Annotated in this window: 95 protein-coding genes, 1 tRNA gene and 2 pseudogenes; 57 read left to right on the top strand and 41 right to left on the bottom strand. The window is 67.9% G+C overall.

Features of this window, described 5'->3' with window-relative positions; translation table 11 throughout:
- Window positions 1–350: 350 nt before the first annotated feature.
- From H5411_RS06225 to H5411_RS06240, 4 genes and pseudogenes are all read right to left on the bottom strand, one after another.
- Entirely contained in the window at window positions 351–944 is a 594-nt protein-coding gene (locus H5411_RS06225) for an SRPBCC family protein (protein WP_183123224.1), read from the bottom strand.
- 26 nt (window positions 945–970) lie between these two features.
- The gene (locus H5411_RS06230; RefSeq protein ID WP_183123225.1) at window positions 971–3,295 is read right to left on the bottom strand and encodes a xanthine dehydrogenase family protein molybdopterin-binding subunit; all 2,325 of its coding nucleotides are present in this window, start codon (window positions 3,293–3,295) and stop codon (window positions 971–973) included.
- Between the two features lie 101 nt (window positions 3,296–3,396).
- Window positions 3,397–3,810 (bottom strand): annotated as a pseudogene (locus H5411_RS06235) ((2Fe-2S)-binding protein); the annotation flags it as partial.
- Entirely contained in the window at window positions 3,807–4,673 is an 867-nt protein-coding gene (locus H5411_RS06240) for an FAD binding domain-containing protein (RefSeq protein WP_183123226.1), read from the bottom strand. The pseudogene H5411_RS06235 and the gene H5411_RS06240, both read right to left, overlap by 4 nt.
- A 195-nt stretch (window positions 4,674–4,868) precedes the next feature.
- On the opposite strand from H5411_RS06240, the gene H5411_RS06245 reads away from it, so the two are divergent.
- The 6 genes from H5411_RS06245 (at window position 4,869) to H5411_RS06270 (ending at window position 10,292) form a co-directional block, all read left to right on the top strand.
- The gene (locus H5411_RS06245) at window positions 4,869–5,984 is read left to right on the top strand and encodes a TetR/AcrR family transcriptional regulator (protein WP_183123227.1); all 1,116 of its coding nucleotides are present in this window, start codon (window positions 4,869–4,871) and stop codon (window positions 5,982–5,984) included.
- A 183-nt stretch (window positions 5,985–6,167) separates the two neighbouring features.
- The gene (locus H5411_RS06250; protein ID WP_183123228.1) at window positions 6,168–6,644 is read left to right on the top strand and encodes a SitI3 family protein; all 477 of its coding nucleotides are present in this window, start codon (window positions 6,168–6,170) and stop codon (window positions 6,642–6,644) included.
- 203 nt (window positions 6,645–6,847) lie between these two features.
- Window positions 6,848–7,021, top strand: a complete 174-nt coding sequence (locus H5411_RS06255) for a hypothetical protein (RefSeq protein WP_183123229.1) — start codon at window positions 6,848–6,850, stop codon at window positions 7,019–7,021.
- A 113-nt stretch (window positions 7,022–7,134) separates the two neighbouring features.
- The gene (locus H5411_RS48355) at window positions 7,135–8,028 is read left to right on the top strand and encodes a LysR family transcriptional regulator (RefSeq protein ID WP_183123230.1); all 894 of its coding nucleotides are present in this window, start codon (window positions 7,135–7,137) and stop codon (window positions 8,026–8,028) included.
- A 497-nt stretch (window positions 8,029–8,525) separates the two neighbouring features.
- Window positions 8,526–9,668: an L-talarate/galactarate dehydratase gene (locus H5411_RS06265; protein ID WP_183123231.1), complete on the top strand. Its 1,143-nt coding sequence runs from the start codon at window positions 8,526–8,528 to the stop codon at window positions 9,666–9,668.
- Window positions 9,669–10,067: 399 nt separating this feature from the next.
- Complete coding sequence (locus H5411_RS06270) at window positions 10,068–10,292, top strand: hypothetical protein (RefSeq protein WP_183123232.1); 225 nt, start codon at window positions 10,068–10,070, stop codon at window positions 10,290–10,292.
- Here the strand turns inward: H5411_RS06270 and H5411_RS06275 are convergent.
- Together H5411_RS06275 and H5411_RS06280 are read right to left on the bottom strand one after the other, a co-directional pair.
- Window positions 10,289–11,287, bottom strand: coding sequence for a serine hydrolase domain-containing protein (locus tag H5411_RS06275; protein ID WP_183123233.1), 999 nt, complete (start codon window positions 11,285–11,287; stop codon window positions 10,289–10,291). The genes H5411_RS06270 and H5411_RS06275 overlap by 4 nt on opposite strands.
- Window positions 11,277–12,086, bottom strand: coding sequence for an IclR family transcriptional regulator (locus H5411_RS06280; protein ID WP_183123234.1), 810 nt, complete (start codon window positions 12,084–12,086; stop codon window positions 11,277–11,279). The genes H5411_RS06275 and H5411_RS06280 overlap by 11 nt, the downstream gene beginning before the upstream one ends.
- A gap of 70 nt (window positions 12,087–12,156) precedes the next feature.
- On the opposite strand from H5411_RS06280, the gene H5411_RS06285 reads away from it, so the two are divergent.
- The 5 genes from H5411_RS06285 to H5411_RS06305 are packed head-to-tail and all read left to right on the top strand — an operon-like array spanning window position 12,157 to window position 17,138.
- Window positions 12,157–13,701 carry an ABC transporter substrate-binding protein gene (locus H5411_RS06285; protein WP_312877783.1) on the top strand — a complete coding sequence of 515 codons (1,545 nt, stop codon included), beginning with the start codon at window positions 12,157–12,159 and terminating at the stop codon, window positions 13,699–13,701.
- Window positions 13,698–14,669 (top strand): ABC transporter permease, encoded by a 972-nt coding sequence (locus H5411_RS06290; RefSeq protein WP_183123236.1) that lies wholly within the window; start codon window positions 13,698–13,700, stop codon window positions 14,667–14,669. The genes H5411_RS06285 and H5411_RS06290 overlap by 4 nt, the downstream gene beginning before the upstream one ends.
- Complete coding sequence (locus H5411_RS06295; protein WP_183123237.1) at window positions 14,666–15,550, top strand: ABC transporter permease; 885 nt, start codon at window positions 14,666–14,668, stop codon at window positions 15,548–15,550. Before H5411_RS06290 ends, H5411_RS06295 begins: the two co-directional genes overlap by 4 nt.
- Window positions 15,547–16,344: an ATP-binding cassette domain-containing protein gene (locus tag H5411_RS06300; RefSeq protein WP_183123238.1), complete on the top strand. Its 798-nt coding sequence runs from the start codon at window positions 15,547–15,549 to the stop codon at window positions 16,342–16,344. Before H5411_RS06295 ends, H5411_RS06300 begins: the two co-directional genes overlap by 4 nt.
- A complete protein-coding gene (locus tag H5411_RS06305) occupies window positions 16,341–17,138 on the top strand; it encodes an ATP-binding cassette domain-containing protein (RefSeq protein WP_183123239.1) in 798 nt (265 codons plus the stop codon). Before H5411_RS06300 ends, H5411_RS06305 begins: the two co-directional genes overlap by 4 nt.
- Window positions 17,139–17,140: 2 nt before the next feature.
- Here the strand turns inward: H5411_RS06305 and H5411_RS06310 are convergent, their stop codons facing one another.
- Window positions 17,141–18,070 carry an ROK family protein gene (locus H5411_RS06310; RefSeq protein WP_183123240.1) on the bottom strand — a complete coding sequence of 310 codons (930 nt, stop codon included), beginning with the start codon at window positions 18,068–18,070 and terminating at the stop codon, window positions 17,141–17,143.
- A gap of 41 nt (window positions 18,071–18,111) precedes the next feature.
- Here H5411_RS06310 and H5411_RS06315 point away from each other — a divergent pair, with 41 nt between their 5' ends.
- On the top strand, window positions 18,112–18,864 hold the full coding sequence (locus H5411_RS06315) for a creatininase family protein (RefSeq protein WP_183123241.1): 753 nt from the start codon (window positions 18,112–18,114) through the stop codon (window positions 18,862–18,864).
- Window positions 18,861–19,988: a mandelate racemase/muconate lactonizing enzyme family protein gene (locus H5411_RS06320; protein WP_183123242.1), complete on the top strand. Its 1,128-nt coding sequence runs from the start codon at window positions 18,861–18,863 to the stop codon at window positions 19,986–19,988. Before H5411_RS06315 ends, H5411_RS06320 begins: the two co-directional genes overlap by 4 nt.
- Before the next feature lie 136 nt (window positions 19,989–20,124).
- On the opposite strand, the gene H5411_RS06325 is transcribed toward H5411_RS06320, so the two are convergent.
- Entirely contained in the window at window positions 20,125–20,922 is a 798-nt protein-coding gene (locus tag H5411_RS06325) for a hypothetical protein (RefSeq protein ID WP_312877784.1), read from the bottom strand.
- Window positions 20,923–21,000: 78 nt separating this feature from the next.
- On the opposite strand from H5411_RS06325, the gene H5411_RS46945 reads away from it, so the two are divergent.
- Entirely contained in the window at window positions 21,001–21,273 is a 273-nt protein-coding gene (locus tag H5411_RS46945; RefSeq protein WP_246368805.1) for a trypco2 family protein, read from the top strand.
- A 213-nt stretch (window positions 21,274–21,486) separates the two neighbouring features.
- Here the strand turns inward: H5411_RS46945 and H5411_RS48865 are convergent, their stop codons facing one another.
- The 5 genes from H5411_RS48865 to H5411_RS06350 all read right to left on the bottom strand — a co-directional run bounded on the left by H5411_RS48865 (window position 21,487) and on the right by H5411_RS06350 (window position 26,902).
- A complete protein-coding gene (locus H5411_RS48865; protein ID WP_183123243.1) occupies window positions 21,487–22,692 on the bottom strand; it encodes a PucR family transcriptional regulator in 1,206 nt (401 codons plus the stop codon).
- A 68-nt stretch (window positions 22,693–22,760) separates the two neighbouring features.
- On the bottom strand, window positions 22,761–23,126 hold the full coding sequence (locus H5411_RS06335) for a RidA family protein (RefSeq protein ID WP_183123244.1): 366 nt from the start codon (window positions 23,124–23,126) through the stop codon (window positions 22,761–22,763).
- Window positions 23,127–23,160: 34 nt separating this feature from the next.
- Window positions 23,161–24,399, bottom strand: a complete 1,239-nt coding sequence (locus H5411_RS06340) for an NAD(P)/FAD-dependent oxidoreductase (protein ID WP_183123245.1) — start codon at window positions 24,397–24,399, stop codon at window positions 23,161–23,163.
- 71 nt (window positions 24,400–24,470) lie between these two features.
- Window positions 24,471–25,457, bottom strand: coding sequence for a dipeptidase (locus H5411_RS06345; protein WP_183123246.1), 987 nt, complete (start codon window positions 25,455–25,457; stop codon window positions 24,471–24,473).
- Window positions 25,457–26,902 carry an amidohydrolase family protein gene (locus H5411_RS06350; RefSeq protein WP_183123247.1) on the bottom strand — a complete coding sequence of 482 codons (1,446 nt, stop codon included), beginning with the start codon at window positions 26,900–26,902 and terminating at the stop codon, window positions 25,457–25,459. Before H5411_RS06350 ends, H5411_RS06345 begins: the two co-directional genes overlap by 1 nt.
- Window positions 26,903–27,047: 145 nt before the next feature.
- Here H5411_RS06350 and H5411_RS06355 point away from each other — a divergent pair, with 145 nt between their 5' ends.
- Together H5411_RS06355 and H5411_RS06360 are read left to right on the top strand one after the other, a co-directional pair.
- On the top strand, window positions 27,048–28,442 hold the full coding sequence (locus tag H5411_RS06355; RefSeq protein ID WP_183123248.1) for a serine hydrolase domain-containing protein: 1,395 nt from the start codon (window positions 27,048–27,050) through the stop codon (window positions 28,440–28,442).
- Window positions 28,443–28,461: 19 nt separating this feature from the next.
- Window positions 28,462–29,064, top strand: coding sequence for a hypothetical protein (locus H5411_RS06360; RefSeq protein WP_183123249.1), 603 nt, complete (start codon window positions 28,462–28,464; stop codon window positions 29,062–29,064).
- Between the two features lie 177 nt (window positions 29,065–29,241).
- Here H5411_RS06360 and H5411_RS06365 read toward each other — a convergent pair whose 3' ends face one another.
- Window positions 29,242–29,748, bottom strand: a complete 507-nt coding sequence (locus H5411_RS06365; protein ID WP_183123250.1) for a hypothetical protein — start codon at window positions 29,746–29,748, stop codon at window positions 29,242–29,244.
- 436 nt (window positions 29,749–30,184) lie between these two features.
- On the opposite strand from H5411_RS06365, the gene H5411_RS06370 reads away from it, so the two are divergent.
- On the top strand, window positions 30,185–30,637 hold the full coding sequence (locus tag H5411_RS06370) for a DUF488 domain-containing protein (protein ID WP_183123251.1): 453 nt from the start codon (window positions 30,185–30,187) through the stop codon (window positions 30,635–30,637).
- Here H5411_RS06370 and H5411_RS06375 read toward each other — a convergent pair.
- From H5411_RS06375 to shbA, 4 genes are all read right to left on the bottom strand, one after another.
- The gene (locus H5411_RS06375; protein WP_246368806.1) at window positions 30,623–31,477 is read right to left on the bottom strand and encodes a hypothetical protein; all 855 of its coding nucleotides are present in this window, start codon (window positions 31,475–31,477) and stop codon (window positions 30,623–30,625) included. The genes H5411_RS06370 and H5411_RS06375 overlap by 15 nt on opposite strands.
- Before the next feature lie 253 nt (window positions 31,478–31,730).
- Window positions 31,731–34,613, bottom strand: a complete 2,883-nt coding sequence (locus H5411_RS06380) for an AAA family ATPase (RefSeq protein WP_183123252.1) — start codon at window positions 34,611–34,613, stop codon at window positions 31,731–31,733.
- On the bottom strand, window positions 34,610–35,728 hold the full coding sequence (locus H5411_RS06385; protein WP_183123253.1) for a metallophosphoesterase family protein: 1,119 nt from the start codon (window positions 35,726–35,728) through the stop codon (window positions 34,610–34,612). The genes H5411_RS06380 and H5411_RS06385 overlap by 4 nt, the downstream gene beginning before the upstream one ends.
- 87 nt (window positions 35,729–35,815) lie before the next feature.
- Window positions 35,816–36,388, bottom strand: a complete 573-nt coding sequence (gene shbA, locus H5411_RS06390) for an RNA polymerase sigma factor ShbA (protein WP_183123254.1) — start codon at window positions 36,386–36,388, stop codon at window positions 35,816–35,818.
- Window positions 36,389–36,517: 129 nt separating this feature from the next.
- Between shbA and H5411_RS06395 the strand changes: the two genes are divergently transcribed.
- Window positions 36,518–38,377 (top strand): N-6 DNA methylase, encoded by a 1,860-nt coding sequence (locus H5411_RS06395; RefSeq protein ID WP_183123255.1) that lies wholly within the window; start codon window positions 36,518–36,520, stop codon window positions 38,375–38,377.
- A gap of 20 nt (window positions 38,378–38,397) precedes the next feature.
- Here H5411_RS06395 and H5411_RS06400 read toward each other — a convergent pair whose 3' ends face one another.
- The 11 genes from H5411_RS06400 to H5411_RS06445 form a co-directional block, all read right to left on the bottom strand.
- Window positions 38,398–40,551, bottom strand: coding sequence for a UvrD-helicase domain-containing protein (locus tag H5411_RS06400; RefSeq protein ID WP_183123256.1), 2,154 nt, complete (start codon window positions 40,549–40,551; stop codon window positions 38,398–38,400).
- 9 nt (window positions 40,552–40,560) lie between these two features.
- On the bottom strand, window positions 40,561–41,760 hold the full coding sequence (locus tag H5411_RS06405; protein ID WP_183123257.1) for an McrC family protein: 1,200 nt from the start codon (window positions 41,758–41,760) through the stop codon (window positions 40,561–40,563).
- Window positions 41,757–43,592 (bottom strand): DUF4357 domain-containing protein, encoded by a 1,836-nt coding sequence (locus tag H5411_RS06410; protein WP_183123258.1) that lies wholly within the window; start codon window positions 43,590–43,592, stop codon window positions 41,757–41,759. The genes H5411_RS06405 and H5411_RS06410 overlap by 4 nt, the downstream gene beginning before the upstream one ends.
- Window positions 43,592–47,704, bottom strand: a complete 4,113-nt coding sequence (locus H5411_RS06415) for an Eco57I restriction-modification methylase domain-containing protein (protein ID WP_183123259.1) — start codon at window positions 47,702–47,704, stop codon at window positions 43,592–43,594. The genes H5411_RS06410 and H5411_RS06415 overlap by 1 nt, the downstream gene beginning before the upstream one ends.
- On the bottom strand, window positions 47,704–50,592 hold the full coding sequence (locus tag H5411_RS06420) for a DEAD/DEAH box helicase (protein WP_246368807.1): 2,889 nt from the start codon (window positions 50,590–50,592) through the stop codon (window positions 47,704–47,706). The genes H5411_RS06415 and H5411_RS06420 overlap by 1 nt, the downstream gene beginning before the upstream one ends.
- A gap of 24 nt (window positions 50,593–50,616) precedes the next feature.
- Complete coding sequence (locus H5411_RS06425) at window positions 50,617–56,928, bottom strand: protein kinase domain-containing protein (RefSeq protein ID WP_312877785.1); 6,312 nt, start codon at window positions 56,926–56,928, stop codon at window positions 50,617–50,619.
- Window positions 56,929–57,253: 325 nt separating this feature from the next.
- The gene (locus tag H5411_RS06430; RefSeq protein WP_101439714.1) at window positions 57,254–57,880 is read right to left on the bottom strand and encodes a hypothetical protein; all 627 of its coding nucleotides are present in this window, start codon (window positions 57,878–57,880) and stop codon (window positions 57,254–57,256) included.
- Between the two features lie 304 nt (window positions 57,881–58,184).
- Window positions 58,185–58,316, bottom strand: coding sequence for a hypothetical protein (locus H5411_RS48360; RefSeq protein WP_279630037.1), 132 nt, complete (start codon window positions 58,314–58,316; stop codon window positions 58,185–58,187).
- A gap of 272 nt (window positions 58,317–58,588) precedes the next feature.
- Window positions 58,589–59,011 carry a hypothetical protein gene (locus H5411_RS06435; protein ID WP_101439715.1) on the bottom strand — a complete coding sequence of 141 codons (423 nt, stop codon included), beginning with the start codon at window positions 59,009–59,011 and terminating at the stop codon, window positions 58,589–58,591.
- Window positions 59,012–59,022: 11 nt separating this feature from the next.
- Window positions 59,023–60,627 carry a GMC family oxidoreductase gene (locus H5411_RS06440; RefSeq protein WP_101439716.1) on the bottom strand — a complete coding sequence of 535 codons (1,605 nt, stop codon included), beginning with the start codon at window positions 60,625–60,627 and terminating at the stop codon, window positions 59,023–59,025.
- A 155-nt stretch (window positions 60,628–60,782) separates the two neighbouring features.
- Window positions 60,783–61,862, bottom strand: a complete 1,080-nt coding sequence (locus tag H5411_RS06445; protein ID WP_244194858.1) for a LacI family DNA-binding transcriptional regulator — start codon at window positions 61,860–61,862, stop codon at window positions 60,783–60,785.
- Between the two features lie 183 nt (window positions 61,863–62,045).
- On the opposite strand from H5411_RS06445, the gene H5411_RS06450 reads away from it, so the two are divergent.
- From H5411_RS06450 to H5411_RS06595, 31 genes and pseudogenes are all read left to right on the top strand, one after another.
- Window positions 62,046–63,230 (top strand): Gfo/Idh/MocA family protein, encoded by a 1,185-nt coding sequence (locus H5411_RS06450; protein WP_101439718.1) that lies wholly within the window; start codon window positions 62,046–62,048, stop codon window positions 63,228–63,230.
- Window positions 63,227–64,387: a dihydrodipicolinate synthase family protein gene (locus H5411_RS06455; protein WP_101439719.1), complete on the top strand. Its 1,161-nt coding sequence runs from the start codon at window positions 63,227–63,229 to the stop codon at window positions 64,385–64,387. Before H5411_RS06450 ends, H5411_RS06455 begins: the two co-directional genes overlap by 4 nt.
- Complete coding sequence (locus tag H5411_RS06460; RefSeq protein ID WP_101439720.1) at window positions 64,384–65,235, top strand: sugar phosphate isomerase/epimerase family protein; 852 nt, start codon at window positions 64,384–64,386, stop codon at window positions 65,233–65,235. Before H5411_RS06455 ends, H5411_RS06460 begins: the two co-directional genes overlap by 4 nt.
- Window positions 65,232–66,344, top strand: coding sequence for a glycerate kinase (locus H5411_RS06465; RefSeq protein WP_101439721.1), 1,113 nt, complete (start codon window positions 65,232–65,234; stop codon window positions 66,342–66,344). Before H5411_RS06460 ends, H5411_RS06465 begins: the two co-directional genes overlap by 4 nt.
- 65 nt (window positions 66,345–66,409) lie before the next feature.
- Window positions 66,410–67,786 carry an aldehyde dehydrogenase AldH gene (gene aldh, locus H5411_RS06470; protein WP_101439722.1) on the top strand — a complete coding sequence of 459 codons (1,377 nt, stop codon included), beginning with the start codon at window positions 66,410–66,412 and terminating at the stop codon, window positions 67,784–67,786.
- A 46-nt stretch (window positions 67,787–67,832) separates the two neighbouring features.
- Entirely contained in the window at window positions 67,833–68,144 is a 312-nt protein-coding gene (locus H5411_RS06475; RefSeq protein ID WP_101439723.1) for a hypothetical protein, read from the top strand.
- Window positions 68,141–69,160 carry a DMT family transporter gene (locus H5411_RS06480; protein WP_101439724.1) on the top strand — a complete coding sequence of 340 codons (1,020 nt, stop codon included), beginning with the start codon at window positions 68,141–68,143 and terminating at the stop codon, window positions 69,158–69,160. Before H5411_RS06475 ends, H5411_RS06480 begins: the two co-directional genes overlap by 4 nt.
- Window positions 69,161–69,186: 26 nt before the next feature.
- A complete protein-coding gene (locus tag H5411_RS06485; RefSeq protein WP_143271475.1) occupies window positions 69,187–69,459 on the top strand; it encodes a hypothetical protein in 273 nt (90 codons plus the stop codon).
- A 4-nt stretch (window positions 69,460–69,463) separates the two neighbouring features.
- On the top strand, window positions 69,464–69,619 hold the full coding sequence (locus H5411_RS06490; protein ID WP_158242562.1) for a hypothetical protein: 156 nt from the start codon (window positions 69,464–69,466) through the stop codon (window positions 69,617–69,619).
- An 84-nt stretch (window positions 69,620–69,703) separates the two neighbouring features.
- Window positions 69,704–70,336 (top strand): TetR/AcrR family transcriptional regulator, encoded by a 633-nt coding sequence (locus H5411_RS06495; protein ID WP_101439726.1) that lies wholly within the window; start codon window positions 69,704–69,706, stop codon window positions 70,334–70,336.
- A gap of 204 nt (window positions 70,337–70,540) precedes the next feature.
- The gene (locus H5411_RS06500; RefSeq protein WP_208637537.1) at window positions 70,541–71,881 is read left to right on the top strand and encodes an MFS transporter; all 1,341 of its coding nucleotides are present in this window, start codon (window positions 70,541–70,543) and stop codon (window positions 71,879–71,881) included.
- Between the two features lie 3 nt (window positions 71,882–71,884).
- Window positions 71,885–73,198, top strand: coding sequence for an MmgE/PrpD family protein (locus H5411_RS06505; protein WP_101439727.1), 1,314 nt, complete (start codon window positions 71,885–71,887; stop codon window positions 73,196–73,198).
- Window positions 73,199–73,278: 80 nt separating this feature from the next.
- On the top strand, window positions 73,279–75,390 hold the full coding sequence (locus tag H5411_RS06510) for a hydantoinase/oxoprolinase family protein (RefSeq protein WP_158242563.1): 2,112 nt from the start codon (window positions 73,279–73,281) through the stop codon (window positions 75,388–75,390).
- Window positions 75,387–77,405 (top strand): hydantoinase B/oxoprolinase family protein, encoded by a 2,019-nt coding sequence (locus tag H5411_RS06515; protein ID WP_101439729.1) that lies wholly within the window; start codon window positions 75,387–75,389, stop codon window positions 77,403–77,405. The genes H5411_RS06510 and H5411_RS06515 overlap by 4 nt, the downstream gene beginning before the upstream one ends.
- Window positions 77,406–77,431: 26 nt before the next feature.
- Window positions 77,432–78,997 carry a class I adenylate-forming enzyme family protein gene (locus tag H5411_RS06520; RefSeq protein WP_244194859.1) on the top strand — a complete coding sequence of 522 codons (1,566 nt, stop codon included), beginning with the start codon at window positions 77,432–77,434 and terminating at the stop codon, window positions 78,995–78,997.
- Window positions 78,994–79,950, top strand: coding sequence for a cyclase family protein (locus H5411_RS06525; RefSeq protein WP_101439731.1), 957 nt, complete (start codon window positions 78,994–78,996; stop codon window positions 79,948–79,950). The genes H5411_RS06520 and H5411_RS06525 overlap by 4 nt, the downstream gene beginning before the upstream one ends.
- A gap of 21 nt (window positions 79,951–79,971) precedes the next feature.
- Window positions 79,972–81,144: a thiolase family protein gene (locus H5411_RS06530; protein WP_143271476.1), complete on the top strand. Its 1,173-nt coding sequence runs from the start codon at window positions 79,972–79,974 to the stop codon at window positions 81,142–81,144.
- A 5-nt stretch (window positions 81,145–81,149) separates the two neighbouring features.
- Window positions 81,150–81,551, top strand: a complete 402-nt coding sequence (locus H5411_RS06535) for a Zn-ribbon domain-containing OB-fold protein (RefSeq protein WP_158242564.1) — start codon at window positions 81,150–81,152, stop codon at window positions 81,549–81,551.
- The gene (locus tag H5411_RS06540; protein ID WP_101439734.1) at window positions 81,548–82,456 is read left to right on the top strand and encodes a TIGR03620 family F420-dependent LLM class oxidoreductase; all 909 of its coding nucleotides are present in this window, start codon (window positions 81,548–81,550) and stop codon (window positions 82,454–82,456) included. The genes H5411_RS06535 and H5411_RS06540 overlap by 4 nt, the downstream gene beginning before the upstream one ends.
- A complete protein-coding gene (locus H5411_RS06545; protein WP_244194860.1) occupies window positions 82,453–85,905 on the top strand; it encodes an indolepyruvate ferredoxin oxidoreductase family protein in 3,453 nt (1,150 codons plus the stop codon). Before H5411_RS06540 ends, H5411_RS06545 begins: the two co-directional genes overlap by 4 nt.
- On the top strand, window positions 85,899–87,263 hold the full coding sequence (locus H5411_RS06550) for an FAD-binding oxidoreductase (protein ID WP_101439736.1): 1,365 nt from the start codon (window positions 85,899–85,901) through the stop codon (window positions 87,261–87,263). The genes H5411_RS06545 and H5411_RS06550 overlap by 7 nt, the downstream gene beginning before the upstream one ends.
- The gene (locus H5411_RS06555) at window positions 87,245–88,231 is read left to right on the top strand and encodes an alcohol dehydrogenase catalytic domain-containing protein (RefSeq protein WP_101439737.1); all 987 of its coding nucleotides are present in this window, start codon (window positions 87,245–87,247) and stop codon (window positions 88,229–88,231) included. The genes H5411_RS06550 and H5411_RS06555 overlap by 19 nt, the downstream gene beginning before the upstream one ends.
- The gene (locus H5411_RS06560; RefSeq protein WP_101439738.1) at window positions 88,228–89,457 is read left to right on the top strand and encodes a CoA transferase; all 1,230 of its coding nucleotides are present in this window, start codon (window positions 88,228–88,230) and stop codon (window positions 89,455–89,457) included. The genes H5411_RS06555 and H5411_RS06560 overlap by 4 nt, the downstream gene beginning before the upstream one ends.
- Window positions 89,458–89,459: 2 nt before the next feature.
- The gene (locus H5411_RS06565; RefSeq protein WP_208637738.1) at window positions 89,460–90,920 is read left to right on the top strand and encodes an aldehyde dehydrogenase; all 1,461 of its coding nucleotides are present in this window, start codon (window positions 89,460–89,462) and stop codon (window positions 90,918–90,920) included.
- 62 nt (window positions 90,921–90,982) lie between these two features.
- A complete protein-coding gene (locus tag H5411_RS06570; RefSeq protein ID WP_101439740.1) occupies window positions 90,983–92,587 on the top strand; it encodes a PQQ-binding-like beta-propeller repeat protein in 1,605 nt (534 codons plus the stop codon).
- A complete protein-coding gene (locus H5411_RS06575) occupies window positions 92,584–93,456 on the top strand; it encodes a TIGR03621 family F420-dependent LLM class oxidoreductase (protein WP_101439741.1) in 873 nt (290 codons plus the stop codon). The genes H5411_RS06570 and H5411_RS06575 overlap by 4 nt, the downstream gene beginning before the upstream one ends.
- 5 nt (window positions 93,457–93,461) lie before the next feature.
- On the top strand, window positions 93,462–94,655 hold the full coding sequence (locus tag H5411_RS06580) for an acyl-CoA dehydrogenase family protein (RefSeq protein WP_101439742.1): 1,194 nt from the start codon (window positions 93,462–93,464) through the stop codon (window positions 94,653–94,655).
- Between the two features lie 565 nt (window positions 94,656–95,220).
- Window positions 95,221–95,412, top strand: a pseudogene (locus H5411_RS48365) (acyl-CoA dehydrogenase family protein); the annotation flags it as partial.
- 118 nt (window positions 95,413–95,530) lie between these two features.
- Window positions 95,531–95,743, top strand: a complete 213-nt coding sequence (locus H5411_RS48370; RefSeq protein ID WP_279630038.1) for an acyl-CoA dehydrogenase family protein — start codon at window positions 95,531–95,533, stop codon at window positions 95,741–95,743.
- Window positions 95,744–95,864: 121 nt separating this feature from the next.
- The gene (locus H5411_RS06590; protein WP_167441831.1) at window positions 95,865–96,017 is read left to right on the top strand and encodes a hypothetical protein; all 153 of its coding nucleotides are present in this window, start codon (window positions 95,865–95,867) and stop codon (window positions 96,015–96,017) included.
- Window positions 96,018–96,213: 196 nt separating this feature from the next.
- Window positions 96,214–97,674, top strand: a complete 1,461-nt coding sequence (locus tag H5411_RS06595) for a recombinase family protein (RefSeq protein WP_244194861.1) — start codon at window positions 96,214–96,216, stop codon at window positions 97,672–97,674.
- A gap of 436 nt (window positions 97,675–98,110) precedes the next feature.
- Here H5411_RS06595 and H5411_RS06600 read toward each other — a convergent pair whose 3' ends face one another.
- From H5411_RS06600 to H5411_RS06625, 6 genes are all read right to left on the bottom strand, one after another.
- On the bottom strand, window positions 98,111–98,524 hold the full coding sequence (locus H5411_RS06600; RefSeq protein WP_158691345.1) for a hypothetical protein: 414 nt from the start codon (window positions 98,522–98,524) through the stop codon (window positions 98,111–98,113).
- 16 nt (window positions 98,525–98,540) lie between these two features.
- Window positions 98,541–99,203, bottom strand: coding sequence for an HNH endonuclease (locus H5411_RS06605; protein ID WP_158691344.1), 663 nt, complete (start codon window positions 99,201–99,203; stop codon window positions 98,541–98,543).
- 394 nt (window positions 99,204–99,597) lie between these two features.
- Window positions 99,598–100,806: a YaaC family protein gene (locus tag H5411_RS06610; protein ID WP_158691343.1), complete on the bottom strand. Its 1,209-nt coding sequence runs from the start codon at window positions 100,804–100,806 to the stop codon at window positions 99,598–99,600.
- Between the two features lie 471 nt (window positions 100,807–101,277).
- Window positions 101,278–102,090, bottom strand: a complete 813-nt coding sequence (locus H5411_RS06615) for a hypothetical protein (RefSeq protein WP_158691342.1) — start codon at window positions 102,088–102,090, stop codon at window positions 101,278–101,280.
- 371 nt (window positions 102,091–102,461) lie between these two features.
- Window positions 102,462–103,211, bottom strand: coding sequence for a helix-turn-helix domain-containing protein (locus H5411_RS06620; RefSeq protein WP_081684647.1), 750 nt, complete (start codon window positions 103,209–103,211; stop codon window positions 102,462–102,464).
- Window positions 103,212–103,233: 22 nt separating this feature from the next.
- Window positions 103,234–103,494 carry an HC3 family zinc finger protein gene (locus H5411_RS06625; protein ID WP_051171514.1) on the bottom strand — a complete coding sequence of 87 codons (261 nt, stop codon included), beginning with the start codon at window positions 103,492–103,494 and terminating at the stop codon, window positions 103,234–103,236.
- Window positions 103,495–103,748: 254 nt separating this feature from the next.
- Between H5411_RS06625 and H5411_RS06630 the strand changes: the two genes are divergently transcribed.
- Window positions 103,749–105,311, top strand: a complete 1,563-nt coding sequence (locus tag H5411_RS06630) for a helix-turn-helix transcriptional regulator (protein ID WP_246368808.1) — start codon at window positions 103,749–103,751, stop codon at window positions 105,309–105,311.
- On the opposite strand, the gene H5411_RS06635 is transcribed toward H5411_RS06630, so the two are convergent.
- The 3 genes from H5411_RS06635 to H5411_RS06645 all read right to left on the bottom strand — a co-directional run bounded on the left by H5411_RS06635 (window position 105,300) and on the right by H5411_RS06645 (window position 107,710).
- Complete coding sequence (locus tag H5411_RS06635; RefSeq protein ID WP_043827594.1) at window positions 105,300–105,650, bottom strand: hypothetical protein; 351 nt, start codon at window positions 105,648–105,650, stop codon at window positions 105,300–105,302. The two genes, H5411_RS06630 and H5411_RS06635, sit on opposite strands and share 12 nt — an antisense overlap.
- Window positions 105,647–107,131: a transcriptional regulator gene (locus tag H5411_RS06640; RefSeq protein WP_246368809.1), complete on the bottom strand. Its 1,485-nt coding sequence runs from the start codon at window positions 107,129–107,131 to the stop codon at window positions 105,647–105,649. Before H5411_RS06640 ends, H5411_RS06635 begins: the two co-directional genes overlap by 4 nt.
- A gap of 198 nt (window positions 107,132–107,329) precedes the next feature.
- Window positions 107,330–107,710, bottom strand: a complete 381-nt coding sequence (locus H5411_RS06645; protein ID WP_043827590.1) for a helix-turn-helix transcriptional regulator — start codon at window positions 107,708–107,710, stop codon at window positions 107,330–107,332.
- Between the two features lie 157 nt (window positions 107,711–107,867).
- Here H5411_RS06645 and H5411_RS06650 point away from each other — a divergent pair, with 157 nt between their 5' ends.
- From H5411_RS06650 to H5411_RS06680, 7 genes are read left to right on the top strand one after another with little or no spacing between them, the layout of a single operon-like run.
- Entirely contained in the window at window positions 107,868–108,044 is a 177-nt protein-coding gene (locus H5411_RS06650; protein ID WP_081684645.1) for a helix-turn-helix domain-containing protein, read from the top strand.
- Window positions 108,044–108,367: a WhiB family transcriptional regulator gene (locus tag H5411_RS06655; RefSeq protein ID WP_043827589.1), complete on the top strand. Its 324-nt coding sequence runs from the start codon at window positions 108,044–108,046 to the stop codon at window positions 108,365–108,367. Before H5411_RS06650 ends, H5411_RS06655 begins: the two co-directional genes overlap by 1 nt.
- Complete coding sequence (locus H5411_RS06660) at window positions 108,364–108,693, top strand: hypothetical protein (RefSeq protein ID WP_037366878.1); 330 nt, start codon at window positions 108,364–108,366, stop codon at window positions 108,691–108,693. Before H5411_RS06655 ends, H5411_RS06660 begins: the two co-directional genes overlap by 4 nt.
- On the top strand, window positions 108,690–109,385 hold the full coding sequence (locus H5411_RS06665) for a hypothetical protein (RefSeq protein ID WP_043827585.1): 696 nt from the start codon (window positions 108,690–108,692) through the stop codon (window positions 109,383–109,385). Before H5411_RS06660 ends, H5411_RS06665 begins: the two co-directional genes overlap by 4 nt.
- On the top strand, window positions 109,378–111,465 hold the full coding sequence (locus H5411_RS06670) for an FtsK/SpoIIIE domain-containing protein (RefSeq protein WP_051171513.1): 2,088 nt from the start codon (window positions 109,378–109,380) through the stop codon (window positions 111,463–111,465). The genes H5411_RS06665 and H5411_RS06670 overlap by 8 nt, the downstream gene beginning before the upstream one ends.
- Entirely contained in the window at window positions 111,462–111,623 is a 162-nt protein-coding gene (locus tag H5411_RS06675) for a hypothetical protein (RefSeq protein WP_158691341.1), read from the top strand. Before H5411_RS06670 ends, H5411_RS06675 begins: the two co-directional genes overlap by 4 nt.
- A complete protein-coding gene (locus tag H5411_RS06680) occupies window positions 111,613–113,364 on the top strand; it encodes a recombinase family protein (protein ID WP_081684644.1) in 1,752 nt (583 codons plus the stop codon). Before H5411_RS06675 ends, H5411_RS06680 begins: the two co-directional genes overlap by 11 nt.
- Here H5411_RS06680 and H5411_RS06685 read toward each other — a convergent pair.
- From H5411_RS06685 to H5411_RS06695, 3 genes are all read right to left on the bottom strand, one after another.
- Window positions 113,346–113,429 (bottom strand) — tRNA-Leu (locus tag H5411_RS06685). The genes H5411_RS06680 and H5411_RS06685 overlap by 19 nt on opposite strands.
- A gap of 312 nt (window positions 113,430–113,741) precedes the next feature.
- Window positions 113,742–114,461, bottom strand: coding sequence for a sulfite exporter TauE/SafE family protein (locus H5411_RS06690; protein ID WP_101439758.1), 720 nt, complete (start codon window positions 114,459–114,461; stop codon window positions 113,742–113,744).
- Between the two features lie 58 nt (window positions 114,462–114,519).
- Window positions 114,520–115,266, bottom strand: coding sequence for a sulfite exporter TauE/SafE family protein (locus H5411_RS06695; RefSeq protein ID WP_183123261.1), 747 nt, complete (start codon window positions 115,264–115,266; stop codon window positions 114,520–114,522).
- Window positions 115,267–115,343 lie beyond the last annotated feature (77 nt).

Below are 115,343 nucleotides of genomic sequence, written 5' to 3' on the forward strand. Positions count from 1 at the left end.
TCGTCGGCCTCTCGCTGAGCGCCGCAACCACAGATCGTTGTCGTTTCCTGGTGGTGGCGGCGTCGGAATTCGCTGCTCTCAGCCTGAAAAACGGGCTGGGGCGGTGAATGCCGGGCCCGTTCGGGGGTTTCCGGCAGTCCGGAATCGGCCGCGAGGGGATTCGGTCAGCGGTGCTGGAGTTGACAGCGCCCAAGTGTGTGCTGATGCGGGCGCGCCTGAACGTCCAGAGCCGGAGCGTCGGTTGTGCGCGCGGAATCGACCGTTCTCGAATCCTCGAGGCGCACTCGCGGTATAAGCGTTTACGAGCAGTTCCGCGCCGAGGGCGACGGTCCACTGTGGATCGACTGGGCTCAGGACGCGCTGGAACGGTCCCGCAACACGCGCAGCACCACTGCCACGGCGACGATTATCGCGGCCGGCAAGGCGATCTTCTTAAGCAGCACCGGAAGAACTACCGCGCCGACGTCCACCGCTTCCGGGGACTCTTCCGAAGGGACCGGGTCGGGCGAGTTCAGCGTTTCCTCGAGCCGGGAGGTGAACTGCTGCAGGATCCGGTCGCCGACCTCGGCCAGGATTCCGCGGCCGAACTGGGCCGGGCGGCCGGTGAGGTCGAGTTCGGTGTGCACCCGGACCCGGGTCCCGGCCGGATCGTCGGTCAGCGTGGCGGACACGGTGGCCGCGGCGGTGCCGCCGCCTCGGCTTTCGCGGCCGGTGAGATCGAGCAGCATGGTCCGGGCGGCCTCGTCGCGGGTGACCGTGCCCGCGCCCTGGTAGCTCATCTGCACTGCTCCGACCTTGACCTTGACCCGTCCGGAGAACGAGGTTCCGTCGACCTGGTCGAGGACGGCGCCGGGCAGGCACGGCGCCACCCGTTCGAGGTCGAGGAACAGCCGCCAAGCCTCGTCGGGGACGGCGGAGACGGTGAAAGTGTGGTCGAGTTCCATGGTGGTCTTCCTGGTCTTGGGGGGGGTCAGGCGGACCGCAGCAGGTCGCGGATCCGGCTCGGGGACAGCGGGCCGCGGCGGATCACCACGCCGTGCGGGCGCAGGGCGTCTTCGACCGCGTTCGCGAGCACGGCCTGCGGTGCGATCGCGCCGCCTTCGCCCAGGCCCTTCACCCCGAGGTCGTTCATCGGACTGGGGGAGTGGAGTTCGTCGAGGTCCAGGTCGGGAATCTCGGACGACGTCGGAACCAGGTAGTCGAGGTAGGTCGCGGTGCGGGGCTGGCCGTCCGGTCCGTAGATCATCTCTTCGTACAGGGCGCCGCCGATGCCTTGGGCGACGCCGCCGGTCAGCTGGCCCTCGGCGATCGCCGGGTTGACGATGGCGCCCGCGTCGTGGACGACGACGTACTTCCGGATCTCCACCTCGCCGGTCCGTTCGTCCACCTCGACCAGGACCGCGTGCGCGCCGCTCGCGACGGCGAAGCCCGGCGGGCGGAAGTGGACGGTCTCGGACAGTTCGGCGGGACCGTCTCCGAGCAGCGGTGCCCCGGCGGCCAGTTCCGCGAGAGTCAGCGACGGGCCGGCGGGAGTGCCTCGCACGGTGAACACCCCGTCGGCCAGGTCGAGGTCGGCCACGGCCACCTCGAGCCGCTGGGCCGCGGCGGCCAATGCCTTGTCCCGCACGAGCTTTCCGGCTCGATGGGTGGCGTTGCCGGCATTCACGAGCGCCCGGCTGGCGATGGTGCCGACCCCGAACGGCGTCGCCGCCGTGTCGCCGCCGACGACGTCGATCAGGCCGGGCGGCACGCCGAGCGCGTCCGCGGCGATCTGGGCCATCGACGTGCGATGGCCCTGGCCCTGCGACGGCGTGCCGATCGCCGGCTTGACCCGTCCGGCGGGCGTGACCTCGATCCGTGCGGTTTCAAACGGCCCGAGCCCGGTGGCCTCGATGTACATCGCGAACCCGACGCCGACGCGTTTCCCGCCGGCCGCGCCGCGCTGGCGTGCCCGGACGGCGGGCAGATCGATCTTCGCGACAGCGCGCCGCAGCAGTTCGGGAAAATCGCCGGAGTCGTAGATCTGTGGTGCGCCGGACCGGTCGACCAGCCCGGTCCGGTACGGCATTTCGCCGGGCTGCACGAGGTTTCGCGCGCGGAGTTCAGCGGGTTCGAGGCCGAGCGCGACGGCGAGCCGGTCCATCGCGCGTTCCATCGCGAACACCGCCTCCGGCCGCCCCGCACCCCGGTAGGGGGTCGAGAACGTCGTGTTCGTCAGCACGCCGGCGACGTCGAGGTCGACGGCGGGCACCCGGTACGGGCCGAGCAGGTGGCACAGCGAGTTGTACGGCACGACCAGGCCGGTCATGTTGTAAGCGCCGAAGTTGACGGTGATCTTGTCGCGCACGGCCAGCAGTCGCCCGTCCGCGTCGGCGGCGAGTTCGATGCGGTGGATCTGCTCGCGGGCGTGCGACGACGCGGTCAGGTTCTCGTTGCGGTCCTCGCGCCAGCGGACCGCCCGGCCGAGCCGCCGTGCGGCATGCGGGACGATCAGCTCTTCGACGTATAAGATTCCCTTCTGCCCGAAGCCGCCGCCGACGTCCACGGCGAGAACGCGCACGTCTTGCGGGTCCAGTCCGAGCGTCCGTGCGATCGAATCGCGCAGCCGGTGCGGCGTCTGCGTGCCCGACCAGACGGTCAGTTCGCCCCGGTACGGATCGACGTGTGCGGCGACGGCGCGGGTTTCGATCGGCGACGCGACGTACCGGTGGGCATGGAACTCCTCGCGGATCACGGTGTGCGCGTCGCGGAACGCGGCGCCGGGATCGCCGACGCGGGTCGTGGCCGCGACCGCGACGTTGTCCGGGAGTTCGTCGTGAATCCTTGGCGCGTCCGGTTTTCGGGCCTCGTCCGGGTCGACCACGACGGGCAGCGGCTCGTACCGCACGGCGATCAGTTCGAGCGCGTCCTCGGCGAGGTATCGGTTCTCGGCGAACACGACGGCCACCGGCTGGCCGACGTACGCGACTTTTTCGGCGGCGAGCAACGGCATCGGCGTCATCCGCACGAGCGGGTCGACCAGGTCGGCCAGGCCGGGCGGCGTGCGCAGTTCTTCCCGGTTGAGCAACGGCGCGAGGCCGGCCAGATCGTCGCCGGTCCAGACCGCTGCGACGCCGGGCGCGGACAGCGCTGCCGACACGTCGACGGAAACGATCCGCGCGTGTGCTTCGGGGCTGCGCAGGAACGCCGCCTCCAGCGCGTTCGGCAGTTCGAGGTCGTCGACGTAGCGGCCTTGTCCGCGCAGCAGCCGATCGTCCTCGACGCGGGGCAGCGAACGGCCGATCCAGTTCGCCATCGCGGGGACTCCTCTCCGAACCGCGCGTCGAGGGCTTCCGTGACCGCGCGCCGGATGTTGCGGTAGCCGGTGCAACGGCACAGATGCCCGCTGAGCGCGTCGGCGACCTCCTTTGCGGACGGACGGGTGCCGGCCTCGGTCAACGCGGTCGTGGTCATGAGGAAACCCGGTGTGCAGTAGCCGCACTGCATTCCATGGCGTTCGTGGAAGGCCTGCTGGACCGGGGCGAGCGGGCCGTCGTCGGACGCGAGACTTTCGACGGTGCGGATGTCCGCGCCTTCGCATTGCACGGCGAAAGTGAGGCAGGAGCGCACAGGCGCACCGTCGACGAGGACGGTGCACGAGCCGCAGACGCCGTGTTCGCATCCGGCGTGGGTGCCCGTCAGGCGCAGCCGGTCGCGGAGGAAGTCCGACAGCAGGAGCCGTGATTCCACTTGCGCCGCAATGGGTTTTCCGTTGACCGTCAGTGTGACGGAGTGCCAGGCCGAAGGCTCGGCCAGAGGTGGAGTGTTCATCGGGTGCGCTCCCAGGCGGTCGTGACGGCGCGGGTCAGGAGATGGGCGGCGGCTTCGCGGCGATAGTCGGCGCTCGCGTGGACATCGCCGGGTGGATTCAGGTGCTCGCGCACGGCTGCCGCGGCGTCGGCGAGCGTGCCGGCATCGAGCCGGGCACCGGTCAGGACGGTTTCGGCGGGCGGGAAGCGCACCGGGGTGGCTCCGGCTCCGCAGAAGACGATCCGGACTGCCGAGGCGATGTCCGCGGTCCGGTCGAGCACGACGCACACGCCGACGGTGGCGAAATCCCCGTGCCGCCGTGTGAGCTCCTCGAACGCCCAGCCCCGTCCGGGCGACTGCGCGGGAAAGACGACCTCGGTGAGCAGTTCGTCGTCGGCGAGGGCGGTCTCGAAGGTGGCGACGAAGAACTCGGCCGCGGGCACCGTGCGGGTCCCGGCCGGTCCGGCGAGGACGAACCGGGCGTCGAGCGCGGTCGCGGCGGCCGGCAGTTCGGCGGCCGGGTCGTGGTGGGCCAGGCTGCCGCACACCGTGCCGCGATGGCGGATCTGCGGGTGTCCGATGTGGTCGATCGCGGCCGCGAGCAACGGCCAGCCGGTGCGCAGCTCCGGGTCGGCAGCGGCGGTCGCCTGCCGGACCGCGGCACCGATCCGCAGCTCGCCGCCGGGTCCGACGCGGTGCTCGCCGAGGCCGGGAATCCGGGTGATGTCGACCAGCAGTTCGGGGCGGGCCAGCCGCATCGACAGCATCGGGACCAGGGATTGGCCGCCGGCCAGCACCTTGGCCTCGCGGACGTCGCCGGAGATCAGGGCAATGGCCTCCGCGACGGTGTCCGGGGCGACGTAGTCGAAGGGGCTCGGTTTCACGCTGACCCTCTCATCCCTAAGTGATTGAGTCCTAAGATAGTTACACCGAAGGTTCCGCTTGGCAAGGGTCCGTCTGCTGTGGCGGGCGAGCAAGATTCGTTGCTTTGCTCGGGAAATGCCGGTCTACCGGCATGGTTGGCTCAGCGGTATGGCCGTACTCAGTTTGAACGGATGTTCAGAGTTAGGATGACCGGCATGAGCACCGAGGAGGTCCTGCCGCCCGCCGGGCGCGGCCGGGCCCAGGATCCCGCGGGAAACCGGCGTGCCGTCCTGGACGCCGCCCGCCGATTGTTCGCCGCGCGCGGGTACGAGGCCGCCACCTTGCGCGAGATCGCGGTCGAAGCAGGCGTGACGGCGGGGTCGGTGCTCGCGTACTTCGGGTCGAAGGACGGGCTGTTCCGTGCGGTCGTCGGCGGCGGCACGGGGATCGCCGTCGACATCGTCGGCGCAGCCGCGGACGGTCCGGCGCACCTGCCCCGCGCGCTGGCCGAGGCTTATCTGCAACGGTGGGACCACACGCCGGCGGAGCACCCGTGGGTCGCGCTGATCCGCTCGGCAGTCACGCACGCGCCCAGCGCCGAACGGCTGCGCGCCATCCTCGACGACCAGGTCACCGTGCCCTTGGCGGCCTTGCTTACGGGGGTGCCCGATGCGCGCGAGCGGATCGCGGTCGTGCGCAGCGTGCTGTTCGGGGTGGTGATGGAGCGGTATCTGTTCGCGCACGAACCCGCGCGCTCGGTGCCGAGCGAGGTGTTCGCTCCGTACTTCGCCGAGGCGCTGTCGGCGGCGCTGGACCGCGCGCACGCCCCGGCAGCGGACGCCGTCGACCACATCCTGGCGGAGTGGCGGAGCGAATCGCCCGGTCTGGACGTGTCCGCGTCGGCGGTTTTCGGGCGGCTGCACCGGTGTTCGGTCCTCTACCGCGCGTCGGTGAGCCGGATCGTCGAGGAGCACGGGATCAACCTCGCGGCGTTCGACGTGCTGACCGGCCTGCGCCGCGCGGGCGCCCCGTACCGCCGCACCGTCGGCGAGATCGCCGAATCGGCGCTGGTCAGCCCGAGCGGAGTGACCCAGCGCGCCGACCGGCTGGAACGGGCGGGCCTGATCGTGCGCGAACGGATCGACCAGGACCGCCGGATCGTCCACCTCCGGCTGACCGAAAGCGGCCTCGACCTCGTCGACCGCGTGGCGAACGCGCATTTCCCCCGGGAGAACGAACTCCTGGGCGAGATGGAGCCGGGCGAGCGGGCGGCATTGGCCAGGCTGCTGGGAACGCTGGAGAAATCCTTGTCCGCGGCCGGTGCGGAGTAACGGCGGGGCCGCGGGGGATCAACGCGGCCGGGCTTCGCGGTCCTGGTTTCCACCGGTGGCGAAGCAGACCTGTCGCTCGGAGAGATCTGCCTGGCGACGGTCGACGACCCGGAGGTCACTTCCTACGCGCAGCACACTCGACATCGACGCAATGTACGCGCAACCCGAACTGAAACAGGAACCATGGCAATCAGCTACGGTCTCGGCCTGTCGACAGACCTCTCAGCCGAACAATTCGCCCGCGAGACGACCCTTATCGGGCAACGACTGGGGCTTTACCCGCCCGACCTCGAACTCGAGCAGCTGGCCGGTGGCGGAGCGACGACCACACGCAACTCATGGAGCCGCATCCGGCCCACCCCTCCCGAACCATGGCAGCCTGAGATCACGGAGCTGGGAATCACCACCCGGGTCCGTATGGTAATCCGGCTGGACACAGACGACCAGCTACTCGAACAGGAAGACGATTTCATCGCACTGGTCGGGCAAATCCTGGCCAGCCTTCCCGGCGACGCGCTCATGAGCGGCCTCGACGTCCTCTGGCTCGTCCGAAAGAACGGCGTCATCGACGTCAACCAAGCCGACGACTTCTGGACCCCTGAACGTCTCGCCCTGCTCCCTCAGCCCTGCAATCGACGACCTATACCCTCGAATGACTGACAATGACGGAGTGCTCTCGCGACGTCGTTCAGGCAGGTCGACGGGCGCAAGTTTCGGACGGACTCAGTGCGGCTCGGGGGCTTCCGCGACCCATAAACTCAGGGTGGGCGTGTCCGTACGGCGCCGCGAGGGCGGTGAATAGTCCGAGTGTGCGTTAGCCTGCCACGAGCGGCGCGCAGGAGTCAGTGAAGTTTCGTCGGTGGGTGGTCGATACCGTTTTGCTGCGCCCGCTTGTAAGCCTTCTGATCATCAGGCTGGCCCGCGTTCTTGGCGTCGACGGCACCCTGCTCGTCACTGCTGAGCTTCGCGCCGGACTGCCCGCCGGGCCGCAGAGACCGGAGGGATCGGTGAAGGTCAGCGGGTTCTCCGACGCGTAGCCGCAGGCAGCTCCGGTCGCATCGACAAGCGGATCGACTGTGAGGTACGGGCGCGTGCGGGTCATTTGATGCCAGTACAGATCTCATGACGCGTCGATTGATACCGTCAGTGCATGGCTTTCACGCTGGAACAGCTGCGTGGGTTTGTCGCGGTCGCGGACGAGCTGCACTTCGGTCGCGCGGCGGCCAGGCTGAAGATGACCCAGCCGCCGTTGAGCAGGCAGGTTCAGAAGCTGGAGCGGGCAGTGGGCGCGCAGTTGCTGGTCCGGGACAACCGCCGCGTGGAGTTGACCGCGGCTGGCGAAGTGTTTCTGCTCGAAGCTCGCAGGCTGCTCTCGCTCGCCGACGCCGCGCCTGATCTGGCCCGCCGGGTGTCTTCGGGATCGACCGGAATGGTGCGCATCGGCTTCACCGCGGCATCGACCTACGGCACGCTCGGCATGCTGCTGAACCGGCTCAGCGCGGAACTGCCCGAAGTTGACCTCGGCCTCTACGAGATGGTCACCGGGGAGCAGGTCTCCGCTCTGCGCAACGAAGAGATCGATCTCGGTCTCGCGCGCCCGCCGTTCGACCACAAGACGTTCAGTTCGCACTTGTTGCACCGCGAGGAAATGCTGGTCGCTGCACCCGCCGGAGACCGGCTGCTCGAGCTCGGCCGCGACGTGAACGCTGACGACGTGAGCGACGAGCCGGTGATCATGCATTCTCCCGTCGAAGCCAGGTACTTCCACGACCTGGTGGTCGGCATCGTGCCGCTCGCGCGCCAGAACACGGTGCACGCGGTCAGCCAGGTGCTGACCATGCTCTGGCTGGTCGCGGCGGGGCGCGGGATCGCCTTCGTGCCCGCCTCGGCGGCGCGGCTGTCCGTTCCCGGCGTGGGTTTCGTCCGGCTGGCGACCGCGGTGCCGCAGCCCGCCGAACTGCATCTGCTGTGGCGACGGGACTCCCCGAACCCGGCACTGTGGCGTGCGCTGGAGGTGTTGAGGGGATTCGCCCCGCTCCCGTGACCGGTTGTGCGGTCTTCAAAGGCAGCAGCGAACGAGGCTCAGCGATACCTTACAGGTATTGCATGATGCGAAACGGCACTTGGACAAGCATCGATCTCGACGCTTACGGTGCCTGTGAACGCACACCGTGCATAGCTACTGGAAGCCAAGAGGACGACCACTGTGACGCCTATGCCGCCCGATGTCGCCGTCGAGGAACGGACCATGGAGCCGCTTGCGCCGCCGGTGACGTATCAGGACACCGAACCGCGCTGCTCGACCCGCACGGCGCGTACCCGGCCTGTCGACGGGTGACCAGTTCGGCGACAGGCTGTCCGCCCCTCGAGGCCGGAGCCGCGTTCAACCGCCCGGAGGCGGCCGCCGCATGCGAATGTGCTTTCGAGCGCGCAGGCTCCGCAGCTACGACGACACAACCATGCCCTGGATCCGGCCCCAGTGGCGCGGTACAAACCCGATCGATCGTGCTTGGCCCGCTGGCCCTTAGCTGAGGAGTGCTCATGTCCCCGTCCGCTGTGCTCGACCGGATCTCCTCGGTCAAGCTGTCCTCGGTGACTCTTCCGCTGCCGACCGGGATCAGCGATGCTAAAGTTCTGACCGGCAGGCAACGTCCGATGACCGAAGTGGTCTTCCTCTTCGCGGAGATCACCGCCGAGTCCGGTGCCGAGGGAGTCGGCTTCAGCTATTCGAAGCGGGCGGGTGGGCCCGCTCAGTTCGCGCACGCGCGTGAGGTCGCGCCCGACTTGATCGGCGAAGACCCCAGCGATATCGGCAGGTTGTGGACCAAACTGACTTGGTCGGGAGCCTCCGTCGGCCGCAGCGGCGCCGCCACGCAGGCGCTGGCGGCAATCGACGTCGCGCTCTGGGACATGAAGGCCAAGCGTGCCGGACTGCCGCTGGCAAAACTGCTGGGCGCGCACCGCGATTCGGTGCGCTGCTACAACACCTCGGGCGGGTTTCTGCACGAGCCGGTCGAGCAGATCAAGGACAACGCCACGCGCACGCTCGAATCCGGCGTCGGCGGCATCAAGATCAAGGTCGGCCAGCCGGACCTGGCCGAGGACCTGCGTCGCGTGGCCGCGATCCGCGAGCATCTCGGCGACGCGGTCCCGCTGATGGTGGACGCGAACCAGCAATGGGACCGGCCGACCGCGATGCGGGCCGGCCGCGCACTGGAAGAGTTCGGCCTGATCTGGATCGAGGAACCGCTGGACGCCTACGACGCCGAAGGGCATGCCGAACTGGCGCGGTCGCTGACCACCGCGGTGGCCACCGGCGAAATGCTGACCAGCGTCGCCGAGCATTACGAGTTGATCCGCCACGCTGCCGCCGACATCCTCCAGCCGGACGCGCCGCGTATCGGCGGCATCACGCAGTTCCTCCGGCTGGCAACGCTGGCCGAGCACCGGAATCTGCAACTGGCCCCGCATTTCGCCATGGAGATCCACGTGCACCTGGCCGCGGCCTACCCGCACGAGCCGTGGGTCGAGCATTTCGACTGGCTGTACCCGTTGTTCAACGAGCGGCTGGAAATCAGCGAGGGCCGGATGCATCTGTCGGAGCGGCCGGGCCTCGGTATCACCCTGAGCGAGCAGGCCCGCGCTTGGACCACCGACACCGTTACGATCGGTAATGCTCGGTAAAGAGTGCGCGACAACTGTCGTCGGTAGTGCGGTACCGGTGGTGCGGCCCGAAGGCGGCACAGTTGACGGCAAGCACATTGTTGGCCTAGCGGCCGGGCGGCGCGAAAAAACGAACTTCTTTGTGCGCGGATTCGTATGTTCGCGGCGTTAGAAGAATCGTGTTCGATTGGTTCCGCTGTGGGTTGTCCGTCGAGGTTGAGCGACATTTTTGAGCTTGTTGGCGGCGGAGCGACGCCTGGCTGTGCCTGCGTCGTTCGTTCGATGCCGTGTGTACCGGTGGGACGCTCTGGCCAACTTGGAGCGTCGTGGTCGACGGCCCGCGCCGGGTTGCTCGCGAGACGCGGCGGCCCGTTCTGTCCCTTGGTAAGGCTTCCGGCCAACGGGAATAGTCTCGAAGCGTTGCGGACGCTGATGCGGGGCGGAGTCACAGCGCTTGCTCCGTATTTCCGGGCCATCTGCGGCGTGGACCAGCCGTTGAGCTGCATGGCCACTCCGGCGGCAGGTCTTCCGGTCGGGCTGACCGTCCAAGGAGGACGGTTCGACGACCGCAGGGCCCTGCGCCTCGCCGAACGGATGGCGGAGACGTTGTCGAACACCGAGCCGGTGGACTGGGTTCCAGCCTAGAGCCGCACAGCCGCGGAGTGGAAATCTCGGCGCACCGTTTCGATCCCGGTCGTCGCGCGGGTGGGGTGGACACGGTTGGTGAGGAGGACATAGTACCGGCCCCGGCCGGGTTCGAACCACACGCTGGTTCCGGTGAATCCCGTGTGCCCGTACGAATCCGGTGCCAGCTCGGTGCCCACCGGGGAGCCGGGCACGTCCAGGCACTGCCAGGCGAGGCCGCGGCGCAGGTTCAGCCCGGGGGTCTGACAAGCGATCATCTCGGCGTGCGTCTCAGGTTTGAGCAGGGGAGCGGCGCCCGCGGCGAGAAGCTGTGCCCAGCGCTCCATATCCGACAGCGTGGAGAACAGGCCGGCGTGGCCGCAAATTCCGCCTAGCACCACGGCGTTCTCGTCGTGCACCTCGCCGCGGACGACGTGTCCGCGCCAGGGGCAGTCCTCGGTGGCGACGGCGTCCGCGACCGGTCCGAAGCCGGTCGAGGCGAGGCCGGCGGGCGTGCTGACCAGGTTGGCGACGAGCTGGTCCAGGGGGACGCCTCCGGCGGCTTCGGCGACCAAGCCGAGGAGGATGAAGCCCTGCGACGAGTACTCCACCTGTCCGTCAGTGCGACGCGGCCCGACACGGATCGCTTCGAGCAGGTCGGTACGGGTGGAATGGGTGCGCCACAACGGAGTTCCGCCTGGCAGCCCGGACGTGTGCGTCAGCAGCTGCCGGACCGTGATTTCGGCCGAGTACGACGGCAGGTACCGGGAAACCGGGTCGTCGAAGGACAACGAGCCCCGGTCGGCGAGTGCGCCGACGACCATCCCGACGACTGGTTTCGTCACCGAAGCCAGATCCCATCGGCTGTTCGCCGCGACCGCGGGGCCGTCCCGCCACAGCGTGCCGAGCATGCCCCGGTCGAGCACGCCGTCCGCGGTGCCGACCGACCACGCGGCGGCGGAATAGACGCGATTCTCCCGGCCGCGCGCCAGGATTTCGGCCAGCTCAGTCGTCATCCGGCACCGACCGGACCGGCGCACTGCTCAGCGCCGCCGAAATCCGGTTCGCCGCCTCGGCGACCAGCGGACCGAGTGTCGGGAAACTGTCGGGCGGCAAGGTGAACGTCAATCCGGCCACGCTGACCGCACCCGCCACCTGTCCGTCCGCGGCCAGCACGGGAGCGGCGACACAACGGACGTGCTGCTCGTGCTGCTCGTCGTCCACGACGTACCCGAGAGTGTCCACAGTGGTCAGGGACGCCCGGATTTCCGCCGGATCCGTGACGGTCTTCGGCGTGCGGGCGCGCAGCCGCGCGGCGTCGAGCACGGCAGCGACTTCTGGCGGCGACAGCCGGGAAAGGATCGCGCGGCCGACTCCGGTGCAGTAGAGCGGGACCTCGCCGCCGGGACGGGTGTTGAGCCGGTACGCCTGGTCCGGTTCGAGCTTGTCCACGTAGACCGCGCGGTCCGCGTGCCGCACCGCGTAGTGCACGGTGTGCCCGGTCCGCCGCCGCAGGTCGGCGAGGATCGGCCGGATCGCCGGACGTGCGGCGAGCACCGCCGCCGACATCCCCAGCAGCCGGGGTCCGACGGTGTAGCGGCCGCCGCCGAGCCCGACCGCGAACCCGGCCTCGGAGAATGTCTGCAGCATCCGGTGCGTGGTCGGTTTCGGCAGGTCGCAGGCCTCGGCGAGGTCGGCGAGCCGGTGCGGGCCGCCCGGTCGCGACAGCGCGGAGAGGACCTCGAGGGCCTTGTCGACGGCACCGCGGGGCTCGGTCCGTCCGGTGCCGGGCGGACCGTTGACAGCGTTCTTCACGCCGCCTACCTTAGCGCAATCGCGTTCCATCTGACGGAATGAGATGTCATCCCACGGAAAGGAAGACCCCGTGGCCCCACCTCCTCGCCTGTCCCGCCGCACGGCGCTCCGGCTGGCCGGGCTCACGCTGCCCGCGCTTGCCCTGCCCGCCGCGCTCGCCGCGTGCGCCACCGCGACCGGCAGTCCCGGCCGCGTGCTGCGCGTCGCCCAGACCGCCGACCCGAAGACGCTGGACCCGCAGAAACAGGGCGACCTGACCTCGATGAACGTCCTGATCAACCTGTTCGACACGCTCACCACGCGCGGACCGGACAACCAGCTCGCCCCGGGCCTCGCGCTGTCCTGGTCCTCGCTCGACCGGCTGACCTGGCGGTTCCGGCTGCGGCCCGGCGTGCGCTTCCACAACGGCGAGCCCTGCGACGCGCACGCGGTCGCGTTCAGCGTGCAACGGCTGCTGGACCCGGCGACGAAATCGCCGATCGTCGAGCTGCGCTATGTCAAGAAGGCGACGGTCGTCGACGACCTGACCGTCGACCTGCACCTCAGCGAACCGGACCCGATCCTGCCGGCGAAAGTGTCGCTGTTCGGCGGGGTTGTCGTGCCGCCGAACTACCTCCGGCAGGTCGGCAGCGCCGGCTTCGCGAAGCATCCGGTCGGTACCGGGCCGTTCGCCTTCGTCGAGTTCCAGCGCGACCACCAGACGCGGATGCGCGCGAATTCCGAGTACTGGGGCGGGAAACCGACGTTCGACGAGCTGGTGTTCCTGCCGATGCCGGACCCGTCGTCGGCGCTGGCGTCGCTGCAGAGCGACCAGGTCGACATCGTCGCGAACCTGACCCCGGACGCCGCCCTGCAGATCCAGGGGTACCGCGGCGTCGAGATCCGGCACTACCCGGGCATCCGCACGTCCTACCTGTCGCTCGACACCACCGCCGGCCCGCTGCGCGACGTGCGCGTGCGCCGGGCGCTCAACCACGCCGTCGACGTGCCGCTGCTGATCAGCGCGGTGCTCGACGGCAAGGCCCGCGAGGTGCCGACGATGTTCCCGCGCGAAGCGTTCGGCTTCGACCCGTCGATCCGGCCGTACGCCCGCGACGTCGGCCTCGCGAAACGGCTCCTCGCCGAGGCCGGCTACCCGAACGGCTTCGACACCACGCTCACCGCACAGACCGCGGACGCCAACACGGCCGAGGCGATCTCCGGCCTGCTCGCCCGCGCCGGAGTGCGCGCTCGGGTGGAACTGGTCGACGCCGGCACCTACAGCAGCCGCCTGACCTCGAACAACCGCGGGGCGCTCGGCCCGATCTACCTCGCCGCGAGCACCGGCTGGACGCTCGACGCGGAAAGCCTTGTGCAGTCCAACGTCCGCCACGACCGCAGGCAAAGCCGCTGGCGCAACTCCGAAGCCGACCGGCTCGTGGACGCCGAGGAGCAGTCGCTCGTGCCCGCCGAACGGCAGCGGGCGTTCACCGACCTCCAGCATCTTCTGAACCAGGAGGCGCCGTTCGTGTTCCTCTACCAGATCGACACCGTCTACGCGGTCAACACGCGACCGCGGTGGCAGCCGGGCGTCGTCGGCCTGCTCGCCATGGCTCGGGCGCAGGTGGCCTCGTGACCGCCTCGGCCGTCCCCGTCTCCCGCCCGGCCGCGGCCGGGACCGGGGTGCTGCGCGCGGTCGCGACCAAGGTGGCGACCGCCGTCGTCGTGCTGTTTTTCGTGGCCACCGCGGCGTTTTTCCTCGTCCGGCTCTCCGGCGATCCGGTGAAGCTGATCCTCCCGCCGGACGCGACCGCGCACCAGGAGGCGGCCCTGCGGGCGAGCCTCGGCCTGGACCGGCCGCTGCTCGCGCAGTACCTCGACTACCTCGGCGGGCTGCCGCGTCTGAGGCTGGGCACGTCGCTCGTCTACGACCAGCCGGTCTCGGAGGTCCTGTTCTCGCGCGTGCCGGCAACGCTCGAACTCGCCGGGGCCGCGCTGCTGGTCGCGCTGGCGATCGCCGTTCCGGCGGGCACCTACGCGGCGACGAGGCGGGGCCGCGCGGGCGATTCCGGCGTGATGACCGGTGTCCTCATCGGACAGTCGACGCCCGCGTTCTGGGTCGGCATCCTGCTGATCCTGGTGTTCGCCGTGCAGTGGCAGGTGTTGCCCGCGTCCGGGTACGGCGGGCTGGAGCACCTGATCCTGCCCGCGGTCACGCTCGCGGTGTACTCGGTCGCGGTGATCGCCCGGCTGCTGCGGTCGTCGCTGATCGACGTGCTCGGTTCGGACTTCATCCGCACCGCCCGGGCGAAAGGCATGGGCACCGCCGGAGTCGTCCTCTCGCACGGCCTGCGCAACGCCGCGCTGCCGGTGGTCACCGTGGTCGGGCTCGAAGTCGGCACTCTGCTCGGCGGCGCGATCCTCACCGAGCAGGTGTTCTCCTGGCCGGGGCTCGGCCGGTTGACCGTCGAGGCGATCCAGAACCGCGATTTCCCGCTCGTGCAAGCGGCCGTGCTGTTCTTCGCGGCCACGTTCGTCGTCGTGAACCTGCTTGTCGACCTGTCCTACACGCTGCTCGATCCGAGGGTACGGGTGACCACATGACCGCCGTGACCGTTGCCGTCCCGACCGCCCGGCCCAGCGTCGTGCGCGCGGTGCTGCGCAGCAAGCTGGGCGTCGTCGCGATCACCGTCCTGGCGCTGATGGTGCTGGTCGCAGTGTTCGCGCCGCTGATCGCCCCGTACGACCCGGGCGCGCAAGACCTTCTGGTGCGGCTCCACCCGCCGGCATGGGCGCACGGCGGCACCTCCGCCCACCTGCTCGGCACCGATCAGCTCGGCCGCGACATCCTGTCCCGGCTCTTCTACGGAGCCCGCGTTTCGCTGCTCGTGGGCGTGTGCGCGGCGCTGCTGGCCGGGCTCGTCGGCGCGGCGATCGGGCTGGTCGCCGGGTATCTCGGCGGCTGGTTCGACCGGATCCTCATGCGGATCGCCGACATCCAGCTCGCGTTCCCGTCGATCCTGCTCGCGCTCGCCGTCGTCGGCTTCCTCGGCTCCGGGCTGTGGTACGTCGTGCTCGTGCTCGGGTTCACCGGCTGGGTGTCCTACGCCCGGGTCATCCGGTCCGAGGTGCTTTCCTTGCGCACCAGGGAGTTCGTCACCGAGGCGCGGGCGATCGGCGTGCGCGGCGGGACCATCATGCGCCGGCACCTGCTGCCGAACGTGCTGGCTCCGCTCGCCACGATCGGCACGCTGCACGTCGCGGCGGCGATCGTGGCCGAGGCGTCGCTGAGCTACCTCGGCCTCGGCGTGCCGAAGCAGACCGTGACCTGGGGCGGGATGCTCAGCGACGGGCAGTTGTACCTCGGCACGTCGTGGTGGGTCGCGGTGTTCCCGGGGCTGGCGCTGATGCTCACCGCGCTGTCTGTCAACCTGACCGGCGACGTCCTGCGCGACGTCGCGGACCCGAAGGCGTACCGCTCATGAGCGCTCTGCTGGAGATCGACGACCTGCGGATCGAATTCCGCCTCGCGACCGGGACCGTGCTGGCCGCCGACGGCGTGAGTTTCGCAGTGGACGCCGGGGAAACCCTCGCGGTGGTGGGGGAATCGGGAAGCGGCAAGACCGCGACGGCGCTGTCGGTGCTGCGGCTCAACCCGGAACCGCCGTGCGTGTACGCCGGGGGAGAGGTGCGCCTCGACGGACGCGACGTGCTTCGCCTGCCGGAGAAGGAACTCCGGCGGATCCGCGGCAACGACGTCGCGATGGTGTTCCAGGACCCGATGACCAGCCTGAACCCGGTCAAGTGCGTCGGCGCGCAGGTGGCCGAGGTGCTGCGCCGGCATCAGGGCGCGACGCGGGCGCAGGCGCGCGCGGCGGCGGTGGAAGCGTTGCGGGAGGCCGGGATTCCCGATCCCGAGCGACGAGCCGGTCAGTACCCGCACCAGCTGTCCGGCGGGCTCCGTCAGCGCGTGATGATCGCGATGGCGCTCGTCGGACGGCCGCGGGTGCTGATCGCGGACGAACCGACGACGGCGCTGGACGTGACCGTCCAGGCGCGGATTCTCGATCTCCTGGTTGACCTGCAGCGCCAGCACGGCATGGCGATCGTGCTCATCACGCACGATCTCGGCGTCGTCGCCGAGGTCGCCGACCGGGTCGTGGTGCTGCGGTCGGGACAGGTGGTGGAAACCGGCGACGTGGTCCCGGTTTTCGGGCAGCCGCAGGAGGACTACACGCGCGAGCTGCTGCGTGCGACCCCGAAACTGGAGCGGGTATGACGAATCTCGTGGAGATGCGCGGGCTGCGCAAGCAGTATGGCGCGCTGGCCGCGGTGGACGATGTCGACCTCGACGTGCACGCCGGGGAAACCCTTGCCGTGGTAGGGGAATCAGGCTCCGGGAAGACGACGCTGACCCGGTTGCTGCTGCGGTTGGAAGAACCGAGCGCCGGTTCGGTGCGCTTCGCCGGCGCGGACCTGTGCGCGATGTCCGCCGTGCAGCTGCGGAAGGTGCGGCGGGAGATGCAGGTCGTGCTGCAGGATCCCTACTCCAGCATGAATCCGCGGTGGCGGATCACCGACGTGGTGGCCGAACCGCTGGTGACGCACGAGCGCGGGATGCGCGGCCGGCGCGGCCGGGCGAAGCTGCGGGAACGCGTCGGCGAACTGCTCGCCGAGGTCGGGCTTTCCCCGCGGATGCAGGACCGCCACCCGCACGAGTTCTCCGGCGGGCAGCGCCAGCGGATCTCGGTCGCGCGGGCGCTGGCGGTGCGGCCGCGGCTGGTGGTGCTGGACGAGCCGACGAGCGCGCTAGACGTCTCGGTGCAGGCGCAGGTTCTCGAGCTGCTCGCGGACCTGCAGAGCCGGTTCGGGCTGACTTATCTGTTCGTGTCGCACAACCTGGCCGTGGTGCAGCAGATCGCGGACCGGGTGGCGGTGATGTGCGCCGGGCAGGTGGTGGAGCTGGCCCCGGCGGACCGGCTGTTCCGCACGCCGGAGCACGAGTACACGCGGACCCTGCTGGACGCGGTGCCGAACCCGGACCCGCGAGCCCGCCGGCGGGTGGCCTCGTGAGCTCAGAGCTTCGACAGGACCAGACCGGCGCCGCCGAGAAGGGCGACGTCGTCGGCGGGGCTCTCGTTCACGACCACCCGCGGCGGTTCGGCGCCGGTGGCCCACGACGAGTCCTCGCGCAGCCGCTGCTCGATGCGGGCGCGGAAAGGGTCGCCGCCCTCGGCCGCTTCGCCGTGCAGGACGAACAAACCCGGGGCGAAAAGCTGCTGGATGTTCACCAGCCCGAGCGCGATGTTGCCCGCGTACTCGTCCAGGAGCGGGTCGCCGGCGAGTCCGCGCACGGTCTGCGCGGCGAGGCCTCGCCGCTGCGCTTCGCCGCGCAGCCACGGCGTGGTCGCGACAGTTTTCCAGCAGCCGCGCGCACCGCAGGTGCATTCGCGGCCGCTCGCGGCGACCGTCATGTGCGCGCCGCTGCGGCCGCCGGGCGGGGCGAGGACTTCGCCGTCGAACAGCAGTCCGACGCCGAGCACTTCGCCGGTCGAGACCGACGCGAAGGTGCTGCGGCCCTGGCCTGGCCCGAACCAGCGGTCGCCGAGGACCTGCAGGCGGGCGCGGTGCTCGACGTGGACCGGGACCCCGGCCAGGCGGCCGAGTACCTCGGCAATCGGGTAGCCGTGCAGCGCCGGCACCTCGTGCACTTCGATGATCGTCCCCGAGCTGGCGTCGACCAGCCCGGCGGAGGCGACCCCGATCGCGGCCGGCGCGGTCGGGAACCGAGCCACTTCGGCGAGCGCGGCCGCGATGCCCGCCGGGGCGGCGGTGCGCGCGTAGGTCGCTTCGGCGCGCCACCGCACCGCGCCCGCCAGATCCAGCAGCGCGGCGCGGATGCGGCCGGGGAGCAGTTCGACCGCGCCGAGCACCGGCCCAGCCGCGGACGGCGCCGCGACCGGCGCGGGAACCAGCCGCAGGGCCGGGCGTTCGCCGGAATTCATGCGGTCACGATGCCACGCGCCGCGCCGAGAAGGGAGGCCACATGTCCGAACTGACGCGAATGACCTGGCGGGAGACGCGCGCCGCCGGGCGGTCCGCCATCGCGGTTGTGCCGATCGGCTCGCAGGAACAGCACGCCGGGCACCTGCCGATGGGCACCGACACGATGCTCGCCGAAGCCGTCACCGACGCAGCGCTGGCCCGGCTCGGCGGCGACCCGGAGGTGGTGCGGCTGCCCGCGCTGCCGTTCGGCCATAGCCCGCACCACCTGTTCGCGGCCGCGGTGTCGCTGCGCGCCTCGACGCTGCAGGCGGTGCTGGACGACGTGCTCGACTCCCTGGCCACCAGCGGATACCGGCGCGTGATGATCGTCAACGGCCACGGCGGCAACGACGAGATCATGCGGCTCGCGGTGAAGCAGTACGTGCTGCGCGCGGACGTCGCGCTCGCCGCGTGCTCGTACTTTTCGGTCGGCGACGGCCAGGTGCCCGGGCACGCGGGGATGTTCGAGACCTCGCTCATGCTCGCGGCGCACCCGGACCTGGTGCGCCCGCCGGAGCCGCGGCCGGTCGTCGACCCGCCGCCGCTGTTCTACGACTCGCCGTACCCCGGGCTGACCGTCGAACGGCACGGCGAATGGGCCCGCGCCGGCGGGACCACCGACGACGCCGCCGCGGCCACCGCCGCGCACGGCGCGGAACTGCTCGCCGGGCGCAGCGCCGCGCTTGCCGAGGCGATCCGGGCGTTCGACCGCAGCACCCGCGACAGCCACGCATCCACCGAAGGGGCGCAATGAAGATCACCGACGTCGACGTGCGGGTCGTCAATCTGCCGCTGACCAACCCGTTCACCAGCTCGTTCGAGACGAAGACCGGCGAAACCCGCACCGTGGTGCGGCTGCGCACGGACACCGGGGCGCAGGGCTGGGGCGAGACGATGTGGGGCCGCCCGGTCGCCGAGCTGACGCGGAAACTGGGCGCGGAGATGATCGGGACCAGCCCGTTCGCGCTCGAAGCGTTCCACCGTCGCCACCACATGGTCCCGTTTTTCCACGGCTACCTCGGCTATGCCGCGCTCGCCGCGCTGGACGTGGCGTGCTGGGATCTCATCGGCCGCGCGACCGGCCAGTCGGTGACCGACCTCCTCGGCGGCCCGGTGCGCACCGAGGTACCGATCACCGCGCTGATCACCCGCGCCGACGCACCCGGCGCGAAAGGCGCGGAACTGGCGCAGGTCCTGGCCGAGCACACGGCGAAAGTGGTGGCCGAAGGCGGTTTCACGGCCGTGAAGCTGAAGGGCACCCGGGACATGCGCGGGGATGTCGAGATCCTGCGTGCGCTGCGGAGCGCATTGCCGGAGGTCGAGCTTCGCGTCGACCCCAACGCCGCGTGGTCGGTGCCCGACTCGATCCGCGCCGGGCTCGCGCTGGAGGAGCTGGACCTGGAATACCTCGAGGACCCGTGCGTCGGCATCGAAGGAATGAGCCAGGTGCGCGCGAAAGTGCGGATTCCGTTGTGCACCAACATGTGCGTAGTCCGCTTCGAGGAGTTCGCCCCGGCAGTGCGCCTCGGCGCGGTCGATGTGATCCACGGCGACGTGTACAAATGGGGCGGCATCTCGGCCACCAAGGCGCTCGCCGCGCACTGCGAAACGTTCGGCCTGGGCATGAACCTCCACAGCGGCGGCGAACTCGGCATCGCGACCGCCGCTCACCTGGCGGTAGTCGCGAGCACCCCGGTGCTCTCCCGCGCGATCGACAGCATGTACTACCTGCACGCGGACGACATCGTGGCACCGCTGCACCTGTCGAACGGCCGGCTGAGGGTGCCGTCCGGGCCGGGACTGGGGGTCGAGGTGGACGAGGAGAAGCTGGCGTTCTACGCGGCGAAGAACGAGAGGGAAGGCGACTTGACTGGCTGAGCGCGCCGGGACGCGCACCCGGTGCCGCATTCCCGCTCGAGCTCCGGGTCGAGAAAGCATTGGGATTGACGCGGATGGGCCAGGTGTCCCGGCACCCGTCAGGTTGTGGTTCCTCGGAGTGCCGGCTGGTACGGCATCATGGCGGTGGGAGGACATCCGCGACGTCGGCGACCTGGTTGAGGAACGCGTCGGACGGGCGGCCCGTGATCGGGTCGGTTTCGGCGATGACGACCAGCTTCCCGTCCTGCCGCGACCGGTAGTGCTTTCCGGTGAAACGAAAGCCGCCTGCTTCGAGAACCTTTGTTCCGAACGGGGTGACGTCACCGGATCCGTACGTGTCTTCCAGCCTGCGGAGCTGTACGGCTGATTCGGCCGACGGCATCTTCACCCACGTGCCCGATCCGGCGATCGTATTTCCGTTGCTGTCCTGCACGACGAACAGCAGCTGGTCGAGCTTTTGGCACGGGTGGCGCAGGAAGAACTGTTGAACCTGGCCGAACGACTGGACGGCGCAGCGCAGCTCCTTCCCGATCTCCTTCCTGACCTCCTTGAGAGCGAGCCGTCGCCATGCCTCGGCGCGATCGCCGTTGCGGGCGGCCTTCTTGCTGTTGGCGGTGTCCGAGCCGGACACGCTCTTGGTCGTCGCGGCGTCGAGTCCGGCGCCGACCGAAGTGACTGTGTCTCCGCCGCTTGCCGCCCCCACGACTGTCGCCAAGACGGCCGCGGTTAAAACGCCGCCGGTCTTGATCCATTTGCCGTCGGGGCCTCTGGGCTGGTTCGGGTCGAAAGGCACGCGCTGCGCTCCTGAGCTGAGTCGGGGACGGCTCGACTTTGTCGTAACAGAAGCCGGCCGAAAGCTGCGAGCACGAGAATCATCTGATCGTCTCACTCTCTGCAGTTCCGCGGTGATGCATTCGGATACTTCCTGCGGCACATCGGAATCGCTTCTCCACACGCAGAGGCACGGCCTGTTGTGGAGCGGTGCTGGTGGGGCAGGTGGAATTGCAGGGCGATGGAGATCGAATTGGCGGATGCGGTGGCGTCGGTGCGGGACGAGTTGCTGGAGGCTGCTTCCCAGAGCGCGGGTGCTGGGGTGGAGTTCGTGACGGGTCCAGCGGAACTGGAGTTCGCGGTCGAGTTGCGACGGGATGCGAAGGCGAATGCGGTGGTGGTGGCGACCTGCTCGTCGCAGGGGAGAAGGACCGGCGGGCGGGTCCGGGCGATGTATCAGGGCAGGTCGGTCGCTGACCGGAGAGGGTGCCGAGCACTCTGGGGGACCATCTGAACGGCGGGTGCGTTCTGGCTGCGAGGGTTGTTCGAGGAGTTCGCTACTGCCGCTGGGTGTGAGCCCGGACTAGGCTGCCCTGGTGCGCGAGGGGGCTCTCGCTACTCAAGCTTCCGTCGGATGCTCTGTCGTCCAGCGTCGAGCTGGCACGAGAGCTCATGCGCGCGGACGTCGGCCCCGCAGCGGGAGAGGAGCGGTCGTCGACCCCTCGCCTCAGATGTCGCCGAGGAGCCGTGCCGCCTTGATGCTGAGGTGCAGGACGAGGCGGCGTTCCCCGTCGCTGAGGTCGAAGCCGGTGAGGTCCTCGATGCGGCGGAGCCGGTAGTAGATCGTCGCCCGGTGCACACCCAGGAGCTCGGCCACCGCACGAGATTCGCCCGCGCGGTCGAGGTACGTTTCCGCGGTGACGAGGAGCTCGGGATCGGCGTCGACGAGCGCGGCGATCGCCGGCGCGGCTCCCATGCTGCGGAGCTGCTCGCGCGGCTGAGCGGCGAGCAAGGCGTAGATCCCCAGCGCGTCGTGGCGGGCGACGGGCCGGAACCGGGGGATGACGTCGGCGACCCGGATCGCGTCGAGAGCCTGCTCGTACGAGGTCGCGGCGTCGGCCAGGCGCGTTGCCGGACGGCCCACGCCGGCGACGACGGCCTGCCACCGGTCAGCGCGTCCCAGGCGCTGCTCCACCGACGAGCACATCTCTTCCGCGAGTCGCGGAACCCGCTCCAGCGCGCGCTGCGTCACGACGAGCAGTCCGTGGCGGGGGCGGATCAAGACCATGCTTTCGCGGACCGGCGTGGCGGTCGCTGCAGTGCGCAGAGCCGCGCCGAGCACCAGCCGGTCGCCCGCGTCGACCTCTTGCCCGGCCACCGGCAAGGGCGCGACGACGATGACGATCACGCCGTCGCGCGCCGCGAAGAGCTCTGATTCCACGAGCCCGTCGGCAGCGAGGGCGCGAGCCGCGGGGTCCTCCGACATCAGGTCCCGGAGGAACTCCCCGACGCGGGCGTCGTGCAGCTCGCCCAGCGCCCGCTCCCGGAACAGCACTTCCGCGGCTTCTCCGGCGGCAACACCGGCGAGAGCGAGCCCCGCGGCGTCCACCGGCTCGTCGGCGTCGATGAGCCACAGGTAGCCGAACTGGACGCCTTGAAACCGGATCGGGATCGCAACCCGAGGAAGCAGGCCGAGCTCCTCGGCAGCGGGGAGGCGTACCGGTCCCTCGGCGCGGGAAAGTCTGAAGCCCCGTAACCAGGCCACCCCCTCGGGGGGAGCTTCGCGAGTCAGGATCACCCGCGCTCGCATGTCGTCGATCGGACCGGCCTGCGCGCTGTAGGCGAGCAGCCGGAAGTGGACGTCGTCGATCGCGACCGCCCGGCCCAGCTGCCTGGACAGAGTGTCCACCACCCGCTGCAGGTCTTCGCTCACGCCAACCGCGTGCCTTCCCTCGTTCGCGGCGCCGCCGCGACACTCCATGTCCGCGCGTGAGACTAACTTCAGTGGGTGTCGTCAAGCGACGCGACGACGTCGAGCTCGACTCGAAACGGCGAGACCAGTTGCGCGCCGATCGTCGTCCGGGCGGGACGCCGTTCGGGGAACTCTTGGATCCAGACCTCGTTGTAACCGGAGAAGTCCCCGAGGTCGGCCAGGTAGGCGGTGACCTTGAGGATCTGTTCCGGCCGCGCGCCTGCCTCCGCCAGCACCCGCCTGACGTTCGCGAAGGCCGCGCGGACCTCGTCCTGGAACGCACCGGCGACCGGCCGCCAGCTGGCGTCGACACCGACCTGGCCCGACAACAGCAAGAGATCGCCCTGCCTGATGAACGTCGGTGCGGGCGGCGGGGTGACTGCGTCATGGCTCATCGAAGCCTCCTGGCGAGCTTGTCCGGCCACGGGCTCACCCGCGGCGCAACGGGTCGAGAGGGATCAGCTCAGGGGCGGCGGTTCCGCTCATGACCTGCCCGGCGAGCAGCTTCCCGGTGACCGGTCCCAGCGTCACGCCCCACATGCCGTGGCCGCCCGCGACGTGGACGCCGGGAACCTTTGTCGCTCCGATCGCAGGAAGGCCGTCGGGCGTCAGCGGCCGGGATCCGACCCAGGGTTCGCGGACGTCGTCCCAGCCGGCGTCGAGCAAGGGGCGGAGCGAGCGCAGGGCGGAGTCCAGGCGGCGGCTTTCGAAGGGCGCGTCCCGGTCGGCGATCTCCATGGCGCCCGCGACGCGGACCCGATCTCCGTACGGGGTGAGCGTCACCCGGGCGCCGGGCAGATAGACCGGGCTCGGGAGCGGTTCGGCGAGCCGGACGCTGCACGAGTAACCGCGTCCGGCCTGCACCAGTACCCGAACCCCCAGCCGGCGGCCCAGCTCCGGCAGCCATGCCCCCGTCGCGAGCACGACCGCGTCGGCCCGGCGCGGTGGTCCGGTCCACGTGTCCACCTGCAGTCCGCTCCGCCCGAACCCGATCGACCGCACGTGTGCACCCTCGACGAGCTCGCCGCCCCGCTCCCGCACCGACTCGGCGAGCGCGTCGAGGAATGCGCCTGGAGCGAGGAACCGCTGTCCGTGCATGTGCACAACCTGCGTGATCCGGTCGGAGAACGGAGCCTCGTGGCCTGCCGAGATCCGGTACGAGACCTCCTGGCCGGCGGAGCGGGCGGCGAGAAGCTCGTTTTCCAGCCCCGCGGTGTCCTGGCCGGCGGTGAACCCGATCCGGAAGGTCCGTTCGTGGACCTCGGCCGCGACGCCGCCCTTCATCAGCTCGTCGAAAGCGCTGAGGCTTCCCGCCGCCAACGGCTCGAGCGCGGCCATCCCTGCTCGCCATCGTGACGCGGTCGCATTCCGGGCGAATCCGGCCATGAACGCCAGCGTCGCCGCGGACAACCGTCGGCTCACCGAGACCGGCGAGCCTGGGGTGAGCAGACTTCGCACGCCCTCCCGCAGCAGGGACGGCTCCGCCAGCGGCACCACCATGGCCGGCACGAGGTAGCCGGCGTTGCCCCACGACGCACCCGCCGCCACCTCCGACCGCTCCAGGATGGTGACCTCCGCGCCGTGCTCCTGCAAGAACCACGCACACGAAAGCCCGATGACGCCGGCCCCTACGACCACAACGCGCCGAGGCGAGAGTTCTCCTGACATGTCGGCTCCTGAACGGGATGGGCTGCTCGGCCACCGCGGCAGCGCCTGCTCTCGACCGCCTCGCGCACGGTTCATCGCCAGACGCTCTCGGCCACGCGGAGGAAATTCCCGCCCAAGATCCCTTCGACGGCTTGCGGCGCGTAGCCGCGGTCCAGCAAGGCAGCGGTGATGGCGGGCAGGCGCTCCGGTTCGACGAACTCCAGCCGGTCCCATTGCGCGTAGCTCGGCGGGAACAGGTCCGGGTTCGCGGTCAGCTCGTCGCCTGCCTGGTCGAAGCAGAAATCCAGCCCGAGGCCCACCTGCTCCCAGCCGAGGAGCTCCACGGCGTGGTCGAGGTGGCGGAGGAGCGCCTCGGTGCTCGCGTCGTTGTCCCCCAGGAACATTCCCACCCCGTTGATCCCGACGACGCCGCCGGTCGCGGCACACGCGAGCATCTGGTCGTCCCAGACGTTGCGGGAGTCGTCGTGCACTGCTCGCGCGGCCGTATGGGACACCACCACCGGCGCCGTCGACGCCGCGAAGACGTCCATCGACGTCCGGTACGAGCAATGCGCGGTGTCGACGACCATCCCCACCCGGTTCATTTCGGCCACCACCTCTCGCCCGAAGTCCGTCAGCCCGCCGTCAGATTCGTCGTGGCAGCCCGAGCCGGCGGCGTTGCGCTGGTTGTAGGTCAGCAGCATGGTGCGCACGCCCAGGTCGTAGTAGGTCTGCACCAAATCGGTCCGTCCGCCGAGCGGGCGGGTGTCTTCCAGATCGAACGCGACGGCGAGCCGTCCGGTGGCCTTCGCCTCGCGCACGTCCTCGATCGTGCGGGCGAGCAGGTAGCGGTCGGGCCGGGCGAGCAGCTGGCGCCGGAAGCCCGACAACACCCGGATCGTGTCCGCGACGTCGTGCGGTGCGTAGCCGGCGTTGACCGACACGAACGACGCTCCAGCCTTCGCGTATCGCCACAGGACGTCGACGTCGGTGTCCGGATCGAGCGGCAGGCAGCAGTGCTGCTCCCACACCAACGCCTCTGCGTGGCACACCGCAGCGTCCTGACGGGTCGTGGGCATCAGTGGCTTCCGTTGACGCACGAGGGGCAGCCCGGCAGGCGCGCGCCGTGGTGGAGGGCGCGCTTGTAGTGCGTCTCTTCTTCGAGAGCGGGACGAATGTCCGCGGTCAGCAGCGGCTGTTCCGGCAGCGCGTCGCGATCCACCACCGCGCCGTCCTTGATGACGGCATGGATGGCCTGGTAGTTCTTGGCTCCCAGCAAGGGGTTCTCATCGAGGACGACCATGTCGGCGATCTTGCCGGTTTCGAGGGTCCCCAGGTCGTCGTCGACCTGGTAGGCCTCGGCGATGTTGCGGGTGGCGGCGCGCAGCAACGCCATCGGCGGCATGCCCTTTTCCTCCATGGCCCGAAGCCAGACGAAATGACCCGTTGCCAGGCGGTTCAGGCCCTCGTCTTCAGGCAGGCCGTTCCAGGTGCCCTTGATCATCGGCTCGTTCATGAATTCCGGGGCGAAGATGCCGCCGTCGTTCGCGAGGAGGATGGACGCTCCTGAGCCGATGAGGTTGCGGGCGTTGACATCCGAGGCTTTCCAGATCGTCCATTCCGGGTCCGAAATGGACTCCTTGAGGATCTTGAACCCGTTTTCGGTCAGCGGGAAGACGACGGCGCCGCAGTTCTTCTCGGCGAGGAGATCGAGGGTCTCGCGCGGGATCTCGGCGGGTCCGGTCGTGTTGGCGTGCTGCACGAGGTCGCAGCCCGCCTCGATCGCCATCCTCAGGCCTTCGACCGACGAGGTGTGGGCCTGCGCGGTGAGCCCGGCTCGATGAGCCTCTTCGACGATGACGCGCTGCGTGCGTTCCGAGAACTGGATGAACGCGCCGGCCGAGGCCCCGCCATGCTCGTTCGAGGCGTACTTGACGAAGTCCACGCCGCGCTCGACGTACGCGCGGACCTCCTTGCCGACCTCCTCGGGCGTGAGCCACATCAGGTGCCGCCCGACGTTCTCGACCCAGGTCGCGTTCACCCGGTCGACGATGTGGGAGCTTCCGACGCCGGGGATCCGCTTGTCGAAGTCGTCGGAGAACGGGCCGTCGAACCCGACGATGTTGCCGGCGCAGCGGATCCGGCTGCCAGGCGTCTCGCCCCGGTCGATCCGGTCGCGCACCGCCATCAGCGCCCGGCGCGGACCCCAGGTGTCGAAGACCGTCGTCAGGCCGCCTTTCAACGCGACTTGCGCGGCCTCGGCGATCAAGTCTTCGTAGCGACCTTCGTACCGGACGAGTGTCTCGAACATGATGTTGACGAGGAGGTGCACGTTGGCGTTCATCAGCCCGGGGATGATGAACTTCCCGCTGAAGTCGAGGGTCTCGGCCCCTGCGGGCACGGCCAGCTCGTCCGGGCGGCCGATCGCCGCGATGCGGCCGTTCTCGATCAGGATCTCGCGGCCGTCGATGCCCTTGTCCGCAACGCCGTCGATGACGGTCGCGCCTGTCAGCAGGAGTGACATCGTCGTCTTCCTTCCGTTCTCCAGTACGTCACAACACGTTAGATCCGTCGGTGCCGCCCAGATATGGACAGGAGTCGCACCGGTGGGCTGTCTCGTTCGACTCCAGTCGAATGCGGTGCCCCCGCCGGCTTGACAGAATTGCTTGATGCTCACTTCGGACGAACTGGCGGACCGGCTGTCGCGTCTGGCGGAAAAATTCACGGTGACGGGCGCGTCGGCCGCCCTGTGGCACGACGGCATGCTCGTCCAGGCCGAGACCGGCACCGTCAATGTGACGACCGGCGCCCCGGTGCGGCCGGACACGCTGTTCGCGGCCGGATCCGTCACGAAGACGCTCACCGTGTCCCTGGCGATGACCCTGGTGGAGAAGGGGCGGCTCGACCTCGAAGCGCCCGTGCTCGAGTACCTCCCTGATTTCACCACGGCCGACCCCGTCCGTTCCGCGGCCATCACCGTGCGCATGCTGCTCAACCATTCGTCCGGTCTGCCTGGCAACTACCTGCCCGACCTGGCGCCGGGCGACGACGTGCTCGAGCGGCTCATGGGAAAACTCGCGACATTGAACGTCACGGGCGTCCCCGGCCGGCGGTTTTCGTACAGCAACATGGGGATGAGCACGCTCGGCCGGCTGGTGGAAGTGGTCACCGGCGAGCGCTTCGACGTCGCGCTGCGTACCCGCCTCATCCATCCGCTCGGCATGACCGCGACCGCGGACGCCGAAGAAATGCTCCTCCATTCGACCGCAGTGGGGCACGTCGTCGACCCGTCGAGCGGGGCCGTCTCCCGAGTGCCTCGGCTGCGGGTCTGGCCCGAATACGGCCCGGCCGGCTCGCGCTTGTGGCTGGACGTCGAATCGCTGGTCCGTTTCGGGCGGATGCACATCGATGGCGCGACACCCGACGGACACCGCATCCTGTCGCCGGCATCCGTGGCGGAGATGCGCACGCCCCAGTACGACGACTTTTGGGGCTGCCTGCGCGGGTGCGCGAATTTCGGACTCGGCTGGGGAATCTTCCGGGAGGGCGACGACCCGGTGCTGACGCACTCCGGCGCCAACCTCGGCATGCATTCAACGCTCTACGTCATCCCGGCGCAGAAGGTCGTGTTGGCGGTGCTCACCAACAGCGCCACCGGGGGGATGCTGCATTCCACCTTGTGCACGGAACTTCTCGACGAGTTCTTCGACGTTCAGGGCCCGGCTGCCCTCGTCCCGCCCGAGGCAGGCGTCGAGGTTGACGATGAACGCTTCACCGGTGCGTACCGGGCCTCCGACGGCCAGGTAAAGGTCGAGATGCGCGACGGCCGGCTGCACGTACGGTTGATCCCGCATGCCGGCCTGGCTGAATGGGACCGGCTGATGGGCAGTCCTGCCGGGGACGGCCGAGCCATGCCGATCACGTGCATCGACAGTGAGCGGAACAGGTTCATCATGGATTCCGGCAGTCCGGGGAGTCAGGTGGCGGTGCAGTTCTTCGAACCGGGCTGGGACGGGCGCCCGACCCTGGTCCGGCTGGGGACACTCTACGAGCGGGCAGCATGATTGTGCAGCCCGAGGCTGCTTGCGCGGCGACCTCGAAACCGATCCGCTCCGCCTCGCCGAACGGACGGAGCAGGTCCGGTCGGTGCGCTTGATCGCGCTGCCCGTCGGTGCAAAGGGGAATCGTGTCTTTCTCCGGCCTGAACTTTCCGCAGCCGACCGGCACACCCGCGCTGCTGCAAGCTCACAGATCTCAACCACCGCCAAGTCAGGGGGCGACGGTGCGGCTCGGCGGCGGTTGGATGAGGCCAAGATTCGGAGGTTCCAGGATGCCATCGCGGCCGGGATCGCCCCGGCGGCGGTTGTAGAGAGCATCAACCGGGCGCAGGCGGACAGAGCGGTGGTACAGGCTGAGTTGGCGTCCGTCGGGGAACCCGCCGGGCTGAGCGAGGCCGAGGTCTACGCGATGGTCGACTCGCTCGGAGACAACGGCGCTGCGCTCGCCGACTCGGAGCCGGGGAAACTGGCCCAGCTCTACCGGGACCTTGCTCTTGACCTGCGGTTCGACCACGAAAAAGAGGCCGTCGATCCGACGGCCTCTCCACGGGTGAATAACGTGTGTGTCCGAGGACGATCTTGCTCGCTAACCACAACGCTCGCACCGCGTTCGTCGGGCAACCTCTGAGTTAGGCCGTTTAGCGCCCGGCGCGGGCAGGCGGGCGGTGCTGTGTCCGACGCGCAGCAGCATTGATCACGGGCGTCAACGATCAGCCGAAACCGTCATGACTCCGCGGAAAACCTTCTTCGCGCTAACGCTGTCACCGCGAAAAGAGACTCTTGGATCCGCGCCCGGACAGACATGCTAGCGCAGATCGACAGGGCACCAGACGATACCCGGCCCTGGGCCCTGTATTGCACCGTGATCCCAACTGAGGTCCTGAGCATCCACGCACCGAACGATTGAAATCTCGAAGTCCGCGTATTGCAGGGCAGCCATTCGCGTGAACAGCTCGTCAGGAAAAACCTCTGAGCGGGTGCATAGGGCGGAAAAGTCGGCAGACTGGTCGTCTGTTAGGGAGATCGACTCCTCGCAAGACCATTCGTCGAGGCCCACCAGAAGGTCGACACATCTCCCAGTGGGATCGAATCGAAGGCGGAAGGTCTCATGGACATCAAAATCGGGTGCCAGCCAGTAAACCTGCGCAACAGGGTCATCCACGGCACCCACCGTCATGGTTGCAAATCCGTGCGTCACGTGCCCGTAGGCAGCGATTCCCAGCCAACCCGAACGCCAGTCGTCAAGTTCAGCAGGCAGCCACGACTCCGTCGTGCTCGGATCGAGTGGAGCAGTATCGCTGGCGTCATTCATCGTCGGATCCTCATCTCGCTGCGGTGCCGCAACAGTTGCCTAGCGCAAGATTCCTAATGTGACACTGGGACTGCAAGGCACAGTAATGTAACTATCGATCGCGGAGGTGCGCCTGACGGCCGAAATGGTCTCACCCAACGAGAACGCTGACGGGGCGACGCTGGGGTTCGGCCTGGCCCCAGCCCGTCGACTGATCGTTTATCGCGGAATGAGGCAGTCTGAAGATGCCGGTGAGAGGGCGGGTGCTGCATCAGGAGGACCTCGATCAGCGCGTCGCTCGTATGTCCGGGCGGTGCTTCCGCGGCCCCTTGACACGGCAGGTGCCGGTGGAACGGTCATCGGGGCTGTCGTGCTGTGACAAGGCGGACTGGTGAACGAGGGCGTTCTGATAGGGGCGGGGTCGTCGGCTGGGCGCAGCCATGACAGGGTGACGTGCATGAACATCAGCGCGACCCGGCTTCGTGAGGGCGCTATCGGCGTCGGCTACGAGGGGCAAGAGATCGGGCCCTTCGTGGAGGCGCTCGCACGGCGGGGCGTGACGCGGCTGGTCGATGTCAGGCTGACGCCGATCTCCCGGAAACGAGGCTTCAGTAAGACGGCTCTGGGCCAGGCGTTGGCTGAGGTCGGGATTGTCTACGATCATCGTCGTGAGCTGGGGAACCTGAAGGCCAACCGCGCTGGGTTCGCCGGAACCGAAGCCGAGCTCGCTCAGGCGAAGTCCAGGTATGCCGAGCTGCTTGACAGTGCCGAGGGGCAGGCGAGTTTGAACGAGCTGGGGCGGTTGGCGGCTTCGGAGCGCATTGCTGTGTTGTGTTTTGAGGCCGATCAGCGCCGCTGCCACCGAGACGTGGTGCTCGGGGAGATCGCCCGCCGGTTACCTCGAGCCTGAGATGCGGCGAGGCGGGTAGTAGACGCCCAGGACGCTGAATGTCCGGGGGTGGGCTGCCACATTCCCTACGTAGAAGGCAACGTCATGGTCGGGGCCGCAGATTTCTCGGAGGAATCGCTGCCGGAGCGCTTCCTGCGCCGCGGCGTCGTCGAGATGATTCAGCCGCAGCTGGAGCCGGACGAACTCCCAGTCGATGAAGCCTTGTTTGTGACCCCGGCAGTTGACGTCTTGGCACTCGTAGTGGTACGTGCCGGTGAATCGCGGTGCCCGGAGTGGCGTGCGGTCCTCGTTGCCGAAGAGGCTGATCTGGCTGACGTAGGCGTCGATCTTGGCCTGTTGGCTCGGTGACCAACCCTGGTGACGGGCGATGCGGAGCGAAGTGATCTTCTTCGGCCTCATGAGGGCCAACGAGGTGCTGTCCATGGTGGCACCACGGTGCAGCTGGCACATCGTTGTCTCGGCGACGGCGGTGTCAAGCCAGGGGCGGCGGCGGTGCCAGCCGGTCAGGTGTTTCTCAACCTTCAAGGTCGACATCCGCGGCCGCCAGCTTTCTCTGCGGGAGTCCTGGCGTGCGGGTACCGCGTCGACGGACACGATGTCGTATTTTTTGAAGGTCGCGTCGCCGCCTAGCTCGCGGAAGTTGATGGGGTACAGGCGTATCCACCCTGGCCTAGCGGGATCAAGGCTCAAGCCGGCTACGCAGACTGTCTCGCCGTACTTGTCGGAGGGGTTGGGGGCTGCTTTGACCGTGACCAGCACCCGCAGCTGTACTGCTTGGTCGCCAGTCGGTTTTCGCTCGGGCATGTCCGGGGGTTGGCCGAACATGGGAAGTTGTGTCATTGGTCCTCCCCGTGACCAGCATGACTACTGAAAGTAGCGCCGTAGTCGCAGTGCTGTGAACGCCCGTAGGAGTGAATGCGTTAGCCGGTAGGGCTGCAAGCGAACGGGTTGACGGCGCCAGCGGAGGCGGACATTGACTTGGGGCGTGATCACCGCCAACCCCGCGACCGTTGGCCCGGGGAGTCGAGGCGCTCGTCAGCCTAACGGTGGAATGCCGATCAGCGACCGCGGCAACTTTGCACTGATCATGAGCTCAACTCGCCCCGAGCGCCCCGATATGCAGTGCTCCGCTTGTCTCGTAGACGGCACCGCGCCGGTCTCCGGTTTTGACGACCTTCTCTTGATCGAGGAGCGATCGAATCGCGGGCCCCCACTGCGTCTCGTCGATTCCGGTGAGTCGGATGATCTCGGCTTTGCCGAGCTGCCGCCCTTCCCGTTCCAGGCAGGCGAGGATGGTTTCAGCGGGGGTCGCGCGTTCGGCGCGTTCCGGAACGGCTTCGACGGGTTCGTCAAGGTGTCGTCGGATCGGGATCACCTTGGCTGCGCCGACGCGACGATACCGTTCCGGCGTGCAGGTCAGCACGATGATCTGCGAGTTGGTGTCCGCGGCGTTGAAGACGGCGCTCACGCGGGCGAGCCGCTCCGGGTCGCTGTGGCCCAGCGCGTCGTCGATGATCACCGGTGCGCCGTCGGCGGGGTCGATCAGCGCGGAGCAGGCGAGCCGGGTAATGATGCACAGCTGCTCGCGTGCGCCAGTCGACAGATCTTCGTAGCCGACCGTGACGTCGTCGAGGGTACGGCTGACGATGCGGAGATCGCCGTCGATTTCCAACCGCAGCGACTGCCCGAAGACGATCCGGCCGAGTCGTTCGATCTGGTTGCGGAAGGGTTTGACGTACGCCTGTTTGGCGGTTTCTCGTGCGGCGTGAAGCTTTTCGAAGAGAAGCCGGGCAGCGCTTCCACGGCTGTGCACGCTGTCGTACTGCCGCTCCGCCTCCGCCAGCGCCGTGCGTGCTTCCCCGAGTCGATCCTGCCGGCCCTCCGTGCCCGCCAGTTCGAGGCGTCCCGTCAGTTTGTCCAGCTCGGACGTGCCCGCGTCATGGTCTTTCCGAAGGCGTTCTCCCCAGACTTGTGCTTCGGTCAGCCGTGCTTCAACCGCGTCGGGATCCTGAGCGGTGAGGTTGGCCTCTGCGGCGTCCAGCGCGAGTCGAGCGTCGGACCGGGCAGCCTGGGCATCGGCGAGCTTCGCAGCCAACGACTCGTCGGAGGCGATGAGGCGCGCACTCGCCACCTTCTCCCGGGCGAGGCCGAGCTGCTCCTGAGCAGAGTCGGCTTGCGCGCGCAGCACGATCGCGCTGGTGTTCGCTGCAGTTTCCGCCGATTGACGTTGCTGGTAGATGTCCGAGGCGTCGGAGAGTTTGACCCGAGCCGTTTCTGCCCGGGCGCGGGCGTCGAGTTCGAGAGCCGTGGCCGACGTGAGGTCAGCGTCGGGACTGCCGGCTGCTGAGTAGGCGCTGACCCGAGCGGAAACCCGGACGCGGTCGCTCCAGATGTCGTCGAGGGTCCGACCGTCCAGCGCGAGCGCCAACGCCTGCTCGGCTTCGCGCCGATTCCCCTCGGCTTCGCGGCGGCTGGTGATGACGGCACGGGCTTCGGCGAGGTCGGAGACGCACATCTCGGTGCAGCAGCGCCGGAACTTGGCGTCGGCGTCCTGAGCCGCACGCCTCAGGTCCTGACCACTGCCGGGCTCGATCCGGAGTACCGCGAGATTGGGAATGGCGAGTTCGAGGGAATCGGTGACCGACTGCCGCGTGCTCTCGCCCGCGGCCAGGGTGATTTGCTCTCCGTTGACGAGAATGTCGAGCGTCGAGAGCGCGTCGAGCGCGACGGTAGGTGCGCTGGCTTCGAGCACTGCACGCGCTTCCCGACGTGCCGCATCGGCAGCTTCGAGCTCGGCGAGGCCAGCTTCGTCGAGTGCGCACACCGCGAGGAAGGCATCTGCCCGGTCGCGCTGCCGGACGGCGTCCGCGGCCCGGGCCTCGCGCCGGTCGAGGTCGTCGAGTTCGGCTTTGTCGCGGAGGTAGCGAACGTGGTCGGCAGCTCGACGTTCGTCGCGAGACGCGTCGTCAAAGGCTTGCTTGGCGTCGGTGAGCGCGCGCTCGGATTCGCTCGTCAAGCCCTTGGCCGTCGCGGCGGCGGCCTCCGCCCGGGACGCCTCTTCACCGATCGCTGCCACTGTGTTTTCCTGCTGAGTCACGGCAGACAGAAGCTCACGCCGAGTTGCTACGGCGGCCTCTGCGACATCGGCTTCTCCCGACGCGGCGTCGAACCGGTTGGCCAACTTCGCGACGTGAGTGCGCTGCTCGTCGAGGTCATGCCGGAGACGCAAGCATTCGGCCAGCTCGGCTTCCTGCTCGACCTGGCCGGCCGCCAGGACCTGAAGCTCCCGGGTCACTTCGGCGTGCCGCTCGACGTCGCGCTCGACTTCGCGCAATGACAGCTCGGCGGCCTCGACCGCGTACCTGGCCGCGTCGCGTCGCTCGTCCGCGGCCTTCAGCTCGGCCTTCGGCTTGCTGCTGGCCGTGTAGTACTGGAGAAACTCGCGCTCGACGCGTTCGAAGATGGTGGACTCTCCGCCGGTTTCCTGCGTGCCGCCTGCGGCTGCGTCGAGTGCGCGTGCCAGAGAATCGTTGCCGCCCAATGCGCTTTGGCTGATCGGCCGGTTCTGCTCGATCCGCAGCGCGGCCCACAGGTCGCCGTCGAGGGTCTCGGCGAGGATCTGCTCGACCCGCTGGTGCGCTTCCCGGCCGGTGAGAGTGGCCGGTGACGGCTCGAGCACGCGCAGAGTGGTTTCCGGCCGCTTGTACCACCGCTTGCGGTAGACGAATCGGTAGTTGCCGGCGGTGATTTCCGCGTCGACGTCCGGCCCGGCGTCGACGTTTCTCGGCCGGACAGCGAAAATTTGACTGCTCTTCGCGGAGTCGGGGCTCTTCAGCAGAAGGTCGATCGCTTCGATCATGCTGGTCTTGCCGACTTCGTTGGCGCCCTCGACGACGGTGACGCCGGACTCTGCGAAGTCGACCCTGCGGTCGGCGACCCCGCGGAAGTTCCGGAGGTGGACGTAGTGGATTTTCATGCTGCGCTCCTGGCGAGTCGGTAGAGCAAGCTGAGTGCGTCTTGGGCGGCCGGGTCGCCGGCCGCTGCCCCGACGAGTTCCTGCGCGGCGGCCGCGACGATGCCGGACAGTCCGAGGTCGGTGAAGTCGTGATCGTCGGGGAGCACTGCGAGATCCGAACGCCTGCTGGACACATTGAGCGCGGCGAAGACGTCGGAATGCGTGTCGGTGATTTCGTCGAGCCGCGCCTTGTCGGCGACGCTGATGCTGCCGACCAAGCCCAGCTTCAGGACGGTGCGGTCCTTGTTCGGCAGGTCGTGCAACCAGCGGTCGAATTCCTCGACGTCGGCGGCACGGTTGAGGTGGCGTTCGGCGGCGATGAACGACCAGGTGCCTACGCGGTGGTGCGTCACCCGGGCCTCCAGGTCGCGATCGAGGTCGACCACGAGGACGTTCCCCGGGTCGGTTTCGATGAAGTCGGTGACCTCGGGCGCACCGGAGTACCAGATCGCCCTGCCGGCGACCTGCGTCGTCGAGTGCCGGTCGCCCAATGCCACATAGTGAATCCGCCCGTCGGCCAACGCGTCGGACAGCGTGCCGGTACGGATCGTCGCCGGATTGCCCGGGTCCGGGCTGAGGGTGTCGACTGCACCGTGCCCGACGAGAATCCGTTGCACGCCAGGGTTCGGCACCAGCGCCCGGCATTGGTCACCGGGCAGGTCGGTGAGCGGATGCTTGACGTTGAGCGGTGCCGCGACCAGCTCGATTCCCGGCGCGATCTCGTGCACGCCTGGATCGGCGAGCACATGGACGTGGTCCGGGCAGCGGTGCTTGAACGCCGCCGAGCGATAGACCGAGCCGGCGTCGATCGTGTCGTGGTTGCCGGGCAGCAGGTACACCGGGACGGGAATCGACGTCATCGCCTCCAGCGCCCGTCCCACGACCTGGGGATGCAGCTGGTTCGCGTCGAACACGTCGCCGCAGACGACGACGAACTCGCAGTGCTGCTCGGCCGCGAGGTCGCCGATCGCCCGGACTGCCGCCAGCCGGGCGTCGGAGAACCGAGCTTGTGCCTCCGGTGACAGGAAATGTCTGGTCATGCCCAGCTGCCAGTCAGCTGTGTGCAGGAAACGCATCGATTCCTCTTTTCGGTCAGTGCCTCTTCGGCCCTCTCGCTGGCCGGTTGAGCCAGAAGCCGCTGGAGCCGTTGGCTCGGTGTGTGGTCATTGCCGGCCGGTCAGCCGGCGGCGGAGCTTGTCCAGGGCGCGGTGTTGGGCGACCCGCACGGCACCGGGAGTGGAGGACAGGAGTTCGGCGGTCTTCTCCGAGCTCATTCCGCCGATGACCCGGTGCACGAGAATTTCTTGTTGTGTGTCCGGCAATGTCCCGAGGAGCTCGCGCACCATGTGCCGCAACTCCGCGTCGAGCAGGGCCTGTTCCGGACCGCTGTCGGCATCCGCTCGCTCGGGCACGTCGGTCACGGCCGTGGCGAGGTCGCGTTGCTGTTTGCGATGGAAATCCGCGACCTTGTGGGCCGCGATGCCGAAAACGAAGGCGAGAAAGCTCCGGCCGGTGTCTCGGTAGGACGGGAGCGCGGTGAACACTCCGGTCAGCACGTCCTGGGCGACGTCGTCGGCTGAGGCGTAGCCCTGGCGCGAACCGATCCGCGCCCGGCAGTACCGGATCACCCGCGGCTGGATGGCCGTGAGCACCGCGGCGACCGCGTCGCGATCTCCTTCACCCGCCGCCTTGGCGACCGACTCAAGGTCGATGCCGTGCTCTGTGCAGGGGGTCATGGCTGCGCCTCACTGTGCGAAACATTCCGTCCGGCTGTTGACTCGACCACGATAAGACACGCATTGTTCACAGTCAACAATCTAATTCACGATGTGCTAAGCTAACGGCCAGTAAGCACGGAGGTGGGCATGTCAGACGAGGCAACCGTGACGTCGGCGGAGATCGCTCGGCTGGCCAACGTGGGCCGGGCCGCGGTGAGCAACTGGCGGAAGCGGCATCCGGACTTCCCGGAGCCGGTCGGCGGCACTTCTACGTTCCGCCGGGACGAAGTGGAGCAGTGGCTGCGCAAGCAGGGCAAACTAGCCGACGCGACCGCGGCCGACGCCGTGTGGCGGGTCCTCGACGCGCAGCCGAATGCACTCGACCTCGTCGCCGACCTTGCGGCTTACGTGGCCGACCAGCCCGGTACGAAGCCTTCGGCGGAGGTCCGCGACCTGCTCGACGGCCTCCCTGCATCCGAGCGCGCGGACCTCGTCGAAGCGCTCTGCTCCCGCGTGTTCGAACGGCAGCAACGGCAGCACCTCATGACGCCGACTGGCCTGTCGCATCTGATGGTCGAGCTCGCGGCCCCGCTCGCTGGCGTGGTGTTTGATCCTGCGTGCGGCTCAGGCAATCTCCTGCATGCGGCGGATCAGGCCGAGACACTCGTTGGGCAGGAGTTGGACCAGACGTTGGCCCGCCTGGCTCGCGCGCGCTTGAATACCGAGATCGCTGTCGGCGATGCGCTCCGGGCAGACGCATTCCCGGACCTGCGTGCCGATACCGTCCTCTGCGATCCGCCGTTCGGATACCGAGATTGGGGCCACGAGGAGCTGGGCGTCGATCCGCGGTGGGAGTACGGCTTCCCGGTAAAGGGGGAGGCGGAATTGGCGTGGGTGCAACACTGCCTCGCGCACACGAAGCCCGGCGGCACCGTCGTGATTGTTCTGCCGGCTAGCGTGTCCAGCCGCCGTTCCGGGCGGTTAATCCGCCAGGCGCTGCTTCGGCGCGGTGCGATCCGCGCGGTGGTCGCACTCCCGGCAGGGGCATTGATGTCGACGGGGATTGCCTTGCACCTATGGGTGTTGCGAAACCCCGCCGAGCAAGGCGTCGATCCGGTACTGCTCGTCGACGCCAGCCATCACCAGCCGCCGCGTCGGGGCCAAGTGGATTGGGCGTCGCTGGAAGCGGAGGTGCTCCATCCGTGGCGCGAGTTTCGGGAGACCGGTTCCGTGACCGATATTCCGGGCCGATGCCGGGCGGTCGAGGCCATCGAGCTGCTGGACGAAGACGTCGACCTGACGCCTGCGTTGCACCTCCCACCCGTGCCGGTCGAACTTGATCTTACCGCGGTCGCCGCAGCGCAATCGCGGGTGACTCGTCTCCTGGGCGAGCTCGGCGAGCTGCTCCCGGCGGTGCGGCAAGCCCCACGAGCTACCCGGGTGATGACGACGATCCACGACCTGTCCCGTGCCGGGGCGTTGGCTCTGTTCCAGCAGGCCGGCCCGGTGAACACCCGCGAAGGCGGTGCCGGTCCGCGGGTGCTGACGGGCCGAGACGTCGTGGCTGGCGAGTCTCCGACAGGGCGCGTTTCCGCGTCAGAACACGTCATTCCGCTTCAGCGAGGTGACGTAGTCGTCCCGATGCTCGCGGCTGGCGACGCCGTTGTTCGCCCGGTCGTCATCGAAGAAGACGACCTGGCCCTGGGCCCGAACCTGCAGCTCTTGCGCGTCGACGAAACCCGTATGGACCCGTATTTCCTGGCCGGTCAGTTGCGCGGCGCGAAGCCACGGACCTTCTCCTCGACCCTGTCCGGTGTGCACCGGACGGATGTGCGGCGGATCGAGGTACCGGTGCTCGATCTGGAGCGGCAACGCGTGCTGGGGGAGGCGTTCCGGCGGATCGCAGCATTTCAGACGGGGGTGGAGCTGGCGGCCGGGCTAGGGACGGAGTTGGCTGCGCAGCTGATCGAGGGGTTAGCCGACGGGGCCGTGGAACCGGGCGATTGAGCGGCCCTATCGCGTCCGAGTCATCTCGACGGACGACGAGCCTTTCGCTCGGGAATAAAGGGGCTGGGGGTGCCGCTCCAGGACACCGCGAGCGCGTCGCGTGCCCGGGTGCACGCGACGAAGAGCAGACAGCGCTCCTTGAGCAGGTCTGCTTCGTGCTGTTTCCGATCCACGTCAGCGGGCGTGATTTCCTTAGCGAACGGCACGACCTTCTCGTTGACGCCGACGACGGCGACGCATTGGAATTCGAGGCCCTTCATGGCGTGCATGCTTGCCAGACGCACTCCTTCAACTTCGGCACGAGGCTGATCCTTGACTCGTTCGGTCGGCACTCCGTCGGCACGAAGCTGGTCTTGGACCTTGTCGAGAGTCAGGTTGAAGCGGGCGCAGACCGCGATCTCGTTCGAACGCACGCCTTGGTCGATCCAGGCGCGCACGAGTTCCGACACAGCCACCGCTTCGTCCCGCGCGGAGGGATAGCCCTCGGCGATCGGCCATTTGCCGTGCAGCAGCGAGCGATATCCGGTCAGGCTGTCGGTGCCGTCACCGCTCAACTCTTCGACCGGCGTCCCGTCGATCACTCCGGTGGCCCAGGTCAGGATTTCCGCGGTGCTCCGATAATTCACGCGCAGCCGGCTGCTGCGGCCGGCAACCGAGATGCCGACCGCGCGCAGCGAGACGTGTGAATCGTAGATCCGCTGATGCGGGTCGCCGGTGATGAACAGGTCGTCCGGACCGGGTTTGACGGCGGCTCGCAGGACCCGCCACTGCGTGGGGTGGAGGTCCTGGGCTTCGTCGACGACGACGTGGTCGACGCGATGCTCGTCCGCGGTGGCCAGCAGTTCGGCCGCGCGATCGCAGATCTGAAGGTGGGTGGTGGTGCCTGCAGCACTCAATTCGGCGAGGAAGGTTTCGATCGCCGGCCAGACCTTCACCCGCTGGGCTTGCTGCAACGGCGCACCGCGGCCCCGCCGGTCTGCGAGCAGGTAGTCCTTGCGTGAGTGCACTTGTTGCGCCAGCACAACATGCCGGAATTCCTGCACCAGGAACTGCTCCGACCAGGGCAGATTCTGCGCGCGGATGATGCGCCGCCAGATCTGCCGTTCGTCCGCGTCGGTGATCGGGGACTGAGCGCGGCCCGAGATTTCCCGGACAACGCGGTTCGCGTAAGCGTCCACTGTGGTCACCTGCACGCGAGCCAAAAGGTCATCGTCTTCCAGGAGCAGTGCGAGATTCTCCCGAAGGCTTTTCGCCAATGCGGTCGTGAACGTGGTCAGCAGCACTCGAGTGTCGGCGGACCGCGACAGCAGGTGCTTGACGCGGTGCAGAGCGACCACGGTCTTCCCGGTGCCCGGACCGCCGGTTACCTGGGCCGGCCCGTTGTAGGAAACCCGGTAGGCGACGCGCCGCTGCGACCGGTGCAGGAACACCCGCCAGGCTGCGAACGGCTTCTCCAAGATCTCGGTGAGCTCGTCCGGGTTGGTGATCAGAGTGATCCGGCTGCGGGTGTTGACGATGGCGCGCGCGAGGCTGTCTCCAGTGTCGTCGGCATCTTCCGCAGGCCGTCGTTCGACCACGAGATCTCGGTAGACCTCTTCGGGCGTGAACCCTTCGGTGAGGAACTGCAAGACCTCGAACTGGTCTTCCGGCAGCAGACCTCCGAACGCTTCCAGCTGTCCTTCGTCGGTGATCGCCCGCGCCGCTCGCAGCACCTGGTCGTCGATCCCGAGGTCACGCAGCACCGTGTCGGAGTACTTGGCGAACAGGCGCGTCGGAGCGTTGCTCGCTGCCTGTTCGAGCGGCGGCGTGAGTTCCTCGATGGCGACGACGTTGCGGACCTCCACCGCCCGGGTGGCGCTGTTGACGGTGTACAGCCGCTTGGCCGCCCAGCCGTAAGCGTCATCGTGGGGAACGACGTTGAGCAACAGGAAGACGTCGCTGCCGTCATCGGGTGCGAGCACGACGCCGCGCCAGAAGTCGGTGATGCGGATGGTGCGCATCCGAGGATCGCGCGCGTTGTCGACCGACTCCAGGTGCAGGCCCTTGTCGGCGTGCAGCTCGGCGACGCTGAGCTGCTGGAACTTCTGCATCGCTTTGCGCACACCCGACTTGACCTGCTTCTCCAGCCGGTCGTAGGTGTCCCAGAAACTGTGCGCAAACGCGAGATTCGGCATGGCTGCGGATCATATCGCCGGGGCGACAAGGCGGGCCAGTTTGTCCATCGACTGGCGCAGTTCCGCGGGCGGGAGTTCAAGATCGAGCGCGTGCTGATGAATCGTGATGCCAGCGTGCTTAACCTGGTGGGAAGCTTGCTCCGCGGCCCCTTTGGCGTAGACGAGATGGCCGGCAGGCAGGCCGAGCGCGGTGCAATACGCGAGCATCTGGTAGAGATCGGCGTCGGGGAAGCCTTCCGGCTTCTCTGCCTTGTACTTGGCATCGGCGACCGCGAGGGGTGTGCCGTCGTCGGCGTAGTGGACGAAATCCGGGATGATGCGGATTTCCGCGTTCTCGTCGAGATGGTGATGCGCTTGGCTGCGGCTGTATCCGGGGCAGACAGACAGCGAATCACGAAGTGCCGTTGTCACGAAATCCTCGAACACACGGGCCATGTCGAAGAGGAATCCGCTCACCGTCACGTCGCCGCGTTGGTTATCCACGGACGCTCCGCGCATCACGATGTCCGCCAGCCGGAGAGCCACGTGGTAGCGCATGTTGAGCCGGCTGGGATGCCATCCCGGCATCGGAGAGCCCCGCCTGAACGGCGTGACTTCGCTGAGGCGGGCGCGTAATCGAAGCAGCTTGCTCGTCACCTCGTAGGGGATCCCGCCAGGAATCCGGAGCAACCGCTCGCATGCGGTCCGCAGAATGCGGTTTTCGGTGATGTCCTCGGTGAACTCGTCATGGCTGATTTCGAGCGGCAGCAGTCGCCCATGGCGCCGACCGGCTTGTTCGCTCATTCGCACGCGGCCACGCATAACGAGGGAGGTCTCGTCCACGCTTCGGTAGCCCTTGAGCAAGCCTTGGCGCAGAGTGGCGTCGGCCTGGGCGGCGTAGAGACGGGCGAGGGCGGGCAGCAGTTCTTGATCTTCTGCCACCTGGACGTCTTCTGTCCGCCAGCCCTTGGCGCTCAGGCTGAATCCGAGAAGGTACAGCAGCCGCGCGATGGAGACCTTCGGCGTGATGCGGAGCTCGATCGAGCCGCCCCCAGCCGTCCGCAGCTTCGCCACGCCAACCCTGTTTTTGGCCCGGACGCGCCACCGGCCGGGGTTGAAGGGATCCGGTGCTGCCTCGACCAATCGCGACGCAGCGAGTGCTTGTCCCTCGGAGTCCGAGATCAGTGCCGACAACTCCGCGCCGAACTCTTGGAGCTCGAGCACGGTCATGACGCTGTCGGATCCGTCGGTCCGGTGCCGATTGCTCTGCGAAGTGCGGGCACACCGTAGCGCTTCTCCACGTCGATGTCTTCGCCGTAGTGATGCTCCTCCAACAATGGCAGGATTTTCGTGCGCCAGGTCCGTTCCAGACCACCGTCGCGGTAGACGCCGCGTTTCATCAGATAGGACGGACCGACGTGGAAGTCGGGGTCGGCGATCCGGGAGTTGAGCGCGTCGAGCAGGTCTGCCGGCTCGGGGTCCCTGCCCTCGTGGGCGAGCCAGCGCCGCAGCAGTCCGCGCGTGGGCTCCGTGCGCGGCGAGAGTTCCACGAAGGAGAACCGGCGGCGCATGGCGGCATCGACCAGCGCGATCGAACGGTCCGCCGTGTTCATCGTGCCGATCACGAACAGGTTGGGCGGCAAGGCGAAGTCGTGGCCCGAGTAGGTGAGCCGGACTGACCGGTTGCGGTACTCGAGCAGGAAATACAGCTCTCCGAACACTTTCGCCAGGTTCGCCCGGTTGATCTCGTCGATCACCAAGAAATGCGGCACGTGCCGGTTGCCCTCGCGCGACGCAAGGTCGGCAAGCTCGCGCAGCGGCCCGGCGGTGATCCGGAACGCGACGTCACGGGTCTTCGGATCCTCTTGCGGGCGGAAGCCCTCGAAGAAGTCCTCGTAGGCGTAGGACGGATGGAACTGCACCAGCTTGACTTGCTCCGGCCCGCCGCCGAAGAACTCGGCCAACTTCAGTGCCAGATAGGTCTTTCCGGTGCCGGGTGGGCCGTAGAAGATGAGCTGGCGGTCGTCCCAGAGGAGATCGCGAACTTCGTTGAGCCACTCGACGTTGTGTACCAACAGATCTTCGGCGAGTTTCGTGGACGGTTCGGGCAGCTCGAGTTCCCGACGCGCGATCAGGGCGGCATGCTCAATGCTGGAGTCACCGTCGCTGTCCTCGGCTTCGGCCTCGAGTTCTTGATCACTGCGCCCCAGTCCGGCGACCAGCGCTGCCACGTTGGTCAGGTCGACGACGTCCTGCTGGATCGACAGCTTCTGCTGGAGTTCCTCCGGCAATTCGTCGTAGGGGTAGCCGACGCTCTGCCATTCCGCAGGGCGGCGCAGATTCGAACGGCCGCCGTCCGACTCGACCTGGACCGCGCTGCCGGTGATTTCGCCGAGATAGAGGTCGCCGTTGGAGATCGTGCACACCGTATCGCCTGGCTTCATCCGTGACAGGAAGACGTGTAGTTCGTCGACGAGGCGTTGCCGCTGGCTGTAGGTCAGGATCGACTCGTAGTCCTCGTCGACGATCACGCGGATGTCGTCCTTGGTCAGCTCCTCGCCGACCCCTTCGCGCAGGCGACTGCCGGAGAGCGTGATGAGGTTTTCCGGCAGCCAGAGCCGCTGGACGAGATCGAAGCCGGCCACATTCGACCCACGGACGAGCCAGGTCCGCGCCGCACCGGACCAGGGCGACTTGATGAACTCGTTGAGCGGGTATCCGTCGGAGGTCTTCCACTCGGTGAATCCGTTTGCCGATCGGCCGAGCAGGATTTCCGCCGCCGCCGACGGCGAGTTGCAGGTGATGTCTTCGGTCGTCTCAAGGTATCCCGGCCAGGTTGACGACGCGGTGATCCCGCCGGTCGCGATCAGCTGCTCGCGCAACGCGTTCGACGATGACATATGGACTGCGAACGACGGCACGACGTCCGGTCGCGCCGGTGAGCCGGCCAGGACCAGGAACTTCTGGCTGCCGTTGTTGCCCTTCTCTCCGAGCAGCTGTCCGTGCGCGGTCGGCCCGCCCCGCGGAAGCCGGAGCTCGAAATCTGGGTAATCGTCGGGCATCAGGCGTCCTCGCCGTGTTCGTTCCGCGGCGGATGACGGGGACCGTGGCCGGGTGGCGGGTTGAGCGTGGAGGTGTAGTTCTCGCCGTCGACGAGCGGGTTGTCGATACTGACGCCGGCTTCGGCCATGCGGTCGTACTCAGCGAGGATCAGGTCCTTGGTGCGGTAGGTGCCGTACTTGGCCTCGTCCTTGCGCTTGACGATCGGGAAGGTGTCGAGGATGTAGTCGACGTCATCGCGGTCGATTCCGTAGAGGTGGAAGAAGAGCGCGTCGAGTTCTGCACGGATGATCGCGCGGCGGTCTTCGTCCCACCGGAACGGCGCGCCGCTACCTCCCAGGTCGCGCGCAAACGGCTCCATGTCGATCGCCGTATACACCAATTCCTGAACCCGTGGACCAAGAAACGCTTCATGCGTCTGCATCTGAGAAGGGGTGAGGAAAGGAAGTTGTTCGAATTGGAAGAAGTTGAGGTTTGTGCCGCCGAGCTTGTTGCGTAGCACGAAGTCCAGTGTCATAGAAACGACATTGGAATAAAGAACTGCGGCGGGGGAACCTGGCTTTGGCAGCATGATGTTTCCCGAGTCCCCGAGCCCTCCCTTTGGATACGCAAACCCAATAATCGTCCGCTCGTCAGTTGCGCGGCAAATCTTCCGGAAGCCGAGGAGCCAGCCGCGGTTCCAGTGCTTAGAGGAGAGGCGTGTGGTGACCCCTGCTTCCTGAACGCGGTTGCCCTTCTTGTCGAAGCGGTCGGTTGGGACGTCATCTTCGGAGACCCAGTAGCGCGGAAGGACAACGGCATGGGGGTTCTGCTTGTCCTCCAGGCTCAGGTCGTGGGTAGCACCGTCCTCGCCGTAGGTGGCCCAGCGATGGTCGTAGTGGTGCAGCATCTTCGCTTCGTAGAGGGGGAGCATACGGGCGGAGTCGCGGGTGAAGATGTTGCCGTCGAGCTGCCAGCCTTCGTGTTCCAGCTCGTCGCGACTGCGGAAGAGGTGGGCGTCGTTTGACATGTGGAACATCGTCATGAACGACACGCCCCACGGGTTGCTGCCGCCCTGGCCACGTTCGTCGGGCTCCTTGACCAGGACGGGTACGCGGCGGTAGATGCCGAGGGTGATCTCGGCGTCGCGGCGGGAGCGGAATACCGGGCAGGTGCCGGTGTTGGGGTTCAGGAGCGTGATCTCCTCCGGAGTCAAGGCGAACACTTTGCCGGCGTCGTGGAGTTCTTCGGTGTTGTCTAGGAAGAAGGCGAATCTGCTGATCTCGTACGACACCTGGCGGCCAGCAATGGAAAGTAGCGAGAAAGGATTCCGGTCGTCGGTTCCTGGAAAGATTCTACGTATTTCCCGAAAACTGTAGAGTGAGATCAAACGACGACGGGCAACCAGGTCCTTGAAGAAATACTGGGTCGTCGCGTCGGTGGCGATGCCAGTCGGCACGATCACGCCCATGCGGCCACGCGGCCCGGTGAGCGTGCGGTCGGTCTCGGCGAAGACTGCGTAGGTGTTGATGTCACCGCGGCCTGTGAGCGGGTAGCGACCGCTGTTGCGGAGTAGGTGGCTCTCGCCTTCCGCTTGTCGTTTGGTCTCCTCGAACTCCTTATAGAGCTCGTGGCGTTCTGTGTTGTTCTTCAGCTGGGCGATCAAGTCTTTGCGTGCGGCCGCGTTCTTGGCGGTGGCGATCTTCTCGTCGCGCTGTGCGAAGAACTCCTGTTCCTGCAGCTTGACCCGCTCCCAAGGCGGGTTGCCAAGCACACAGTCGAAGCCACCCGACCATCCCGCGGCTTCGATGGCAGTTCCGTTCCTGGCCACCGTGAAGACTTCTGGGAACTCCAGGTGCCAGTGGAAGAAGCGATACTGCTGTGCAAGCCGGGCGACCTCGTCATGGGTGCTTTGCGGTGCGGCGTCGACCTCGGGGTCCTGGAGCGCTTGGAAGAGATCCTCCGTCACGGCGCGTGGTGCGTCAGCCGTCTTGGGCCACAGGAACGCAGCGCACCAAGCGTTCGCGACATGGCGGGCATGGGTATACGTAGCCGACGCTTCCAGTTCTTGGAAGGCAGCGGCCTGTTGGTGTACGTCCGCAAGCAAATCCGAAGGTGCCGCGGTGATACGGCTGACGTCGACGGCAAAGGTCGCGTTGGAAACCTTCACTTCGGTATCGAGGTCGAACAGCCCGAGTTGGTTCAGGCGTTCGGACTTGTTCTGGCTAGTCAGCGACCTGGCGATCTTCTTGTCGTCGCCCTCGATCGGCTTGAACGCTTCGTCGGGGATGCCGCCGCGCATCAGAGCGGGTGTGGCACCGATCAGCGCGTTCCCGCATTTGACGTGGGCGTCCAAGAACCCGAGGGGCTTCCCCGGCTCCAACGCCTCCAACCACAGCGAGACCTTGGCCAGCTCGACGGCCATCGGGTTGATGTCAACTCCGTAGATGCACCGGCTGATGACTTCGCGTAGCGCATGCTGGACGGCATCCAGCGTCGGCTCGGGGTTGTGTTCCCGCACGGCAGCCACGCGCTTGGCGATGCGCCGCGCGGCGGCGACCAGGAAGTGTCCCGAACCGCAAGCCGGGTCGCACACGCGCAGCGAAAGCAGCTCGTCCACGATGAACTCGGAAGGGTCCGAATCACCTGCCGCGGATGCAGTTTGCTCGGCGCGTTTGACTGCGTCGTCGAGCACTGGGTCCAGCGTAGAATCCAGCAGGCATGCGATCAGCGACGACGGGGTGTAGTAGGAACCCGTGGTCTTGCGTGCGTTGCCGGCGACATCGTCGAGGAGTTCGAACTCCCGGTCCACCGCACTGTGGCGGGGCACCAGTTCCAGCAGCGACTCGTAGATCGAGCCCAGCTCTTCGGCATCGAGATTCCGATAGTCGACCGATCGCCAACGCCGGGCTCCGGCGTCCCGGGTCTGCGCGAGGTGGCGCACCGCGGTCAGCAGGGCCTCGTTGGAGAGCGAGAGCCCGCGGAGAGGAGCATCCGCCTCGTTGTCGTCGAAAATGCCGCCGAGGCCGGGCAATCCAAGCTCAGGGCGGCCGTTTTCGTCCCCGAGCGCGTCGAGGACGATCCGCAGCGCCTGATACAGATCGTCGTGCGCGGTGCCCCGGCGACGGCGCGCGTGATCGCGCAATCTGGCCGTGGAGAAGTACTGGGCGTACCGCTCGCGAGTCTGCTGATCGACGTCGGGCTCGTGCAGTTTGTCCCGGTCCTCGGCGACGAAGACGAACAGCATGCGGTACACGAGACGCAAAAGAGCGGCGTGCAGCTGAGTGACGTCCACGGACTCGCGCAGGGCGGTGTTCGCAGGATGCTTGAGGAACCCGGTGCCCAGGGCCGTGATTGCGTTCTGGACGCCGATGCGCAAGCTGTCGAGCGCACGGGTGCCCGATGCGATCGCTTCCAGTCGCCACTTCTCCAGCCAGCACGTCGACGGAGCAGCTTCCGCGGCGATTGCGAACCGCGTGACGTGCAGCAGTCGGTAGAGCAGGACGAAGTCGCTGAACAGTTCGCCGTCGAAGATCGCGTCCAGATCGAACTCGATGTATGCGGCGGTCGCGAACGCACTGGAGTCCCGCAACAATCGCAGCTGCCTGCCGTTGGTGACTACTCCCCACAGATGCGCGTCCGTGCGGTTGAGCAGCTCCTGGACCAGCGACTGGGCTGGCACACTGCCCGGACCGCTTGGCCGACGGTCCAGCGAGACGTTCCATTCCGTCAGGTGGATCGGCACGTGGTTCCAGCGGTGGCTGATCGCGAAGGACTTCGTGCTGTCGTCCGAAACGAGACCGGTCGAGTCGAGCTTTGTCAGCTGCCCGAAACCGAACTCGCCGAATAGGGGCAACAGCCATTGGGTGATCGCGAGGCCCATGGGGTCGGCTGGGGTGTCGGCGGCCGGCGCGGACGGGAGCTCCTTGCGCAGCTCGGCCCACAGGGATTTTAGGTAGTCCCAGTGCCGCTCGGCGTCGTCGCGGACCGAGCGTGCGCCGACGACATGGTAGTCGCCGGGCAGCGAGCCGGAGACGTCCTTGCCCTCGGAGATGCGGACGAGCATGTCGGCCGGCAACAGGCCGCCGACGGTGTGGACGTTGGGGAAGACCTGGCTTCGTGCTGCGCTGGACATCAGGCGGCCCCTCCCGAGACCGGCAAATAGACATAGGCACCGAGAATGTCGGCCGGCTTCTGCGCGACGACATTCACACCGCGGACGATTTCGGCGGACGCCTGCCGGACGCGGCGGTGCGAGGCGAGCAGCTCTTCGGCAAGTTCGTCGCCGTGTGCCTCAAGGTGTGGCTTCGTGGCGTCGAGGCTGTCCAGTACCCGCCGCATAGTGCGGACGGCGAAGTCGCGGTCGGTGTTCTCGTCCGCGGTGACATCTGCCAGCGCCAAAGCATCGTCAGCGGAGAGCCACGTCGCGTTGGCGGGGGAGCCCTGGAACGCCAGTAGCCGCGCATCCTCGGCCACCAGTTGGCGTTCGCCTACCCGCGACGGCAAGGTCAGGTGGAACCGGTACCGCACGAGAAGCAAGGTTGTCCGGGTGTCGACGGTCTTGGTTCGGATCACCCCGCATCGACGGGCTGGACGCAGACTGGTGCTGTCGTCCAGGGCAGCATTCAGCACGTAGCCGGCGATCGCGCCGACCACCGGGTCGGTACGCACAAGCGCGGCTTCGCCCCGAGCCACAGCGGCGGTCGTCCGGAAGGGCACCGGACGACCCGACTCGACGGTGTTGCCGCCGACAACCGGCGCGACTGCATCGCGCAGGCCGACGGGTGTGCCGCTCAAGTCGGCGGTGAACCCGTTGTCGTCCTTCCGCAGCACGGCTTCCAACGAAGCCAACGCTTGCCGGGTGAAATTCTGGACCTCGTCGGCCCGGCCGAGCGTTTCGCGGACGGCCAGCACTTCCTTGGCGACTTCCTCTGGCCGGATCGAGCGCTGAGCGAACCTCGAACGCGAAGCGGTTTCCCGTTCCGCGGCGGAATTCCAGTCCGCCTCGAGCTTTCCGGACATGGCGTCGATCGTTTCGACGTCGAACAATGCGGCCTGTTCCGGACTCTCGTGGCGCATCAGCAGCCACTCGACGACAGCGTTGGTGACACCGGACGACGACTCGTCCGGCACCGACACGGAGATGCCCAGGTCCTTGCGGATCTGCCGGTGCTTCTTGATCAGCACCTCGAGCACCTTGCCGTCGATGCCGTTGTCGCTGCCGTACAAAGTGATGACCTTGACGGTGTCCCGTTTCTGCCCGTAACGGTCGACGCGGCCTTCTCGCTGGTCGTGCCGGGTCGGATTCCAGGCCAGGTCATAGTGCACGACGGCGTCGAAATGGTGCTGGAGGTTGACGCCTTCGGAGAGACAGTCGGTCGCCACCAGGACTCGGCGTGCGGCGGGGTCCTCACCGGCTTCGTCGCCCAGCTCCTCGATCCTCTGCAAACGCTGCTGAGGCGACAATGTGCCGGTCACCGAACGCACGACAGTTTTGCGGCCGAGCTTGCCGTCGAGCTGGTCGGCCACGTAGTCGGCGGTCGGGATGTACCGGCAGAAGACAATCGGGTGATAGCCGTCGGCCAGCAGGGCCTTGAGGTGCTTGACCAGGGTGGCCAGCTTCCGGTCCTCGTCGACGCCTTCAAGCCCGGCAGCACGATCAGCGAGCTCGGACAGCCGGACGCTTGCGTCGTCGGTCTCAGCTCCCGGGGCAACGTCGAGCCCCTCCAACGCATCTGCGTCGGCGGCATCGCGCGTCAGAGGAGCGCCGAGCCTGTCGGCTTCTTCTGCGGTCGCAGCCGCTGCGGCGGCGGACCGGGTGCGCAGAGTCTGGGCAGCTGCCCGAGGCGACGACACCAGCGAGCGCAGCAATGCGATGGCGGACCACCAGGCAATACGGGCCTCCCACTTGCCTTGGTCCCCGGCCGCGGTTACCCGCTCGCTGGCATAGGCGATCGCGTCGTCGAGCAACGCCCGGTAAGCCTGCGACAGCGTGTAGGTCTCGTCCTTGAAGTAGCGGTCCGCGGGAAACTTCGTGTCCTCACGGAGGTTGTCGTTCGTCAAACCGTCTTCGGTCGTGAGGAACTGGCGGACATCCGCTCGTTTGCGCTGGACGAAATGTGTGGCAAGCAGTCGCCGTCCGGCGTCGGAGTCCAGTTGGACATGCGCAAGCTCGGGCTTGAGCAGACCGAGCAGGGCGCGAAACGCGCTTTCCTTGCCGCTGTGCGGAGTCGCGGTGACGAGGAGCAGGTGCCGGTCTTCGTCCGCGGCGATCTTTTGCAAGAGCTCGTAGCGGAGCTGATTCTGCGTGGCCGCACTCTCTTCGGCAGCGACACAGGTGTGTGCCTCGTCCACAATGACCAGGTCCGGGCAGTGCCGGACGAAGTCGTCGCGGTGCCGGGTGGACTTGATGAAGTCGGTGGACACGACCACGTGCGGGTGCTTGTCGAACAACGATTGCCCCAGGTCGAGCCCGCGCTCCAATTTGGACACTGTCGAGGCGAGGACCAGCTCGGCGTCGATGCCGAACTTCGTCCGAAGCTCCTCTTGCCACTGCTCGGCGAGCGCGGGCGAGCAGAGCACCGCCAGCTTCCGCGCGCTTCCCTGGGCAAGCAGTTCACTGGCGATCAGCCCGGCTTCCACCGTCTTGCCGATGCCAACGTCGTCCGAGATCAGGAGCCGGACTACCCGCTGGCGCAGGGCCATCATCAGCGGAACAAGCTGGTAGGCCCGCGGTTCGACCGCGATCCCGGCGAGAGAACGGAAGGGGCCGGCGCCGGAACGGAAACCGATCCGCAGCGCGGATCGGAGAAGTCCGGCGGCGAGTGCGTCCCCGAGGTCGTCCGCGGAGGGCGGCTGGAACTCGGCGCTGCGGATCTCCTCGAACGCCGGGAAGACGGCGGCGACGTCGTCGTCCGAACCTCCGAGCGGGCGCAGGACGAGCATGTCTTCGGCGCTTTCGGGGAGGACGACCCAATCCCTCCCGCGAGCAGACACCAGCGAACCGGCGGTGTAGGTGGACATCAGTGCTGTGGCCTCGTTCCTCGATCAGACGCCCACGCCGGGCCCGAAAACATGCCGATTGTTCTTCACGACCGCGGGCCAGTCGTCGTCATACCGGAATCGCACGACGTCCCAGCCCTTGTCGTACAGGCGTTCTTCCGCGTCGGCGTCGCGCTGCGAGATCGTCTCGTGGTCGTGCACCGGCCCGTCGATGAAGACGGCCACCGGGGCGCCGGGCAGAAGGTAGACGTAGTCGGGCCGGGCGAGGGCGTCAGCGACGAACTCTTGTGTCTGGTCCGGCAGCCGGAGACCATGCTCCTTGAGCCACTCGAGGAACTCCCGCTCGAGACTGCTCTCGGCGTGCTCGGCCAGCCGGGCCGTCTGCTCCGATCGACTTTCGCCCCGTCCCTCTGGCACTGTCTGCGCCTGCGCGAGACGTGCCAGCAGGTCCCGGATCGAGTGCCGGTCGATCTCACCGTGATCAGACTGGTTTCCGTAGGTGAGCAGGCATTCGTAGCAGCCGCGCGCACATGGCCGCTCGTTGCTCGGACCGCCGAGATCGTTGCCTTCGCCGTCGAAGTGGCAGATTTCAAGGGCGGCCCTCGCCGCCGTGGCAAGCGCCGTCACCTCGGACTCCATCAGCCGCAGAACACCGGCCCCGCCTTCTGCGGCTTCGGTGAACAGGAACCGGTCGCGCGGTCCTTCGTCCGGCGGCAGCAGCTCGCTGGTGAGCTCGGAATCCTCCAGCTCGTACGCCGCCTCGATGCCGCGCTCCAGTGCGTACATGAGGGAGACGGCGACCGGCCGGTCCAGCGGCTCTGCGAGCTTCATGACGAGAATGTTGCGCCGGTCTTCCACGTAAGGGATGACTCGCTTCTTCCGGCGCGACTCGTTTTCGCGGTCGTCGACCACTGGCAGCTCGCTCGAGTCGCCTGCGGCGTCCGCGGCGTCGCGCTCGTTCATCCAACGGCCATCGGCCGGATCGAGCCAGTACCCGTCCGGCTCGTCCTCTTTCGCGCGCAGACGTCCGAGGTTGGTGATCCGGACGGTCGCCGAGTCACCGTAGATCACGGTGGCCAGCTTTCCGTGGCCGTCGGCGACTGAGCCGTCACGGCGGCCCGGCCGGTCTCCGTGGTCCTGGAAACGGTAGGAGGTGACCAACCGGAAGCCGGCGCGACGGCGCTCCTCTTCGTCCGACGAGATCCGCTCGCGTCGACGGGTGTACACGGTGTGCAGCTGGAGCAGACCGGTCGTATTCATGGCTTTCGGCTCGTTGCACAGCTGGCACTTGTCCGCGTTGTCGCTCTCATTGTGGTGATAGCCGCACGAGACACAACGCCACGCCGTGGTGGTGACGACGTCACCGGTGCCCTCTGGCGGCAGCTGGATGCGGGTGACCTGGTAGCGCGCGCCTTCGTGGTAGATCAGCGCTCCCGGACCGAACTCGCGGATGGCGAGGAATCGTGGGCGCTGCAAGTAATCGCCATCACTGAAGCGTCGCCCGGACGACGGGATGTAGGCCGCGAGCGGCAGCCGCGGGAAGGAATAGCCGGGCAGGAATCCTTCGCTGGCTAGGTACCGGTACGGGTTGAAGTCGGACAGCACCGAGTTCCGGTCTACGCTCTCGTTCTTGAGCAGGTTGAGTTGGGTCTCTGCTTCATTTCTCCGCTCGACGGCGATACCGCGGTCACGTTCGGACAATGTGTGGTCGAGAACGCGGCGGTTCTGCTCGGCCTGGTCGCGCAAGGCAGCTTTGTACAGTTTGCGCCAGCGCTCGAAAGCGTCTTTGAACTGGTGCGCCGCGCCGCGTGCGGCCTCGTCTAGCCACTGGTCGTCCCACCAGGCTGTCTCGGCGAATTCGGTCTGCAACGCGCCGAACACGGCACGAGCGGCGACGGTTGCGCGGCGCTGCGCGTCGGGGTCGAGCCGCGCCTGGTCGATGTGGCTATGGAGGGGCAGCTCCGGGTTCGGGATCCGGGCACCCTCGTCGTGGCTGATGTCGATGATCTCGGGAATCGCTCGGCCGAGCTTGAGGCCAACCTCGGCGAGCCAGATGGCCTGGACGTGCGAGCGTACGAGATCCTCGTTGGTCAGGTCGAGCCGCGGACGGGTGATCACCCCGGAAACCATGCGCTCCGAACGCCGGAAGTAGTACTGGTCGTGGCTGTTGCCGGTCGCGCAATAGGTTGTGACCAGGGCTGGCTGACCGGACCGGCCGGCTCGGCCGCTGCGCTGCGCGTAGTTGGCCGGCGTCGGCGGCACGTTGCGCATCATCACCGCGTTGAGCTCTGCGATATCGACTCCCAGCTCCATCGTGGGGGAGCAGTAGAGCAGTTTCAGATCGCCGTTGCGGAACTTGTCTTCTCGGAGTTCCCGTTCCGGTGGCGGCACCTGGGCAGTGTGTTCCTTCGCCGACAGCCCCGCGAGCGCGCCGGCGGCGTCCCGATACAGGTCACGGAAGAATGTGTTCACGCGGGGACCCTCGCCACCTGCGTAGGTGCGGGTCAGCGGGTCGTGCGCGCCGGACATGCCGGTGTCGGCCTTCCAGACCAGCGCGACGGCGGATACCCGGTATCCGGTCATCGTCTGGCGTGCCGAGCGAGGGAACCGGCGGACGAACGGCGGCGCGACCTCCACCTCGGTCACCAATTCGGCTTTTGCCAGTACCTTGAGCACGTCGCTGATGATCTTTTGGAGGTCGTCGGGAGTCGCCTCTTTGAAGTACGACCGCTTGAGGAACTTCCCGACCTTGCTGCGCCCGGAGACGAACAGCGCGTTCCGTTCCATCCCCGGCCGGGAACTCTGCGGGAACGCGGTCCCGACTTGCGCGCGATCGTGCGACTGGGCCAGCACCCATGGCTCGATGAGGCGTTCTTCGCTGGCCCGCTGTAGGTTGTCGAAGTCATCACGGAAATACTGCACGTCGATGGCGAGGCCGCGGCGCAGGTGGTCCAGCAGCGTGCGCATGATCTCTTCGCGCTGCTCCGGATCGAGGCGGGCCAACTCCGGATCGGCCTGGGCCCAGCGGCCTTCTTCGTTCGCGAGCCAGGCTAAGTCCTCGTATTCGATCTTCAGCAGACCGGTCTGCTCGAGGTTCGGCATGGTGACCCGCCAACCGCGTTGCAGGTCGGTGTAGAGCCGGAAAGCGATCACGTCTTGCAGGGTCTTGGCCGCATTGCGCTGCAGCGCAGGTGCCTGGTCTTCGTTGCGGACGTAGTCGGAAGCCGCGAGGTTCAGCGCGGCAGCGACCCGGGAAGCGAGCTCCTCGTGCCTGAGCCCGTCATCACCGGCGTCGAGCACCGCCCGGTAGAGCGCCGAGCGCAACTGGGTGACCTGCACGAAGTCGTTGAAGTGGCCTGCCTGCAGAGATGCGTCCTGCCGGTTGTCCACAAAGGTCAACAGCTTGCGCGCCTTCTTGTCGAGCGCGTCGGCAGGGACCTGCTTGAGAGAGCGCAGGATCGAGGCGGACACGAGCGACGTCGCGGAAGAACGCCCCTCCTGATCGAGCGTGGCGAGCTTGGCGAAGTCCTTGCCGCGCACCTGCTCGTAGCTCACGTTGCACTGCAGACAAAACCGGAAGGGGGCCGGGATAAAGGTCGCGGGCAGATCGCCGGCCCCTTCGTTCCCGTAAACATCGACGGTGACCGAGACCGGGACCCGTTGACGGTAGGAGTCCTTGACTACCTCACCGCGCACGTCGTCGAGTTCCAGCCACGAGTCGGGAAGGCGACGATCGGCGATGGCCCCCTCGATGGTGTTAGGCCACGGCCGGGCCGGGTCGATGTACAGGTATCCGTCCTCGGCGCTGCCGCCCGTTCCCGTGGTGTCACGACGCGGCTCGTAGACGATGCTGCCGTGTTTCTCCCGCCGCCACACAGTCAGATACTCCTGGCCACATTCGCGGCAGAAAGCGACTGGAAGCAGGATCTTGCCGTTCGAACCGGGCTGGATCCGTTGGTACTCCCGCGTCAGGTGGCGCTCCTTCTTGCCCTCCAACGTGACGTAGACGGTGTCGCCCTTGGAGAGAAACTGATGCAACCGGAAGGCGAACAACGGTCGTTCGGTGTTCGGGTTCCTGGCCTCGGAGCCAGCCTTCAGCGTTTCCCGGATCGCGGCCGCGCACTGGTCCGCCTCGACCCCGCTGGCTTCCGAGAGTTCCTTGGCAGCTACTTCGATCTTGGCGGGCTTGCTTCGGACGAGATGGCCAGCGTCATCGACGGCGAGGCCGAACCGGGTCTCGATCCAGCGGGCCAGCGGGTCCGCGACCAGGTCGGCGTAGGCACGCGGTGCGTGCTCGCTCTGCAGTCGTTCGGCGGGAACCACGGCAGGCGCTTCCAGCGTGGCTCGCTCGAGCGTTTCACCGATGACGTGGTCGGAGCTCACCTCGGTGCCAAAGAGAGTGGTCGCGACGGTTGCGACAACATCTTTCTGAGCCGCGACCGTGTCCTCGCTGGACATCGTCGCGGACGTGCCGATGCATTGGAGATTCCCGGCTTGGCAGGCCTGCCGGACCCGACGGATGAGCAGCGCGACGTCGGCCCCCTGCCGCCCCCGGTAGGTGTGCAGCTCGTCGAAGACGAGGAATTCGAGGCCCTTCGCCATCCGGATGAGCGAGCGCCGGTCGTCCGGCCGGGTCAGCATGAGTTCGAGCATCACGTAGTTGGTGAGCAGGATGTCCGGCGGATTGTCCCGGATTTGTTTCCGTCGCTCGTCGCCCTCCTGCCCGGTGTAGCGTGCGTAGGTGACCGGCTCGCGGCCCTCGCCGTACCCGTCGAGCAGGAATTTGTCGAGCTCCTTGAGCTGGCTGTTGGCAAGGGCGTTCATCGGATACACGATGATCGCGCGGACGCGTTTGCGCGCCTTCGCGCCCTCTTGCGCGCGCTCCTTCAGTACCCGGTCGACGATCGGCACGATGTACGCGAGCGACTTGCCGGAGCCAGTTCCTGTCGTCAGGACGTAGGAAGCGCCTGATTGCGCGACCTCGATGGCCTGCCGCTGGTGGCGATGGAGCGTCAGCGGGCGGCCGTCGCAGACTGTGCTGTCGGGTTTCTTGCCAGCCTGGAAAATGCGTGAGCATTCCTCATGCAGGAGTCCCTGAGAGGTCAATTCGGGAAGGTTTCCGCCGGAGGCGAAGAAGGGATTCAACGAAAGCCACGGGTCCGGCCATTGAGACTTCGTGTCGAGGGTCTGCTCGACGAACGCTTTGATTGCTGGATCCCGGATGACCGTGCCGCCCTCGGTGAAATCACGGTAATCCTTGATGAGCTGCTGGTGGATGCCGAACACGTCCATTCCGTTCAGCATCGGCCGCTCGGCGGGCTTGGCAGGAGCCGAGGAGATGGGGTCGCGCACGTCGTTGACCCACTTGACCGGGTCGAGCGCTTCCCAGCCGGACACGGACGCGTCGCCGGTCGCCAGGGACAGCAGCAGCTCGCGCACCGCGACCGCATCGACCGGACGTTCGTCGGGCTTCTTGGCCAGGAGCGTCTCGACCAGCCGCACCAATGGACTGGGCGCGTCCGGACGCAACAGTGCGACCGATGGGGGAGGCTCCGTTCGGTGTTTCTGGCCGAGCTCGTAGCCGGACGGGCTGGAGAACGGTGGAACCCCGGTCAGGAACTCGTACAATACGCAGCCCAGCGCGTAGAGGTCGGCGGCAGGACCGACAGCTGAATCCTCGAACTGCTCGGGTGCCATGTAACGGGCGGTGCCGACGGTGACGCCCGAGCTGGTGATCCGGTCGTCATCCGTTCCGTCGATGATCAAGCTCATCCCGAAGTCGAGGACCTTCGCTGCGCCGCCCTGGACGAGCATCACGTTGGACGGCTTCAGATCGCGGTGGACGACGCCCTCGAGATGCGCCGCGGAGAGGGCATCGGCTATCTGCGCGCCCAAAGCTGAGACCCACGCGACCGGCAGCTGAGGATGTTCGACGACCAGGTCATCCAGAGACCGGCCGTCCAGGAGCTCCATCGCGAGATACGGGAGGCCGGTGGCGTCCACGCCGCCGTCGACGAGGTACGGGATGTTGGGGTGGTGCAGCCGGCGCATGATCTTGACTTCACGCGCGAAGCGGTCGGCCGAGGTGCCCAGTGCTGTCGCGTCGAGCAGCGTGTTCCAGCGGGTTCGCAGGATGAGCTTGACAGCGACCTTGTCGTGATCAGGAGCCTCAGGCTGCATGTCTTCGGCTCGGTGGACCTCGCCCATGTTTCCCCTGCTGATGGGCGAGAGCAGCTTGAACCGCCCCGCTACAAGTCCTGAGTTCGCTGGCACTCTTGCTGGCCCTCCCCGGGTGATGCTCCACGGCCTGGTACGACCGTATGTCGATGCAAGCACACTCAGCGCAACATCGTACACATATCGTTCTGCTAACTTGTGGAGTGTCAACGTTGTCAATGCTGTTGGATCGACCGGCGGACCTGTGGTCGAGGCGGAACCCCGTTGGCGGTTTGCGTCAGCGGAATGTCGAGGTTCCGGGATTCTAATTTCGGCCGGTTATTTATGCGGTGAGCCTGACCGATCGAGATTCGTGAACCGAAGCTGCGTGATAGCGGCATTAAATATGGAGGCCTTGTACTAATCGGAGATGGCTACGTGGGTCGTGTGTCAGGCGTGTCGCCGAAGCGCTCGTCCGGCACAACGAGGCCAGAGGCCGGGTACGGCTGCTCGGATGGCCTGGCAGTCAACCCCTTGGCCGCCCGGACCGTTCGAACTGCCACACCGCGTGATCGAGTTCCCACTGGGTGCAGCCCAGGCGGGAAGCGAGCGCAGCGAGGAGGTCGCGCGCCTCGGCAACGCTCACCAAGGTGTCGAGGCGCAGATGCCGAGTCGGCCAGCGTCGGATCATTCGGTCGGGTTTGATCCGGTTGTCGTCCCCGGCAAGCATCCACAGGTAGCTCAGACGGGTGCCTTGGCCATGCCCCGGCACCTGAGCCAGCCGTGCTTCCACGGGATCCACGATGGAGGTGTCGGTGGGCGCCGCGGCGACGTCGTCGATCCGTTGCAGTCCGCTGTCGGCCAGGATCTGCGCGTATTGGACTGCGGCATCGGCCTTGCGAATGTCGCCGCGCATACTGGTGAGCGACCGGTTGACCAGGACGTCGGCGGCGAGCCGCTCGCCTCCCAGTTCGCGCCCCAGCTTGGCCAGCTCGGCGACGGACTGCTCGCGATCTGCTCCGATCACGGTGTGCGCATCCGCGGCAGGCAACAGCCGATCCGGCAGGGAGACATAGTCCGCGTAGGCGTTGTATACGTTGACCACGTTGTTGTAGTGGGCGTTGATGGAAAAGACGGCGTCCAGGACGCACAATGACAGGTGTGTCCAGCGCCGTGGTCGTGGACTGATCACCAGCTCCGTCGTGGGCGCGGATGTCAAACATCGACCCTGTTCGTCTCGCTCATCTTGATCTCGCCTCCGATCGCGGGTCGATAGCCGGAAGAAATGACAATTTTTGCTTCACCGGATCAGTTCTCATGCCATCGTCACGTTCATGACGCTGCGGCGATCTCCGCGACCTGTGCGAGGGCGAGTGGCCGGAGTATGAGTATGCGATTAATTCCCTGCTTGCGCGCGGGTCGGCGAATTTCTTCCTGAGCCTGACAGACGGTCGCTGTCAAACGCCTCGCTTGTAGGCGACCATGTCGGTATAGGACTCCTCTACGGCGTCGTGCTCGTCGATGCCGAGATCGGCGAAGACGGCGCGGAGCGAATCGAGCGCGGCGGGCACGTCGTCGGCCTCGGCCATCGTCTCCAGCTCGATGAACGTTTGCTCGTCCAGCTCGGGGATCGTGACGACGGTGGGGCGAGTTGCACACTATCCACACGACTGTCGCTCCGTTCACGAACGGAATGTCTCTGACAACCTGTCGCTGGTTCGCGGCACCCCGCCGAAGCCTCCGGCATTACGGGGTATTCGTCGCCTGCGGAGAACGAATCGTCTGCTCAGCCGGCCGCATCGTGGTCGTTCTCCGTACCCGGCGAGACGGCGGCTGCCGCTCCGGTCCGGGCGGGCGGAGATCACGCGGGCCGGTAGAGCGGTCCGCGTTCGACGACTCGGAGCAAGAGGTCTTCGTCGATGTCCTCGGCGATCTGGACGGTACGGGGCTGTTGGCCGGTGTAGCCGAGAAGTTCGCGCACCTCGCGGTTCGTGTAGTAGCTGCCCGCGGCCGCGAGCAGGACTGCTTGGTACCCGGCGTCGTCGAGTTCTCGCAGGTGTTTGAGGGCGGCGCCGGCAGGCAGCCCGGTGGTGGACGTCCACGCGCGGAGCAGGTCGGGGAGGAGGTCCGGTCGCGCTCGGAGGACGACGTCGAGCTGTCCGCTGTCGATGCCGGCTGCGGCGGCGGAGGGCATCGGGCCGACTGCGGGGATCAGGTCGTCGGCGAGTGCTCGCAGCCAGTCGCGGCACTCGCCGGGCAGGTGGTGGTCCGGTGTCGCGGGCATGAGTGCTCCGATCAGGCGGGGACGGGCTGGTTCCGGCGGTTCGCGATCAGGTGTTCCGTTGCGCGCAGGGCGAGCGCGGCGATGGTGCTGGTGGGGTTGACGCCGCCGGAGGTGACGAACACGCTGCCGTCCACGATGTACAGATTGGGGATGTCGTGCGATTTCCCGTACTCGTCGACCACCGACGTCGCCGGGTCGGCGCCCATCCGTGCGGTGCCGAGGAGGTGCCATCCGGAATACCGCATCAGCGATTCGGTCGCGACGTCGCGGGCCCCGGCCGCACGGAGGGAGTCGGTGGCACGCGCGATGTGGAAATCGAGGAGGCGACGGGAGTTTTCGCTGACGGAGTAGTCGATCCGGGGCGCGGGGATGCCGGAGGAATCGGCGAGCCCGGTGCCGACCGTGACGCGGTTTTCCTCGTCGGGCAGGTCTTCGCCGAAAATGCCCCAGCTGATGGTCCGGCCGAGATGGCGGCGGATGTGCTCGTGGTGCGCCGGCCCCCACACCTCCTCGCCCGCGCGGGTCGGCAGCGCGGCGTTGAGCGGGCCGCCGGTCGGGGCGAGGCTCCACTTCGCGCCTCGCACGAAACCGCGGTCGGTGTCGGTTTCGTAGAACTGGTAGGAGGTGATCTTCGCGCCGACGTGGCCCCGCCAGCTTTCCAGGTCCTCGTCGAAGTATCCGGTGACGTTGGCGAACGGGTGCACCATCAGCCGCCGCCCGAGCAGGCCGCTGGAATTGCCGAGTCCGTCCGGGTGCGCGGGCGTGGCCGAATTGAGCAGGATCCGCGGCGTGCCGATTGCGTTGGCCGCCATGATCACCACGCCGGCCCGGACGGAATGCCAGGATCCGTCCGGGAGGACGTACTCGGCTCCGGTGGCGAGTCCGTTGGCGGACATCAGGATCCGGGCCACGCGCGCCCCGGTCAGCAGGCGCGCGCCGCCGGCGACCGCGGCGGGCCAGTGGGTGAGGTCGGTCGATGCTTTGGCGCCTTCCGGGCAGCCCTGCATGCACGATCCGAACTGGACGCACGGCCGCCGCCCTTGGTGCGGTGCGGACAGCACCGCCTGCGCGGCTGGCCACCAGTGCCATCCCAGCTTGTCGTGCGCTGTCGCCATCCGCGCGCCGATCCGGCCGATCGGCAGCGGCGGGAGGGGCGGTTCGGCACCGTCGGGGTAGGCCGGGTCCCCGCCCGCGCCGGACACGCCGAAGGCCGCGTCGGTGCGTTCGTAGAACGGTTGCAGGTCCGCGTAGCGAAGCGGCCAGTCGTCGGCGACGCCGTCCAGCGTGCGCACCCGGAAATCGGACGGCAGCAACCGCGGCCAGTCGCCCGCGTAAAGGATCATGCTTCCGCCGACTCCCGAGTACATCAGCGGCGCGACCGCGGAATGCGAGTCGTCGACGGGGTAGTCGGCGGGGTTCTGCCGGATGTTCGGGCTGGCCGACCACTGTTTGCGCGCTTCGAGTTCGTACGTTTCGCGCTGGGCCGGGTAGCCGGCCCGGTCGGGCCAGTCGCCTTGTTCCAGGCAGACCACGTTGAATCCGGCCTTCGTCAGTGCTCCCGCGGCGACCCCGCCCGACGCTCCCGCGCCGATGATCAGGACGTCAGCTTGCTCCATCGGATTCCTCTCGCACACCGCCGTTGGTAAGCGCTTTCCGGCGTACCGTAGGCGAGGTCGTTCCCGGATGCAAGAGGCGGCTCTGGTCCAGAGAGGACGCGGTCGTCGGCCTCGGCGGGGCGGCAGGCGGGCGGAAAGCTGCTGAGCGCGCGCGGTCAGCCGGCCGAAGAGCGTGTGCTGTCGCGGAGCACGACTTCGCCTCGGACCCGATGGCGCCGCGGGGGGCTGGCGGGTTCGTCGAGGGCGATCTGCACCGCGGTCGCGCCCATGTCCGTCATCGGGAGGCGGACGGTGGTGAGGGCCGGAACGACGTCCCGAAGCGGGCTGATGTCGTCGAACCCCGCGATGCCGATGTCCTCGGGCACCCGCAGGCCCGCGTCCCGCGCCGCCGCGAGCGCGCCGAGAGCCATCACGTCGTTGACGGCGAACAGGCAGTCGACCGGCGGCCTGCCTTCGGCCTGGTCGAGCAGAGCCTTGGCCGCGGCGTATCCGCCGGACCACGTGAACTCGCCCGAGACCTGATGCTCGGCCTGGGGTTCCGCGCCGTGCTCGGACAATCCGAAGGCGAACCCTTCGGCCCGGTCGCGGGCGGTGAGCAGCGAGGGCGGCCCGGCCAGCACGGCGAACCGCCGATGTCCCGCCCGGTAGAGCGCATCGGCGAGCGCGGCGGCGCTCAGCCGGTTCTCGACGACGACGGTGCCGATCCCGAGCCCGTCCTGCCCGATGCACGCGGCGCGTCCGCCGCCGCGGGTGTACTTCCGCAGGATCGCCCGCATCGGGTCCAGCAGGGCGGGATCGTCGACCCGTGAGCCGGCCAGCAGCACCGTCTGCGCGCGCTGCCTGCGCAGCAGTTCCACGTGCCGCAGCTCGGCGGCCGGGTCGCGCTGGGTGCTGGCGACGGTGACCAGCAGGCCCCGTTCGCCGGCGGCGGCGATGACTCCGGCCGCGATGCTGGAGAAGTACGGGTCGGCGATGTCGTGCACGATCAGCCCGAGGGTGGCGGTGCTGCCCCGGGCCATCGCCTGCGCCTGGGCGTTCGGCGAGTAGTCGAGTTCCGCCGCGGCGGCGAGAACCTTGGCTCGCAACGCTTCTTTCACCTGGCGGGTGCTGCCGTTCAGCACCCGCGAGGCGGTCGCGAGCGAAACCCCTGCCCGTTCGGCGACATCGGCGAGGGTGGCCGCGCTGCCCGCGGCTTCCTCGGGTTCGTCCGGGCTCGGCGTACGTCGGCGGCTCACGGTCGCGATGCTAACGCTTTCCGGAACTTGAGCGCCGAGTGGCGGGGGTTGACGCGGCCGGACGGCGATCGTACTTTGGAAAGCGCTTTCCCGACGTGCCTGCCCGGTTGGGCGGGAAGGCGCAGACCGCAGCAGCCCCGCTCCGGCCGGGGCCGATCCGACGACGCATCCCCAGGAGAGTCCATGGCTCAGCGAAGCATCGGCATCATCATGAACGGCGTCACCGGGAGGATGGGCTACCGCCAGCATCTCGTCCGGTCCGTTCTCGCGCTGCGCGACGAGGGTGGGGTGCGGCTTCGCGGAGGCGAGCGGGTGCAGGTCCGTCCGCTGCTGGTGGGCCGCGACAGCGCCAAGCTCGCCGAACTGGCGCGACGGCACGACATCGCGGACTGGACCACCGACCTCGACGCCGCGCTCGGCGACGACCAGTGGGACGTCTACGCGGACTTTCTCGTCACCAAGGCGCGGGTGGCGGCGCTGCTGCGGGCGATCGCCGCGGGAAAGGCGGTGTACACCGAGAAGCCGACCGCCGAGACCGTGCCCGAGGCGCTGGAGCTGGCCGCGCTCGCCCAGGAGGCGGGCGTGCCCAATGGTGTTGTGCACGACAAGCTGTATCTGCCCGGCATGCGCAAGCTGGCGAGGCTGGTGCGGTCCGGATTCTTCGGCCGCATCCTGTCCGTGCGCGGCGAGTTCGGCTACTGGGTCTTCGAGGGAGACGGACAGCCCGCGCAGCGGCCGAGCTGGAACTACCGGGCCGAGGACGGCGGCGGCATCGTCGTCGACATGTTCCCGCACTGGAATTACGTGCTGGAGAATCTCTTCGGAGAAGTCCGCTCGGTCTACGCGAGGGCGGTGACGCACATCCCGACCCGGTTCGAAGAGAACGGCGCGTCCTACTCCGCGACCGCGGACGACGCCGCGTACGCGATTTTCGAACTCGACGGCGGCGTGGTCGCGCAGCTGAATTCGAGCTGGGCGGTGCGGGTGAACCGCAAGGAACTCGTCGAATTCCAGGTCGACGGCACGCACGGCAGCGCGGTCGCTGGCTTGTTCGGCTGCCGGGCGCAGCACCGGACCGGCACGCCCCGTCCGGTGTGGAACCCCGACCTCGCCGATGCGCACGACTACGGAGCCGACTGGAGCGAGGTCCCGGACAACGAGGTGTTCGAGAACGGTTTCCGGGTCCAGTGGGAGGAATTCGTCCGGCACGTGGTCGACGGCGATCCGCACCCGTACGACCTTCTCGCCGGAGCACGCGGGGTCCGGCTCGCCGAAGCGGGACTGGAGAGCTCCCGCACCGGTGCGCGGGTCGAACTTCCCCCGCTTGAAGCGCCGCGCGTGGCGCTGGCGAACGGAGCGGCGAAATGACGGAAGTCGCTCTGGTCGACTCGGCCGCCCGGGTCACTGGTTACCGGCTGCGGACTCCTCCCGCGCTGAAACGTCCGGAGAGTCCGTCGCGGTCGCGGATCGCCTTCGCGGCGGCGCACGTCGTCCCTCGCGCGACCGCGGAGAACGTGCCGGGTGCACCCGCGGATCTCGATTGGGACGCCACGCTCGCGTTCCGCCGCCACCTGTGGTCCTGGGGGCTCGGCGTAGCCGACGCGATGGACACGGCCCAGCGCAACATGGGACTCGACGCGGCTGCCACGCGCGAGTTGATCGCCCGGAGCGCGGCTGAGGCGGCGTCGGTCGGCGGAGCGCTGTTGGTCGGGGTCAACACCGATCACCTGACTGAAGAAGTGTTGTCCTTGAGCGAAATCGTGGACGCCTATGTCGCCCAGCTCCACTACGCCGAAGACCGCGGTGCAGGTGTCGTCCTGATGGCCAGTCGGCATCTCTCGCGCATTGCGACGTCGGCCGCGGACTACGAGAAGGTGTACCGCGAGGTGCTCGCGCGGGCGGGCGCCCCGGTCGTCCTGCACTGGCTCGGCGAGGCGTTCGACCCACAACTCGCTGGCTACTTCGGGTCCGAAGCGGACGCGACCGTACTCCGGATCGTGCACCAAAACGCCGACAAAGTGAGCGGGATCAAGATGAGCCTGCTCGATCCGGGCCGCGAAATCGCGCTCCGCGCCCGGCTTCCGCACGGCGTACGGCTCTTCACCGGGGACGACTACCACTACGTCAGCCTGATCGAAGGCGACGGCCAAGCGCACAGCGACGCGTTGCTCGGCGCCTTCGCGGCCGTCGCTCCGCTTGCGGCCACGGCATTGCAGGCGCTCGACGCGGACGATCTCGCGGAATACCGGCGCGTCCTCGAACCGACCGAAGCCCTGGCGCGGCACATTTTCGCCGCGCCGACTGCCTTCTACAAGACCGGCATCGTTTTTCTCTCCTGGCTCAACGGCCACCAGCCTGCCTTCGCGATGGCGGGCGGTCTGCACGCAGCGCGTAGCCTGCCGCACCTTTCCGCTGCGCTCCGGCTCGCCGACGAGGCAGGGGCGCTGACCGATCCCGAACTGGCCGCGCGGCGGTGGATCTCGTTGCTCGCCGTGCACGGCCTCGATGACCGGGTTCCGGCGTGACCGCGCACCCGCGGATGTCGTTGAACCAGGCGACGATCCGCCACGCGGACTTCGCGACCGCGCTGCGCGTCACGCGGCAAGCCGGCATTCCGGCGATCGGGGCGTGGCGGGAACCAGTGGGTGCGGTCGGGCTGCCGGCGGCGGCCGCGATGCTGGCGGATTCCGGACTGCGGATGTCCAGCCTGTGCCGCGGCGGATTCTTCACCGGACCTGACACGGCGGCCGCGCTCGACGAAAACCGCAGGGCGATCGAGGAAACCGCCGCGTTGGCCGCGGCCGGGGCGGCGGGCTCCGCTCCGGTGCTGGTCCTCGTGGCGGGCGGTCTCCCCGAGGGCGACCGGGACCTCGCCGGAGCCCGGAACCGGGCGCGGGACGCGGTCGGCGCGCTCGCCGAGGACGCGGCGGCGGCCGGGGTGGTGCTCGCGATCGAACCGATGCACCCGATGTACGCCGCGGACCGCGGGGTGATCTCGACGCTGGCGCAAGCGCTCGACATCGCCGAGCAGTTCCCCGCGGGCCGCGTCGGAGTCGTGGTCGACACGTTCCACGTGTGGTGGGATCCGTGCCTCGGCGAACAGATCCGCCGCGCCGGGCTGACCGGCCGGATCGCCTCCTACCAGGTCGGGGACTGGATCACGCCGCTGCCGCCGGACGCGCTGCTCGCCCGCGGCCTGCCCGGCGACGGGCACGTCGACCTGGCGTCGGTCTCGGAGCTGGTCGAGAAGGCCGGCTATCACGGCGACGTCGAAGTGGAGATCTTCAACGAGGACCTCTGGCGGGCCGACCCGGTTCGCGTGGCCCGGCGGGCGGCGGAAACCTTCGACGGTGCGGCGGGAGTGCCGGGATGACGGCCGGAGAACGAGCCTTGCGCGTGCTCGTCGCACCCGACTCGTTCAAGGGCTCGGCCGGCGCGGCCGAAGCCGCCCGGTGGCTGGCTGAAGGCTGGGCCGCGGTGCGCCGGCACGACGAGATGCGGGAACTGCCGCTTGCCGACGGCGGCGAGGGCACTCTCGACACGGTCGCCGCGGTCGTGCCGGGTGCGCGCAGGATGCCGGTCACCGTGCCGGGGCCGCACGGCAGCCCGGCGCACGCGTACTGGCTTCTGTTGCCCGACGGCACCGGCGTTGTCGAACTCGCCTCGACCAGCGGCCTCACGCTGCTCGACCGGCCCCGCCCCGCCACGGCGCACACGCTCGGCTTCGGCCGCGCGATCGCCGCCGCTCTCGACGCTGGCGTGCCTCGGCTTCTGCTCGCCCTGGGCGGGTCCGCATCGACGGACGGCGGCGCCGGGGTCCTCACCGCGCTCGGTGCTCGGCTGCTCGACGAGGCAGGAAACCCGGTTCCGCAAGGAAATCGCGGTCTGGCACAGCTGCGAACCATTGACTGCACAGGGCTCCGCCCCCTGCCGCGCGCGGGTGTGACGGTGCTCAGCGACGTGACCAATCCGCTGCTCGGACCTACCGGCGCCGCAGCAGTTTTCGGCCCGCAGAAGGGGTTTTCGCCGGTCGATCTCCCCGCCGCCGAGCGCAATCTCCGGCGGCTCGCCGACCGGCTGGACGCCGATGCGGCCGCGCCCGGGGCCGGTGCGGCGGGCGGGACCGCGTTCGGGCTCCTGGCCTGGGGAGCGCAGCTGGCCTGGGGAAGCGAGTTCGTCGGCGCACTGGCCGGGCTGCCTGCCGCCGTCGCGGGCGCGGACGTCGTCGTCACCGGGGAGGGCCGGTTCGACACGCAATCCCGGTCGGGAAAACTCGCTGGCCACGTGTCCGCGCTCGCAGCCGCGGCGCGGGTGCCCGCGCTCGTCGTCGCGGGCCGGATCGCCGCGCCGATCACGGGACTGTTCCAGGCCGCCGAGGACCTGTCCGAACTCGCCGGCGACCAGGCCCGGGCGACCGCCGATCCGGCGCGCTACCTGCGCCGTGCCGGAGAAAGGCTGGCCCGCCGGATGCCAGCGCACTGACCTGCCCGTCGATCACGTTCGCGCCCGCCGGGCGGGCGCCCGAACCTGCACAGGAAAGGAAAGCCATGACGATCGCCAGTGTCGATCCGACGACCGGAACCGTCCGCAAGGAGTTCGCCGCGCACAGCCCGGCCGAGGTCGAGGACCGGATCGCCGCGGCGCAGACCGCGTTCCGCGAACTGGCTGGCACCACCTTCGGCCAGCGCGCGGCGTGGCTGCACCGCGCCGCCGACCTGCTGGAGGCCGAGGTCGACGACGTCGCCGAGCTGATCACCGCGGAAATGGGCAAGACGCTCGCCTCCGCGCGCTACGAAACGCTCAAGTCGGCTGCCGGCCTGCGCCATTTCGCCGACCACGCCGAGCGGTACCTCGAGCCGGAACGGCCGGTCGACCCGGCGGCTGTGGGCGCCGCGGACCTCGCCGTCCGCTTCGAGCCGCTCGGGGTGATTCTCGCGGTCATGCCCTGGAATTACCCGCTCTGGCAGACGATTCGCTTCGCCGCGCCCGCTTTGATGGCCGGGAACACCGGGCTGCTCAAGCACGCCTCGAACGTCCCGCAATGCGCTCTTTACCTCGGAGAGCTTTTCGACCGCGCCGGATTCCCCGCCGGGTCTTTCCCCGCCCTGCTCATCGAAGCGAAGCAGGTGGCTCCGCTTCTCGCGGACCGCCGGATCCGCGCGGCGACGCTGACCGGATCCGTGGCAGCCGGCTCCGCTGTGGCCGAGGCAGCGGGGCGGAACATCAAGAAGACCGTGCTCGAACTCGGGGGCACTGACGTGTTCCTGGTACTCCCGAGCGCGGACCTCGCGAAGGCCGCCGAAGCGGCGGTGACCGCGCGGGTACAGAACTCCGGGCAGTCCTGCATCGCCGCGAAGCGCTACTACGTCCACGCTGATGTCTACGACGAATTCACCGCACGGTTCGTCGAAGGGATGGCGGCGACGACTGCCGGGGACCCCCGTGACCCGGCAACGACTTTCGGTCCGCTGGCCACCGAACGCGGGCGGCGTGACGTCGAAGAACTCGTGGACGACGCGATCGCGAAGGGCGCGACTGTCCTGACCGGCGGCCGGACGCCGGGCGGGCCGGGGTTCTTCTATCCCGCGACAGTCCTTTCCGGACTGACGCCGGACATGCGGCTGTACCGCGAGGAATGCTTCGGCCCGGTCGCCTGCGTGCACCGCGTCGCCGATCTCGACGAGGCGATCAGGCTCGCCAACGACTCCGACTTCGGGCTCAGCTCCAGCGTCTGGACCGCCGATCCGGACGAGATCGAGCGCGCGACCCGCGAGATCGAAGCCGGGGGAGTGTTCGTCAACGGGCTCACCGCTTCGTTCCCCGGCGTCCCCTTCGGCGGGACCAAGGATTCCGGCTACGGCCGCGAGCTGTCGGCGCACGGGATCCGGGAATTCGTCAACGTCAAAACCGTCTGGCGGGCCTGACCTGTCCTCGTTCCTGCCACTAGTCCACCGCGAAGGAGTTTCAACGATGAAACCGGCACCGAAGATGCAGGCGGTGATGGTGCTCTACCATCTCGGCGAGCAAGGCCTGTGGGAGCACCATTTGTTCGGGGCGCTGCGACAGCACTACCGCGACGCAGAACTGTCCGGGCTGCGCGAGGGCCTGGTCGGTCTGTCCACTGTGGGCTGGCTGGACGTGGTCGGGCAGCGCAGCCATCGCGGCCATCTCCTGCGCCGCTACGCGCTGGCCGCGTCCGCGAGGCGGCTCGTCGAGTACCAGCTCGACCTTCGGCGGTACCTGCCGGTCGAACTGCCAATCCCCGCGGGGAGGCAAACATGAGCGCCTCAGGCTCTGCGGCCGACTTGGCCGAACGGTCCCGCCTGGCCGACGGCAAGAAGACCCGGATGGGGATGATCTACGCGATCCTCGCCGCTCCCGCGCTCGGCCTCGCCTTCGGCTTGCTGGGCTCGATCGTCTCCACCCCGCCGTTCGACCGGCAGCAGCCGACCGGCGCTTTCGCGCTCGTCGCCGCGCTGCAAGTGCCGTTCGGCGTCCTGGCGATCGCGGTGTTCCTGCTCGTGACCGGAACCTGGCGCGACACCGGCCGGATCCTCGGGCACCGGGTCAGCTGGTGGAACCTCTTCGTCGCGGTAGGCGGATTCGTGGGCGACCTGTGCTTCGCCGCCGCCTCCGGGCTGATCGGCGGCGCGCTCGCCGGGTCCATCGGAGCGCTCGCCGGCGTGGTGGGCGCGATCGTCGCGGCCGTGCTGTACCGCGAACGCATCCTGCGCGCCTCCACGGTGCTCGGCCTGGCCGCACTGGCCGTCGGGATCTGGCTCGCCGTCTCCGGCGGCGAACTCGGCGCGCCGACGCACGGCTGGTACTTCCTGGTCGGTCTGCTCGTCATCGTGGCCGCCGTGCTCACCTGGGGGTTCGAGAGCTTCGCGATCACCGCGGGCACCGACCTCATGCCGCCGGAGAGCTTCCTGTGGTGGCGGGCGTTCCTCGAACTCCTCATCGCCGACGTCCTGCTCGTCGTGCTGTTCCCGGAAGGACGGCGGATCGCGGCCGACGCCTGGGCGCAACCGCGGCTCGTGGCGATCGGAGCGGTGATCGGGCTCGGCTGGGCGATCTGGATGATCATGGGCTACTACATCGGGATCTCTTACGCGGGCGCGGTCCGCGGCGGCGTGCTCACCAACACTCTCGCGTTCTTCTTCATCGCGTTTTTCTCGCTCACCGTTTACGGGGCGCCGTTCAGCACGTACGTCATCGTCGGATCAGCCATCACCATCGTCGGCACGCTTTTCATCGTCACCGAACCCAAAGCGCACCTTGCCCGGCTGCGCTCCTGAACCACCGCACCCAGAACGGAGACCACATGTCTGCCCGAATGTCCACATCGGACTCGACCGACGACGGCGCGCTCGCCGACGCGTACCTGCGCCGCAGCGCCCGCGCCAAGCTGCGCCGCCTCTCCGGGCTGATCGTGCTGTGCGCGCTTCTGCTCGCAGTCCTCGTGCTGATCTACGCCGAAGGCTGGTACTCCGGGCCGGGAGCCGGCGGCGCGGGCTGGGTGTTCGTCGGCATCGGCGTGGCGGCGGCCGCGATCGCGGCGGTCGTCATCGACATCGTCTACCGGAAGGAACTCTGAGATCATGGCTTCTCCTGCCGAACCGCCGTCCGAGACCGTCGCCCATGATCTGCCGTTGCTCAACGCACGCCGCTGGGCGCTGGGATTCCTGGCCTTCGCGATCGTCCTCGCAGTCGTGTTCGCTGAGTTCCTGGTCGGTTTCGTTGCCCACGCGCACTGACCTGGGGCACCGGACGGCGTGAGCGGGTTCCCGCGGCAGGCGCACGAACGACGAAGGCAAGTCGCAGGGCGTTACCATCGGCGCGTGGGCGACAACGTGTCGAATGAATCGACGGAGCTGCTTTCGGTGCGCGAGGAGCAGCGGAGGATGACGCGGCAGCGGATCATCACCGCGGCGCGGCAGGTGTTCGAGGAGCGGGGGTACGGACAGGCGTCGATCGGCGACATCGCCAAGGCGGCGAAGGTCAACCGGGCGACGTTCTACCTGCACTTTACCAACAAGGCCGAGGTGTTCACCGAGGTCTACCGCGCGGTCCGGGAGGACCAGAGCGCGCAGTACTGGTCGCTGCTCGGGCGGGCGCTCGCCGAGGGCAAGGCGGCGAGCGTGCGCGCCTGGCTCGACGGGGCGCTGTCCTGGTGGGAGAGCCAGGCGGCGCTGCTGCCCGCGATCCACGAGGCGATGGCCAGCGACCTCGAGGTCGCGGCCCGGTGGAAGGACCAGATCGACCAGCTGGCCGGCGGCCTGGAGGAGTACTTGGCCCAGTTCCCGGAGGCCCGGCGCGAGGAGCGGCGGCTGCGGGTCGAACTGCTCATGGTGCAGCTCGACCAGGTGTGTTTCCGCGCGATCGTGCAGAAGGTGTTCGCGATCGAGCGGACGCAGCTGCTCGATGTGGTGACCGGGCTGTGGGTCGACGCGCTCGGGCTGGAGCGCGACTGACCCGCACCTAGATCAACAGCTTGACGCTTGACTCGACACAGTGTCGTCCTTATTCTTCGGGGGACACCTGCGCCGGCAGTGAACGCGCAGGTCAGGCGAGTACGGCCGCAGCCCTGTGCGGCCTGCCCGCCTGGTGTCGAGGCGTCGACAGGGAAGACGCCGGTCTTCGCCCACCTGTCAACGATGACTCGGGAGCGTCCCCCTATGTCCTCCAGTCCTGGCGTCTCCGCTCCGTCTCCGGCGCTGATGCGGCGCGTGGTCTTCGCGTCCGCCATCGGCAATACCGTCGAGACTTACGACTACGCGGTCTACGGCTTCCTGACGGTCGTCCTTTCGAAACTGTTCTTCCCCGCGCAGCAGCCGGGTGTCGCGTTGCTGTCGGCCTTCGCGGTGTTCGGGGTCGCCTTCGTGGTGCGGCCGCTGGGCTCGCTGCTGTTCGGCTCGATCGCGGACCGGATCGGGCGCAAGCCCGCGCTGGTGGCCACGGTCGCGCTGATGGCCGGAAGCACGGCGGCGATCGGCGTGCTGCCGCCGGTGGCGTCGATCGGGGTGTGGGCGCCGATTCTGCTGGTGCTGTTCCGGTTGCTGCAGGGGCTCGCGGCGGGCGGCGAGTACGGCACGGCCATGACTTACGCCGCCGAGTTCACCCCGCGCGGCAAGCGCGGCGCGATGACCAGCCGCGTGCAGATCGGCAGCGTGGCGAGCCTGCTGCTGGCCGCGGGCTCGGTGCTGTTGCTGAGCACCCTCCTGACGCCCGCGGCGATGGCGAGCTGGGGCTGGCGGATCCCGTTCCTGCTGGCCCTGCCGCTCGGCCTGGTCGGGCTCTACATCCGTTCGAAGCTCGACGAGTCCCCCGAGTTCCGGGCGCTGGAGAACCGCACGCAGGTGCCCGCCTCTCCGGTCAAGGAGTCCTTCGCCGCGCACTGGCGGCTGATCGTGCTGATCTTCGGCATCGCCGCGTTCCAGCAGGTCGGCTACTACATCGCCTTCACCTACGCGCAGGCGTACTTGATCCGTCTGGGTTTCTCGCAGTCGCAAGCCACTTTGGCCACGGTGATCAGCATTGCGGTGGCGGTCGTGCTGGTCGCGCTGGGCGGACCGTTGTCGGATCGGTGGGGCCGGTGGCCGATGCTGCTCGGGCTTTCCGCGGGCACCTTCGTGCTGGCCTATCCGCTGTTCATCGGGCTCTCCTCGGCGAAAAGCCTCGGCGCGGCCATTGCCATGACGGTGCTGCTCGGAGTCCTGCCCGCGCTGTACACGGCGGTGGCTCCGGCGTCCTACGTGGAGGTTCTTCCCGCGCGGGTGCGTGCCACCGTGTTCGCGGTCGGGTTCGCGTTGGCGGCGACGTTGCTGGGCGGTCCGGCGCTGTACGTCAGCCAGACGCTCGTGCAAGTCACCGGGGACAACCGCGCGCCCGCGCTGTTCCTGATGTTCGGCGCGCTGGTGAGCCTGGTCGCGGCGTTGTTCGTGCGGCGGGCGGCCAAGCGGGTGGTGGACTCGGAGCCGGCCCCGGCGGTCAGCGAGCGGTCTCGCGAAGGGGTGTGACCCGTGTTGCTCACCGATCTCGCTGAGCAACTCGACACCGCGGCCCCGGGGATCACCGGCGAACTGATCGACCAAGCCGGTACCTGTCTCCTCGACGCGCTGGCCTGTGCCTACGGCGGACGCGACCTGCCGTGGGCCAGGCAGGCCAGGGCGATCGCGGGCAGCGGCGACGCCACGATCTGGGCGACCGGCGGCCTGCGGAGCGGGCTCACGGACGCGGTGTTCGCGAATTCCGTTGCCTGCCACGCGTTGCTGCACGAGGACACGCATGCCGAAAGCCGCGTGCATCCCGGGACGATGGTGATTCCGGCGGCGCTGGCGATCGGGGAGCGGCTCCGCTCGCCGTTGCCCGCGCTGCTGCGGGCGATCGTGCTCGGCTACGAGGCGATCGCGCAGGTTTCGGCCGCGGTGCTGACCGAGGAGTTCGGCGCTCGCGGATGGCGGGCCAGCAGCGTGTTCGGTCCCTTTGGCGCCGCGGCGGCGGCCGCGCATTTGCTGGGGCTCAAACCGATCGCTGCCGCGCACGCGCTCGGTATTGCTGCCAGTTCCGCCGCGGGTCTGTGCCAGTGGGCGCGCGACGGGACCGCCGAGGTGTTCTTCCAGAACGCCGGAGCCGCGCGAGCAGGCGTCGTCGCCGCGTTGCTCGCGGGGGAGGGCGCGACGGGCGCGACGTCGGCGGTGGACGGGATTTTCGGCCTGCGCCAGGCATTCGGCGGTGCGCGTGGCGAAGCAGGACCGCCGGACGTCCGGCTGGATCGGATGGCGATCTCGCAGACGTTCTTCAAAGCGCACCCGTCGTGCGCCTTGACTCAGGAACCGATCGACGCGGCGATCTCCCTTGCTGCCCAAGGAATCGACCCCGCGCAGGTCGTCGAAGCGACGGTGCACACGTCCGGCGTGGCGGCCCGCTATCCGGGCTGTGCCAACGCGACTGCGCTGACCGCGCCGATTTCCCGGCAGATGAGCCTGCAGTTCGCCGTGGCGGCCGCGCTGACCGACGGCGAAATCAGTCCGGAACGCTATGCCGGAGCGCTCGATCCTGGGCTGGCCAAGCTGGCCGCGCGGATCTCCGTGGCGGTGGATCCGGTTGCGGACGCGGCTTTTCCGGCGCGCCGGGACGCACGCGTGACAGTCCGGCTCACGGACGGACGCGTCGTGTCCGCAGAAAGCTGTGAGCGGGTGCAGGTGTCCGTGATCGAGAAGTTCCGCTCCTACGCGGAGCCGGTGCTGGGCGCGGGGATCGACACGGTCCTGCGGGCTGTCCGAGAACCCTTCTCCGGTACCGATTCCGCGGAGCTCGCCGCACATCTCCGCTGAATCGACAAGATGTCGCTTGACTCGACAGTATGTCGTGTCTAATCTGGCTCGCAGGCCGGGGGCCGTTCCACGGAAGGACAATGACGTTGCGTTCCGAAGTCACGTTTCAGATCGGGTGCGACATCGGCGGTACATTCACCGACGTCGTCGCGCTCGCCTCGGACGGACAGTCCTATGCGGACAAGTCCGACACCGTCCCGGACGACCTCGCCGCGGGATTGCTTGCCACGCTGGAAAATCTCGCCGGTCGTGTCGGACTGCCGCTGCCCGGACTGCTCGCCGCGACCACGCGGTTCGTCAACGGCACGACCGTGGTGACGAACGCGGTCGCCGAACTGCGCGGCGCGAAGGTCGGCCTGATCACCACGCAGGGCTTCGGCGACAACCTGCTGATCGCGCGTTCGGCCCGCAACGCGCACCGCGATCACCACAAGCAGCTCAGCCTTCCGCAGATCGTCGCCCGCGAGAACGTGCTCGAGGTGCCCGAGCGGATCGACCGCAAGGGCCGGGTCGTCGTTCCGCTGACCGAGCGGCGGGCGCGCGAGGCGGTGGAAGCGCTGGCGGCCAAGGGCGTCGATTCGATCGCCGTTTCCCTGTTGTGGGGCTTCGCGAACCCGGAGCACGAGGAACTGCTCGCCTCGATCGTCGAGGCCGAGCATCCTGAGCTGTTCTTGAGCGTCGCGTCGCGGCTGCACCCGGTGATCCGGGAGTACGAGCGGACGATGACCACGGTGCTCAACGCGTTCACCGGAATCCGGGTCGCCGAGTACACCGAGCGGATCGAGCGCGAGCTGGCGGCGCGCGGACTGCGCGAACCGGTTGCGTTCATGCAGGGTTTCGGCGGCACGTCGAGCGCGGCGGAAGCCCGGCAGCGCCCGATCACGCTCATCGACTCCGGTCCGGCGGGCGGCGTGATCGGGGCGCGGGCGCTGGCCGACCGGCTGGGCCTGAAGGACATCGTGACCGCGGACATGGGCGGAACGTCGTTCGACGTCTCGGTGCTGCGCGACGCGACCCCGAACGTGACCCGGCGGGTGATGCTGGGGGAGCGGTTCCTGACCGCGCTGTCCAAGATCGACGTGCTGCCCATCGGCACCGGCGGCGGCAGTATCGCGTGGCTGGATTCGCGCGGCGTTCCGCAGGTCGGGCCGCACAGTGCGGGAGCCGAGCCGGGGCCGATCTGCTACGGCAAAGGCGGCACGCGGCCGACGGTGACCGACGCGTCCGCGGTGCTCGGGCTGCTGGATTCCGGGTCCTTTCTGGACGGTCGCCGGTCGCTCGACACGGTCAGCGCCGGCGAAGCTCTCGCCCGCGAGATCGGGAAACCGCTGGGCGTGGACGCGGTGCAGGCCGCGGCGGCGGTGCACCGGATGGTGGTCGCGGACATGGGCAACGCCGTCCGCGCCGTGACGGTGGAGCGCGGACACGATCCGCGCCGGTTCGCGATGGTGGCTTTCGGCGGCGCGCTCGGCCTGTTCGCCGCGGACATCGCCCGTTCGGTCGGCATCCGGCAGATCGTGATCCCGGCCGAAGCGGCGGTGTTCTCCGCGCGCGGCTTGCTTTCTAGCGACGACATGCGCACCCGCGCGCGGTCGGTGATGTGGCAAGGCGGCGGCGCCGATGCGGTGCGTACCGCGCTGAAGGAGCTTGACGCGGAACTGGTCGAGGCCTTGCACGCCGCGGGCTATGCGGACGACCGGATCGACATCCGCTGGGAGGGCGACTTCAAGTTCCTCGGCCAGCAATGGGAACTGCGGGTGCCGATCCCGCGCCGCGACGACTTCGGCGAAGCGGATCTGGTCGCGATCCAGGACGGATTCGCCGCGCGCTACGAGCAGGAGTACGGCGAGGGCACGGCTTGGGTGGGCAGTCCGGTAGTTCTGATGTCGGTGCGGGTCACCGCGACCGGCCGGGTCGACTTCTTCGAACCGGCCAAGCAGGAGCCGACCGGCGACGTGGCAGAACCGGTCGGGCGCAGGCGGACCCAGCGGGCCGGACAGTCCGAAGTGGACGTCTACGACGCGCGGCGGATCACCGCCGGGGCCAGGATTTCCGGTCCGGCGCTGATCGAACACTCGCTGACGACCGTCTCGCTGCCTGAGGGCTGGGAACTGAACGTGGACGGCTGGGGCAACTACCTGCTGACCGACACCGACCGGACGACCGGGCTCACCGGGGAGGAAACCGCATGACCGCCGCCGCGACCGGGCTCGACCCGGTGGACGTCGAAATTCTCGCCAAGGCACTGGACAACGTCGCCGCGGAAATGGGCGTGGTGATGATGCGCGCCTCCGGCAGCCCCGCGATCGCGGAGGCGGTGGACTTCTCCACCTTCATCGCCGACGCCGAGGGCGACATCATCAGCTACGCCGGCTACATCACGATGTACCTGGGCGCGGCCCGCCAGGCGGTCCGGCACCTCCTCGCGACGTATCCCCGCGAGCAGATCCGGCCGGGGGACATGTTCCTCTGCAACGACCCGTTCACCACCGGCAACGCGCACGCCGTCGACGTCGGCGTGGTGCGGCCGATCTTCTTCGGCGAGCAACTGGTGGCGTGGTGCTGGGCCGAGGCGCACGTCAACGACTTCGGCGGTGCCGCTCCCGGCGGGATGGACCCGACGGCGACCGAGGTCTACGGCGAAGCGCTGCGGCTGCCCGGGGTGAAGATCGTCGACCGGGGGCGTCCGGTCGAGGACGTGTGGCGGATCATCGAGACCAACATCCGGGTGCCGGAGCTGGTGCTCAACGACATCCGGTGCTTCATCGCGGCCTGCCACCGCTGCGACGAACGGCTGCAGGCGCTCGTCGCGCAGTATGGCGTCGACACTTTCCGCCGGTATGTCGAGGCCGCCAAGGACTTGGCGGAGCAGGCGGTCCGGCGCAGGATCGCGGATCTGCCGAAGGGCACGTTCACCGCCGAGGAATTCGCCGAGCACAACGGGCACGCCGACGAGCTGTACCCGATCCGCTGCACGCTCACCGTCAGCGAGGACGCGCTGCGGTTCGACCTGACCGAGTCCGCGCCGCAGACCGACGGGTTCATCAACGTCAGCGCGGCGACCACGCTGGGTGCGGTTGTCTCCCCGCTGCTGATCACCCTGCTGCCGGACCTGCCGATCAACCAGGGCACGCTGCGCCCGATCGAGGTGGTGACCCGGCCGGGCACGATCTGCGACGCGCGCCAGCCCGCGCCGATGGGGGCCGGGCACATCGAGACCGGATTCCGGATCGGGAAGGTGGTCACGAGGCTGCTCGCCGATCTCCAGGCCGGCAGCGAGAACGCCTTCGTCCGCGACCACGTGACGGCGCCGTGGCAAGACTCGTGGAGCGCCAGTTTCTTCTACGCTCCCGACGAATCCGGCCGGCTCGTGCCGTTCCCGGACATGAACGGCGGCGGCAGCGGAGCGGGCGCGCAGGCGATCGCGGACGGCATGGACGTCAGCGGCGTGCTCGCCCAGCCGCAGAACAGCATTCCGGACATCGAGATCAACGAACTCGCGTATCCGGTGCTGTACCTGTGGCGCAAGCTGAACCCGAACTCCGGCGGACCGGGCCGGACCCGGGGCGGCGCGGGCATCGACCTCGCGTTCACGCCGTGGTACACGCCGGGCGGCCAGGAGCACGTCATGGCGGCCTGCTGGCAGGTTCCGCCGTCCGGGGTCTTCGGCGGCTACCCCGGTTCCACGAGCGGTTCGGCGCTGGTCTCCGGTGCGCAGGCGGACGAGGCGTTCGGCCGGGGCGAGGTGCCGCGTGGGGTCGAGGACCTCGCTGCCGCACCGAAACCGTTGCAGGGCAAGCAGTTCGGGCTTTCGGTCGGTGCGGGCGACGTCGTGGTGCTGCGGGTCGGCGGCGGTGGCGGGTACGGCGATCCGCTGGAACGAGGGCCGGAGCTGGTCGCGGCGGACGTGCGCGCGGGCGTCGTGACGGCCGACGCGGCGAGGGTTTCCTACGGCGTCGTGCTCGATGCGGCGGGCGACCCCGAGGTCGCCGAGACCAGCCGGGAAAGGGAGCGAATCCGCGCCGGCAGGCGGGAATGGCCCCGGGAAGACGGCTTGGCGGTGCGTCGAAGCCCGGCGCACGAACGGCTCGCCGAACGCGGCCAGTGGTGCCAGCCGAGGCCGGGGGTCGAACTCGTGGAGTTCGCCGACCCGGAGACCGGAACGCTGCTGCGCGCCGATGTGGTCGTGCACCCGGACGCCCGATGACGGGCCACAACGAAAGGCGGAACGACGTGGTTGCCCCGGATACTTTCCCGGACGCGCTGGCGGCGCTGGCGAAGCTGTTTCCCGGCGAGGAGGCGGTGGTCGCGCCCGAGGGACGGCTGACCTTCGCCGAGTTCGCCCGGCGCTGCGACGACCTGGCGGGCGCGTTCCGCGCGGCGGGGCTGCGGCCGGGGGAGCGGGTGGGGATCCTGCTGCCGAACGGGCTGCGCTGGCTGGTCACGATGCTCGGCGCCCAGCGGGCCGGGCTGGTCGCGGTGCCGGTCAACACCTGGTACCGGTCTGCGGAGCTGGCGCATCTGGTCGGCACCGCTGACTTGCGCCTGGTGGTTACCGAGAAGCAGGTGTTCGGCAAGGACATGCTCGCCGAACTCACCGCCGCCGGGCACGGCGAGGTCTTCGAGAGCGGAGCCCGCGCCGACGGATATCTGGGAGCGTTGTCCTGGCCGTCCGCCGAGCCGTTCCCGCCCGGGCTCGACCCCGCCCCGGCGCCGGAGCGCAGTGCGGGGCCGGACGACCTCGCGATGATCCTCTACACCAGCGGCAGCACGGCGTTGCCGAAGGCGGTGCCGCTGGAGCACGGCAAGCTGCTGCGCAACGGCTACGAGATGGGCGAGCGGATGCACGTCGGGCCGGGCGACCGGCTGTGGTTCGCGATGCCGTTGTTCTTCGGTTACGGGGCCTGTAACGCGCTTCCGGTCGCGCTGAGCCACGGCTTGACCTTGTGCATCGAGGAGAAGGTCGACGGCGACGCGTCGCTGGCCTTCATCGAGCGCGAACGGTGCACTGTCTCTTATGGACTCGCGACGGCGGTCCGTGCGCTGCTGGCCGCGCCGAGCTTCGGCAGCAGGGACATCTCGTCGCTGCGGACCGGGCCGGTCGGGTTCAACGCCGAGGACAAACGGCTGGCCATCGAAGGGCTCGGCATCACCGAGGCGTGCAGCGCCTACGGGCTGACCGAGTCGTACGGCTTCGTGACCATGACCGACGCGAGCGACCTGCCGGAAGTCAAGCTGCACACCCAAGGCAGGCGGCTGCCGACCCAGGAGATCCGCATCGTGGACAGGTCCGGTGCGGAGTGCCCGCCCGGCGCCACCGGCGAGATCGAGATCCGGGGCTGCGTGATCGACGGCTACCTCAGCGGGTCCGATGTCAGCGGCGGCACGCATTCCCCCGACGGCTGGTTCCGCACCGGCGACCTCGGTTCGGTCGACGCGGACGGGCGGCTGTCGTTCGGCGGCCGGTGGAAGGAAATGCTCAAGATCAAGGGGATCAACGTCGCGCCGGTGGAGATCGAGGGCATCCTCGGCGAGCACGCCGAGGTCGACCAGGCGTACGTCTTCGGACTGTCCACTCCGGACGGCGACCAGGAGATGGCCTGCGTCGTCGTCGCGGACGAGCGCAGCGGTGCCGACGGAACCGAACTGGCGGACCGGCTGCGGGAATACGTCCGGTCCCGGGCCGCGAGCTACAAGGTGCCCGCCCGGGTCGTGGTGCTGGATTCGGCCGCGGTGCCGCAGACCCACACCGGGAAGGTCAGCAAGCTCAAACTGCGCGAGATGCTGGAGGCGGGATGACCGGGCGGCGCACCCCGGCGTTCGCGGACCTGCCGACGCTGCCGGACCGGGACGAGCACCACGCGTGGGACGTGTGGGGGCGCGCGGACGAAATCGGCACGCTCAACCTGATCGGACCGCAGCAGCGGCTCGCCGCGGCGAAGACGGTGCGCAGCGGGCAGATGATCCCGCTGACGCTGCCGCTGAATGAGCCTGATCCTGGCCTGTTCGACGAGCGCGATGTCTTCCAGCACGTCGTGGAGGACACCGCGGCCGGGCACGACGACCGGCTGGACGGGTTCTATCTGCAGGGTTCCTCGCAGTGGGACGGGCTGCGGCACATCAAAGCCGGACGACACGGCTACTGGGGCGGCCGCAGCGAAGCCGACTTGGCGGACAGCGAAGTTCTGGGCGTCGACCGGTGGGCCGAGCACGGCTTCGGCGGGCGGGGCGTGCTGGTCGACGTCGCCGGGCACCTGGCGGCGCAAGGCACGCCGCTCGCGCCGGACGAGCCAGTGGAGATCACCGCCGCGCTGCTCGACGAAGTCGCCGACGCGCAGGGAACCGTCTTCGCGTCCGGGGACATTCTCGTGGTCCGCACCGGATGGACGGAATGGTACCGGCAGCTGCCAGCGCGGGACCGGGCCGCGCTGCGCGGAACGATCGGCACCGGTTTCGCTTGCCCCGGGCTGGAGTCGGCGAAGGACATGGCCGGCTATCTCTGGGACCGGGAATTCGCCGCGGTCGCGATGGACAACGTCGGCGTCGAGGTCTTCCCGGTGAACCGCGCCAAGGGCTTCCTGCACCGCCGGCTGATCGCGTTGCAGGGCATGCCGCTGGGCGAGCTGTGGCTGCTGGACCGGCTCGCGCGGGCGTGCGCGGAGCGGGGGAGCTACGAGTTCCTCCTCGTCTCCGGGGTGCTGCCGCTGCCGCGCGGGGTCGGCAGCCCCGCCAACGCGCACGCGATTCTCTGACGCTTCGAGAAAGGAACGATCATGCCGCTAGGACCGGTACGCCAGGTGGCGATAGTCGGGATCGGCATCACCGAGCTGTCCCGGAAATCCGCGCGCAGCGGTCTCGACCTGGCCGCCGAGGCGCTTCAGCTGGGGCTGGACGACGCCGGACTCGGTGCCGGGGACGTGGACGGGCTGTTCACCAACGTCGGCTATCCGCTGTCGATCGACTACGACCGGGTGGCGGAGGCGTTCGGCCTGCGGATCCGCGCCGCCGTGCAGACCTGGAGCCACGGCCGTTTCGTCGGTCCCGCGCTGCAAGCCGCCGCACAGGCCGTGGCGCTCGGCACCACGGAGGTGGCCGCTTGCCTGGCCGGGGTGTCTTTCTCCGGGCTGGGCATGGTTGGCGGCGCGGGCGACGCGGAAGGCCTGCGCCAAGGCGGCGGCTCGCACGGGGAACTGCCGCATTACGGGATGACCGCTCCCGGTGCGGGCGCGGCGATGGCGTTCCGCCGGTACTGCGAGCGGTACGGCGTCGACCCCGCGCTGATCTCCGCGGTGCCGATGGCCATGCGCCGCCACGCCCGGCTCAACCCCAACGCGCAGATGACCAAACCGCTGGAGCAAGCGGATTACGACGCGCAGCCCTACATCGTGGAGCCCTTGCGCCGTCCGGACTTCGCGCTGCTCAGCGATGGCGGCACCTGCCTGCTGGTGACCACAGTGGAGCGAGCGCGCGATCTGCGGCAGCCCGCGGTGATCGTCTCCGGAATGCAGGGCCTGCGCGCCGGCCGGGACGAGTTCATCTTCGCGCCGCCCGGGCTGGGCGTGTTCACGCAGGGCGACGAGCGCCGAGTCGAGGACCATCCGGTCTACGCGATGGCGGGCCTCTCCGGGCCGGGCGATGTGGATTCACTGCAGCTCTACGACGCTTTCTCGCCCAACGTGGTGTTCGTGCTGGAGCGGTTCGGCTTCGCCGGCGAGGGCCAAGCGCTCGAATGGCTGCAGGACGGCCGCATCGAACTCGGCGGCGAGCTGCCGGTCAACACCGCGGGCGGCCTGCTGTCCGAAGCGCACCTCTGCGGCTGGGGGCATATGGCCGAGGCGGTCCGTCAGATCCGCGGCCAGGCCGGGGACCGCCAGGTGGCCGGATGCGAGGTCGTCCAGTGGGCGACGCCGTTCGGCGATTCGACTGTTTTCACGAAGGACCGGTGACCACGATGACCACTGCGCGACCTCTCCCGCTTCGCTACCCCGAGGACGCCGAACACCTCGACGGCGCGGCTCGCGGCGAACTGCGCGTCCCGGTGTGCGGCTCGTGCGGCGAGGCGTTCTGGCCGCCGTCCCCGGTGTGCCCGCGCGATTTCCGCCGCGACGTCGGGTGGGCGACCGACGCCGGGACCGGCCGGGTGCACAGCTGGGTCCGGTTCCACAAGCGCTACTTCGAGGGTGACGGCGTGCCGTACGTCGTGGTGCAGGTCCGGCTCGACAGCGGCCCGAACCTGACCACGACGTGGACCGGCCCGGACGACCCTGTGCTCGGCGAACCGGTGACGGTCTCGTTCCGCGAGGTCGGCGACGGGGTGTGGCTGCCGGAATTCGGGCCGGGGGAGCAGGCGTGAAGCCGTCTCGTGGACTGGCGGCCCGGATCGGACCGGCCGGCGTGTGGCTGTCCGTTCTGGCGGAGGTTCCCGCCGCCGAGGCCGCGAAGGCCGCCCGGGTGGTCGAAGACCTCGGCTACGGTGCGCTGTGGATTGGCGAATCCCCGGCGCACAAGGAAATCTTCACCAACGCCGCGTTGCTGCTGTCGGCGACCACGCGGCTGACCGTAGCCACCGGAGTCGCCGCCATCTGGGCTCGCGACGCGGTCGCCGCCGAAGGCGCGGCCCAGACGCTCGGCGAGGCTTTCCCCAGACGGTTCGTGCTCGGCCTCGGCGCCAGCCACGCGGAGGCCGGCCGCGGGAATGGCCATGACCGGCCGCTGACGGCGTTGCGCGAATACCTCGACGTGCTGGACAGCGATCGCTACCGGGGGCCGCGGCCGGACCGTGCGGTGCCTCGGGTGCTGGCGGCGTTGCGGCCCCGGATGCAGGAACTGGCCCGCGACCGGGCCGCCGGGATGCACTCGTTCTTCGTGCCGCCCGCGCATACCGCGGCCGCCCGGGAACGTCTCGGTCCGGAGCCGTTGCTCGTTCCGGAACAGGCAGTGGTCGTCGATGCGGACGCGGCACGGGCGCGCGAGGTGGCGCGGGAGCACGTCGCGACCCGGCTTGTGCTGCGGAATTACGTGAACCACTTGCGTGCCTTGGGTTTCGGGGACGAAGACTTCGCCGACGGCGGGAGCGACCGGCTGGTGGACGAGTTGGTCGTGTGCGGCGCTGCGGACCAGGTGGCGGCGCGGGTTCGCGAGCATCTCGCCGCGGGGGCTGATCACGTGGCGATCCATCCGTTGACCCGCGCGCCAGGCGTCGAGCCAGTGCTGGACCAGCTTCGGGCACTGGCGGCAGAGGGAGGAATCCGATCGTGACTGATCGATATCGCGCGGCCGAAGGGCAGTTCCAGCTGACCGGCGTCCAGGCGCTGGCTCGGCTGCCCTTCGAGGTCCGCCGCGCCGACCAGCGGGCAGGGCTGCGGACGGCGGCGTTCGTGTCCGGCTACGAGGGCTCGCCGCTCGGCGGATACGACCTCGAACTGGGCAAACAGGCGAAGCTGCTGGCCGAGCACGACATCGTGTTCAAGCCGGGCGTCAACGAGGAACTGGCCGCCACCGCGGTGCAGGGCGCGCAGCTGGCGGCCAAGTCGGAGAACCGGCGCGTCGACGGCGTCACCGGCTATTGGTACGGAAAGTCGCCTGGCCTGGACCGCGCCTCGGATGCCCTGCGGCACAACAACCTCATGGGCACTCATCGCCTCGGCGGCGCGCTGGCGCTGGTCGGCGACGACCCGGGCGCGAAGTCCTCGACGGTGCCCGGCAGTTCCGAACTGCTGCTGGCCGACCTGGGCCTGCCGACGCTGTACCCGGCGGATCCGCAGGAGGTGCTCGACCTCGGGCAGCACGCGGTCGCGCTGTCGCGGGCCTGCGGGCTCTGGGTCGGGTTCAAGATCGCCACCAACGTCGCAGACGGAACCGGCGCCGTGCGCGTCGACCCCGGCCGGTTCCGGTCCGTGGCACCGGGTCCGGTGGTCGACGGGCGGCCGTTCGTCCACGAGATGACCGCCCGGATGCTGCAACCGGACCTCGGCAGGCTGGAGCGCAGCCGGGACGGCGCGCGGCTCGAACTCGCCCGTCGCTACGCCGCGGTCAACGGGCTGAACACGATCGTCGGCGCTCGCGACGCCCGGGTCGGGATCGTCGCCGCGGGCAAGACCTATCACGATCTCCGTCAGGCGCTGGAGATCCTGGGCCTGGACGAGTCCGAATTGGAGCGGCGCGGAGTCCGGCTGCTGCGGCTCGCGATGGTGCACCCGCTCGACCCCGAAATCGTCACCCGGTTCGCGGCGGGACTGCGCGAAATCGTGGTCGTGGAAGAGAAACGTTCCTTCATCGAGACCGCGATCAAAGACCTGCTCTACGGCCGCGCCGACGCTCCGGCGGTCACCGGCAAACGCGGCCCCGACGGCACGGCGCTGGTCCCGGCCGACGGGGAACTGGATCCGGACCGCATCGCCGCGGCGCTCGCGCTCCGGTTGCGTGCGCACGGCGGATTCCCGTCCGTGGAATCCTGGCGGGCCCCGCGACGCACGATCGCGCTTCCGCTCGCCGCGCGCACGCCGTACTTCTGCTCGGGCTGCCCGCACAACTCGTCCACGAAGACGCCGGAGGGTTCGCTGGTCGGTGCCGGGATCGGGTGCCACAGCCTGGTCCTGATGACCGGGCGCGAGGACTACGGCGACATCACCGGACTGACCCAGATGGGCGGCGAGGGCACGCAATGGATCGGCATGTCGCCGTTCGTGCGCGACGACCACCTGGTGCAGAACCTCGGCGACGGCACCTTCCACCATTCCGGCAGCCTCGCGGTGCGCGCGGCCGTCGCGTCCGGGGTCAACATCACCTACAAACTGCTGTACAACTCGGCCGTCGCGATGACCGGCGGGCAGCAGCCGACCGGGGGCATGACCGTTCCCCAGGTGATCGCGGCGATGCGGGCCGAGGGCGTGCACCGGATCATCGTCACCACCGAGGAACCGGCGCGGTACCGGCGGGTGCGGCTGGGCCGCGGCGTGCGGGTCTGGCACCGGAACCGGCTGGCTGAAGCGCAGGAGACGCTCGCTCGCGTCCCGGGCGTGACGATGCTGATCCACGACCAGGAATGCGCGACCGAACTGCGCCGCAAACGCAAGCGCGGGCTCGCCCCGGAACCGCCGCAGCACGCGGTGATCAACGAACGCGTCTGCGAGGGCTGCGGCGACTGCGGGGAGAAGTCGAACTGCCTTTCGGTGCAGCCGGTCGACACCGAGTTCGGCCGCAAGACGCGGATCGACCAGTCGTCGTGCAACAAGGATTTCTCGTGCCTGGACGGGGATTGCCCGTCGTTCCTCACCGTCCTTCCCGGCAAGAGCGCGGGGAAACGGCCACTTGCCGAACCGTTGGCGGCACCGCTTCCGGAGCCGAAGCGCACGGTCTCGGCTGAGCGCTTCACGGTGCGGGTGACCGGGGTCGGCGGCTCAGGCGTGGTCACGCTGTCGCAGATCCTCGCGACCGCGGCGAGCATCGCCGGGCTGCCGGTGCGGTCGCTGGACCAGACCGGGCTCGCGCAGAAGGGCGGTGCGGTCGTCTCCGACGTCAAGATCGGCGCGGCGCACGCGAACAAAGCGAGCGACGGCGAGTGCGACCTCTACCTCGGCGCCGACGTGCTCGTCGCCGCCGACCCGCGCTACCTCGCCGTCGCCGATCCGGGCCGGACCACCGCGGTGGTCTCGACGTCGAAGGTCCCGACCGGGGCGATGGTCGCCGACACCAGCGTCACGTTCCCGGAGGAAACGGCGTTGCTCGACCGGCTCCGCGAAGCGACCGGAACCGTGACCGCGCTGGACGCCCGGGAAATGGCCGAGGTGTTGTTCGGCCAGGACCAGTACGCCAACCTCCTGCTGACCGGGGTGGCCTACCAGCGCGGTGCGCTGCCGATTCCGGCCGAGGCGATCGAAGAAGCCGTCTCCCGCAACGGGGTTCGGGTCGAGACCAACGTGCAGGCGTTCCGCCGCGGTCGGCAGTGGGTCGCGGACCCGGGGGCGCTGGCGGCCGTGCTCGCGAGCTTGCGCGGAGAACCCGAACCGGAGCCCGCACTGACCCCGGAAGCCCGCGAACTCCTGTCCACTGTCGGCGAGAGCGCAGAACTGGCGCGGTTGCTGCGGGTCCGGGTGCCGGATCTGATTGCGTACCAGAACGTCGCTTACGCGCGGCGTTATGTGGAGCAGGTCGAACGGGTGCGCCGTGCCGAGTCCAGCGCGGTCCCGGGTTCGACGGCGCTGACCGAGGCGGTAGCGCGAAATCTGTACAAGCTCATGGCCTACAAGGACGAGTACGAGGTCGCGCGCCTTTCGCTGGATCCGGTGCAAGAACGCCAGGTCCGCGCGCGGTTCGGCGCTGACGCCCGCATCGCGTACCGGTTGCATCCGCCGGTGCTGAAGGCGCTCGGGATGCGCCGCAAGATCGAACTGGGACCGTGGTTCAAGCCGGTTTTCCGGGTTCTGGTGGCGGGACGGCGGTTGCGGGGCACCCCGCTGGACCCGTTCGGCCGCGCCGCGGTCCGGCGGCTGGAGCGCGACCTGATCGCCGAATACGAACGGGTCGTCGGGGAGCTGGCCGAGCGGCTGGACCCGGAAAACCATTCTCTGGCAGTGGAAACGGCTCTCTTGCCGGATCTGGTGCGCGGTTACGAGGACGTCAAGCTCGGCACGGTCGCGACATACCGGAGCACGCTCGCGCAGCGGATGGACGAGTTCCGTGCGGCGAAAGCCGGTGCACCGTGCTGAACGAACTCCGCCGGGCGTTGCCCGCTGGCCGGGTCCTCACTGATCCGGACGTACTCGCCGCTTACGCCCACGACGAGGCGGTCTGGGCTCCGCACGAGCTGCCGTTGGCTGTCGTGCGGGCGCACACCGCCGAGGAGATCCAGCAGACCGTGCAGGTGTGCCTGCGCCACCGCGTGCCGATCGTGCCGCGCGGGGCTGGCACGGGTCTGTCCGGCGGCGCGAACGCGGTCGCCGGCGGGATCGTGTTGTCCACCGAGCGGATGACCGCGATCCGCGAGATCAACGCCGCCGAGCGGCTCGCGGTGGTCGAACCCGGGGTCGTGAACGAAAGCCTGCGGTCGGCGTGCGCGGAACACGGCCTCTGGTACCCGCCGGACCCGGCGAGTGCGCCGTGGTCGACCATCGGCGGCAACGTCGCGACCAACGCCGGCGGGCTGTGCTGCGTCAAATACGGCGTCACCCGCGATTACGTGCTCGGGTTGGAAGTCGTCGCCGGGACAGGGGAATTGGTCCGGCTCGGCCGCCGGACCGCGAAAGGCGTGGCCGGATACGACCTCGCCGGGCTGATGGTCGGCTCGGAAGGCACGCTCGGCATCGTCACCGAGGTCACCGTGCGGCTGCGCGGCGCACGGGCCGCCGAACGCACGGTCGCCGGGTATTTCCCCAGCTTGTCGGCGGCGGGAGACGCGGTCGCGGCCGTCAGCGAGTCGGGTGTGGTGCCGTCGGCGCTGGAGCTGATCGACCGGCACACCCTCGCCGCGGTGGACGCCTGGAAGAACATGGGCCTGTCCGCCGAAGCCGAAGCGGTGCTGCTCGGCCGTACCGACGCGCCCGGCGAGGACGAGGCGAAGATGCTGACCGACTGCTTCACCGCGACCGGAGCCACCTGGGCGGCCGCATCGTCCGATGTGGACGAAGCCGAGGCGCTGTTCGCCGCGCGGCGGCTGGCATACCCGGCGCTCGAACGGCTGGGTCCGGTGCTCACCGAGGACGTCTGCGTACCCCGCGGCGCGGTGCCGGAAATGCTGCGTCGGATCGAAGCCATCGGCGTCCGGCACGCCGTGCGGATCGCGAACGTCGCGCACGCCGGGGACGGCAACCTGCACCCGGTGCTCGTCGTCCCGCCCGAGGAAAGGGCACGAGCGGAGGCCGCGTTCGAGGAGATCCTCGACGAGGCGATCGCGCTGGGCGGCACGGTCACCGGCGAACACGGCGTCGGCCTGCTCAAACGCGGCGGGCTCGCCCGGGAACTCAGCCCGGCGGTGCTGGCGATGCACGCGGCGGTCAAGAACGCGCTCGATCCGCACGGAATCCTCAACCCGGGCAAGGTGATCGCGTCGTGCGCGCCGTCGTCCTGAGCGCTCCGGGAGAGCTGGCGGTCGCCGAGGTGGACTGCCCGCAACCCGGCAGCGGCGAGGTCCTGGTGAAGGTCGCCGCCTGCGGAGTGTGCGGGCACGACCAGGCCGACCGGGCCGGTTTGCTGGACCTTCCGCTGCCTGCGGTGCTCGGCCACGAGATCGCCGGAACCGTCGTCGCTGGCGGGACCCGGTTCGCGGCCGGTGCTCGGGTCGCGGCGAAGCAGTTCGGCACCTGCGGCCGCTGCGAACCGTGCGTGACCGGCGATGAACTGCGCTGTCCGCAGCGTGCGTTCCTCTACGGCGGGTTCGCCGAGTACGCCGTGCTGCCGGAATCCGCCCTGCTCCCGGTGCCGCCCGGGGTGTCGCTGGCGGAGGCCGCAGTGGTCGCCTGCGCGGTCGGCACCGGACTGCAAGCTCTCCGGCGGGTGGCGCGGGTCAAGCCCGGCGAGACGGTCCTCGTCACCGGAGCCGGTGGCGGGTTGGGGTTGCACGCCGTCCAGGTCGCCGCCGCGCTCGGGGCGCGAGTGCTCGCGCTCACCGGGAACCCGGACAAGGCCGCGCAACTGGGGAATGCCGCTCAGGTGGTGCTCGCCGGGGACGCCGCCGGGCAGGACATCCTCGACCTGACCGGCGGCCGGGGCGTCGACGTCGTGCTTGACAACACGGGGTTGCAATCCGTGTTCCGCCGAGCTTTCCGCGCGCTCGCCCATGCGGGCCGGTACGTGCTGACCGGACAGGTCAGCGGGGAGCCGATCCGGGTCCATCCGGCTTTCGTGTTCGAGAAGGAAGCCGTGATCACCGGTTCGGGGTCGACGCTCATGCGCACCTTCGCCGAGGCGATGGCGTTGGTCGCCGAGGGCCGGGTGCGACCGGTGGTGAGCCGCTACCCGTTCGAAGACGCGGCGCGCGCTTTCACCGACCGGGTCGCCGGCCGCGCCGTGCTCGTCCCTTCGGGAGGACTGTCATGATCAGACCGTTGACCGGCACGCATGTTGTCGAGTGCGCGAGTTTCGTCGCCGGGCCGACCGGCGGCCTGACCCTGGCGCAATTGGGCGCCGACGTCGTCCGCATCGACCCGATCGGCGGCGGCAGCGATTACCTCCGCTGGCCGGTCGCGCCGACGGGGGAGAGCTACTACTGGGCCTCGCTGAACAAGGGCAAGCGTTCGGTCGCGATCGACCTGCGCGATCCGGAAGGCCGCGAACTGGTCCTCGCCCTGGCCACCGCTTCCGGCCGCGATCGCGGGATCCTGATCGACAATGCGGTCGGCCGCCCGTGGCTGGCCCGCGAACGGCTGGCCGCCCGCCGTCCCGACATGATCCACGTGCGCGTCCAGGGCTATCCGGACGGACGGCCCGCGGTCGACTACACGGTCAACGCCGAGGTCGGGGTCCCGGGGATCACTGGCAGCGGCGACTGGGCCGCCCCGGTGAACCACGTGCTGCCCGCGTGGGATCTCGTCACCGGGCTGAGTGTCGCGACCGGCGTGCTCGCCGCGCTGCACCACCGCGACCGTGCCGGCGAAGGGTCCTATGTGGAGCTCGCACTGTCCGACGTGGCTCTCGCCGGCGTCGCGAACCTGGGCTGGCTGTCGGAAGCCGCCGACCGGCACGGCGAACGGCCCCGGCACGGCAACCACGTCTACGGCAGTTTCGGCGTCGACTTCGCCTGCCGCGACGACGCCCGCGTGATGGTCGTAGCGCTCACCGACGGCCAGTGGCGCGCGTTGCAGTCGGCGACCGGGACCGCGGAGGTGTTCACCGCACTGGAGAAGGCAATGAACGCGGACCTGCGCGACGAGGCCGAACGGTATCGCCTGCGCGAGACCATCGCGGCAATCCTGCGGCCGTGGTTCGCCGCGCGCGACCTCGACGAGGTGGGCAAGGAACTCGACGCCGCGCGGGTCCTGTGGGGCCGTTACCGCGGGATGGCCGATCTCGTGGCCGAACACCGCGAGCGGGCACACGACGTGCTCGCCGACCTGCGACTGCCCAGCGGCAGCCCGGCCATCACGGCACGGTCGCCGTTGCGCTTCTCGGGCGAGCGCGGTCCCGCCGGGGCGTGCCCGGCGCTCGGCGCGGACACCGATTCCGTACTGGCCGAGGTGCTCGGCCTCACCGCCGCCGAACTCGGCGGCCTGCACGACCGGCGGGTCATCGCCGCGCCGGAAAACCCGTACAAGGAGGTACGTTGACCATCGATTCGAGCATCGCCCTCGACCGCACCCGGTTCTTCATCGACGGCGTCTGGACCGAGCCGAAGGGCACCGAGACGCACCTCGCCCTGGAAGCGGCTACCGAGAAACCGCTGGGCCGCGCCGCGCTGGGCTCCGACGCCGACATCGACGCTGCCGTCCGCGCCGCCCGCCGCGCCCTCGACGAGGGACCGTGGGGCCGGACCACCGCAGCGGAACGCGCGGCGACGATGCGCCGGTTCGCTGAGGCGCTGGCAGCCCGCGCTGCCGACACTGCCACCCTCGTCAGCCGGGAGAACGGCATGCCGATCGGGCTGTCGAACGCCTTCAACGGGGACGCGCCGGCCGGGCTGCTGACCATGTACGCGGATCAGATCGAGGCGGCGCAGCTGGAAGAAGTCCGGCCGAGCGCGTCCGGATCGACGGTCGTGCGCCGCGCCCCGGTGGGCGTGGTCGCGGCGATCACGCCGTGGAACTACCCGCAGGTGCTCGCGATGATGAAGATCGCACCGGCACTCGCCGCGGGCTGCACCGTGGTGCTCAAGCCGTCGCCGGAAACCGCGCTCGACGGGTACGTTTTCGCCGACGCCGCCGCGGAAGCCGGGCTGCCGCCGGGCGTGCTGAACGTCGTGGTCGCCGGTCGCGAAGCTGGTGCCGCGCTGGTGTCCCATCCGCTGGTGGACAAGGTCGCGTTCACCGGATCCACCGCCGCGGGCCGGACGATCGGCGCGGAATGCGGGCGGCTGATCCGCCGGTGCACGCTGGAACTTGGCGGAAAATCGGCGGCCATCGTGCTGGACGACGCGGACCTCGACACCTTCGTCGCCGGTCTCGACAACGCCTGCTTCCAGAACAACGGCCAAACCTGCACGGTCCAGTCGCGCATTCTCGCCCCGCGCTCGCGCTACGCCGAAGTGGTCGACGCGGTCGCGCAGTACGCGCGCGAAATGGTGCTGGGCGATCCGCTCGACCCGGCCGTCACCTGCGGTCCGATGGCCAGCAAAGCACAGCTCGACCGGGTCCTCGGCTACCTCGAACTGGGCCGCGCTTCCGACGCCCGGCTGGTAGCGGGCGGCGGCCGTCCCGCCGCGCTGTCCCGCGGCTGGTTCGTCGAGCCCACCGTGTTCGCCGACGTGGACAACCGCGAGCGGATCGCGCAGGAGGAGATCTTCGGCCCGGTCGTCACCATCACCCCCTATGCGGACGAGGACGACGCGGTCCGACTCGCCAACGACAGCGAATACGGACTCGGCGGCTCGGTCTGGACCGCCGACGAGGACCGCGGCCTCGCCCTCGCTCGCCGGGTGCGGACCGGGACCATCGGCCTCAACTACTACCTCCAGGACCTCGGCGCGCCGTTCGGCGGGATGAAGGGCAGCGGCGTCGGCCGAGAACTCGGGCCCGAGGCGCTCGACAGCTACCTGGAATTCCAGTCCGTCTACGCCAGCGCCGCCCAGCTCTGACCCAGAGCTGCCCCGGGGCCGCCGCACGCGGCCCCGGGGACTGACCGCGGAGGAGAAGACCCTTGTCCACTGTTCGACGCCTGCGCTCTGTCGCGCTCGCCCTCGCGCTTGTCCTGCCCCTGACCGCTGTCCCGGACGCTGCCGCCACCACCCGCTACCGGGTCCAGCGGCTGGTCACCGGCACCACGCTGCACTCGCCGAACGGCATCGCCGTCGCCCCGAACGGAGACCTGCTCACCGCGAGCCTCGCCAGCGAAACCATTTCCGCAGTGGACCCCCGCACCGGACGGAACCGCACTCTCGTCGGTCCGCGCGACGGTCGTTCCGACGATCTCGCGGTAGCCCCCTCCGGCGAACTCCTGTGGACCGACCCGGTCGGCGGTGTCGTGAAAGGCCGTGCACCGGACGGCCGGATCCGCACCGTCGCCCGCGACCTTCCCGGAGTCAACTCCATCGCGTTCGACCGCTCCGGCCAGCATCTGTACGTCGGGCAGCTGACCTTCGCCGACGCGCTGTGGGAGATCGATCCCGCAGGCCAGGCCGCGCCCCGGCTGGTCGCGCGCGATCCGGGCGGGCTCAACGCGTTCGCCTTCGGACCGGACGGCATGATCTACGCGCCGCGTTCGAAATACGGGGAAGTCGCCAGGGTCGATCCGCGAACCGGAGCGATTTCCGTGCTCGCTCAAGGATTCCGTCAACCGGTCTCCGTCCGCTTCGACGCGCAAAACCGCCTCTACGCGCTCGACGGCGCGACCGGCCAGCTGGCCCGGATCGACCCGGCCGGCGCCAAGCACACCGTGGCGATGCTGCCTGCCGCCGATGACAACATGATCATCGACTCCACCGGGCACGCTTACGTCAGCAATATGGCCGACAGTTCCGTCTCCCGAGTGGACCTGAACACCGGAACCGTCAGGGCCATTACGTCGAGTCGGCTCGCCTTTCCGTTCGATATCGCCTCCGACGGGCGGACGCTCTACGTCGCCGACGCGACCGCGCTGCGCACCGTGAACCCGCGTACCGGTGCGGTCGGCGAAATCCAGCGGCGGTTGTCGTCCTCTCTGGAGTTTCCGTCCGGGATCAGCGTCACCGCAGCACATTTCGTGCTCACGTCGGAGCTGATCGGGTCGGTTCAGGTGGTGGACCGCCGGACCGGGAAGGTCGTCCGCGAGGTGCACGGACTCGACAATCCCGCGGACGCCGTCGAGCTGTCCGACGGCAGCCTGGTGATTTCCGAACCCGCAAACGGAAGGCTGCTGCGCGTCGTCGGCGAGGAAATCCGTCCGCTGGCGGAGAACCTCGGCACACCAACGGGCCTCGCCGTCACGAAGCGCGGGACAGTCCTGGTCGCCGATGCTCAGGGCCGTCTCGTCGAGGTCGAACCCGCCTCGGGGAAGGTCGTCGAACGAGCTGCCGGACTCGGCGGACTGCGGGCGGTCGCGGTGCGGCCGGACGGATCGGCTGTCGTCCTCGACGCCACCGGACACCGCGTGCTTTCGGTGAACCGGCAAGGAAAACCCGAGGTCCTCGCGGCCAGCCTCGACGTCGGCTACCTGGACGTCCCGTACGCCCGTTCCGGCGGTCTCGCTCTCGGCTCCAACGGAACGGTCTACGTCGCCGCGGACCGGCACAACGCCGTCGACGCGATCCGGAAGACGCACAGATGACCGCACGGGAGTTCCGGTTCGGCGTCAACCTGCTGACGCCGTCCTCAGGCGCGGAATGGCAGGCGCGGTGCCGCGAAGCCGAAGACCTCGGCTATGACGTCATCGCGGTCGCCGACCACCCCGGCATGCCCGCGCCCTTGCCCGCGCTCGTTTCGGCGGCCGAAGTCACCACCCGGCCGCAGCTCGCGGTGTTCGTGCTCAACTCCGGGTTCTACAACCCGGTGCTGCTGGCCCGCGATCTCGCCGGAACGGACGCGCTTCTCGACGGACGCCTCGAGATCGCGCTCGGAACCGGCTACGTCAAAGCCGAATTCGACCGCGCCGGGATTCCCTGGCGCACCGCGTCCGAACGCGTCGACCACCTCGAGCGCACGGTGCTGGAGGTCGGGCGGCTCCTCGCCGACCCGGACCACCGCCCGAGCCCAGCGCGGCGGCCGCCGCTGTGCGTCGCAGGCAACGGCGACCGGGTCCTGCGGATCGCCGCCGAACACGCCGACATCGTCGCCTTCAGCGGGGCCGCACCCGGGCACCGCCCCGGCATGCTCCGGTTCCTCGGCCCGGACGCGCTCGCCGCGCGCGTGGATCACGTGCGGCAAGCGGCCCCGCACCGCTTCGACGCCCTCGAACTCAACCTGCTCGTCCATGCCGTCGCCCTCGACGGCGAGCGTCAGGCCGCAGTCGAGCGGTTGCCCCGGTTCGAGGCGCACCCGATCGATCTGGCGCAAGTGCCCACCGTCTTTTCCGGACCTCCGGCGGAGATCGCGGAAACCCTTCATCAGCACCGGAAGACGTTCGGCATCAGCTACGTCACGGTGCCCGAACCGGCGATGCGCGACTTCGCGCGCGTCATCGCCGAAGTGAGGAGCTGACCCTGATGGCTCGTTTGGCCCGGACCGCCGGTCTGACCGATGTGCAGCAGGAGATCCTGTCCACGGTGCGTTCGTTCGTGGACAAGGAGATCATTCCGCACGCGCAGGCTCTGGAGCACGCGGACGAGTACCCGGCGGAGATCGTCGAGGGCATGAAGGAGATGGGCCTGTTCGGGCTCACCATCCCGGAGGAGTACGGCGGTCTCGGCGAATCGCTGCTCACCTACGCGCTGGTGGTCGAGGAGATCGCGCGCGGCTGGATGAGCGTTTCCGGCGTGATCAACACGCACTTCATCGTGGCGCACATGATCAAGCAGCACGGGACTGCGGAGCAGAAGCAGCACTTCCTGCCCCGGATGGCGACCGGCGAGGTGCGCGGCTCGTTCTCGATGTCGGAGCCGGATCTCGGCTCCGATGTCGCGGCGATCAAGACCCGCGCTAAGCGCGAGGGCGACGGCTACGTGATCGATGGCGCGAAGATGTGGCTGACCAACGGCGGTTCGTCGAACCTGATCGCGTTGTTGGTGAAGACGGACGAGGGTGCGGAGAAGGCGCATCAGAACCTGACGACGTTCCTGGTGGAGAAGCCGTCCGGGTTCGGCGAGGTGCTTCCGGGCCTGACGATTCCGGGCAAGATCGACAAAATGGGCTACAAGGGCGTCGACACCACCGAAGCGGTGTTCGACGGCTTCAAGATCGGCGCCGACAAGGTCCTGGGCGAGGCTCCGGGCAAGGGCTTCTCGTACATGATGGACGGTGTCGAGGTCGGCCGCGTGAACGTCGCGGCGCGCGCGTGCGGGATCGCGATCCGCGCCTTCGAACTCGCTGTCGCCTACGCGCAGCAGCGCACGACGTTCGGCAAGCCGATCGCGCAGCACCAGGCGATCGCGTTCAAGCTCGCGGAGATGGCGACCAAGGTCGAGGCCGCGCACCTGATGATGGTCAACGCCGCACGGCTCAAGGATTCCGGCGCCCGCAACGACGTCGAGGCCGGGATGGCGAAGCTGATCGCCAGCGAGTACTGCGCCGAGGTGACCCAGGAAGCGTTCCGGATCCACGGCGGTTACGGCTACTCCAAGGAATACGAGATCGAGCGGCTCATGCGCGAAGCGCCGTTCCTGCTGATCGGCGAGGGCACCAGCGAAATCCAGAAAACCATCATCAGCCGCGGCCTCCTGCGCACATTTGGCCGACCTTAGGAAAGACTCGTCGTGGAAAGTCGGCCGGTGAAGTGGGTCCCTTGCTTCGATATCGAAGCAACGACGGCGGGCTCGGGTTCCGGGTTCTTGGTCGGTGCCTCGATTGTGGGAGACAGCCGGTTTTGGAGCACCGACACGATCGCTCTGCTCAAGCCGTCGAATGTGATTTCGTACAGACCTTAAGAACTGCTGTCCAGGCTTCCGCTGCACGTCGCTCTCACGGTTGAGGCGAGAGCGTCGAAGAGGGGTCCAGTCGTTCGCGTGCATCTGCCGGCGGGCGTGAGCCGTCCGCGATGAGGTTTCGGGACGCGCGGGCCGATGTACGTTTTCACAGTGGTGCCGGGCCCTCAACTGCTCTCCAGGGGTGCCCAGTGGTGATCGTCGCGACCATGAGCCGAGTTCCGCTGTGGACGGCGCGCGTGCCCCTGCGTCGTTCAGGACGTGTCGGACGACCAGCACCATCACGAGCGTCGCCGGCGCACTCGAGGCCGACGTCTTCCTCGTTGCCGCCGGGGGGCGCTGTACGAGGTCGCGGCTGCCGGTGACGCCGGTCGTCTCGCTCAACATGTCCTGCCAACTCGCCGACGTCCGCCTCGACGCCGCACCCGGCCGCCTCGTTCTCTCCGACTGCTCCGTCGCGATTCGCCTCGCACTCGAGTGCGGAGCGGGTTTGCTCGCCGCCGAACAGGTCGGTGTGGCCCGCTGGTGCTTGGAGACGACCGTCGAGTACCTCAAAATGCGCCGTCAGTTCGGCCGCGTGGTCGGCGGGTTCCAAGCCCTGAAACACCGGCTGGCCGACCTGTACACGAGCGTCGAATCGCCGCCGCAGCAGCCCAGTACGTCGCGGCGCCCCTCGCAACGGGCGAGACCCGGACGTGCCGGTCGCGGTGGCCGTCGCACAGGCCCACTGCAGCGACGTCACCGTCGTGGCCGCGGAGGAAGCCGTTCAATTGCACGGTGGTATCGGGATGACCTGGGAACACCCGGCACACCTCTACCTCAAACGCGCCAAGTCGGACCAGATCGCGCTCGGGACTTCAGGCTTCCACCGCTCCCGGCTCTCGGCGTTGATCGACCTTCCATCTTGATCAGCGGCGGCCACTTCGACGCGCGAGTCCCGCGCCGAGGACGGCTGCGAATGCTCCTGGACAACTGTTGTCGAGGGCGGTTTCTCATCGACGTCCCGGCAACGCTGGCGTCGATGCCGTGGTGGCCGGGTTCGAGGCCGCGTGGGTGTTCTTCGGCGGCGTGTTCGCGGTTGTGTTCCCGGACAAGATGAAAGCGATCGTGGTGCAGGCCGACGCGATCGATCCGCGGTTGAACGAGGCGGTCCGCGAGCACGCCCAGTCGCGCGGGTCGTGACGCGGTGCGACCCGGCTGGTTGTTGGTCTGTTCGGGCGGCGCTCGTTTGTTTCTCGTCATCGGCTGGTCTTCGTGCGGTCCCGGTTGCGGGCCGGCGGAGGGAGTTGCGGTGGGTGGGTTGAGCGGTGCGGGTTTTGCGAGTGCGGTGGCTGCGCGGCGTGGCGGGTCGCGCGCGTCTGGCCGGGTCGTGAGTGGTGTGCGGTTCGCGTTCTACGGGCGGATGTCGACTTCCGATTTTCAGGATCCGCGGACGTCACGTGGATGGCAGCGTGCGGTGGCGGATGAGCTGGTGGAGGGGGTCGGGAAGGTTGTGGTGGAGTTTTTCGATGAGGGCCGGTCGCGGCGGTGGTCATGGGAGGAGCGTCCGGCGGCGTCGGATCTGTTGGCGGCCGCGGAGCGCGGGGATCGCGGGTTCGATGCTGTGGTGGTGGGGGAGTACGAGCGGGCGTTCTACGGCGATCAGTTCCGGGAGGTGGTCGCCCGGCTGGGCGCGGTGGGTGTGCAGGTGTGGTTGCCGGAGGCCGGCGGCCTGGTGGAGCTGGGCAGTCCGGTGCATCAGGCGTTGATGACGTTGCTGGGTGCGCAGGCGCAGCGCGAGGTGGTGCGGGCGCGGCACCGGGTGATGGCGGCGATGGCTGCGCAGGCGCGGGTGCAGGGGCGTTTTCTCGGTGGTCGTCCGCCGTACGGGTACCGGTTGGCCGACGGTGGGCCGCATCCGAACGCGGTCCATGCGCGATGGGGTCGGCGTGTGCATGTGATGGAGCCGGATCCGGCGACGTCGGGGTGGGTGCGGTGGATGTTCGCCGAGCGCGCCAGGGGCAGGTCGATCGCGTCGCTGGCGCGGGAACTGAACCAGCGTGGTGTTGCGTGCCCGTCGGGCGTCGACCCGGCGAGGAACTCGCACCGGTCGGGTGCCCGGTGGATTGTCCGCACAGTGGCGATGATCCTGGAGAACCCGCGTTACACCGGCCGGCAGGTGTGGAACCGCCAGTCCACGAAAGGGCACGGCGCGGGCGGACGGCGTGGGGGTCGCGGCTCGGGTGCGGTGCGCCGGAACACCGCGGGGGAGTGGGAGGTGTCCGAGCGTCTGGCGCATGCCCCGCTGGTGGACGAGGCGACGTTCGTTGCTGTGCAGCGGATCCGGGCCGGACGCCGCGCCAAGGACGGCGGCACGCGCGAGTACGCGTTGTCCGGGCTGGTGGTGTGCGGGGTGTGCGGTCGTCGGATGGAGGGGCACTGGGTCCACGGCCGGCCGGGGTATCGGTGCCGTCACGGCTACAGCACCGCCGCGCCGCGCCCGGTCGACGGGCCGCGCAACGTCTACGTCCGCGAGGAACACCTGCTGCAGACCGTGGCAGGACTGATTCCGGCGGACGAAGCGGCTGACCGCAGCCCGCGCGCGATACAGGAGGCTCTTCGCGACCGGGGTCTGGAGATCTTCTGCGGTCGCGCGACGCGCGAACTCCGACCGGCCGCGGCGCGAGAAGTCGTCTGCCCCGGAGGGCCGCCGGGGCAGCTTGCGCTCGACGTGGACTGCGGCCCCCTCGCCGGCGCGCCATCGGCGCACCGGACGGAGCCCGCCGAGGAGCACGACCGCCCGTTCCCTGCAGCCGACGAGCGACCGGTATCACCGGGCCGCGACCGTCTACCGGCATAAATTTACCCCACGGATCTGAAAATCCGTGGGGTATGGGAGTGTCCGAGGCGAGTTGCACACTACTCACCCGCCTAAGCCTACGCGGATGACGGATACGCAATCTGGACACAGAGGGGCGGAACGATGGAAACTCACACGCTAACCGCGAAGCGACCGAGGCGAACATTGAATAGGCCTTGAAAGTGAAATTCCATTCTCGGCCTGCGCAAACCCACTGGAGGCATGTTCGCGCCTATTTAACAGCACGACGTCCGCCACGACGCCATCCTCAAAAAATTTATCGAATATACGCCTTCTCACCTCTAAACTTTCCATCACGGACGACTCAGGGTAGACTATCAACAAATCAATATCCGAACCGGTCTCCCACGTCGGACACACATGTCCGCGAGGTCTACATCTTGAAGCGCTGCCAAAAATAAAGACCTCCCAACCATCAGGAACCAGCCCGGCGAGCTCTCTCCTCGCGCTCTCGAGGAGACAAATACTCCAAGAACTTCTTTCCGTCATAATATACCGCACCTAAGAAGTCTCGTGCCCGAAAAAGTCCCACATTCCGCTCTTTGGCGTACTCTTTCGCTTCGTCGGAGAAGTGGTTATAGTCCATAGTCGAGACTATGCAAGTTGTATCCGGGGCCTTGCCAAGAATTTCAACAACATCCGCGAGACCTAGCTGATACATATTAGTCAGGTAGACCTTAATTGTCGACTGGGTTACTCGACGAACTTCCATCTTGAAATCGTCAATGACTTTTACTGACGATACGGTCGGACGCGACCCAAGATGGTCAAGCAAAAACTTGCGATGCTCTGGTCGTGGACGTTTTTCGTAGTAACCGCTCTCAGGCACAGTCTCTCCTGTCGAATTACATCGGTTTGAATACGCTATCGAAGGCATCGGGAAACCTGGGTGCCGCTTGGTTTATAACACCACTCAGGTGTCGTTCTTCAAGCGCTGCCGCATGCAGACGGAACTGCGCCACAACATCCAGTTCATTCGGAGCCAGATGATCTGAATTGGCCTCTAAAAGTTTTACTATTTTGAGGTTATTCGGTATAATCTCAGTGAAGACTTTGCTGCGCCAGACGTCGCTGACGTCCGTTATTATCAGTTGTCCGCTAGCAGAATCAGGACCGTATTGCCGCCAGATGGCGCGGTTATCCAAGAGCAGGCTATATATTGCAACGTTCAACTCGCCACGTGTTGAGAACCTCTTTATCTCAAGGACACCCCGAACCCGCGCCTCGTGAGATCTCTTCCATTCCTGCATAAGTTCAACAGGAAAAGAAGCATGAGCCTTATCTACAATGGTATGACAGTTGGGGCATAGCAACAATAGATTATCAAAGCTGGCTAGCACTTCCTCCTGCGCCCCCGAATCCGCTCTGGGGCCATCACTGCTTGCCGCAACAATATGAGCAACCTCGGCGAGTTTTACCGCGGTCTTGTCTTCAAGGACATGCCAGAGCGAACCTGTTGTGCATTCTGGCCTGTAGCACCAACCAGCACCCGCTCCGACCAGACGCATAACTGTATCTTGCAGAATCTTCCTGCCGCGATCCCGCTCACAGCGACTTGAGACCGTACGGGCCACTATGACACTCGCCAGGTCACGCATGACGGCGACACAATGTCACCCTTCCCGCCCCTTAGCTTTATAGCCAAATCCCACTCCCGCCCTCTCACGCGCTCTGAGCCCGGAGTCCGCGCTCTTCTGCCCAGCATAGCCGAAGACGCTACCCACGCGTCATGGATGTAACTGTTCAACGGCGAGCCATGCCACTTCCGGCAGATAGATGTTCTTCGGGGGATCCGCCAAAGCTGGCGATCCAGGGACGAGCGCCCCGGCGGCGCACCGGGTAGTAGATCCGCGTGCCCTGCGGCGGTGTTCGCAGATAAGCGTTGGAACGTTTGCAGGCAATTTAGCCTCTAGCTCTTTCAAGAAAGATAAATTCGCTATCCAAAATCGCATTGGCGGAAGCCTGCAGTGCTGGCAAGGCTGCCTGCCTCGTAAAAGCACTTAGATACCACGACTGATCTGGGTTCAGTCGCAGGTCCAGAGCTGATGGCCTGTACCGAATAAGACTCGACACGAGGTACATCGACAAATAGCGAGCCAGGTCGGACGGAAGACCTATGAATTCCGAATCCGATAGACTGATGGCAAGCGTTCCGTCAAAATATCCATGCGGAGAACCGAGCATTGGGCGAAGACTCGAAATCAACTCCTGTTGCCATTCGTCATAGCGAAGGTTTGCGATGTGCACCCCATCGCCCGCTCGTACGTACTTCCCTTCCCGTGGAACAAGTAGGACAGAACTATCAAGGCTGAGCCGCGACGACATGGCGAATACCTGCCATGGATTCTCGTGATGAAGCGGCGGCATTTCCTCGAACATCAACTGAAGAAATTCCCAGCTAGGCCTGTTCTGCTGAACTATGCCGTAACCTTCGACCAGAAGATGGCTCCAACTATAGACACCGTCAGTGACGATTGCCTGATACAGCGGAACGGCCTGCAAAGGCAGCGCCCTGACTTGCCCGTACTCCATGCCTGACTCTAAGCATCGAGCGAAAAGCTGGTCAGGGTTAATCTCGGAAGGCAGGAGCGACGCAGGTATGCCCATTCGCTTCTCGTATATCAGCGGGAATACACCATTCCTCAGGGGCCTGATTCGCCAATCGTCAAATTTCCCTGTCGCATGAACTGCGCTAATGCCGTGGGATAGTTTCTTTCCAATTATCAGATCGGGTCGCCAAAGTAATAGCTCGGCCTTTGCGAGATTCAGCAGTGAGTAATAGTATTGCAATGCCGAACTGGGTCCAGAGATTTCCTGGCCCGCGCGATAGTATACTTCAGCCTGGCTAATAAACGCGGAAAATTCATCGATTAATTCCGCTCGATCGGACCAAGAAACGCCAGCTAAGCGCTTAGAGCAAGCTGGCACATACGCGGCGCGCCGAAGCTGGTCCCAGAGGAGGTCGGGATTCGGAGATTCCAGTGCAACTTGAGCCTGATCGCTGACAAGAGGTCGACAAATACGATTCCTCAGATAGCTACTCTGCTGCAGATCCAAGGCAATGCCATGCGACCTCATGGAAAAACCAAATTCGGTGGCAATGCTGGACACTCTGGTTAGTGCTTCGCCCTGAAACTCAGGGGACGGTGGGTAAGTCTCCGACCGTGCGTCTACGTGAACCCACGCGAGGCTAGAGTCAAGCGGGTCGTCCGGTCGGCCAGCCGTAGTCGGGCTTGCGTCGATGCTCTCCGCTTTGAATCGACTCATCAGCTCCGCTAGCCGATTGGGAGGACCTGACAGGTTCATCGAAAAGTGTCCGGGCTTTGACATGCGCCCAGATTACACGGAGAAGCATCCATTGCCGAGCAATTCAGAGGCACCGTGGCCGGCCGTGAGCCGCCATGCAGCTACGGGTGGCAGTTTCCCGCCGACAGGGGGTCATTCGAGCGCATCAAGTTTGCATCCATCCTGAGCCATTGCCACGGCTTTCTGGTGCTCACTCCGAAGCAGATTGAACAGTTCAACCCGTCCCTGAGCATCAGATGGCAAGCTGAACCGTGAACGCCGATTACATCAATACAACTACATCGGGTCTGGACCTTTGGCTTTCTTCTCATGACATGAACCTTCAGCACTCTCACAGAGAGTACGGTACTCAACAACTCGGGACTTCCTCCATTCTGCGATTCTCCCCGAAGTCACGGCAAGACTACCTAAAAACAGTGGTGGCAACTTGCTGAATCTTTCTATAAATTCCAAAAGCGGGTTGTCGTGAGGGTCATCCTCGGGCCCACTTTGGTACACATATGTAATATCTGGGTTCTTGCTGACAATCGCATGTATCCGGCGAACATGTTCTTCGGACGTCAACTCGGCCAACTCTTGCGGCTTATTGTCTTTTCTGACTCTTTTCCAGAAGCGACTGCCAACCGGCTTATCCATTCGAGAGTCAATACGACTAAAACGGACCAATACGGTCCGGACTTCTTCGAAATCTTCCGGAACAGCTTCAAGATTCTTCAGGTTAACCCCATCGATGCATATTTGCATCATCCAAACTATTGCAGGCGCTAACTGGTCATAATTTTGAGAATTTCTTTTCAGTTGATCAACTGCCGCAAAGAAGGTGGCTTCCACCTTGGCGCGCAACGGAATCCAGTCACGCTTCCAATTGAAGGGAGCCTTGCTTCCGAGATTGTCGAGCATGAGATGGCAGCGGTAATGCCAGAATAGGTCGCACGATGCAAGTAGCAAGTCATAACCTTGATTCAAGGATTCAGCTCTGCGCTGCTCGCTCTGCCCAATAAGGTCCAACCGCTTGGCCCGGAGCGTTGCGTACGCCGCAATTATTGCCACAAGCAGCGCGCATGCTCCACTGATAATCGCCGTCGTCACGTTGACATCATCTGGCACCGCTCAGCTTGCCTCGGCTGACATGCGCAAGAAGGATGGAAAAACCACTCCTTTGGAGTAATGTTTGGTTGCTGTCGGCGGAAGGTGTGGGGTTCCTCTGACGCTTCCGCTGCCACACATGCCGGAATGAGAGCACAGCCTACTCGGCTGTTCGGACCGCAGCAGCGGTCCGGATCATTTCCGCAGCGATTCTATGTCCTCCGACGTCGAGCGTGTGTTGGGCGATCGCAAGCTTACGTTCGTCGTCGCGTGTTCCAGTGTCTTCGCACACTGCGATAACTGCCCTCAGCTCCTTCTCTCTCCCCGCACTGAACCGCACGGCGCTAGGCGGCCGATGCTGTACGCGGCGTGTGCTAGCAGGCTAGAGCTGGACCGGATGTCGGTGGGTGGCGGAGCGTTTTTCCATGATGGGCTGTGATCTGCCGGATTAGTTCGATGTCTGCCTCATATGGACTGCCGGTCTCGCACGGGTCGACAGTGAAGATGCCGAGGCCTTTTTGTCCGCAGTAGACGACCGTTTCTCCGCTGTCCATGGAGTATCGGTCGAACGCTGTCGTGAGGCCGGCTTTCCATGCCATCTCAGAAGGAACAACGTGGAGCGTGAGTGATCGTGGCCCCGCGACGGCGCGGGCAGTGAATCGCAGGGTTTGGCCTGCGATGCCAATCCCGTCGCGGATGGCGTGATCGGATACGAAGGCCTCCAGCGGGGCAAGCTGCGTATCCGGGTACAGACGCGGGATCCGCAGCACCTCCGGGATGGCGAATGGATCCCAAGTGACGATCGATTGTGCGGACTCATCGTGCGCGGCTAGCGCTATGGTCCGAGCAGGAGAGCCCGGCGTGCCGCGGACGACCCAGCACTGTTCTGCTGCGCTCTTGGCAATGTGGAGAATGTCGCGCCTTGCTTCGCCGACCGCGCCGATTGCGCCCAGGATACCTGCGACGTCCGCGAGACTCGGCGCGCGGCGCGCTTGTTCCCAGCTGGACAGCATCGCGGGCGCAACGCCGATTCGGCGTGCCAGCTCGCGGAGTCCGAAGTTGGCTTCGATGCGCGCGTTTCGGAGGCTGGCTCCGAGGATGCGCGTTCGAGGAGTCGGGGGCATCGGCAGTTGGCTCTATCTCGTGCTACCGCGACAGCGCGGGATGATTCGGCGGGATCGGGATGCCGTTGGCGCGGCGGTACTGATAGTCGCAGTGGACGCACATGACGAGAACGCAGTTGGAGTCGCGGCTGTCGCGTGACTTGAAACCGGCTGGCGCGGTGAGGCCGCACAGCATGGTCACGTCTTCGCCTGGATCCGGGACTGAGTCGAGGAGGGCGCGGTGCCACACGCCATCCACGACTGGGTGGACGTGATCGAGATCGATGAAGATCAGCGCTTGCATGAGGATCCCCGTACCGGTGGTTGGCGCGTCTCGAAGCCGTCACAGAGGGCCGGGTGGCCGCGGAGTGGCGTGACACGATGAAAGCGGCTTTGAGCTGGGCGAATCACGGTTGTGACGGCTGTGACGTGTCCCAGGACCCTGCTCTCCGGAGCGCCTGAGACGCCCGGTTCGAGCCGGAGTCGACTGCTTCGTCTGGTGTCACCGCGTTTCCGCGCCAGCTGGCATCCGACCTCTCCTCGACAGCCTGCGATCTGTTGAAATCATTCAATGCGTGCGGTTGGTGCGAGACCACGGCGCTCGTGTGGCAGGGCTGTGGCACTTGTGCGTATAACCTGCGTCTGCATTTGCTATCGTCCAACTTGGCTGGCCGGAAGGGGCGAGGTGCGGCGATGGCGGAGCGGCGAGAAGCGCTGATTTTGGCTCGCGAAGACGCTGGTCATACACAGGAGACGCTCGCCGCGGTGCTCGGCGTCGACCGGACGACCGTCGCGCGGTGGGAATCCGGTGGGCATCGTCCGTTGCCGCATCAGTGGCCGGAGCTGGGAAGAGTGCTCGGGCGACCAGTGGCGGACGTGCGGGCATTTTTCGGGCAAGGTTCGCCTGAGGCTGGAGGCTCCGCGCTTACGTCGGCGTTCGATTGGTTGGACAGGTCGGCGGGCTGGGTTGCAGGGACAGCTCGGCGCGCGGTACGACCGAAGTCAGGCCGTGAACGTCGGATCGGTCGCCGGGCTGAGGAGGCGGAGGTGCTTCGACAGTTCTACGGCGCTCCCGAGGGCGAACACTTCTACTTCGATGCGGAGGTCGGTGGCGAACTGGTCACCACGAGCGTCGTGACCAGACCCGACTGGACTGATCTCCGCTGTGCGCTGGACGCCCAGCGGGATGTGCTCGTGCTTGATGCGCGAGTTGCTGCAGCGCAGCGAGCTGGGACAACGGACGCCGCTTTGACTCGGCTGACAGAAGCAGCGGCATCGGACGTCCGGATTGCCGATCGGCCGCTGTACCGGCTGCTCGACGTCGATGTTTGCGCAGATCATGTCGGTGGCACAGTCGGCACTACGTCGTTTGTCGAGTATGCGTTGGGTCCAGACCTGCTCGAACGGGAGTTAGCGGCTGGCGAGACCTTGTTGCGAAGTGAGCTGCTGCCGGACTTCGCTGGTGTTCTCGACGCGCGCAGTCGTCTTTGTGCTGGTGGGGTGCTAGCTCTGACGGCGATCGCGCGGCCGGCGGATCCCGTGCGTGGTGAGGCTGACTACCTCCTGCTTGTACAGGAACGATCCGGCCATGTGGTCAACGGGTCGGGTCGGCTCGCCGTGATCCCGAAGGGGTTCCACGGTCCTCTGGCGGACCAGCGTGGCGATGCGCGGATCGGCGCAACGCTCCGGCGTGAGCTGGAGGAAGAGCTGTTCGGCCGGGACGAGGTTGACACCACGACGGAGGTGCAGCGCGCCGCGGATCCGATGCACCCGGCGCGGCTGTCGGAACCGATGCGGTGGCTGATGGCGGAGCCGGATCGGATACAGATGGAGTGCACTGGGTTCGGGTTCAACCTGGTCAGCGGCAACTACGAGTTCGCGACGCTCGTCGTGATCGAGGACGAGGAGTTCTGGCCGCGGTTCGGCGGAGTGGTCGAGGCGAACTGGGAGGTCTCCGGTCTCCGGCAGTACTCGTCGCTCGACCGTGAGCTGGTCGGCGAGCTGATCACCGATGAGAAGTGGACGAACGAGGGTCTGTTCGCGTTCCTGCTCGGCCTGCGCCGGTTATCGGAGATCGGTGGGGCGCGGGTGGCGTTGCCGCCGATCGACCTACGCTGCTGACGGCCACCGGACGGTCAGCACGACGGAGTCGGCGAGCGCTTCCCAAGAGTGGTCGATTCCGGGACCCCACATGACGTAATCGCCTTGGCGTGACATGGTTTTCGTACCGCCGGTGACATCGATGCGAAACTCGCCGGAGATGAGCATGACGAGCGTGGTGCGCTGGTCGTCGGCTGTCCACTCGGGACGCTTGTCTCCTACGGGGTGGTTGGCCCACTTGACTTCCACGTCGTTCGTCGCCCGAACTCCGTGCGAGGGGTCGAGGAAGTGGCCGACCAGCCAGCCGCGGTTGCCTGCGGCGTCTTCGTTGGCGTTGCCGCTGGTCCAGCCCTCGGTCACTCGCTGATCTCCCACTCGATCGTTGGCAGGCGCACCCGGTCTCCGCCGATTTCCGCGAGGCGTCGGAGCCCTTGCGTCATGGCGAACAAACCTTCGTTGCTCCACGCTACATCAGTCAGCAGTTCGGTCAGAAGCTCGATGTCCGTGGTCGAATACTGGCGCAGTGTCGAGGATTCCCAGTTCGCGGCGACGATTCCGCCGTACTGGTTCCAGAACTCTTCGTCTTCGATGACGATGAGGCTGGCGAACTCGAAGTTGCCGCTCACCAAGTTCAGCCCGAACCCGGTCGTCTCCATGCGGAGGCGGCCGGGTTTTTGCATGAGCCAGCGCATCGGCTCCGACATGAGCGTTGGGTGCATCGGGTCCGCGGTCAGCGAGTCGGTGACGGTGTTGTCGATGTCCGGGCGGCCGAACAGTTCCTCTTCCATCTCGCGCCGGAGGGTCGCGCCGATCTGTGCGTCGCGGCGGACGTCGGTGAGGGGCTGGTGGAAGCCCTTCGGGATGACGGCCAGGCGGCGCGCGGCGTTCAGGACGTTGCCTGAGCGTTCTTGGACTAGCAGGACGTAGTCGGCTTCTCCGCGGAACGGGTCGGCGGGGCGGGCAATTGCGGTGAGAGCGAGTGCGCCGCCGGCGCAGAGCCGGGTTCCGACGTCGAGGACTGACGCCAGGTTAGGGAGGTAGCGGTCTCGCAAAGGGAGCTTGAGCGGCCCGCCAGCGATGATGGCGTCGGCCAGTTCGCCCTCCAGCAGGTCCAGTGTCAGGGCGTAGTGGACGAAGTGCGTGGTGCCAAACGAGCCGGCGAGCTGGTGTTCGGCGATGTCCAGGGCAAGCGCGCGGTACAGAGGGCTGTTCACGAGGCGGGTGTTCATGGCCAGCGACTCTGCGAGCCGGTGAACTGCTGCGGTGGCGGCGCGCTCGTCGAGTGCCAGGTCTGCCTCGGGCTGCGCACTGGCGACCTTGAATCGATCTGATGCGGGGCGTAGCTCGCAGTCGAGATCCAGCCAGTTCGCGCAGGTGAGGACGCTGGTGTTCACGAGTTCGCTGCTGACTCGCGCGGTGTACAGGCCGTGGTCGCCGGTTCGGCTGCCGTAGTAGGCGGCAAGTGCGTCGGCCGTGTCGCGCTGGGTTACCCAGCTCCGGCGGGTGCTTCGGTCGCGCAGGGCTTGGGTGTCCAGTTGCGCGGCTTTGGCGGCGACTGCGCGACGCGCGGTTCCGGGAGACCAGTGTGCGTGCTGGTCGATCCATTCGAGCGCGGACGCGATGTTCGGGTCGTCGTCCAGGCGGGGATCTCCGGGTGTCTCGGCCGGTGCGGTGCAGGTCAGCTCGGCGAAGCGGGCGCGCTCGGCGTCACCGACTTGCTCGTACGCGCGGTCGAGCACCTGTTGCATCTCCGACCGCGGGCGCAGGTCCGGCTTTTGATGCCAGGACGCGACCGTGCGGACGCCGATGCCTAGGTGTGCGGCGAAACCCTCGTTGCTCATTCGGAGAGCTGCTTGCAAGGCCGATGCGGTGCGGCCCGTCCATTCGTCGGCCGGATTCATCGGCGCGCGCTTTCCGAATTCGAAGCTGCATTAGTCGTGCACTGCTCATGCACTGGCGATGCATGGGAATGGTCGCCGTTTCGGCCTTGAATTCGGGGTATGGAAACCACCAAGTTCATCACAGCGGCGCGCAAGCCGTCAGCGCTTCTTCTGCACGTGGTCGACGACGGTCGCCAGGCTGGTCTGGACGTCGTCCAGCCGGTCGAAGATCTCGTCCAAGCGCTGCTCCAGCGCGTCGAGGCGAGTCGAGAGTTCACCGCCGTCGTTGGCTGGCTCGTCGGGGTGCGGGGGCGTGCGGTTCTGCAGCACGGCCTGCAGATGCTGCGGGTGCCAGCCGAGTGTGGTCGAGAGTGCTTCGAGCGTGCGCGCGCTCCGTCGGCGCTCGACCGTGTGGTGCTGCAGCTCGCGCACGATCGCCTGCGACACGTGCGACCGCTCCGCCAACTCTCGCTGTCGCCAGCCGAGTTCGTGCACGCGCATGTCGATCGCCTTCGCGACCGCCGCCCAATCCTCCGACACCTATTCCTCCGCGCTCCGCCTCAGCGCCGAGATTAGCGCGTCATTGCGCTTTTCTCGCGCCGCGTAGCGGGTGTGCCGCGGCGCGTCGGATATCTATGCCCTTCGGGCAGCTGAAATCAACAACATAGTCTTGAAATCATCAGATTGGCCTTTTCTTATGAACTCGAATCTCACTTTTCACACGCCGGATGAAGCGGCTTGGCTGCTCGGCGTCTCGCGGGGCGCGGTCAGTCGGGCCATCCGGAGTCGCAAGCTGCGGGTGGTCCGTCGCCGGGAAGGGCTGAGGATCCCGTCCACCGAGCTGACGCGCGTCCTTCGCGGAGGTGCGGCGTGATGGACGAACTCACCTTGATCGGGATCGCTTGGCGGCTCGACGCGCTCCGTTGGGTGCCGTCCGACGTGCTCTACGACGTCGTGACCAGGGACGGACTCTGTATGTGGCCACCAGACGCTGACCCGCCGCCCGCGTCGTCGGACGCGGAACTCGCCGCCCGGATGTGCGGCGGGTGTCCGGTCTGGGACATGTGCCTCGAACTGGAGTTGCGGACGGCCGGTGTGGCGACGGTCGGTGTCTGGGGCGGGATGACGGACGACGACCGGCGGGCGTTGCACCCGCACTGGCTGCGCCGCGGCGAGCGGGCAGGGGGTGCGCGATGAACGGGCTGACCGTGACGCCGACGCAGCTCGTGGCCGGAGTCGGCGTGCTGCTGGTGCTGTTTTGGGTGTGGCGTGCCGGTGCGCGCCGAGCGAAGGCAGCGGCGGAGAAGGCGAGGTCCGGGGCGAGGCTGGTGTCGTTGGCCGGGCGGGTCGTGTTCAACGCGGCGCTGATCGTGGCGGTTCAGTGGGTGGTGATCGCTCACCAGGGCGGGACGTGGGTCTTGCTGGCGGTGTTGGGGTTGCCTGCGCTGTTCGCTGCGCACGCACTGACTCGGGCGCTCACCGTGACGACGGTCGACACCTCGAAGCGGGGTGGTCGGCGATGAGTCGGGCGCAGAGGTTGGCGCAGGACGCGGCTGAGGCGGCGGAGGTTAGGGCGTATCAGACGGATCCGGACGTGGTGGCGTTGCGGATTGAGCGGGTACGGCGGCAGGTTGACTGGATGGCGTGGTCCGGGATCGTGCTCGGGCTGGGCTTCACGATGACGAACGTGCAGACCTTCGCGTCGGCGGCCACGGCGGTTTGGTCGTTGCCGTGGCTGGCTGCATGGGTTCTGGATCCCACTGTTTCGTTGGTACTGCTGGCGATTCTCCGGGCGGAGCAGGTGACGGCGCGGTACCAGGTGCGGACTGGTCCGTGGGTGCGGCGGGCGAAGTGGTTCACGCTCGCGGCGACGTATGTCATGAACACCTGGACGTCGTTCATGGCCGGTGAGGCTGCGGCGATCGTGTTGCATTCCGTTCCGCCGCTGGTGGTGTTCGTGGCGGTGGAGGCGGTCACGGATCTTCGGGACAAGCTGACCGATGCTGTGCTGGTGGCTGCTGGTGAGCGTCGAATTGTTCGGCCGGTCGAGGGCGGGCGGCGGAAGCTGTTCGCGGACTATCTCGCCGAGGCGCGGGCGGCTTGGGCTCCGGGTGTGGAGATCACGCCGGCGTGGGTTCGGCAGGAGACCGGGTGTTCGCGCGGGTTGTCACCGCGGTTGGCTCGGGCCTTGCGCGCGGAGGTGGCCAATGGCTGACGACGCGCTGGTCAAGGCTGATCCGATACTCGATGGCGAGTTGGTGGATGACACGTTGCCTCAGCCGCGTCCGCGGAAGCGGCTTGAGTCCTGGTGGCTGCGGTCGCGGTGGGTGCCGACGTGGTTAAAGGACCGGAACCAGATACGGCAAGCGGCGAAGGACTTCGTTGCGGGTGTGGCGCGTTCGCCGTTCCGTTGTTTGGGCGCGGTGGCGCGTGGGTTGGTCGCGGCTGCGCGGTGGTGGCGAGCTTGGGTGACCGTTCGGGACTTCCGGGAGGCGGCGGAACAGTCCGAGAAGCTGGCGGACAAGTTCGCCGATATCCGGGCGCTGACATTGTTTCGGTGGAAGGTCACCGGTGCGGTTGTGGCTGGTGCGGCTGCGGTGACGCTGCTGGCTGACCTGGTCTACGGCATCGTTGCTCTTTGGATTGTCGGTGGAGTCTTGGCGGTTGCGTTGGCCGTGCTCGGACGGCAGCGCGAAGGGAGTCCGGGACGAAAGGCGGTGCTGGCCGGGCCGCGGACGTTGCGCTGGACGATGGATCCGCAGGTGCTGGTCGACGCGTTCCGGGACGCGAAGCTGGTCGGCAAGGACGAGACGTTGCGGCTGGTCGAGCGCGCGACGCGGATGGGCGACGGCTGGGCGATCACCGTGGATCTTCCGGCTACGCGGAAGGCCGCGGACGTGATCAAGAACCGGGAGGCGCTGGCGTCGGCGCTCGCAGTGGATGAGGTGCAGCTGATCGTGGAGCGGGTGCGCGGTAACGGCGGGCACGCTGGCCGGGTCGCGATGTGGGTTGCCGATGAGGATCCGTACGCATCGGCTCCGCGGAGGACACCGTTGCTCGACGCGGCGCGGTGGGATGCGTGGCGGCCGGTCCCGTTCGGACGGGATGCGCGGGACCGGCGGGTGGATCTTCCGTTGGTGTGGACGTCGTTGCTGGTTGGGGCGATTCCTCGGCAGGGCAAGACATTCGCGGCGCGGTTGGCTGCGGCTGGGCTGGTGCTTGACCCGTTCACACGGCTCTATGTGGCGGATTTCAAGGCTGGGAAGGACTGGGACGCGGCTGGGCGCGTCGCGCATCGGTTCATGTCGGGTGATGAGCCGGAGCACGTGTTGGCGCTGGTCGGGTGGCTGGTGGAGCTGGTCGGCGAGGTGCAGGGGCGATTCCGGCGGATGCGGGAACTGGACGACGAGACGTGTCCGGAGTCGAAGGTGACGCCGGCGATGTCGCGGGACCGGGCGCTGGATATGCCGATCACGGCGATTTTCGTGGACGAGGTGCAGGTTCCGCTGGAGGACCGGACGCCGGTCAAGGTCGAGGGCAAGACGTTGACGGCGGGCGAGTACGTCGGCGAGTTGTTGACGTGGCTGGCTAAGAAGGGTCCGGCGGCGGGGATTGTGTTGGTGTTGGCTACCCAGCGGCCGGACTCGAAGACGATTCCGTCTGGCCTGCGGGCGGTGCTTGGGTCGCGGTTCGCGTTGCGTGTCATGGATTGGCGGGACAGCAACATCGTGCTCGGTGAGCAGATGAACACGCGGGGGTATGACAGCAGTCGGTTGCTGGCGTCGCATAAGGGGGTTGGGATTCTCCGGCCGGACGGGGATGCGCAGGCTGGTGGGGATGTGCTGGCGCTGACTGTGCGGACGTACTACATGCCGAATGAGGATTGGCAGACGATCTGTCGCCGTGGTCGGGAGCTGCGTGAAGCTGAGGGGACTCTGACCGGGCACGCGGCCGGGACGGACTTGGCGCTGGAGAACACCTTGAAGGTGCTCGCGCAGGCAGAGGCCGCAGCGCCTGCCGTGCTGCCAGAGCCGCTCGCGTCTCTCGCTGCCTACCTGGATGGCGACGAGCGGGAGTTCATCCCGACAGCTGAGCTGGTCGAGGCGTTGGCGGTGGACGCGAAGGAGTTCGCACAGCTGATGGCGGACCTTGGCTGCCAGGGCAGGCGCGGGCGAGTATCCGGCGAGGACGGGCATGTCAGGCAGGTTCGGGGCTACCTGAGGGCTGAAATCAGTGCATCGATCGACCGAGAACGAACACGAGCCGGCGAGGTGGGCGGGGGTACCGAATCATGACGCGCCGCGAAACCTCATCCAGCGACGTTCGGGTTATCCTGCCAGTGAAGACGCCGACACTGACCGTGCCTGCGGCACGAGCACTGCTGGCGATCCTGATCGAACTGACTGCGGTTCCGGTCCTGGAACCGGTCGAGGGGGTGCAGCATGACGGCTGATTTCATCAGTGACCCGTGGGCGACGCTGGACGAGATTCTGGGTGTCCAGGCGGTCGAGCCGGTCGACGAGGGCATCGGGCCGGTCGCGTTCTACGGGCGGTGCTCGACGGAGGACAACCAGGACCCGGAGACTTCGTTGGGCTGGCAGCTCGGGAACGCGCGGAAGTTCGTGGAGCCGTTCGGCGGGCGCGTGACCACCGAGTATTTCGACGTAGGTCAGTCGCGGTCAGTCCCGTGGGAGCGGAGAAATGAGGCTTCGCGGCTGTTGGCTGCGCTCAAGGATCCGCGTCGCGGCTGGAATGCCATCGTCGTCGGTGAGGGCACGCGGTGCTGGTTCGGCAACCAGTTCTCGCTGATCGCACCGCGGTTCGCGGCGTACGGAGTGGACCTGTGGGTGCCAGAGCTGGGTGGAAGGTTCGATCCGCGGAATCCATCGCACAAGATGCTGATGAGCGTGCTCGGCGGGATGAGCGAGTCGGAGCGGCAGCACGTGCAAGCCCGGGTGCGGGCGGCGATGGACACGCAGGTGATCAACGAGGGCCGTCATCAAGGTGGCCGCGCACCATACGGATACGTGGTGGTCGACGGCGGACCGCATCCGAATCCGCGGAAGGCGGCGGAGGGGTTCCGGCTGCGATTGCTGGATGTGGACGAGTTCGCCGCGGATGTGGTCCGGCGGATCTTCGCCGCCTACCTGGACGGCTGGGGTGACCGGGCGATCGCCAATGAGCTGAACCGGCTCGGGATTCCGTGCCCGTCGGCGCACAAGCCAGCGCAGAACCGGCACCGGTTCGCGGACGGCTGGCAGGGCAGCACGGTGCGGTCGATCGTGGAGAACCCGCGGTACACCGGTTACGCGTTCTTCGGGCGTTGGACGCGGCAAGAGATGCTGTTGGATCCGGAGGACGTGGCGGCCGGGAACGTCGTGCGGTTCAAGCGGGCAGCACCGGAGCGCGTTGTCCGCTCGCGCAAGCCTGCGCACCCGGAAATCATCTCAGTGGAGGACTTCACGCGGGCTCAGCTGCTGCGCCGTTCCAAAGCCGCTGGTGGACTCCGGACCGCGCGGAAGACCGAGCGGTCTGCGCGCGCGGTCAAGCACCAGTACTTGTTCCGCGGCTTGATTCGCTGTGTGGCGTGCGGACGGAAGATGGAGGGCAGTCCGCGCAAGCACGGCATGTACTACCGGTGCCCCGCGCGGACGCTTGCTCCGGGCTCACCGGCCTTGGCGAGTCACCCGCCGACGATCTACCTGCGGGAAGAGCCTCTACGGGATGCGGTGAACGGCTGGATTGGGGAGCTGTTCGATCCGAAGAACGTGGATCGGACCGTGAAGCGGCTGCTGGAGGCGCAGCCTGCGGCCAAGTCAGGGAGTGACGGCGCAGTTCGGCGGCGGTTGGAGGAGGCCGAGGCCAAGATTCGGCGGTTCCAGGACGCCATCGCGGCTGGGATCGACCCGGCGGCGGTCGTAGAGAGCATCAACCAGGCGCAGGCGGATAGAGCGGTGGCGCAGGCCGAGCTGGCGAACCGGGGAGAGCCCGCCGGGCTGAGCGAGGCCGAGGTCTACGCGATGATCGACTCGCTCGGCGACATCGGCGCTGCGCTGACCGACTCGGAACCGGGGAAGCTGGCCCAGCTCTACCGGGACCTTGCTCTTGACCTGCGGTTCGACCACGAAAAAGAGGCCGTCGATCTGACGGCCTCTCCACGGGTGAATAATGTGTGTGTCCGAGGGGGGACTTGAACCCCCACGTCCGTTAAGGACACTAGCACCTCAAGCTAGCGCGTCTGCCATTCCGCCACTCGGACTTGCTGATGAAGAGAGTATACGACGGCGGGACACGTCTTTTCAGGGGGGTGTGGAAGAGCGCCGGAGGTTCGCATGAGAGGATCATCTGTTCTGGACATCCGGGATCCAGTGTAAGTATCCGCAGGTCATCGGCCTGAGGGTGAGGGGCAAGCCAAGATTCCCGTGGTCACCGGGAGCATGCGGCTGATCTTGCCAGGCGGACGATTTGGCGGAACGGGGTCCGCGCTCCGGCTGGAGTCATCGCATTCGCGTGGTCGATTAAAGGGGCTCGGCGGGGGCAGCCGTGGGGAACCTGTCAGCGAGAACTGAGGTCAGGCGCCGATCATTGTGACGAGGCCGGACACCACGATCAGCCCGACGATTGCCCTGTCGAACACCGTGCGGGGGACTCGGCCGATGAGGCGGCCGCCGAGGATGTTGCCGGCTAGGGCGGCCAGGACCAGGATCGGGAGTCGGGCGCCTAGGGCGGTGGTGTCGAGTTGGCCTGCGGTGACCAGGAGGAGCAGCGACAGGCAGTTCGTGACTACGAAATAGCCTGCCAGGTCTCCGACGAAGGTTCTTGGCGGGACTTTTGCCGAGGCGAGCAGGACGGCGGGTGGGGCGCCGTTCAGGGACGTTGTGGTGGAGAGGTAGCCGCCTAGTAGGCCCGCGACCGTTTGTTTGACGGTGGTCGCGGGGTGGGCTTCGCGGGTGGGGCGGAGAAGCAGGCGCAGGCCGGAAAGCACGACCACGGTGCCGGCCAGGATGCGGAGGGCGTGGGGCGGCAGCAGGTGCAGGGTGAGTGCGCCGGCGGCTGCGCCGGGGAGGCTTGCTGCGCCGAGGATCGCTACGCGGCGCCAGTCGATGTGGTTTCGTTCGCGGTGGAGGACGGCGAGCCTGGTGATCATCGTCGCGAAGAGGTTGATCACGACTACCTGCGGCAGCGGCAATCCGATGAGCAACAGCAGGGGAGTGCCGACCAAGGACGCGCCGAATCCGGTCAGGCCGCCGATGAAGCCCGCGAAGGCGACGGCCAGTGCGCCGAGGATCATGCGTTCGCCTGCCAGGTCTCCGAGAGGGGCAGCGCCATCGAGGGGAGTACGGAGCGGGTCACGCGACGACCGCCTGGCCTACCAACGCAAGCGACAGCACGGCGAGGATTCCCAGTACGATCCGGCGGACATCGCCGCCGCCGTGGCGGTACAGCCAGGTTCCGGCGGCGACTCCGGCCAGGGCGATGGGGAGGAACAGTGCGGTTTGCCAGAGGACGTCGGAGGTGAGCAGGCCGCCGGTGCCCGCGGTGGCGACTGTCATCGAGTCGGCGGCCAGGAAGAAGACGACCAGGCTCGCCCGATTCACCGCCATCGGCAGCGGGGACGCCAGGTACATCAGGACTACTGGCGGACCGCCCATTCCGCAGGCCCCGTTGAGGACTCCGAAGGCTGTTCCCATGCCGGCGCAGGCCGCGCGGCCGGGCAGACGGCGGGTTCGGTGGCTGAAGGCCAGGGCTAGCGCGGAGACTCCGACGGCGAGTCCGACGGTCAGTCGGGTTGCTCGTTCGGGCAGGGCGGCGAGGAGCCAGATGCCGAGCGGCAGGCCGAGAAGTGCGCCGGTGAGCAGCCAGCGGACGGATGGGCGGTGGGCGTCTGGCCAGGCTTTGGGCAGCAGCGACACGCTGGCGGCTACTTCCAGCAGGAGCGTGCTCGGGACGACGGCGGGCGGCGGGAGCACCAGGCAGAGGCAGCTCACCCACACCAGGGACGCGCCGAAGCCGGAGTAGCCGCGGATCAGGCCGCCGGCAAGCAAAGCGGCGACGGCGAAGGCCATCGCCGCGGGGGGCAGCTGCCAGAAGGTCATCGGCGGGCTAAGGACGGGTGCGGCATCAGACCTCCACGGCGCGGGCGGACCGCTCTACCTTGCGGTACGTCTGGCCG

The sequence above is a fragment of the Amycolatopsis echigonensis genome, assembly GCF_014174495.1.
GTDB lineage: Bacteria > Actinomycetota > Actinomycetes > Mycobacteriales > Pseudonocardiaceae > Amycolatopsis > Amycolatopsis echigonensis.

Bases quoted from the DNA above. Each gene is read 5' to 3' on its own strand.
- H5411_RS06435 (WP_101439715.1), bottom strand. From the start codon at position 59,011: ATGCCCGCGACACCGGACCACCACCTGCCCGGCGAGTGCCGCGACTGG.
- aldh (WP_101439722.1), top strand. From the start codon at position 66,410: ATGACGATCGCCAGTGTCGATCCGACGACCGGAACCGTCCGCAAGGAG.
- H5411_RS06400 (WP_183123256.1), bottom strand. From the start codon at position 40,551: ATGCCGAATCTCGCGTTTGCGCACAGTTTCTGGGACACCTACGACCGG.
- H5411_RS06450 (WP_101439718.1), top strand. From the start codon at position 62,046: ATGGCTCAGCGAAGCATCGGCATCATCATGAACGGCGTCACCGGGAGG.
- H5411_RS06525 (WP_101439731.1), top strand. From the start codon at position 78,994: ATGACCGGGCGGCGCACCCCGGCGTTCGCGGACCTGCCGACGCTGCCG.
- H5411_RS06485 (WP_143271475.1), top strand. From the start codon at position 69,187: ATGTCTGCCCGAATGTCCACATCGGACTCGACCGACGACGGCGCGCTC.
- H5411_RS06230 (WP_183123225.1), bottom strand. From the start codon at position 3,295: ATGGCGAACTGGATCGGCCGTTCGCTGCCCCGCGTCGAGGACGATCGG.
- H5411_RS06405 (WP_183123257.1), bottom strand. From the start codon at position 41,760: ATGACCGTGCTCGAGCTCCAAGAGTTCGGCGCGGAGTTGTCGGCACTG.
- H5411_RS06695 (WP_183123261.1), bottom strand. From the start codon at position 115,266: ATGACCTTCTGGCAGCTGCCCCCCGCGGCGATGGCCTTCGCCGTCGCC.
- H5411_RS06295 (WP_183123237.1), top strand. From the start codon at position 14,666: ATGACCGCCGTGACCGTTGCCGTCCCGACCGCCCGGCCCAGCGTCGTG.
- H5411_RS06245 (WP_183123227.1), top strand. From the start codon at position 4,869: ATGAGCACCGAGGAGGTCCTGCCGCCCGCCGGGCGCGGCCGGGCCCAG.
- H5411_RS46945 (WP_246368805.1), top strand. From the start codon at position 21,001: ATGGAGATCGAATTGGCGGATGCGGTGGCGTCGGTGCGGGACGAGTTG.
- H5411_RS06690 (WP_101439758.1), bottom strand. From the start codon at position 114,461: ATGATCCTCGGCGCACTGGCCGTCGCCTTCGCGGGCTTCATCGGCGGC.
- H5411_RS06515 (WP_101439729.1), top strand. From the start codon at position 75,387: ATGACCGCCGCCGCGACCGGGCTCGACCCGGTGGACGTCGAAATTCTC.
- H5411_RS06650 (WP_081684645.1), top strand. From the start codon at position 107,868: ATGAACTCGAATCTCACTTTTCACACGCCGGATGAAGCGGCTTGGCTG.
- H5411_RS06575 (WP_101439741.1), top strand. From the start codon at position 92,584: ATGACCGCACGGGAGTTCCGGTTCGGCGTCAACCTGCTGACGCCGTCC.
- H5411_RS06455 (WP_101439719.1), top strand. From the start codon at position 63,227: ATGACGGAAGTCGCTCTGGTCGACTCGGCCGCCCGGGTCACTGGTTAC.
- H5411_RS06335 (WP_183123244.1), bottom strand. From the start codon at position 23,126: ATGAGCCATGACGCAGTCACCCCGCCGCCCGCACCGACGTTCATCAGG.
- H5411_RS06315 (WP_183123241.1), top strand. From the start codon at position 18,112: ATGTCCGAACTGACGCGAATGACCTGGCGGGAGACGCGCGCCGCCGGG.
- H5411_RS06465 (WP_101439721.1), top strand. From the start codon at position 65,232: ATGACGGCCGGAGAACGAGCCTTGCGCGTGCTCGTCGCACCCGACTCG.
- H5411_RS06560 (WP_101439738.1), top strand. From the start codon at position 88,228: ATGATCAGACCGTTGACCGGCACGCATGTTGTCGAGTGCGCGAGTTTC.
- H5411_RS06385 (WP_183123253.1), bottom strand. From the start codon at position 35,728: ATGCGTTTCCTGCACACAGCTGACTGGCAGCTGGGCATGACCAGACAT.
- H5411_RS06225 (WP_183123224.1), bottom strand. From the start codon at position 944: ATGGAACTCGACCACACTTTCACCGTCTCCGCCGTCCCCGACGAGGCT.
- H5411_RS06530 (WP_143271476.1), top strand. From the start codon at position 79,972: ATGCCGCTAGGACCGGTACGCCAGGTGGCGATAGTCGGGATCGGCATC.
- H5411_RS06345 (WP_183123246.1), bottom strand. From the start codon at position 25,457: ATGCCCACGACCCGTCAGGACGCTGCGGTGTGCCACGCAGAGGCGTTG.
- H5411_RS06605 (WP_158691344.1), bottom strand. From the start codon at position 99,203: ATGCGTCTGGTCGGAGCGGGTGCTGGTTGGTGCTACAGGCCAGAATGC.
- H5411_RS06265 (WP_183123231.1), top strand. From the start codon at position 8,526: ATGTCCCCGTCCGCTGTGCTCGACCGGATCTCCTCGGTCAAGCTGTCC.
- H5411_RS06500 (WP_208637537.1), top strand. From the start codon at position 70,541: ATGTCCTCCAGTCCTGGCGTCTCCGCTCCGTCTCCGGCGCTGATGCGG.
- H5411_RS06675 (WP_158691341.1), top strand. From the start codon at position 111,462: ATGACGCGCCGCGAAACCTCATCCAGCGACGTTCGGGTTATCCTGCCA.
- H5411_RS06355 (WP_183123248.1), top strand. From the start codon at position 27,048: ATGCTCACTTCGGACGAACTGGCGGACCGGCTGTCGCGTCTGGCGGAA.
- H5411_RS06440 (WP_101439716.1), bottom strand. From the start codon at position 60,627: ATGGAGCAAGCTGACGTCCTGATCATCGGCGCGGGAGCGTCGGGCGGG.
- H5411_RS06380 (WP_183123252.1), bottom strand. From the start codon at position 34,613: ATGAAAATCCACTACGTCCACCTCCGGAACTTCCGCGGGGTCGCCGAC.
- H5411_RS06375 (WP_246368806.1), bottom strand. From the start codon at position 31,477: ATGACACAACTTCCCATGTTCGGCCAACCCCCGGACATGCCCGAGCGA.
- H5411_RS06370 (WP_183123251.1), top strand. From the start codon at position 30,185: ATGAACATCAGCGCGACCCGGCTTCGTGAGGGCGCTATCGGCGTCGGC.
- H5411_RS06510 (WP_158242563.1), top strand. From the start codon at position 73,279: ATGACGTTGCGTTCCGAAGTCACGTTTCAGATCGGGTGCGACATCGGC.
- H5411_RS06300 (WP_183123238.1), top strand. From the start codon at position 15,547: ATGAGCGCTCTGCTGGAGATCGACGACCTGCGGATCGAATTCCGCCTC.
- H5411_RS06310 (WP_183123240.1), bottom strand. From the start codon at position 18,070: ATGAATTCCGGCGAACGCCCGGCCCTGCGGCTGGTTCCCGCGCCGGTC.
- H5411_RS06365 (WP_183123250.1), bottom strand. From the start codon at position 29,748: ATGAATGACGCCAGCGATACTGCTCCACTCGATCCGAGCACGACGGAG.
- H5411_RS06490 (WP_158242562.1), top strand. From the start codon at position 69,464: ATGGCTTCTCCTGCCGAACCGCCGTCCGAGACCGTCGCCCATGATCTG.
- H5411_RS06660 (WP_037366878.1), top strand. From the start codon at position 108,364: ATGAACGGGCTGACCGTGACGCCGACGCAGCTCGTGGCCGGAGTCGGC.
- H5411_RS06410 (WP_183123258.1), bottom strand. From the start codon at position 43,592: ATGCCCGACGATTACCCAGATTTCGAGCTCCGGCTTCCGCGGGGCGGG.
- H5411_RS48360 (WP_279630037.1), bottom strand. From the start codon at position 58,316: ATGGCCGAGGCCGACGACGTGCCCGCCGCGCTCGATTCGCTCCGCGCC.
- H5411_RS48355 (WP_183123230.1), top strand. From the start codon at position 7,135: ATGGCTTTCACGCTGGAACAGCTGCGTGGGTTTGTCGCGGTCGCGGAC.
- H5411_RS06625 (WP_051171514.1), bottom strand. From the start codon at position 103,494: ATGCAAGCGCTGATCTTCATCGATCTCGATCACGTCCACCCAGTCGTG.
- H5411_RS06320 (WP_183123242.1), top strand. From the start codon at position 18,861: ATGAAGATCACCGACGTCGACGTGCGGGTCGTCAATCTGCCGCTGACC.
- H5411_RS06305 (WP_183123239.1), top strand. From the start codon at position 16,341: ATGACGAATCTCGTGGAGATGCGCGGGCTGCGCAAGCAGTATGGCGCG.
- H5411_RS06655 (WP_043827589.1), top strand. From the start codon at position 108,044: ATGGACGAACTCACCTTGATCGGGATCGCTTGGCGGCTCGACGCGCTC.
- H5411_RS06475 (WP_101439723.1), top strand. From the start codon at position 67,833: ATGAAACCGGCACCGAAGATGCAGGCGGTGATGGTGCTCTACCATCTC.
- H5411_RS06275 (WP_183123233.1), bottom strand. From the start codon at position 11,287: ATGACGACTGAGCTGGCCGAAATCCTGGCGCGCGGCCGGGAGAATCGC.
- H5411_RS06350 (WP_183123247.1), bottom strand. From the start codon at position 26,902: ATGTCACTCCTGCTGACAGGCGCGACCGTCATCGACGGCGTTGCGGAC.
- H5411_RS06415 (WP_183123259.1), bottom strand. From the start codon at position 47,704: ATGTCCAGCGCAGCACGAAGCCAGGTCTTCCCCAACGTCCACACCGTC.
- H5411_RS06250 (WP_183123228.1), top strand. From the start codon at position 6,168: ATGGCAATCAGCTACGGTCTCGGCCTGTCGACAGACCTCTCAGCCGAA.
- shbA (WP_183123254.1), bottom strand. From the start codon at position 36,388: ATGACCCCCTGCACAGAGCACGGCATCGACCTTGAGTCGGTCGCCAAG.
- H5411_RS06395 (WP_183123255.1), top strand. From the start codon at position 36,518: ATGTCAGACGAGGCAACCGTGACGTCGGCGGAGATCGCTCGGCTGGCC.
- H5411_RS06340 (WP_183123245.1), bottom strand. From the start codon at position 24,399: ATGTCAGGAGAACTCTCGCCTCGGCGCGTTGTGGTCGTAGGGGCCGGC.
- H5411_RS06665 (WP_043827585.1), top strand. From the start codon at position 108,690: ATGAGTCGGGCGCAGAGGTTGGCGCAGGACGCGGCTGAGGCGGCGGAG.
- H5411_RS06535 (WP_158242564.1), top strand. From the start codon at position 81,150: ATGACCACTGCGCGACCTCTCCCGCTTCGCTACCCCGAGGACGCCGAA.
- H5411_RS06670 (WP_051171513.1), top strand. From the start codon at position 109,378: ATGGCTGACGACGCGCTGGTCAAGGCTGATCCGATACTCGATGGCGAG.
- H5411_RS06580 (WP_101439742.1), top strand. From the start codon at position 93,462: ATGGCTCGTTTGGCCCGGACCGCCGGTCTGACCGATGTGCAGCAGGAG.
- H5411_RS06680 (WP_081684644.1), top strand. From the start codon at position 111,613: ATGACGGCTGATTTCATCAGTGACCCGTGGGCGACGCTGGACGAGATT.
- H5411_RS06480 (WP_101439724.1), top strand. From the start codon at position 68,141: ATGAGCGCCTCAGGCTCTGCGGCCGACTTGGCCGAACGGTCCCGCCTG.
- H5411_RS06640 (WP_246368809.1), bottom strand. From the start codon at position 107,131: ATGAGCAACGAGGGTTTCGCCGCACACCTAGGCATCGGCGTCCGCACG.
- H5411_RS06420 (WP_246368807.1), bottom strand. From the start codon at position 50,592: ATGTCCACCTACACCGCCGGTTCGCTGGTGTCTGCTCGCGGGAGGGAT.
- H5411_RS06620 (WP_081684647.1), bottom strand. From the start codon at position 103,211: ATGCCCCCGACTCCTCGAACGCGCATCCTCGGAGCCAGCCTCCGAAAC.